General features: G+C 44.2%; 93 protein-coding genes and 3 pseudogenes (2 of these 96 cut by a window edge). 72 read left to right on the top strand and 24 right to left on the bottom strand.

The genetic code is table 11. The features are described 5' to 3' along the window. Positions 1 to 723: the 3' portion of an exosporium glycoprotein BclB-related protein gene (locus tag QNO02_RS22015; RefSeq protein ID WP_289389979.1), read on the top strand. Its footprint begins 819 nt before the window's first position; 723 of the gene's 1,542 nt are visible here — the last part of the coding sequence; the start codon falls outside the window, past its left edge; the stop codon is at positions 721 to 723. A gap of 180 nt (positions 724 to 903) precedes the next feature. On the opposite strand, the gene QNO02_RS22010 is transcribed toward QNO02_RS22015, so the two are convergent. Beyond that, a complete protein-coding gene (locus tag QNO02_RS22010; protein ID WP_289389978.1) occupies positions 904 to 2,865 on the bottom strand; it encodes an AraC family transcriptional regulator in 1,962 nt (653 codons plus the stop codon). A gap of 330 nt (positions 2,866 to 3,195) precedes the next feature. Then, positions 3,196 to 3,549, bottom strand: a complete 354-nt coding sequence (locus QNO02_RS22005; RefSeq protein WP_091028178.1) for a DoxX family protein — start codon at positions 3,547 to 3,549, stop codon at positions 3,196 to 3,198. 140 nt (positions 3,550 to 3,689) lie between these two features. On the opposite strand from QNO02_RS22005, the gene QNO02_RS22000 reads away from it, so the two are divergent. Continuing rightward, the gene (locus QNO02_RS22000; RefSeq protein WP_289389977.1) at positions 3,690 to 4,046 is read left to right on the top strand and encodes a winged helix-turn-helix transcriptional regulator; all 357 of its coding nucleotides are present in this window, start codon (positions 3,690 to 3,692) and stop codon (positions 4,044 to 4,046) included. A gap of 51 nt (positions 4,047 to 4,097) precedes the next feature. Beyond that, positions 4,098 to 5,135, top strand: coding sequence for an NAD(P)/FAD-dependent oxidoreductase (locus tag QNO02_RS21995; protein ID WP_289389976.1), 1,038 nt, complete (start codon positions 4,098 to 4,100; stop codon positions 5,133 to 5,135). Positions 5,136 to 5,298: 163 nt separating this feature from the next. Here QNO02_RS21995 and QNO02_RS21990 read toward each other — a convergent pair whose 3' ends face one another. Continuing rightward, a complete protein-coding gene (locus QNO02_RS21990; RefSeq protein ID WP_289389975.1) occupies positions 5,299 to 6,048 on the bottom strand; it encodes an ankyrin repeat domain-containing protein in 750 nt (249 codons plus the stop codon). A gap of 83 nt (positions 6,049 to 6,131) precedes the next feature. After that, complete coding sequence (locus tag QNO02_RS21985; RefSeq protein WP_289389974.1) at positions 6,132 to 7,103, bottom strand: phosphotransferase; 972 nt, start codon at positions 7,101 to 7,103, stop codon at positions 6,132 to 6,134. A 506-nt stretch (positions 7,104 to 7,609) separates the two neighbouring features. Here QNO02_RS21985 and QNO02_RS21980 point away from each other — a divergent pair. Both QNO02_RS21980 and QNO02_RS21975 read left to right on the top strand, forming a co-directional pair. Then, positions 7,610 to 9,289 carry an AraC family transcriptional regulator gene (locus tag QNO02_RS21980; RefSeq protein WP_289389973.1) on the top strand — a complete coding sequence of 560 codons (1,680 nt, stop codon included), beginning with the start codon at positions 7,610 to 7,612 and terminating at the stop codon, positions 9,287 to 9,289. A 67-nt stretch (positions 9,290 to 9,356) separates the two neighbouring features. Further along, complete coding sequence (locus QNO02_RS21975) at positions 9,357 to 9,944, top strand: imm11 family protein (RefSeq protein WP_289389972.1); 588 nt, start codon at positions 9,357 to 9,359, stop codon at positions 9,942 to 9,944. A gap of 73 nt (positions 9,945 to 10,017) precedes the next feature. Here QNO02_RS21975 and QNO02_RS21970 read toward each other — a convergent pair whose 3' ends face one another. Continuing rightward, entirely contained in the window at positions 10,018 to 10,596 is a 579-nt protein-coding gene (locus QNO02_RS21970) for a TetR/AcrR family transcriptional regulator (RefSeq protein WP_289389971.1), read from the bottom strand. A 140-nt stretch (positions 10,597 to 10,736) separates the two neighbouring features. Between QNO02_RS21970 and QNO02_RS21965 the strand changes: the two genes are divergently transcribed. Further along, complete coding sequence (locus QNO02_RS21965) at positions 10,737 to 11,639, top strand: CPBP family intramembrane glutamic endopeptidase (protein ID WP_289389970.1); 903 nt, start codon at positions 10,737 to 10,739, stop codon at positions 11,637 to 11,639. A gap of 159 nt (positions 11,640 to 11,798) precedes the next feature. Here QNO02_RS21965 and QNO02_RS21960 read toward each other — a convergent pair. Further along, positions 11,799 to 11,939 (bottom strand): annotated as a pseudogene (locus QNO02_RS21960) (sulfurtransferase); the annotation flags it as partial. A gap of 296 nt (positions 11,940 to 12,235) precedes the next feature. Here QNO02_RS21960 and QNO02_RS21955 point away from each other — a divergent pair. Beyond that, positions 12,236 to 13,795, top strand: a complete 1,560-nt coding sequence (locus tag QNO02_RS21955; RefSeq protein WP_133385694.1) for an acetamidase/formamidase family protein — start codon at positions 12,236 to 12,238, stop codon at positions 13,793 to 13,795. Positions 13,796 to 14,214: 419 nt separating this feature from the next. Here the strand turns inward: QNO02_RS21955 and QNO02_RS21950 are convergent, their stop codons facing one another. Both QNO02_RS21950 and QNO02_RS21945 read right to left on the bottom strand, forming a co-directional pair. Further along, positions 14,215 to 14,661 carry an OsmC family protein gene (locus QNO02_RS21950; protein WP_091028202.1) on the bottom strand — a complete coding sequence of 149 codons (447 nt, stop codon included), beginning with the start codon at positions 14,659 to 14,661 and terminating at the stop codon, positions 14,215 to 14,217. A gap of 381 nt (positions 14,662 to 15,042) precedes the next feature. Continuing rightward, positions 15,043 to 20,016, bottom strand: a complete 4,974-nt coding sequence (locus tag QNO02_RS21945) for a discoidin domain-containing protein (protein ID WP_289389969.1) — start codon at positions 20,014 to 20,016, stop codon at positions 15,043 to 15,045. Positions 20,017 to 20,712: 696 nt separating this feature from the next. On the opposite strand from QNO02_RS21945, the gene QNO02_RS21940 reads away from it, so the two are divergent. The 3 genes from QNO02_RS21940 to QNO02_RS21930 all read left to right on the top strand — a co-directional run bounded on the left by QNO02_RS21940 (position 20,713) and on the right by QNO02_RS21930 (position 22,288). Then, positions 20,713 to 21,033, top strand: a complete 321-nt coding sequence (locus QNO02_RS21940; RefSeq protein ID WP_091028206.1) for a hypothetical protein — start codon at positions 20,713 to 20,715, stop codon at positions 21,031 to 21,033. Positions 21,034 to 21,476: 443 nt separating this feature from the next. Further along, complete coding sequence (locus tag QNO02_RS21935; RefSeq protein WP_289389968.1) at positions 21,477 to 21,737, top strand: hypothetical protein; 261 nt, start codon at positions 21,477 to 21,479, stop codon at positions 21,735 to 21,737. An 11-nt stretch (positions 21,738 to 21,748) separates the two neighbouring features. Further along, entirely contained in the window at positions 21,749 to 22,288 is a 540-nt protein-coding gene (locus QNO02_RS21930) for a DJ-1/PfpI family protein (protein ID WP_256332206.1), read from the top strand. Positions 22,289 to 23,070: 782 nt separating this feature from the next. Here QNO02_RS21930 and QNO02_RS21925 read toward each other — a convergent pair. The 4 genes from QNO02_RS21925 to QNO02_RS21910 form a co-directional block, all read right to left on the bottom strand. Beyond that, positions 23,071 to 23,199 carry a hypothetical protein gene (locus tag QNO02_RS21925; RefSeq protein ID WP_289389967.1) on the bottom strand — a complete coding sequence of 43 codons (129 nt, stop codon included), beginning with the start codon at positions 23,197 to 23,199 and terminating at the stop codon, positions 23,071 to 23,073. Between the two features lie 200 nt (positions 23,200 to 23,399). After that, entirely contained in the window at positions 23,400 to 25,403 is a 2,004-nt protein-coding gene (locus QNO02_RS21920; protein ID WP_289389966.1) for a stalk domain-containing protein, read from the bottom strand. A gap of 416 nt (positions 25,404 to 25,819) precedes the next feature. Continuing rightward, positions 25,820 to 26,659 (bottom strand): sulfurtransferase, encoded by an 840-nt coding sequence (locus QNO02_RS21915; protein ID WP_289389965.1) that lies wholly within the window; start codon positions 26,657 to 26,659, stop codon positions 25,820 to 25,822. A 63-nt stretch (positions 26,660 to 26,722) separates the two neighbouring features. Beyond that, on the bottom strand, positions 26,723 to 27,658 hold the full coding sequence (locus QNO02_RS21910) for a DMT family transporter (protein WP_289392848.1): 936 nt from the start codon (positions 27,656 to 27,658) through the stop codon (positions 26,723 to 26,725). A gap of 438 nt (positions 27,659 to 28,096) precedes the next feature. Here QNO02_RS21910 and QNO02_RS21905 point away from each other — a divergent pair, with 438 nt between their 5' ends. The 3 genes from QNO02_RS21905 (at position 28,097) to QNO02_RS21895 (ending at position 30,522) form a co-directional block, all read left to right on the top strand. Then, positions 28,097 to 28,798: a polysaccharide deacetylase family protein gene (locus QNO02_RS21905; RefSeq protein ID WP_289389964.1), complete on the top strand. Its 702-nt coding sequence runs from the start codon at positions 28,097 to 28,099 to the stop codon at positions 28,796 to 28,798. Positions 28,799 to 28,835: 37 nt separating this feature from the next. Beyond that, positions 28,836 to 29,489 (top strand): YkyA family protein, encoded by a 654-nt coding sequence (locus QNO02_RS21900; RefSeq protein WP_289389963.1) that lies wholly within the window; start codon positions 28,836 to 28,838, stop codon positions 29,487 to 29,489. A gap of 142 nt (positions 29,490 to 29,631) precedes the next feature. Then, positions 29,632 to 30,522, top strand: coding sequence for a DUF8580 domain-containing lipoprotein (locus QNO02_RS21895; RefSeq protein ID WP_289389962.1), 891 nt, complete (start codon positions 29,632 to 29,634; stop codon positions 30,520 to 30,522). Between the two features lie 260 nt (positions 30,523 to 30,782). Here QNO02_RS21895 and QNO02_RS21890 read toward each other — a convergent pair whose 3' ends face one another. Beyond that, a complete protein-coding gene (locus QNO02_RS21890) occupies positions 30,783 to 31,955 on the bottom strand; it encodes a mannitol-1-phosphate 5-dehydrogenase (protein ID WP_289389961.1) in 1,173 nt (390 codons plus the stop codon). A gap of 48 nt (positions 31,956 to 32,003) precedes the next feature. Beyond that, positions 32,004 to 32,672 (bottom strand): HAD family hydrolase, encoded by a 669-nt coding sequence (locus QNO02_RS21885; protein WP_091028223.1) that lies wholly within the window; start codon positions 32,670 to 32,672, stop codon positions 32,004 to 32,006. Between the two features lie 503 nt (positions 32,673 to 33,175). Here QNO02_RS21885 and QNO02_RS21880 point away from each other — a divergent pair. From QNO02_RS21880 to QNO02_RS21850, 7 genes are all read left to right on the top strand, one after another. Continuing rightward, positions 33,176 to 34,102, top strand: a complete 927-nt coding sequence (locus QNO02_RS21880; RefSeq protein ID WP_289389960.1) for an ADP-ribosylglycohydrolase family protein — start codon at positions 33,176 to 33,178, stop codon at positions 34,100 to 34,102. A gap of 26 nt (positions 34,103 to 34,128) precedes the next feature. Next, positions 34,129 to 35,376, top strand: a complete 1,248-nt coding sequence (locus tag QNO02_RS21875; RefSeq protein ID WP_289389959.1) for an MFS transporter — start codon at positions 34,129 to 34,131, stop codon at positions 35,374 to 35,376. A gap of 405 nt (positions 35,377 to 35,781) precedes the next feature. Then, positions 35,782 to 36,729 carry an alpha/beta hydrolase gene (locus QNO02_RS21870; protein ID WP_133385683.1) on the top strand — a complete coding sequence of 316 codons (948 nt, stop codon included), beginning with the start codon at positions 35,782 to 35,784 and terminating at the stop codon, positions 36,727 to 36,729. A 216-nt stretch (positions 36,730 to 36,945) separates the two neighbouring features. Continuing rightward, entirely contained in the window at positions 36,946 to 37,128 is a 183-nt protein-coding gene (locus QNO02_RS21865; protein WP_249912092.1) for a hypothetical protein, read from the top strand. A 130-nt stretch (positions 37,129 to 37,258) separates the two neighbouring features. Next, positions 37,259 to 37,957, top strand: a complete 699-nt coding sequence (sigK, locus tag QNO02_RS21860; protein ID WP_090915017.1) for an RNA polymerase sporulation sigma factor SigK — start codon at positions 37,259 to 37,261, stop codon at positions 37,955 to 37,957. Between the two features lie 174 nt (positions 37,958 to 38,131). Then, positions 38,132 to 38,377: a hypothetical protein gene (locus tag QNO02_RS21855; protein WP_289389958.1), complete on the top strand. Its 246-nt coding sequence runs from the start codon at positions 38,132 to 38,134 to the stop codon at positions 38,375 to 38,377. Positions 38,378 to 38,705: 328 nt separating this feature from the next. Further along, positions 38,706 to 40,067 carry an amino acid permease gene (locus QNO02_RS21850; protein ID WP_289389957.1) on the top strand — a complete coding sequence of 454 codons (1,362 nt, stop codon included), beginning with the start codon at positions 38,706 to 38,708 and terminating at the stop codon, positions 40,065 to 40,067. A 58-nt stretch (positions 40,068 to 40,125) separates the two neighbouring features. Here the strand turns inward: QNO02_RS21850 and QNO02_RS21845 are convergent, their stop codons facing one another. Then, positions 40,126 to 41,310: a serine hydrolase domain-containing protein gene (locus tag QNO02_RS21845; RefSeq protein WP_289389956.1), complete on the bottom strand. Its 1,185-nt coding sequence runs from the start codon at positions 41,308 to 41,310 to the stop codon at positions 40,126 to 40,128. A gap of 170 nt (positions 41,311 to 41,480) precedes the next feature. On the opposite strand from QNO02_RS21845, the gene QNO02_RS21840 reads away from it, so the two are divergent. After that, positions 41,481 to 41,933: an Lrp/AsnC family transcriptional regulator gene (locus QNO02_RS21840; RefSeq protein ID WP_133385636.1), complete on the top strand. Its 453-nt coding sequence runs from the start codon at positions 41,481 to 41,483 to the stop codon at positions 41,931 to 41,933. 102 nt (positions 41,934 to 42,035) lie between these two features. Here the strand turns inward: QNO02_RS21840 and QNO02_RS21835 are convergent, their stop codons facing one another. From QNO02_RS21835 to QNO02_RS21820, 4 genes are all read right to left on the bottom strand, one after another. Beyond that, positions 42,036 to 43,241 (bottom strand): MFS transporter, encoded by a 1,206-nt coding sequence (locus QNO02_RS21835; protein WP_289389955.1) that lies wholly within the window; start codon positions 43,239 to 43,241, stop codon positions 42,036 to 42,038. 146 nt (positions 43,242 to 43,387) lie between these two features. Next, positions 43,388 to 44,227 carry an alpha/beta hydrolase gene (locus QNO02_RS21830; RefSeq protein ID WP_289389954.1) on the bottom strand — a complete coding sequence of 280 codons (840 nt, stop codon included), beginning with the start codon at positions 44,225 to 44,227 and terminating at the stop codon, positions 43,388 to 43,390. 56 nt (positions 44,228 to 44,283) lie between these two features. Beyond that, positions 44,284 to 44,730 (bottom strand): MarR family winged helix-turn-helix transcriptional regulator, encoded by a 447-nt coding sequence (locus QNO02_RS21825; RefSeq protein WP_289389953.1) that lies wholly within the window; start codon positions 44,728 to 44,730, stop codon positions 44,284 to 44,286. 139 nt (positions 44,731 to 44,869) lie between these two features. Next, the gene (locus QNO02_RS21820) at positions 44,870 to 45,934 is read right to left on the bottom strand and encodes an ABC transporter substrate-binding protein (protein ID WP_289389952.1); all 1,065 of its coding nucleotides are present in this window, start codon (positions 45,932 to 45,934) and stop codon (positions 44,870 to 44,872) included. A gap of 133 nt (positions 45,935 to 46,067) precedes the next feature. On the opposite strand from QNO02_RS21820, the gene QNO02_RS21815 reads away from it, so the two are divergent. Together QNO02_RS21815 and QNO02_RS21810 are read left to right on the top strand one after the other, a co-directional pair. After that, on the top strand, positions 46,068 to 47,177 hold the full coding sequence (locus tag QNO02_RS21815; RefSeq protein WP_289389951.1) for a FecCD family ABC transporter permease: 1,110 nt from the start codon (positions 46,068 to 46,070) through the stop codon (positions 47,175 to 47,177). A gap of 2 nt (positions 47,178 to 47,179) precedes the next feature. Continuing rightward, the gene (locus QNO02_RS21810; protein ID WP_289389950.1) at positions 47,180 to 47,947 is read left to right on the top strand and encodes an ABC transporter ATP-binding protein; all 768 of its coding nucleotides are present in this window, start codon (positions 47,180 to 47,182) and stop codon (positions 47,945 to 47,947) included. A gap of 126 nt (positions 47,948 to 48,073) precedes the next feature. Here QNO02_RS21810 and QNO02_RS21805 read toward each other — a convergent pair whose 3' ends face one another. Further along, entirely contained in the window at positions 48,074 to 48,703 is a 630-nt protein-coding gene (locus QNO02_RS21805) for a TetR/AcrR family transcriptional regulator (protein WP_289389949.1), read from the bottom strand. Positions 48,704 to 48,988: 285 nt separating this feature from the next. Here QNO02_RS21805 and QNO02_RS21800 point away from each other — a divergent pair, with 285 nt between their 5' ends. The 4 genes from QNO02_RS21800 (at position 48,989) to QNO02_RS21785 (ending at position 54,175) form a co-directional block, all read left to right on the top strand. Beyond that, entirely contained in the window at positions 48,989 to 50,443 is a 1,455-nt protein-coding gene (locus QNO02_RS21800) for a 4-hydroxyphenylacetate 3-hydroxylase family protein (RefSeq protein WP_289389948.1), read from the top strand. 18 nt (positions 50,444 to 50,461) lie between these two features. Continuing rightward, positions 50,462 to 51,619, top strand: a complete 1,158-nt coding sequence (ssuD, locus tag QNO02_RS21795; RefSeq protein ID WP_091028258.1) for an FMNH2-dependent alkanesulfonate monooxygenase — start codon at positions 50,462 to 50,464, stop codon at positions 51,617 to 51,619. A 175-nt stretch (positions 51,620 to 51,794) separates the two neighbouring features. Further along, on the top strand, positions 51,795 to 52,871 hold the full coding sequence (sfnG, locus tag QNO02_RS21790) for a dimethylsulfone monooxygenase SfnG (RefSeq protein WP_289389947.1): 1,077 nt from the start codon (positions 51,795 to 51,797) through the stop codon (positions 52,869 to 52,871). A 98-nt stretch (positions 52,872 to 52,969) separates the two neighbouring features. Next, on the top strand, positions 52,970 to 54,175 hold the full coding sequence (locus tag QNO02_RS21785) for an acyl-CoA dehydrogenase family protein (RefSeq protein ID WP_289389946.1): 1,206 nt from the start codon (positions 52,970 to 52,972) through the stop codon (positions 54,173 to 54,175). Positions 54,176 to 54,270: 95 nt separating this feature from the next. Here QNO02_RS21785 and QNO02_RS21780 read toward each other — a convergent pair whose 3' ends face one another. Beyond that, on the bottom strand, positions 54,271 to 54,834 hold the full coding sequence (locus QNO02_RS21780; RefSeq protein ID WP_289389945.1) for a DUF421 domain-containing protein: 564 nt from the start codon (positions 54,832 to 54,834) through the stop codon (positions 54,271 to 54,273). A 131-nt stretch (positions 54,835 to 54,965) separates the two neighbouring features. Here QNO02_RS21780 and rnhA point away from each other — a divergent pair, with 131 nt between their 5' ends. The 3 genes from rnhA to QNO02_RS21765 all read left to right on the top strand — a co-directional run bounded on the left by rnhA (position 54,966) and on the right by QNO02_RS21765 (position 57,989). Then, a complete protein-coding gene (gene rnhA, locus QNO02_RS21775) occupies positions 54,966 to 55,619 on the top strand; it encodes a ribonuclease H (protein WP_289389944.1) in 654 nt (217 codons plus the stop codon). Between the two features lie 210 nt (positions 55,620 to 55,829). Then, positions 55,830 to 56,699: an alpha/beta fold hydrolase gene (locus tag QNO02_RS21770; protein WP_091028272.1), complete on the top strand. Its 870-nt coding sequence runs from the start codon at positions 55,830 to 55,832 to the stop codon at positions 56,697 to 56,699. Positions 56,700 to 56,999: 300 nt separating this feature from the next. Then, positions 57,000 to 57,989, top strand: a complete 990-nt coding sequence (locus QNO02_RS21765; RefSeq protein WP_091028275.1) for a serine/threonine protein kinase — start codon at positions 57,000 to 57,002, stop codon at positions 57,987 to 57,989. Positions 57,990 to 58,170: 181 nt separating this feature from the next. On the opposite strand, the gene QNO02_RS21760 is transcribed toward QNO02_RS21765, so the two are convergent. Continuing rightward, complete coding sequence (locus tag QNO02_RS21760) at positions 58,171 to 60,225, bottom strand: VWA domain-containing protein (RefSeq protein WP_133385627.1); 2,055 nt, start codon at positions 60,223 to 60,225, stop codon at positions 58,171 to 58,173. Positions 60,226 to 60,801: 576 nt separating this feature from the next. Here QNO02_RS21760 and QNO02_RS21755 point away from each other — a divergent pair. The 40 genes and pseudogenes from QNO02_RS21755 (at position 60,802) to QNO02_RS21570 (ending at position 104,909) form a co-directional block, all read left to right on the top strand. Then, on the top strand, positions 60,802 to 62,970 hold the full coding sequence (locus QNO02_RS21755) for a transcriptional regulator (protein WP_133385626.1): 2,169 nt from the start codon (positions 60,802 to 60,804) through the stop codon (positions 62,968 to 62,970). Between the two features lie 184 nt (positions 62,971 to 63,154). Further along, positions 63,155 to 63,580 (top strand): hypothetical protein, encoded by a 426-nt coding sequence (locus QNO02_RS21750; protein WP_056695746.1) that lies wholly within the window; start codon positions 63,155 to 63,157, stop codon positions 63,578 to 63,580. Positions 63,581 to 63,706: 126 nt separating this feature from the next. Continuing rightward, the gene (locus tag QNO02_RS21745; RefSeq protein ID WP_289389943.1) at positions 63,707 to 64,168 is read left to right on the top strand and encodes a J domain-containing protein; all 462 of its coding nucleotides are present in this window, start codon (positions 63,707 to 63,709) and stop codon (positions 64,166 to 64,168) included. Positions 64,169 to 64,210: 42 nt separating this feature from the next. After that, positions 64,211 to 64,762, top strand: coding sequence for an FHA domain-containing protein (locus QNO02_RS21740; RefSeq protein ID WP_289389942.1), 552 nt, complete (start codon positions 64,211 to 64,213; stop codon positions 64,760 to 64,762). Between the two features lie 42 nt (positions 64,763 to 64,804). Next, positions 64,805 to 65,338, top strand: a complete 534-nt coding sequence (locus QNO02_RS21735) for an FHA domain-containing protein (protein ID WP_133385623.1) — start codon at positions 64,805 to 64,807, stop codon at positions 65,336 to 65,338. Beyond that, positions 65,323 to 66,204, top strand: coding sequence for a PP2C family protein-serine/threonine phosphatase (locus tag QNO02_RS21730; protein WP_228469530.1), 882 nt, complete (start codon positions 65,323 to 65,325; stop codon positions 66,202 to 66,204). Before QNO02_RS21735 ends, QNO02_RS21730 begins: the two co-directional genes overlap by 16 nt. 40 nt (positions 66,205 to 66,244) lie before the next feature. After that, a complete protein-coding gene (locus tag QNO02_RS21725; RefSeq protein WP_289389941.1) occupies positions 66,245 to 68,089 on the top strand; it encodes a SpoIIE family protein phosphatase in 1,845 nt (614 codons plus the stop codon). After that, on the top strand, positions 68,089 to 69,381 hold the full coding sequence (locus QNO02_RS21720; protein WP_289392846.1) for a normocyte-binding protein: 1,293 nt from the start codon (positions 68,089 to 68,091) through the stop codon (positions 69,379 to 69,381). The genes QNO02_RS21725 and QNO02_RS21720 overlap by 1 nt, the downstream gene beginning before the upstream one ends. A gap of 7 nt (positions 69,382 to 69,388) precedes the next feature. Then, positions 69,389 to 70,078: an iron-dependent peroxidase gene (locus tag QNO02_RS21715; protein ID WP_289389940.1), complete on the top strand. Its 690-nt coding sequence runs from the start codon at positions 69,389 to 69,391 to the stop codon at positions 70,076 to 70,078. Positions 70,079 to 70,110: 32 nt separating this feature from the next. Beyond that, positions 70,111 to 72,762: a molecular chaperone gene (locus QNO02_RS21710; RefSeq protein WP_289389939.1), complete on the top strand. Its 2,652-nt coding sequence runs from the start codon at positions 70,111 to 70,113 to the stop codon at positions 72,760 to 72,762. Between the two features lie 31 nt (positions 72,763 to 72,793). Beyond that, positions 72,794 to 73,567 carry a DNA and RNA helicase gene (locus QNO02_RS21705; protein ID WP_289389938.1) on the top strand — a complete coding sequence of 258 codons (774 nt, stop codon included), beginning with the start codon at positions 72,794 to 72,796 and terminating at the stop codon, positions 73,565 to 73,567. A 31-nt stretch (positions 73,568 to 73,598) separates the two neighbouring features. After that, positions 73,599 to 74,234: a hypothetical protein gene (locus tag QNO02_RS21700; RefSeq protein ID WP_289389937.1), complete on the top strand. Its 636-nt coding sequence runs from the start codon at positions 73,599 to 73,601 to the stop codon at positions 74,232 to 74,234. A gap of 21 nt (positions 74,235 to 74,255) precedes the next feature. Beyond that, on the top strand, positions 74,256 to 75,671 hold the full coding sequence (locus QNO02_RS21695) for a phage baseplate assembly protein V (protein WP_289389936.1): 1,416 nt from the start codon (positions 74,256 to 74,258) through the stop codon (positions 75,669 to 75,671). 36 nt (positions 75,672 to 75,707) lie between these two features. After that, positions 75,708 to 76,814, top strand: a complete 1,107-nt coding sequence (locus QNO02_RS21690) for a pentapeptide repeat-containing protein (protein ID WP_289389935.1) — start codon at positions 75,708 to 75,710, stop codon at positions 76,812 to 76,814. Continuing rightward, positions 76,814 to 77,329, top strand: a complete 516-nt coding sequence (locus tag QNO02_RS21685) for a hypothetical protein (RefSeq protein WP_289389934.1) — start codon at positions 76,814 to 76,816, stop codon at positions 77,327 to 77,329. The genes QNO02_RS21690 and QNO02_RS21685 overlap by 1 nt, the downstream gene beginning before the upstream one ends. Before the next feature lie 15 nt (positions 77,330 to 77,344). Continuing rightward, positions 77,345 to 77,779: a DUF4280 domain-containing protein gene (locus QNO02_RS21680; protein WP_133385606.1), complete on the top strand. Its 435-nt coding sequence runs from the start codon at positions 77,345 to 77,347 to the stop codon at positions 77,777 to 77,779. A 2-nt stretch (positions 77,780 to 77,781) separates the two neighbouring features. Beyond that, positions 77,782 to 81,096, top strand: coding sequence for a hypothetical protein (locus tag QNO02_RS21675; protein WP_289389933.1), 3,315 nt, complete (start codon positions 77,782 to 77,784; stop codon positions 81,094 to 81,096). Between the two features lie 28 nt (positions 81,097 to 81,124). Continuing rightward, a complete protein-coding gene (locus QNO02_RS21670; RefSeq protein ID WP_289389932.1) occupies positions 81,125 to 81,622 on the top strand; it encodes a hypothetical protein in 498 nt (165 codons plus the stop codon). Positions 81,623 to 81,760: 138 nt separating this feature from the next. After that, positions 81,761 to 81,940, top strand: coding sequence for an HNH endonuclease (locus QNO02_RS30350; protein ID WP_353959072.1), 180 nt, complete (start codon positions 81,761 to 81,763; stop codon positions 81,938 to 81,940). A 2-nt stretch (positions 81,941 to 81,942) separates the two neighbouring features. Further along, on the top strand, positions 81,943 to 82,371 hold the full coding sequence (locus tag QNO02_RS21665; RefSeq protein WP_127545071.1) for an SMI1/KNR4 family protein: 429 nt from the start codon (positions 81,943 to 81,945) through the stop codon (positions 82,369 to 82,371). Positions 82,372 to 83,077: 706 nt separating this feature from the next. Beyond that, complete coding sequence (locus QNO02_RS21660) at positions 83,078 to 83,881, top strand: DNA/RNA non-specific endonuclease (protein WP_289389931.1); 804 nt, start codon at positions 83,078 to 83,080, stop codon at positions 83,879 to 83,881. An 11-nt stretch (positions 83,882 to 83,892) separates the two neighbouring features. Then, the gene (locus tag QNO02_RS21655) at positions 83,893 to 84,381 is read left to right on the top strand and encodes an immunity protein YezG family protein (RefSeq protein WP_289392842.1); all 489 of its coding nucleotides are present in this window, start codon (positions 83,893 to 83,895) and stop codon (positions 84,379 to 84,381) included. 764 nt (positions 84,382 to 85,145) lie between these two features. Next, positions 85,146 to 85,565 (top strand): HNH endonuclease, encoded by a 420-nt coding sequence (locus QNO02_RS21650; protein WP_353959129.1) that lies wholly within the window; start codon positions 85,146 to 85,148, stop codon positions 85,563 to 85,565. Further along, a complete protein-coding gene (locus tag QNO02_RS21645) occupies positions 85,526 to 85,966 on the top strand; it encodes an SMI1/KNR4 family protein (RefSeq protein WP_133385601.1) in 441 nt (146 codons plus the stop codon). Before QNO02_RS21650 ends, QNO02_RS21645 begins: the two co-directional genes overlap by 40 nt. A gap of 77 nt (positions 85,967 to 86,043) precedes the next feature. Further along, positions 86,044 to 86,424, top strand: a pseudogene (locus tag QNO02_RS21640) (HNH endonuclease); the annotation flags it as partial. Beyond that, positions 86,421 to 86,888: a DUF6985 domain-containing protein gene (locus QNO02_RS21635; protein ID WP_133385600.1), complete on the top strand. Its 468-nt coding sequence runs from the start codon at positions 86,421 to 86,423 to the stop codon at positions 86,886 to 86,888. The pseudogene QNO02_RS21640 and the gene QNO02_RS21635, both read left to right, overlap by 4 nt. 173 nt (positions 86,889 to 87,061) lie before the next feature. Then, complete coding sequence (locus tag QNO02_RS21630; protein ID WP_289389930.1) at positions 87,062 to 88,999, top strand: hypothetical protein; 1,938 nt, start codon at positions 87,062 to 87,064, stop codon at positions 88,997 to 88,999. Between the two features lie 2 nt (positions 89,000 to 89,001). Then, positions 89,002 to 89,499, top strand: a complete 498-nt coding sequence (locus QNO02_RS21625; RefSeq protein WP_289389929.1) for a hypothetical protein — start codon at positions 89,002 to 89,004, stop codon at positions 89,497 to 89,499. A gap of 221 nt (positions 89,500 to 89,720) precedes the next feature. Next, the gene (locus QNO02_RS21620) at positions 89,721 to 90,263 is read left to right on the top strand and encodes a hypothetical protein (RefSeq protein ID WP_289389928.1); all 543 of its coding nucleotides are present in this window, start codon (positions 89,721 to 89,723) and stop codon (positions 90,261 to 90,263) included. Positions 90,264 to 90,280: 17 nt separating this feature from the next. Then, on the top strand, positions 90,281 to 91,246 hold the full coding sequence (locus QNO02_RS21615; RefSeq protein WP_289389927.1) for a hypothetical protein: 966 nt from the start codon (positions 90,281 to 90,283) through the stop codon (positions 91,244 to 91,246). A gap of 17 nt (positions 91,247 to 91,263) precedes the next feature. Further along, complete coding sequence (locus tag QNO02_RS21610) at positions 91,264 to 91,719, top strand: DUF6630 family protein (protein ID WP_289389926.1); 456 nt, start codon at positions 91,264 to 91,266, stop codon at positions 91,717 to 91,719. A 932-nt stretch (positions 91,720 to 92,651) separates the two neighbouring features. After that, positions 92,652 to 92,975 carry a deaminase domain-containing protein gene (locus tag QNO02_RS21605; RefSeq protein ID WP_289389925.1) on the top strand — a complete coding sequence of 108 codons (324 nt, stop codon included), beginning with the start codon at positions 92,652 to 92,654 and terminating at the stop codon, positions 92,973 to 92,975. Positions 92,976 to 93,102: 127 nt separating this feature from the next. Next, entirely contained in the window at positions 93,103 to 93,792 is a 690-nt protein-coding gene (locus QNO02_RS21600) for an Imm3 family immunity protein (RefSeq protein ID WP_289389924.1), read from the top strand. Positions 93,793 to 94,249: 457 nt separating this feature from the next. After that, entirely contained in the window at positions 94,250 to 94,708 is a 459-nt protein-coding gene (locus tag QNO02_RS21595) for a toxin-antitoxin system YwqK family antitoxin (RefSeq protein ID WP_289389923.1), read from the top strand. Beyond that, a pseudogene (locus tag QNO02_RS21590) lies at positions 94,689 to 95,391 on the top strand (endonuclease V). The gene QNO02_RS21595 and the pseudogene QNO02_RS21590 overlap by 20 nt, the downstream one beginning before the upstream one ends. A gap of 220 nt (positions 95,392 to 95,611) precedes the next feature. After that, entirely contained in the window at positions 95,612 to 95,845 is a 234-nt protein-coding gene (locus QNO02_RS30340; RefSeq protein ID WP_353959128.1) for an Imm3 family immunity protein, read from the top strand. 793 nt (positions 95,846 to 96,638) lie between these two features. Then, positions 96,639 to 102,341, top strand: a complete 5,703-nt coding sequence (locus tag QNO02_RS21585) for a S8 family serine peptidase (protein ID WP_289389922.1) — start codon at positions 96,639 to 96,641, stop codon at positions 102,339 to 102,341. Between the two features lie 182 nt (positions 102,342 to 102,523). After that, on the top strand, positions 102,524 to 103,765 hold the full coding sequence (locus tag QNO02_RS21580; protein ID WP_289389921.1) for a transcriptional regulator: 1,242 nt from the start codon (positions 102,524 to 102,526) through the stop codon (positions 103,763 to 103,765). 132 nt (positions 103,766 to 103,897) lie between these two features. After that, positions 103,898 to 104,338, top strand: coding sequence for an Imm48 family immunity protein (imm48, locus tag QNO02_RS21575; protein WP_133385592.1), 441 nt, complete (start codon positions 103,898 to 103,900; stop codon positions 104,336 to 104,338). A 31-nt stretch (positions 104,339 to 104,369) separates the two neighbouring features. Next, entirely contained in the window at positions 104,370 to 104,909 is a 540-nt protein-coding gene (locus QNO02_RS21570; RefSeq protein ID WP_289389920.1) for an RNA 2'-phosphotransferase, read from the top strand. A gap of 180 nt (positions 104,910 to 105,089) precedes the next feature. On the opposite strand, the gene QNO02_RS21565 is transcribed toward QNO02_RS21570, so the two are convergent. Further along, positions 105,090 to 105,947, bottom strand: coding sequence for an SDR family oxidoreductase (locus tag QNO02_RS21565; protein WP_289389919.1), 858 nt, complete (start codon positions 105,945 to 105,947; stop codon positions 105,090 to 105,092). Positions 105,948 to 106,058: 111 nt separating this feature from the next. Continuing rightward, positions 106,059 to 106,484, bottom strand: coding sequence for an Rrf2 family transcriptional regulator (locus tag QNO02_RS21560; RefSeq protein ID WP_047843833.1), 426 nt, complete (start codon positions 106,482 to 106,484; stop codon positions 106,059 to 106,061). A 423-nt stretch (positions 106,485 to 106,907) separates the two neighbouring features. Here QNO02_RS21560 and QNO02_RS21555 point away from each other — a divergent pair, with 423 nt between their 5' ends. After that, positions 106,908 to 107,384 carry a DUF6790 family protein gene (locus tag QNO02_RS21555; RefSeq protein ID WP_026080959.1) on the top strand — a complete coding sequence of 159 codons (477 nt, stop codon included), beginning with the start codon at positions 106,908 to 106,910 and terminating at the stop codon, positions 107,382 to 107,384. A gap of 63 nt (positions 107,385 to 107,447) precedes the next feature. Further along, a protein-coding gene (locus QNO02_RS21550; RefSeq protein ID WP_289392840.1) for a non-ribosomal peptide synthetase/type I polyketide synthase crosses the window boundary here: on the top strand, positions 107,448 to 115,343 show its 5' portion. It continues 8,880 nt past the right edge of the window; only the first 7,896 of its 16,776 coding nucleotides appear in the window; it begins with the start codon at positions 107,448 to 107,450; its stop codon lies beyond the right edge, outside the window.

Genomic DNA, 115,343 nt, shown 5'->3' with positions numbered 1-115,343 from the left:
GGAGAAACAGGCACAGCAGGTACAACCGGAGTAACGGGAGCAACAGGCACAGCAGGTACAACCGGAGTAACGGGAGCAACAGGCACAGCAGGTACAACCGGAGTAACGGGAGCAACAGGCACAGCAGGTACAACGGGAGTAACCGGAGAAACAGGTACAGCAGGTACAACCGGAGCAACCGGGGCTACGGGTGCGACTGGTTCTGGAACAATTATTCCTTATGCATCAGGACTTCCAGTTGTCTTGACTACAGTTTTGGGTGGACTTTTGAATACCTCCAGTTTAGTTGGTTTTGGCAACAGTGCTACCGGAGTAAGTGTTAACGGAGGAATTATTGATCTCACAGGCGCTGCAGGCACATTGCTTAACTTTGCTTTCTCGGCATCTCGTGCAGGAACGATTACTTCACTGGCCGCTTATTTCAGCACGACAGCCGGACTTAGTTTGGTTGGATCTACAGTAACCTTAACTGCACAATTATTCAGATCCACTACACCTAATAACTCCTTTACAGCTGTACCGGGTGCATTGGTAACCTTAGCTCCTCCACTGACCGGCATTTTGGCACTGGGCACAATATCCAGCGGAGTGACAACAGGACTGAGTATTCCGGTATCTGCCGGTGACCGCCTGCTTATGGTGTTCTCAGCATCAGTAACAGCCGGAATTGATGTGGCTACAACCGTAGCTGGATATGCAAGCGGCGGCCTTACCATCACTTAACGGAAAATGGGCTATATAACAAGTTTAAAGACAGGGACCCTTGCCAACATGGTGAGAGGTCCCTGTTTATGTGTGTGCTTTTGTTTTCAAACTCTCTTCAAATGAAAGATAAGGACTATACAAAAACATAAAAAGAGGAGGATTGCTCCTCGCCTCGTACATACCGTGGCTTACTCAAATTCACTCTGTTTTGGTTAGGCTGTCTACGACAAATTTTAGTTGGGCTTCCAACGAAATTGGGTCACTAAACACGAAGCCACGGCTTTCCTCGCGATAAACGTGATTATTCTGGACAGCAGGGAGGTTATCCCAGATAGGACCTTCAAAAACGGAATCCCCACTCTCATCACCTGTCCATCCACTAATAAAGATATAATCTCCTGCATATTGTGGTAACAATTCAAGTGATAACTTGGCCCAACCTTTGCCGCTATCGATGGCTTCCTTCTGAATGATCGGCGGTGCCTTCAGGCCAAACTCGCCATAAATAATATCTCCACCTCTACCAAAGCTCCCGTAGGCATAAAATTCTTTGGCACTTCCCGTATCAAAAATCGAAACCGTGCGATCACCTACCGCTTGCTCCACGAGTGGTTTATATTCAGCGATTTTAGCATCCCACTCTGCAATCCAGGCCTTCGCTTGCTCTTCTCTACCAGTCATCTTGCCAAAATCCATCAATTGCTCCCGTAGAGGTATTCCATATTCAACAGCGACGGTCGGCGCAATTTTGGACAGCTTTTCGATCGTTTCAGGGTCATTCCAAACGACAATTAAATCCGGCTGCAACTCCATGATTTTCTCGTAGGGTACATCGTTACCGATGTTGACAACGTCATCGAGCTTTCCTTCTGTATAACTGTTAAAGGACTCATCACCAGTTCCAACAGGCTTAAGGCCAAGAGCTAGCAAATGACCGGTAAAGGCTCCTGCAACCATTACGACCCTTTGAGGTTTTTTGGGGATTTGTATTTCACCGTTAACCGCAGAATAGGTTTGCATCTCCGAGCTTCCGTTTGTGGTGTTACTGATATTACTCTCTGCACCTACAGTTGGGCTTTGCGTACTGCCAGTGCTTCCATTCGTGTTTGCTGGCCTGGAACATGCGCTAACTAATAGAGTTAGGCACAACAGTAGGGTAATTCCTACAGGTAGTTTGCTTCTATACATCCGTAAATCTCCTTTTTCGCTATGTTGATAATGATTATCATCTCTGATATCAATATAACGACGGAGTTTACGCGGAGCAATGGATGATCGAAGCCTAAGGATAGGACGATAAGAACCTTTTGTCACTTGTCCAGACTCATCCTTGAATTGCTTTGGTGTGACTCCCGTATGTTTTTTGAACATTCTTATAAAATAGGATACATCAGCATATCCAACGCTTGCAGCGACTTCTTGCAGAGATAACTCGGTTCTTTGCAACAGCGTTACTGCTTTGTTCATCCTAATACCGATTAAGTAATCGATTAGACTTGCGCCAGTTTCACGTCGGAAGTACTTGGACAGATAAGGGACGCTGTAATGGAATGTATGAGCGAGGGTTTCCCGCGTCAGCGGCTTGGCGTAGTGCTCCTGCATATAGCGAATAAGCTGAGAAGCAAGGTTAGGCCTAACAATGCTTACCTGCTGTTGATCCATTTGTCTGAGCAACTCATATACAAATTGATAGAATAGTGTTTTGGTATGGAGTCGCTCCAAGCGTCCCGGTTTATTCCACTCGCCCAGCATTCGCTCAGTGATTTCGTAGAGGATGGCAGGATGATATGGAATAAAACCGTACTGGAGGTGGAATGGCAATGGTTGATCCGGTTGTTGAAGTGTATGCTGCTTGCCAGGTAGCGGTAAGGAGGCTTTGTAGAAAATCAGGTAATAATGAAAGGATGCGTTCGTTGGGATGATGTCCAGACGGGTGTTTTTGCCCCCATGAAGCATATAAAATGGTTTGGTAGCATGCTCATTTCCGTCTAAGATCACAGTCGCATTGCCATTCGTTACGTACAGAAAGGCGCTGGCAGGGAACAGGTAAGGACGTACGCACTCGTCGGCCTGTATGACAATATGTCGTACATCCATGATTTTGAGCGATGAACAATTCCAGATGAGTATGTGCTCTTGTACATTCAAGGTTGCTTTCAATAGAGAGTTGTCTTCCTTCCATGAGCTGTTGAAGCCAGCCTTTTATGTGGTGAGGTTATTATATAATAATATTAGTGGCTTTTTGTCACTTTCCAGAACGTTCCCTGGTAGTACCGGATTCTTCTCATAACTTTTGAGTATAAAGGCGAAAAAATTTTGATGTCATGACCTCTCCATAATCTAAAGAAAATCGCCGATAACTCCATGTGCATGATCTTTATTATGGCGGGATGTGGCACACAGGTCGATAGCGGTTCGTTCACCGGAAACCAGGCACCCGAAACATGGGGTTCGTATTGCACAGCGCATCGGATCGGTGTCCCGTTTCCTCTATAGTCTTCCAAAGGCTATGATCAATGCCAAAACTATAAAAAAGATATTTACGCCAAGCTCCCGGTACTCTTTACGCCGAATATGAAACAGCATTCCAAGCATTGTGACAACAGCCAAAGCGATTGCGGCGATCGGCGTAAGCACCGGAGTGATGTTCAGCGCCCACGGAAAAACAAGGCCAAGCGCTCCGAGTAGCTCCGCGATACCGATCAGAACAACTAGACTTTTTGGCACATCATTAACCCAGGCCCAGGTCTTTTTTGACGACTCGATACGAATGGTTTTCATCCATCCCGAATATACAAAGCCTGCCGCCAATATGATTTGTACGATCCATAACGTTACATTCATCTTTTCTTTTCCCCTTACTTGCTCGATTTTAATATCTGCCTCTATACTAAAGTGAGAATGCCGAATCAGGAAGTAGGCACTTAAACCTAACCAGGTAACCAAAAGTAAACCTGGGTATGGTCAGAAAGTGAGGAAAAAGAATGACGGTGTATTGCAGATTCGGAACGGCCTTGGATATCCTCACGGGTAAATGGAAATCTTTGATTCTTCTACGCCTGCTGAGCAACGGTACAATGCGGTTCAGCGAATTACAAAAAGCCATTCCAGATATTTCGAAAAAGATGCTGACCCAGCAGTTAAAAGAACTGGAGTATCACGATATTGTGCATCGGGAAGTGTATCCGCAAATTCCGCCAAAGGTCGAATACTCGATTACGGAGTACGGACAGCTCATGAAACCTGTGCTCCAGACAATGAGCAACTGGGGAGCCGGCCATATGCAGCATATGAAGAAGCTCTACGGCGAAGAAGATGAAAAAGGAGCACACCCATCCTAACCTCGGAAAATCGATTCCTTGGGGGGATAGGGTGACAAGGGAGAGTTAGTTTTGAATAAACAAAAAATTGTGATCATTGGTGCAGGGATTGTTGGGGCGTGTATGGCCTATCATCTAGCCAAACGAAATCAAAATGTAACCGTTATTGAACGGCATTCAGCCGCGGCGCGTGAAGTCACGGAAAAATCATTTGCCTGGATACATACGACGCATAGAGTGGCTCCTGAATACTGGCATTTGTACGATGCAGCTGTGGGAGAATATCACACACTTCAGCAAGAGTTGTCCGAACTGAACATTCATTGGCATGGCGCGCTAACTTGGGACACTCCGCCTCTAAGGGAGCAACACTTTCAAAAATTAAACCGGGAGCAGCTTGAGGCATTGGAGCCCAATCTGAAGGAATATCCGGATGAAGCCATGTTTGTCAGCGAAGAAGGTGCGGTCGACCCTATTGCTGTAACGGAGCTGTTGTTGAGCAAAGCGCAAGAGTACGGAGCAAAGATTCAGTTCGACACCAACGTTACACAGCTGAAGCAAGAGGGTTCCCGTCTGGTTGGTGTTCATACATCCAAGGGTTTTGTGGAGTCGGATGTTGTGGTATTGGCGGCAGGAACAGGTACGCCCGAACTTTGTAACCCGTTAGGTTGTCACGTGCCGGTAACTTCGTCACCTTCGATTCTGATTCGGATGAAAACTGCTAATAAACTGATACACACATTAATATCCAATGCGCAATTTGAAGCGCGTCAACTGACAGATTATACGCTGCTGGCTGCGGAAGATTATATCGACGAGTCGGAGGAAAACGGACCACAGGCGGTCGGTAAGCGAGCTTACGACACATTGCGTCACAGTCTCAAGCACGGAAATCAACTGGAACTGGAGAGCATAAAGGTTGGATGGAGACCCATGCCTGAGGACGGTTATCCGATTGTGGGCTTCCATGATCACATTGATGGACTTTATCTGACGCTAATGCATTCTGCAATTACGCTGGCGCCGCTGATTGCGCATCTGGCTGCAAGTGAAATTATTGATGGCAAATCAAGAAATGAATTAGACCCTTGTCGCCTCTCACGGTTTTAGGATCACTCCACAACGAAAAGTACATCGCTCAAGTCGCGATGTACTTTTCGTTGTATATATTTGTTGGAGTCTTCTACACTTTCCCAGTAGCCACTGGATTCTCCTCATAACTAAATCGTTGGCGATTGGCAATTCCATGCTAGCCATTTATCTACCTGTGAAACTAGCTAGCGGATTTGGCACCTTGACTTTCAAGCCACGGGATCAGCTCGGCTGAAAAATTACGTTTTGCTGTGTCCAGTGGAGTTGTTCCATCCCAGGTGGCTATCCAGTTCAGTTCGGCGCCGTGGTCAAGCAGGTATTCGGCTGTTTCTCTTTGACCTCCATGGCAAGCGCACCAGAAGGCAACGGTTACTGCATCGGGAGGAGAAGGGGAGGTGCTTGTTCCCCAAGGATAACGTTCCGGGAGTTGGGCTCCTTGGAAATGTTCTTGTATGGCGTCAATATTTCCAAGGGCGGCCGCATGCCAAAGGGCAAAGACCGCACCGCGCTCAACCAAGCGTCGTGCTGTATCCCATTGTGCAAAAGCAATAGCATCGTCCAGCGGTGTGCCACCGGCGATCACCGCGCCAGGCGCTTCCATGTCTGCGCCAGCATCAAGAAGGGCATCGAGCACTTGTACATCATTGGAGCTTGCAGCCCAATGCAAAGGTGTCTCGATGTTTGGACCAACCAAAGGAGCGTTCACTTCCGCACCAAACTTGGTCAATACTCTCACGGTATCCGCTCCATGAGGGAAGTGCCCCGGCCAATCCGTCACCACGTGCAGCAGCGTTCGAGCGATGCTAGAGTCTGAATCTACGTTGTCAGGCTTTCTTTCCGATATTCTTATCTTTGCCAATCCCGGACTCTCTGCCAGCAATTGCTGTAACGATGGAATATCTCCAGTGTGAATGGCTTGAATAACGCTCACTGCAAGTTTTTCATCCTCGTAAATAAATTCCATGCTCAAACCTCCTTTCAGGCTTATATCCATATTCATGTATATGGTTCTTATCACATAAGCATCTGAACTGCGCATCTGGCATGATACTCCGCGAGACCTTTAGCAAATTGCTGATCGGGGAATTGTCTGTGAAGCAGCTTCAATCCTCCTGATATCAAGGACAAATGATGGCAAAATCGATAAAATGTCATCCGCTCCGGGTCGAGATTGTTATTTTTTAAGTAGTGATAAAAGTCTCCAAATCGAAACTGGAGAAAGCTATGCTCATATTCGAGATCGAAGAATCCTGCGCCCTCAATATCAATAAGGCATGGTTGCATAGCATGATCTGTCCATATATGATCCGGACCTAGCTCTCCATGAATGAAACTATAGAGGTCTCTGGGGTGAATTGCTGCTTCCAATTCGTAAAGTTTCTCAAGCAGCCTTTCGTTATTTTTCCTGATATCTGTCATATGTTTGGATGCATAGGATAAGGCTGTTTCGGCATCCAACCGCTGAACTTGGTAGCAAGGCCCAGCCTTTTGGCTGTTATCGTTGGCGTTTCCATAAACGTTTCTTTGGATGTTATGCATATTAGACAACATATCCCTGATCCGTTGAAACAACTCATCCCGATCTTTGTGATTTTTATGCTGGAAATAGACTTCGGCTTTCTGTCCATCCACATACTCAACAAGAGCAAAATCATAAGAGTACCGGTCTTTATCGTTATTCAGATCATATAAGGTCGGCGTTCGGATTCCATGTTGAGCGAGAAAGCGAGTATTCAAAGAGAAAAGTTCGCTGCCATAGGAACTGTGGAAAGTGGGTTCATTCAAGATCTCTTCCTGAAAATAGTTGCTGGAAATATCCCAAACGTACAGCATACAAGTGAAACCATTCGTGCAGTCAATTTTGTAAATGACTTTTTGTGCACCGCCATGAATTCTTGCGCACTGCGTTATGAAGTAACTGGCACCAAATACTTTGTGCACATAATCCTGTAATTCCTCACGAGTAAGATGGTTGTTGGAAATCATCAATTTATGCTCCGTTTCAACTGTATTTTGCCGGCCAGCTACCTAAATATATAGAATATTTTCCCAAAAATATAGACTGTTTCTTTTCGATCTGTTAAAGTGTTGATTAAGGTCTGTATATTCATATGTATATTAAAGAAAGGGGTCGGGTACTCACGTTAGTGGGTGATCCGGCCCCTATTTTGCATGCAAGTTGACTCTCTGTTGACTATATATGACCAATGATTTTAAGGAGCTGGGAAGCCATCTTACATTTCAATGAACATCTTTTATTATGGAACAAGGCATCTATTAAAATAATGGATATTCGCCATATAACTATGCAAAGGCAGGAGAGACTTCACACCTACCGATTCCCTGCGAGCTGTTTCTTATACACGGTGCGTGGCAATGCTGTTATACGGTTGGATGGAAAAGATCATCAGGTCTCGCGATTCCATGTTTTGCATGGTGGGAAGGGCTGTTGCCTGAACATTTTGTCTGTTGAAGAGGTCCTTGAATATTATATGATTTATTACAAAGCCATCATCCCGCTGCCTGAACGTCAGGATATCCTGGCTTTGATGGAGCACCGTAATCCCTTCAAGCTTCAATACGGCTTTGCACCTGATCATCCTGTTTCCTTGTTGGGTAAAGTACAGTACATGATGACAGCTTGGGAAGAGCAAGAGGCACTGGAACAGTTCCATGTAAAGTCATTATTTTATCAATTTGTATACGATTTGTTATGGCAAATCCACAATGGGCGCGTGCCAACAATAAAGCCAGACCTGGTTGCACATATGAAATATTATATGCAGGAACATTACGCTGAACCCATTACAATGGACTTGTTAGCAGAGCTTATGGACAGTAGTCCACGACATTTATCAAGGCTATTCAAACGCCAGACTGGTCATAGTCCGATTGATTTTGTCATTCAAATCCGTATGAACAAAGCGAAGGAACTACTGCTTGCTACAGATGCTACTTTACAGGAAATTGCCAAGGCTGTTGGTTATCCAGATGGTTATTATCTTGCTAAAATATTTAAAAAATATATGGGTATTGCACCTATTCGTTATCGAAAGCAGCATGAAAGTCCTAATGTACCATCGAATGTGGCACGATTAGGCATTGTACAGGACCTAACTTCCTTATATATTGATAATGATTATCATAATCAGCATATATTTGAGGAGGAATTATTGATGTACAGAAGTAGAAAGACACCCTTGGCTATCACATTATTACTTTGTTTAACCCTATTGCTCAGCGCTTGTTCAACTGGTGGGACAGGAAGTCCTTCAGCCAATGAAGGTTCTCAGAAGCCAACGAATCAGATAGCGGCTAACAACGCTAACAATACAGATACACAATCTCAAATGAAGACCGTAACCACCATAAAAGGTGATATTGAAGTACCGGTTAATCCACAACGAGTGGTTGTCCTGTATCTAATGGGTGATTTGCTTGCTTTAGGCGTAAATCCTGTGGGGATTTCTTCTATAGAAGAAGGAGCGGCTTTTGCGAGCGAACTGGAAGGTGCCACCTCATTAGGAGCATTTAAACCGGACCCGGAAGCAGTAACTGCACTTAATCCCGATCTCATTATTGTTACCAATGAAGAAATATATGAAGGACTTAAAATGATTGCTCCTACAGTATATATTCCTTATGACCTGCCAGTAGAAGAACGTATGAATATGCTTGGAGAAATTCTGGGTAAAGAGGGACAAGCTCAGGAAATGTTAGATAACCTTCACAAAAAGGTTGAGCAAAGCAAGGAAAAACTTGAACAAGCAGGTATTTTGGATAAAACCGTCACAATTATGGAAAGCAACAAAGGTTCCATGGCTGTAATGACAGGCTTGGGTTATGGCCGGGGGTCGCAGATTATTTATCAGTATTTAGGGATGAAAGCACCTGAAGTCTTGCAACGTGAAATTGAAAATGCAAGAAACGATGCGACAAGCAAGGACGTTTCTTATGAAGTATTACCTGAATATGTGGGTGATTATATATTCCGTTCTTCCTTTGAAGGAATGGTTGATCTGTCAGACAATTCAATTTGGAATAACATCCCTGCAGTCAAAGAAGGACGTCTGATTGATATGAGCTTTGGTTTATTCTTCTACAATGATATTTATTCGTTAGACAAACAGCTTGATTTTATTGTGGACAACTTGCTTAAAACCGCGGAATAATTGGAGGGGCTATTTGACCCGTGTAATTGATTGAAAAGCTCTTCATTCGAAAAGGAGACATCATTCTTTGAACTATTATTTTCTGGAATCTCAATATCCACGTAGAGGGTTTATTAGTGGCGGAACAACCTTCACTCCCCAATTAGATATGAATTATTTGGCGATAGAGAATCCGTTGCCAGAGGGGACAACAGCAGAAGTTGAGCTACTGTCTACGGTACGCAACCTGAACGTAGATTATTTTGAGACGATCACAGGAACGAGACACGTATCAGATCGTTTTAAAACGCTGTTGGAGGAAACGAAAACAAATACACAGTTTATTCCGACAACCGTGTGTTACCACAACGGTCGTTCGGTTGAAAACACCTATTGGACTGCACATCAGCTGGATCGTTTGGATGTTTTCGATTATGAACGTTCGGAATATGGGCGCAAAGCGGTCATTGCTGCATCTGTACAACAGCCTCCACGTAAGATCGTCAAAGTTGTATCTCAAATCTGCCTTCATGAAGAGCAAATTGACGAGCATGAATTTTTTATGCTGGATTACATTAATATCTTCAAACCCATTATTTCAAAAGATTTTTACGAAGTATGCCGAACACATAGGCTGAATCTGAACGTTACAGAGGTCGGAAATGTAAGCATCTAAAATGCTACATGAATATAATGAAAACACAGAGAAGCCCGCGCAAAACGTGGGCTCTTTAGTCTTTATTTTTCCTCTAACGTATAATCCAATGGATATAGTCTTGTATCAATTCTTTGCTTTGTGTTCGATTTATCTTATCCGGCTCTAGATACAAATTGAGAGCCATCCCATTCATAAAAGCATACAGTTTTTCTTGTTCCTTCTCTTCATCGGTTGTGCGCAGAAGTCCTTCATTTTTCAAGTACATAATGCAGTTCTTGATTGCGTTTTGCAGGTCCTCATAATTGGCGTCGAACCCTTTTTGCGTTTTTCCATAGCTTACAAATGCAAACCAAACCTCCATTTCCAATAATGTTTGTTCATCCGTCGGGACTAGTTCGAGCAAGTATTCAACAATTCTTTCTTGAGGCGCCAGTTCTCTTGCATTCAAATTTCTTAGTCGAGTAAGTACCTTTTCCTTAACTAACTCCATTGCAAAAGCTAATAGGCTCTCTTGTTTTGAAAAGTAATGTCTTAAAGCGCCTTGTGATAATCCGGCCTCCTTTGCAATCGTTCTTGACGTTGCATGATGAATGCCTTTCTCACTAATGATTTTCCAAGTAGCTTCAGCGATAATATTCTTCATTTTCTCATGATCCACGATTTTTGGCATACACACAGAATATCATATTATTTAACTCAACTGAAATAAATAGACGATTAAGATGGAATGTGCTAGAGTTTATTTAACTCAACTGAAATAAAAAAAGAAGGGGGCAAACGCGATATGCCACTCAAAGGAGTGCAATTGGAATGAATCAGCAATTCAAGGTAATGCTTCCAGCATGGGGAAAGGCAACCGGCTTATTATGTATGATCATTATATTTGCTGCTGTATTGTGGTTAGTGTGGACCGGAAACTTGAATATAAGGTACACGGCTGATCGTGAGGAAGTGATTCCAATATGGCATAGTATGTTGCCGGCATTCCTTGGCATTTTTCTAATCCGTATGATTCCTTATAAAAGTCAATATCATCCGTATTTCCAACAAATGGAGAAACAGCACTTGGTCGTTCAATCGATTGTATTATTGCTGTCAGGCGTTTTATTTACGGTTTCTCTGATAACGATAAACCAGCAAGGATTACATTTCCAGCTATATTATTTGGCGTTCAAGTTGACGACACTATTGTTCATCCCGTTGATTTTATTGCTGATTTATCGCAAAATGACTGGCGGGCAACAAGACATTATCTCGGTAAAACCTCGCACTCGCAGACACGTCATCGTACCACTAATCGTTATTGTGGTCTGGTGTTATCTAAGGTTCTATTCCCCAATTGCACAACCAGAAGGAGCAATCGTAGCAACCGATATGACAGAATTACTTCTCTTGATGTTGATTGGTTTTATGATCAATAGCGTATTGGAGGAAGTTTTTTATCGGGTATGGCTGCAGACCCGATTGGAGGCATTGCTTGGAAGATGGCCCGCCATACTACTAGTTTCAATACTATGGTCCATTTGGCATGTCGCCATTCAAGGAAATGGTCAGTGGGATATTGATGTGGCAACAGTAATTGCAAATCATGGGGTTACAGGTCTGTTTCTTGGTTATTTATGGGCCCACTATCGTAAAATATGGGTGATTATCTTGATTCATGGACTCATGAATGCTTCTCCTCATTTTCTTTTGCAGATCCTGTTTCATTGAGCGAGAAAGGATTGGGTTGGATCAGTCTTCGCATGCAACGATGCCTCTATCTCTCCCGTATTCCCGGGTGACGCTCAGTCACTGAAAATGCACCGCCCCAGGCATCAGCTTGCATGGCGGTGTTTTTGTCTTGAGACACTGTAGACCGGTGCTACGTACCTACTCTTCCCCGGTAGCCACCGGATTTTCCTCATAACTAATCCAGTCACTCCATCCTCCGGGATACAACTTCAGATTCGAGAATTCCGCTTCTTCCAGTGCAATCACGTGCGGACAGGTGATTATGCCTGAACCGGAGTGTAGTAGTATTCCTGTGGCGGTATCGGATACATGAAAGACATACATAATTTTCCTGTAACTTAATTTCGTTTGTTCCAATCTCTGAAGGAGGGTCCTCAGTTTACTAGAAGTATTTTAGTTTTACACGCCTTCCATATGATAAGTATATTGACATGTTGTTTGTTTTTATAAGTTTATTCTTGATATTTAGCTCTATAATGTTATTTTTATTGACAAAAAAATATTGTTGTAAATGTATTTATATGTTATTGTGTGTTTGTGTTAGAAAATATTACATAGTATAGAGGGGGAGCGTAATGTTTATTAACCGAACGATTAGGAAATTTGGGGTTTCAGTAGGGATTATAAGTATGTTTACATTTGCTCTACCTTCAGTGGGCTTTAGTATGCCACTGCAACCAACAACCCTTGATAAGGTAGAAGGTGATTATTATGTAACGTCTGCGATTGAGAACATTCGCTGGGGATCACTGCCTAATCGAGACAGCTCTCCGATTCTAACTGTGCCATCAGGAAGTGCTGTAACATTTGATACGGTATCGCATGAGGGATTGATAGAGGATCAAGGGAGAAATCCAGTGGAGTACTTCGGTAAATTCGGTATCTCACCCGATGGAGTGTTGGATGATGCGAAGGCAATTGCGGCTTCTGCGATTAAGCATGATTATGTAAAAGACGGACCTCATATTATCACTGGGCCGGTAGCGATTGAGGGAGCGGAGCCAGGAGATGTTCTTAAAGTAGAAGTCCTTTCGTTGCAGACTCGAGTTCCGTATGGTGTTATTTCTAACCGCCATGGTAAAGGTGCTCTTCCTAACGAATTTCCAGAAAACACAGGTCCACAAGAGGGAGCTAGCGCAACAAAACCGGAATTATATAATAATGTATCTATATTTACGCCTATTGAAGAAATCAACGGCAATTGGTATGGGGTATTACCAACAAAAGCTGGCAAGAATGTACGTTTCCCAATTAACCCGTTTCTAGGTGTTATGGGGGTTGCACCAAATACCAGCGAAGTTGTGAGTTCGATCCCACCTATTGAAACAGGAGGGAATATGGATATTAATGAGTTGGGTGTTGGTGCAACTATTTATTATCCGATTCAAGTTAAAGGCGGGCTATTCTATACTGGAGATCCACACTTTGCTCAAGGAGATGGAGAAGTAGCGTTAACTGCATTGGAAGCTTCCTTAAGGGGGACAGTTCGGTTAACGGTGTTAAAGAAAGGTGATCCATCACTACCACACAGTGGAGAATTCACGCAACCCTTTGCTGAAACCGAGGATTATTGGATTCCAATTGGACTGGACCCTGATTTGGATGAAGCCATGAAAGAATCCGTACGTGAATCGATTCAATTCTTATCCGATAAGCTTGATATGGATAGAAGTGTAGCTTATGCGTACCTATCAGCCGCAACGGATTATGAAGTATCTCAGGTCGTAGATCGAACGAAAGGGGTTCATGGACTCATTCGAAAGACCGATTTTCTTGAATATGTTGACGTTGCAATGAATGTAGGGGGTACGACAATCAAACCGGTTGTTCATAACGATGAGTTCTACGTACCGATTCGAACCATTTCCGAGCTATTGGGCGGTACAGTAGTATGGGATCATAAGACGCGTACAACTCAAATCAAATTAGGCACGAAAAATATAAGTGCTCAAATTGGTTCAGATGTGTATTCAATTAACGATAAACTAGTGTTCAATAGTAACGTACCAAAGCTTTTAAAAGGCGAAACCGTAGTTCCGGTTTCTGTTATTAATGAAATACTAGGTGCTTATGTAAACTGGACGACGATCGACAAGACGTTAACAGCTAATGTATCGTTAAGTAAAAAGCAATAATAGATTTCATTATTCAACCGTGGTGGACAGATGTCCATCACGGTTTTTTTTGTTTTTTTGTTATCATGAATCAAAAAAAGCTGCCACTTTATGTCTGCATCGTACAGAAAGGCGCTTGCTGGAAACGAATAAGGAGAGTGTTGACCGCCAGCTTCTATAATAATGTGTCGTATACTCATAATGCTTAACGCTGTCCGATGCCAGACTAACAGCTGTTCTTGTGTATCTATGGTTGCTTTCAATGGAGAGTGTCTTTAATTCGAACAAGATATTTTCTCAAAGGGCCAAACGAAGTTTATAGCCGAGTTTATTAGGTTATGACCAGAAACCCGCGAAAAACGCGGGCTTTTGTTACATCTAAATATGTTATACGGTTAGCAATTCAATATCAGTCCGGTTTCACGGTAGTTATAGGCTGCTTAGTTTTCGATGATAATTCTGTCCAACTTGAGATTAACCGGATGTGCCAACGTATCTCCAACTGGGCACTTGCTCTCCAGGAATTGTACAAATGCTTCAACCTGCTCTTGGGGAGAATCTGTTTTGATACGGAATGTATACCGAATATCGGAATAGCCCGGACGCACCTCTGATTTGTCGAAAAAGCCATCCAGGTCAATATCGCCTTCTACATCCACAAAGAAATCCTTGAGATTCACCCCAAATTTAGGTGCATATACCCTAGCTACGATCGACTGACATGCTCCCAGCGAGGCGAGTAAAGCTTCCACCGGATTCATGCCGGTATCGGTTCCACCCAAGTTTTTGGGCTCGTCGATAATAAACTCGAAGTTTCGAGATGCTACTTTCACTTGAACTCCGTTTTGCAGATGAGCAGATGCTTTAAACGTTTGGAGGGCAGCCATTTTGTAGTCTCCTTTAGTGGGTTTATTGATACTGATTTTATTCATAGTTTTCCGCTATGATTATATTAGAATGGATAACTTGCGCTGTCAATCCTCAATTTCCCAATATTTTGATCTCGGGAACAGCGCAAAGAAGCATATGCTGGTCTCTAACGTTGCTTAGGCGGATATGTGTGTTTTGCCGCCGTTCGTATTCGTGATTGGAAAATACGTATTTAATTCGAGATAACTGCTTATTACATTTAGAAGCGGGTGATTGCCAAAAAACCACCCCTGTCCCGCAAAATTGAGGGAGAGAGGTGGCTGGATGAACGATATTTAATTCCTTAGATTAATGATTTTTTAATACTGCGTAAAATTGATGGTTTTGAATTCAGCGTATCAATGGTACAGCTTCAATTCAGCAATAGACCACCACCACTCAGCATTGTCCGTAGTCAAAGCAATTTTGACATATCGTGCCTTCTGGTTCGTGAATGTCACTGAGATTAAAGAATCTGTTCCCACAGCTTCTGAAACCGAATTCCAATGCTCGCCATCCGTTGAAGTGACGATTGTAAAACTGCGGGCATAGTCATTGGTACTGCTGCCTGAGTCCATAGTTAACCGGCTGAAATTCTGAATGCTTCCCAGATCGATCTGAATCCACTGGTCTGCTTGTTGTCCGGATGCAGAGGTCCAGCGTGAGTTCAGATCATCATCCAGCAGTGCACCAATGTCTTCAGACGTGGAAGCTGTAGCTGTCCAAGATGTCCGATCCAGTTCGGTAGGCAGCAGATCATCCTGTTCCCCGGGTGTCCATGGTGTCTGATCGGCAGTATAAACTGCGATTTCAGCTACAGACCACCAGTGAGAATCCGTTCCGGTCTGAACTATTTTGATATAGCGGGCCTCATGAGCAGGGAATGCTATGAAGAGCAAGGCATTTTTCCCTTCACCCGTAGCCACAGCTTTACCCCAATCCATGCCATCCAGAGAGGTGTATACTTCATAACCGCGAGCATAATCCTCAATGTTGTGTGCACTATCCAATACAATCCGGTTCACTGTCTCTGAATTGCCCAGATCCAGCTGAAGCCACTCACCGCCTGTTTGTGCCTGACCGGAAGTCCAGCGTGTTTGGTTCGAGCCATCCAGTATCGCCGTTGCAGCTTCCTCATCGGAAGACGCTGTGACGGACCATGCATCTGAAAGCAGACGTTTTTGTTTTCCTGTTCCATAGTGATTAACAAATAGCTCGGAGACCGACCACCATTGATCGGATTCACCCATCTGCATGATCTTCACATAACGAGCCTGTTGCTCAGGGAAGGTGATGGAGAGACGTCCTGACACGCCTTCGCCTCCAGCAATAGAGGTTCCCCAGTTTTGCCCGTCATCGGAAACGAAAATGCGATATTGCCGCGGATAGTCATCCTTCGCGTTCCCCGGGTCCAGCTCTACTGCGTCAAAAGCACTCGTTTCCCCAAGATCAATCGTAATCCACTGTCCGCTCGTTTGCTTTCGCCCGTTCGTCCATAATGTGTCTTTATTTCCATCAAGCATGTGAGCCGTGACATCCGTTCCTTGCGTGGAGGAAGCGGTCACGATCCAGTTTGAGCGATCGGACGACGGAGCTGGATTTGGATACTCAGGGGTCTGAGGCAACTTTCCAAATCGGGCGAGCTTGAGTTCCGAGATGGACCACCAACTGTCTGTGGGAGCAGTCAATACAATTTTGATATAACGTGCGATCTGCATTCCCAAATCGACGGACAGGCTTGGAGAAGAGCCTATTCCCTGTGCAATTGGCTTGCTCCAGTTTTCATCGTCCTTCGAAATGTAAACTTCATACCCGTGGGCATAATCACCTCCGCTGTTGCCGGAGTTCATGAAAAGTGTATCCATCATCTGCTCGTTGCCCAGATCAATATGGAGCCAGTCTCCAGGCTGTTGCGTTTGTCCAGATGACCAGCGGGTAGTCAAATCTCCGTCAATCATGCGTTCGACTGCTTCCGAACTGGAAGAGGCGGTAATCGTCCATTCGCTGCGATCCAGATAGGTGACGCCTTGTGAGGCATCTGGCTGCTTGACTACTGTATGCTCCAATGGATTGACTTTCACTTGAGCTTTCGCATAGACGGTAGTTGAACCCAAAGCTCCGCTTGCATTATAAAAACGAACCGTTTTGGCGGTGTCTGACGGATTCCAGATTTGCGCCGTGTAGACACCATCCTTTTCGTATACGGTTGCTGCGGGAGAATCTGCCCAAATATCCATGGTACGTGTTCCTGTGGATGCCATGCTATGCATGAACCAGTAGGCGTTAAAGACTTCGTTTTGCTGCATCTCTTTTGTATCCCACTTTGCAAGAGCAGTCTCCGGGTCCCCGATGGATTGGAATGGCCAGATGATGTGTTGCCATGTGTGCTCCTGCTGACCACCAAGATCCTTGATCAGACCGTTGTATAGTGCCGCGGTATTCTTCGGATCACGACCATAATAGGTCATCCACTCTGCGGGCGGCAACCAGTGAATGCCATAAATATGCTCGGCCTCGTTGGAGAAGTACGTGCCATACAGGTAAGCACTGCCGTATACATGCCCTACGGTAGCGTGTTTGTATCCTTCCAGCCAGTTGTCCCCATCGTAGTTGAACCAATATTGCTCGGCCGCTTTTTCCTCGGTGACGAAGCCCCAGATGCCCGCATCGCGATAGGCTTTGTTCCCCGTTACTTCGCCCCACATATATTGTCCGACCCAACTGAACAGAGCTTCGCCTGCAGCTTCCTGATTGTTTCCGCTGCGATTGTCGGCATAACCGCCCGCCCAGGAATGACCAGAATAAGGATCAAAATTACGCATCCATGGGAATTGATCGTCTGTGTGTGAAGGATTGGCATAATCCCGGATCAGCAGTTCAACCATATCGCCATAATCCTGTACAAAAGTTGGATCATACATAGCCAGCACCGCAGATGCAAAGACGTAATAGCCATACGTAAAATGATGATCCGTCAGTCCGGTATTGACCCCGAACCCGCTTCCATAAGGGAAGATCGTTCCCCATTGCTCCGAGTAATAGAAATAATAGGAGTGCAGACGTTCATTCGGTGAATAAGTGTACCAGTCGGTCAAGATGCTTCTTAACAGGGACAGGTAGTGGTCCCGTCGTTCGTGATCACCAAGCTGATCGCTAATGAGCACACCCAGCGCAAGCGGATGAAGCTTTTTCCCCTGCCAGTAGGGATCTTCACTCATTAAATTGCCTGACGTATCTGCATCAAGCTGATCCAGATAACTGATTAATTGCGCGCGTGAGTATGTCGGATCATCCGGCTCTACAAATTGCGGAATAATGCCGTAGAAACGATCCTGTGTCGTAAAGCTGTTGCCTTCGCTCACTTTCATCATTCCACGAATAGAAGGATAAGCGAGCTCCGTGAGTGGAGTTGTTGCAAGTTTCCACTGGTGCGGGAACAAAGCCATTAATGTGTCGGCGGAAAAGTTGGCACGCTTCGTTTGTGTAACGGAGTTAAAGGTCGTTGTAACTTGTGAAGTGCTCTCGTTATAGTCGTATTCGACCTTCGTATCCGTTACAAAAGCATAGGCGTGTTGGTAATAGTAAGCTAATTCTGATGCAGATGGCAGGGTAGAGAGCGACAAATAATTTTCGCTTGATCCCAGCTTAATCTTAAGTGTATTGCCCAGCTTTATAAATGTGGTTCCTTCAGGTGCATAAAGACCATAGTTTCTAGTAAAAGTTTGCGGCGAAGGCGCTCTGTCCTGATTGGTGACTTCTACACCGATATGATCTCCTGTCCATGATTCCCCATCCTGCAACACAATCTCACGGTTTTGATCATCAAAGAGACGTGTAATGTTCGGTGAACGAATCAGGATGGTGTCCGGGTTCTCAAACGTGTTGTACAGGAAAGGGGAGCCTTTTACAAAGGTTGTATTGACCTTTGCCGTGTCATCATCACTCATGATGATGTTAGCGGAGTAATCCCCGTATCCTGCGATCTTGGTATTGACCTTGGCTGGGTTCATATCGCTTGTTGTCAGGATGAGGTCTGCTTCACCGTCTGCATCCATCGAGTTGCCATCAGCAGAAACGTATCCAGCACCAGGATTCAAAATATGAAGCCCCTGTTTGGTGTATCGATTTTTGAATGGGAGCGTGACCAGACTGTTTCCATCTCCTAAATCCGAGACGAGAATCGATTGCCACCAGTCATTGGATGGAATCGGGGCGGTGATGTCAGCTGTGCGATTTTTAGGGTTTTTCGGCTGCAGCATCGTGATGTCATTAATGGCATAACTGCCAGCGCCGACTTGTACCGAGCTCATCTCCGGGATAGACGGAATGGTGTAGACCGGTTTTTCATCTCCTTGAATATACTCATATACATCAAAGGCATAGAGTGAATAACCGTTGGTTGTACCTCGGCCATGACCTGCGAGCTTGACATATCTGGCTTCTGAATATACAGGAATTTCATCCCGTCCTCCATTGCTGTGTAACTCCCGATACAGCGTAGTCCATTGCTTTGCGTCGTCGGATACCTGAATGTCGTAAGCACGTCCAAACGCATTTTCCCATTGCAGAGAAATTTCTCCGATTTCCTGACGTTGACCAAGGTCCACAACAATCCATTCCTGATCCTTGTATATGGAAGACCAGCGTGTACCTGGATCACCATCTGTCACATTGCGCGCTTCATAATCGCGCTTCTCCATCTTGGCCTTGTCTTCGGCGGAGCGGCTAGGTTCGTCAATCTCTTCCGACGACGCTATAACCGATTTACCAAGAGCAAGGTTGGCGGCAGTCGGTTTTGGAGGTGGATTTGCTCCACCCGTTCCATACACATCGAACGCGTACAGAGAAATACCATAGGCTTGCTGCGCCCGTTCATGACTGAACAAACGTACATATCGTGCATTGACGGAAACCTCCACTTCTGTCAGACCGCCTTGACCCTTCGTTGTGGAGTACACTTGCTTCCAGTTGACTTCGTCATCCGACACTTCAAGATCGAAGGCGGAAGCATAGGCATTTTCCCACTCAATCGAGATGTTGGAGATGGAAGCAACTGCACCCAGATCAACATAGATCCACTGAGGGTCCTGTTGCCACACACTTTCCCATCGGGTATTTTTGTTGCCATCCACGGCATGATCGGCTGTATTCCCACCAAGGGATGAGGAGCTATACACCGGTCTGTTCAGGGATAAGAGATATGACCCTTCTGCAGCAGCGTTTGCTGCCTTGCTAGGCCATAGCGGCAAGCTGCTGACCAACAATAGCATGGATAACAGCAAGTTCACGCAGATGCTGCGTGTGTTTCGTTTGTGACTCGTTCGTCCCTTCATATCTTCTTCTCCTTTGTTAGTTCCTGCCTTTCAACCAGACAGAACTTTCTCTGTTTCCTAACCACCTGTTATATGTATTGTTCTGTTCTCCCGTGCCACATTTCTGAGGTAGATTTCAGGATGCATACATGGGATATGCGGATGTTCATTTGTTGTATATCGAACATTTTGTGTGGATTATAAAGATTTTTTAATCGTTTTCGTAGAAAAGGAGACATATGTCCTACATGAGGTAAGTGTGGTGTGCAACTATGAAATGCTGAATTGGGATTACGGTCCGATAGCAATAAAATGTTTTCTTTTCGTGTTATAGGAACAAACAACACAGGAATCAACTTGCGAAGAACTTCACTCTATTTTTGGGGGAGAAACGCGACCTAATGACTTTATAAATTACGTGTAATAATGTAATGTCGATATGAGGGAGTGTGAAAAAATGGATATTCAAAAAGCTACGGAAGAAAAGCTTGAACGTAAAATGCAAATGGGAGTTCCGATTGATGAAACTATGCTTGAAGGTCTGATACAAAACTAAATATTGAAGAACAGCGAAAAAAAATAAAAATCTCATTGAAAGCTCATTAATTTTTTCAGAGACGTCTCCAAATAGCCAACTTATGAATAAAACTATTTATATTCGAATTCCCATCGAGGGTGTTCTAGCTATAGAACTAATGGATGGAATAAATACACTGGATGAAATATCGAATTTATAAAAAAAAGAATCACGATGTTGAGGTAGATATTATTGATTTTGTGGAACCTTTATTAGAGTTAAACCTGATTCATAAATTTAATGATGAAGTCTTGGTTGCTCTTAAGGCAAGTAACAATGAAGGCAGAATTAGAGAGAAGGTTGGTAGATTCTTCTTTAACAAATTGGCAGTTCTCATTTATTTAACTTTTTTTATTGCATCTTTAATTATTTTTACGTACAACCCTGAATTTCTTCCGTCTTATCAAGATTATTTTATTTTTAATGAGTCAGTTGGTTTAAGTTGCTTATTCTATTTTTAATATCATGGAGTTTAACGATTTTGCATGAATCTGCCCATTATTTTGCAGCAGTATCACTCGGGGTGCCAGTCAATTTTAAAATAAGTATAAGATGGTTTTGGATGGTTAGTGAAGCCAACATGAACTCTTTGTGGGCGATTGAAAGGAAAAAAGATATTTGCCATTTCTAGCGGGTATGGCATGGGACTCAGTGGTTCTTTTGCTTGCGCTCGTGTTCCAGTACATCTATCAACAGGATTTAATAATTGTAGGATACATGAGACTGATAGTCCTCATACAAATATATAAGTTTTTATGGCATCTTCTCATTTTCTTCAGAACTGATCTTTATTATGTTTTAATCACTATTACAAATTCTTCGAATCTGTTGGGACAAGCAGTTCTTTATTTGAAAAAAATCTATAGTAAAAGTGCTCGTATTGAATGGAGTAATTTAAAACAGAATGAACAAGCTATCTCAAGAGTATTTTCATTTATTTATTTATTTAGTAGGTATACTTTCGGCAATATTGCTCTTTTCATTCTTTTCTATTCCGGGTTTTTTGATAGCGGTATCTAAAGCTATTACTAACCTAGCAAATAATTCTTGGCAGTCCTTATACTTTTGGGACGGTACAATTGTGATAGTTTTGGCCTTCTTCAATCTGGCTCTATGGATTGTGGGTGCTTACAACCGTTCTAAAGAGTTAAAAAAAGCAACTTGAACTAAAAATACATGAAAGCAGGTGTAAACATTAATACTCATGTCTTAATCTACGACGGGTTTGTAAATTTTGAAATAATGCTGGCAACTTATTTAATGAAAACTCAGGGGGAAATTATAACAGTGGGTTTAAATTCCGAAATGGTCAATTCTTATGAGGGCTTAATTGTTAAACCCCATAAAGATATAAAAGAAATTGATTTTGACGAAGTAGAAATACTGCTTATTCCAGGAGGAGATATTGGCGCAATAGAAGGAAATCATCAGCTAACATCACTTATCAAGAGACTGGATACTAACGGGAAATATATTGGTGCCATTTGCTCAGGAGTTGAACTTGTTAAACAAGCAGGGGTTTTAGAAGGAAAGGAATTTACTGAAAATAGAATAAACAATGACGAAACATACACAGTTAGTCAGAACATAATAACTGCAAAAGCCAACGGATATGTAGATTTTGCGATTGAGCTAGGCAAAATGTTAAATATTTATTCCGACGAAGATGATTATAATGAAACAATCAGATTTTTTAAATATTTTGAGAATAACTAGTTATATGAAATGAGTTCAATCGTTGTTACTATGTAATGACCACCCTGAACTATAAACTCAGTTATTAATGGAGTTTCACCATGTACATTTAATTGCTGTGGGTCTATACCAAGATCAAGAATTAAATCTACTTCAGCACTCTTATCAAGTTGTGAACAAAGGTATAGTAGGCTGATTCCTTTAAAGTCGCACAAATTTGGATTCAGACCGTTGTTTAACATTAATTATTTAGATGGGCTAGGAGGTTGTGATCCTCGTTTAAAAAATTGGACCCGCACAATAGTGCGAGCCACCAAAAGTGTTACTTAAACATAATTTGTGCGGTGTTGTATGCTGTAGCATGTTAACTCTGTTATTTTTCTGTGAACTTTCTGCTATATTGAAGGAGGTGTGTCTCCCTCTCTCTATTTTCATCACACTAACAGTGGTTGTTGAGTATCGGACTTTATAGTCTTTATATATACTGTTGCTATTCACTACATTGTTCATAGCATCGTACACTTTTTTTACATACTGGTACATTTTTAGCTGGTGGTGTTACACGTTTATTAAAAGAGAAACGTGAACGATCTTCCAGTTTTACCACTTGCTAAGTTCTCGTTCAAGCTCATGTTCGACGGGGCTGTGGATGTATCTGAGATCATATAAACAAGCTCTCGATGAAGATCTTCATGTAATTATTTTAAGAGCGTCTGCGTTGTTTCCTCGTTGACTCCGAACATAGAAAAATACATCGCCGGGGCAGATAAGCCACCTGGCGATGTATTCAAATCGATATACTGCTATACGTCTTTGTCCGCTTCCGAATCACCTATAGCGACTGCATTCCCTTCATAGCTAATCCAATCGCTCCAACTTCCGGAATACAGCTTCACATTTGGATTTACGGCCGAAGGGATTTTAAACTGCACGGGAAAATCGCCTTTCAACCGTTCTTTCTTCCTCGACGGCTCCCATAATTTGTTCCGCTATGAGTATGATAAGAGGTTAGTCATACTGATTTATGTGATTGGGTTATGGAGAGCGGGGATTCGTCATTCCTTTAAGCCTAATAAAAAAGCCCGAGTCCTTATTTGGAAACGGGCTTGGAGCACAGAATATCACCTCGTGTTTATCGTGAAATATAATAAGCACCCTTCAAATTAGAGTTACCTTCGAATACCAGCACGTTACCATCCACCTCGTACCAGCGTACCATTTGTCCTCCGGTCATGGTTGCATTCGGCGTTCCATAGACGGCAATGACATGCTTCAGTTTATTGATATCGAACAGAATATTTCGCAACGTACGGCCACCCGCATTGTATATAGAAGCTACATTTACGAGTAAGCCATCTTTGAAGATGAGATTAGTTCCATCATAATAATACCTGTTGGCTTCCGACAACGGCCTTGCGGCAGGTTTACCATTTTCCATTGAATAATAATTCCCTGAATCATTTTCGATGGCCTCGTACAGATCAGGGCGAGCGATAATATCTGCTTCTTTCAGATCCTTGGAAAAAACATGGAGCACTTTGTATTCGTAGCCCTTACCTAAAAGGGAATTCAAGAACCCCCCAGCCATGCCCAATTTTTCGTTCAGTGTCTCCAATGGTACGAAGGTCTGCCCAGCCCAGGTTAATACCGTTTTATCGGATTTGGAGACGGTCATTTGGTAATTACCACGATTGATCGTCAATCCGTTTGCAGTTTTGGACACTGTAGCATCCGCAGCCTTTGCAAAATCGTTCACTTCCACATACCAGCGGTTGTCCTTCGTCAGGAAAGGCCCTTGGCCGGCATAACGCATCGGTTTGCCGTTTACGAGCATTTGTGGTGGAGCTTGCATGGAGATCAGCTTCGATTGGTCACCCGTGTACCCACCTGTATCGGCTTGTACCAATTGAGAATTTTCCATATTACGGGTAACAATTCCTGTCGGCACATGCAGGTAGTAATCTTTCTTTTCGGCTTGGAATAAAAGAATTGAATTGCCTACTTCCTTATATACTCCACCGCCGATATCCGGAATTTCGGATACAACTTTTGCCGTTTTTGTATCGACGATTCTTATTGTTTTTTCCTTGGTAGTTTGCTGACGAATCAGAACGTAACGTTTGGACTTACTGAATCTTATGGAACTTGAAGCATCTGCACGAGATAATGGCTTGATTGCTGTACTTGTAGAAGTTCGATAACCTACCATGGTATTTTCGTTTTTTGGATTTTTATACGAGACATAGGTAAATGAACCGATTTTATTTTCATAAAAAATATTATTTGGCAGTACGGCAGGAATCTTACTTTTTGTTCGGGTTCCGTCTGCATTTAAAATGAATGTTTCTCCTATGTAATTATCATTCCCATGTGTTGTATAATTTCCTATTTTAGCGAGAACTTTTGGATCATTGGATATTTTTTTGTACTCGGTGTATCTTAAGGTTTGGTCGATTTCCTGTGGATATTCAGAAATACGCGCCAGCAGTTTGTTACTGAGCAGTGAATAGACTCGAATATTTCGTTCTTCATAGTTTATTTTTCCGTTACCTTCTTGCAAGGTATAGCCTCCAAAGTCATAATACATTTGAAACGGAGGTTGGCTTTTTCCGAACGTTTGTACCTGATTCAAAACGCTTAGAAGGTTGCGCTCGAGATCATATTTATAGATAACATGATTGCTTACTGACTCCTGTTCACCTTTTGCATTTGGTTGTTTGTCTGTCGTTGAATCACAATAAATCGTAAAAGCTAGCGGACCTTTCTCTGTATTCATCACATATGTGCCAAAGTCCCAACCGCAGCCTGGATAAAATGTTTGCTTCAGCGCTGGATCATCTTTTTGGCGATGGCTCTCCGAATATTGAGCGTCTTTCGATACAGCCAGCGCCTGCTTTGGAAATTCATGAAGTTCAGTCTCCACACGACCGTCATCAAAATAAAACTTTGTTACACGAACCTGTGGTATAACTCTGGATGCTTCCTCCTCGTACTTGAATTCAAATTCGAATTCGGATTTGTATCGCTCTTGTGCTGCTTCTGCTTTTCCACCTGTAATCGGTAGCAACCCACTAAATAAAATCATAGCTACTACGATCAGAAACTTTGTGGCAAAGCGTACCCTACTCTCTTTCATACTCCATCTCCTTAAAATTGTATATTGGTCGCTAAATTACTCATTATAAGAGAATAAGGGGATAATACCAAGAAGGAAAAGTTTGGACGGTCTCTTTCTCGGATTGGTATTCGACGTGGGACCGAGTCGTAACAAGCGATATCGCCTCAATATCGTGCGCGAAAAATTCTCCTACTAATCGTCTATGGCAGTGTCAATGATCTCTGCAGAAACAGTTCAGCCGATGACGCCCTTAAAGCAATCTTTTATACACGTTTCTCAAAGTCGGAAGCTGATCCTCACTCTTCAATTCCTACCAAAACCGCCGCTTATATTAAATGGGAACATGAAAATCACGATAAAATGCCGCCACGAGTCCTTAGACCCAGGCGGCATTTCCGCTTAGCTATTCCAATCATCCACAATGTATCAGAATCCTAAACTTCTTCCCCCGTAGCCACCGGATTCCCCTCATAACTAATCCAGTCGCTCCAACTCCCGGAATACAATTTCACATTCGTATATCCCGCTTCTTCCAGCGCAATCACGTTCGGGCAAGCCGACACGCCGGAGCCGCAGTACACGATAATCGCACCATCCTTGTCCAGATTATTGAAACGCTCTTCTAACACCCCAGTATCTGTCCAACGTCCATCCCAATCCAACACATCTTTCCAAAAATAATTCACCGCACCCGGAATATGTCCGGCCTTGGCATCAATCGGTTCCTCCAGGCCGGCGTAGCGGCGGGCGTCGCGAGAGTCGATTAACACAGCGCTGCCGCTTACCGAGGCTTGTTGCACATCTTGCACATTTGCAAGCATCTGTGGCTGTACGTTCACCTCAAAGGAAGACGGGATCTGAACGGGCACATCCTGAGTCACCGGGAATTTGGCATTTTGCCAAGCGGAGAAACCTTCGTCCATGATATACACTTGCTCATGACCGATGTAGCGAAGCAGCCACCACAATCGTGAGGCATTCATGCCGCCTTGATCGTCATAGGCAATAATGCGTGCATTGGAGCCAATGCCAGCTTTGGATAGACGACTTGCGAGCACAGCCGGATCAGGAAGCGGGTGACGTCCTCCGTGCGCAGAGACAGGAGAGGATAGATCTTGTTCCAAATCGAGATAGACAGCGCCTGGAATATGTCCAGCTTCATAGGCTTGTCTTCCAGCCTCTGGCTGACCGAGCAAGAATCGGCAATCTGCAATGACCACATCCGGTTCGTACATTCTGGCGAGCAGCCAACGCATGGATACAATATTTTTCATCAAAATACACCGCCTTATGAGAGTGGTAGAGTCGTTTATAACTATGCATTACGAAAAAATACGTTATACCGTGGTAGGTTCAACAGGCCCTTTGCCAGCGATAGGAGCATCAGCAGGAATGGGTTGAGGTTTGGTTTTACCATATCGAATGAAGATCCATACCCCGAATATAATGACAACCCCGGCAGACATCTGTAATGCACTGAGGGATTCGCCAAGCAGCATCCAGGCCAGCAATGAAGAAAATACGGGTTCCCCCAGTACGCCCATGGATACCGTCGTGGCATTCATATATTGAAGCAGCCAGTTGAAGAGATAATGTCCAAAGATCGTTGGCACAATGGCGAGCAGCAGGAAGATTCCCCACTCTGACGCAGCGTAACCCCCAAACGGGTGGCCCATGATCAGATTATATACCGCCAGCGTGCAAGCAGCCACGAAGAATACCCAGAAGTTATACGAAAATGCACTAAGTCCCGCTCGCAAAAATTGACCCAGCAGCATATGGACAGCGACTGCAATTGTGCCAAGTAAAGACAGGATATCACCTTGCAGGGCAGTACCTGCCAACTGGAAATCTCCTGCGCCAATAACGATTGATCCAAACAGGGCGATGCCCATGCCGATGATCATCATGCGGTTAATTTTGGCTTTGAACAGCCATACCGAACCGGCCAGAATCAGTATAGGCTCCAGCGCGAGAATAACTGTGGAACTGGCAACACTGGTGAGCCGCAGCGAACCCATCCAGAGCAGGAAATGAAGGGCCAGCATCACACCGGATGCAAGCAGCAAGCCCCATTGGCGTAAGCTCAGACGCATCATCTCGTGTCTGTATTTCCAGACAAAAGGCAGCATCAGCAGATTGGTCAGAAATAGACGGTACATGGCAATGACCGCAACATCTGCGGTAGACCAACGTACAAAGATCGAAGAAAAAGAAATGGCGATAATGCCGACAAAGAATAACAGATAGATGGATCTGCCGGCACGGTTCAAGCTTGTCTTGGGTGTAGCTCCTTCTTGAAGTCTGATAGCGTAAATCACTTCATTATACAGGAGAAGGTAACCGCAGGAAAGATAAAGAGAACAAAGAGATAAGTAGATTGTAACCGGCCTTGTAACTATTCTGTCATTCTCCCGATCCATTTTTCTATTAATCTTCTATATAGAGACATGAAACGAGATAATCTACCAATAATCGGGAAAAAATGAAAGTAAGGAAGTGGCATGAAAGTGAGAGTCCAACAAGAGAGAGCGGGAGAACGTGGAAGTATTCCGCCTAGCACAAGTCGCACGAAAACACATAAACGAAGAAAAATCCGGTATGGAAGGATTAGCATAGCTCTAATGCTCCTGGTACTGTTCGTTACCGGTATAACATATATATTCCTTGGCATGACGCATTGGATTAAAAGCGTTGTGGCGCCGCCTCCAATGACTGTAATCGAACAGCCCGCCAAGCTCGGCATGATACAAGTTACTCCGGATGCGAAGGAGGAGCCGGTACGGTTCCAGGGTCAGGTTCGCAAATTGGCATACATAACGTTTGATGATGGCCCAACTGAATATACGGAACAACTGCTGGATATTTTGAAGCAGCATGAGGCGAAGGCTACCTTTTTCATGATCGGACGTCAGTTGAACCAGCATCCAGAGGCAGTGAAACGGCTGTTGAAAGAAGGCAGTTACCCTGGACTTCACAGCATAACGCATAACTATAAAAAGCTGTATAAGAGCGGCAGCTCTGCGAACTTTGTGAAAGAGTTCAAGAAAGAGCAGAAGATGGTGCAAGACTTGATTGGTTTTACACCTCATCTTATTCGTGCACCTTATGGCAGCAGTCCACAGATCGGTGAAAAGTTCAGAGGTGACATTGCGGCGGCCGGGTTCAAAATGTGGGACTGGACGACAGATTCACTCGATTGGAATCTTCCCGGTCAGCCGGACAAGATTGTGGCCCGCGTGAGCAAAAGTGTACATCGGGATAAGGAAGTAATTCTGATGCATGAGCGGGAGCAGACGGTTCAGGCGTTACCACGCATTCTGAAGTTACTCGAGGATCGGGGTTACGAGTTCGAAGTATACGATCCGGATGCACATTGGATAGCGAATTTTAGCGGAGATACCCGCTTGTAATATAACAACAAAATGATGCAAGAGAGGAAGGGCTTGGGTGCTAACGAGTAAAAAAGTGGCGCTTGCGGCAGTTAGTGTATTGCTAATTCTGCTGGTAAGTGGTTGTGGAGATCCGCAGGAGCCTGCGGCAAATCAGATAAACCAATTGGTGCTCAGCGGTCAGGAGATCGATCAGAGTTTGAAGACGCTGGCCAGTCATGAGCAGGAAGATATGAAGTTATACAAGTCTATTTTAGACAAAGGCAAGAACAAAAATAGTGATCTCGAAGCACTGCTGGATCAGGCAGCAGGTCATATTCATGAACGAAGAACGTTGTTGAAGCAGGCGGAAGAGGCCATGAAACTGACCAACGAGAAGACGGTGGCCCTGCGCAGTTCATTGGAAGAACTATCATTTGAAAAAGAAGAAACGTTGGCACAGGCTGAAAAGGTGCTGGATCAATATGAAGCAAGAGCACGTGCATTGGAAAATTTTGTTACCTCGTATCAGCTGAGTCTGAGTGCCGATGAGCAGTTGTATGATCTGATGAGAGAAAGTGCAGAACCTAATCTGGTTAAGATTAAGCGAGCCATTCGGGTACGAAATAGCGAATATGCGAAGCTTGCTGAATTCCGAAAGCAATTTAACCTCCAGACCAAAGCGTTTAACGGAGCCAATGCCAAACTGGTACAGATGGATCAAGCCAGTTAGGTAGAGGACTACAATAATCGTTCAGACATTTTGCATGATTGAGCTGCCTGTCTCCCGTGTAAGTACTAGTATACAGCCAAGCCAATGGATGAGAAGCAACATGGACAAGCATCATTGCGTATAAGCTAACGGAGGTGTTCATATGCGAAAAAGAAATACAATGAAAGTCAGTGCATCATTCCTGGTTTTACTTATGGGATTCTCGCTTGTGGCCTGTGGGAACAGTAATCCTGCTGCACAGCCACCAGTGAATAATACGGAAGAACAGTCACCAGCACCGGAGCAACAACCAAATGAAAGTGCTGCAATAGAAGCAGAAGGTATTCTGACTGGATGGGCTGATCCGCATACCGTTGAGATTCGAGTGAATGAGAAGCCGATGTCATTCCAGGTGAGTGAAGATCTGCAGAAGTCTCTGGATGATATTGATGACGAAGATTCCGTTCGCTTCAAATATGTAGAGAAAACGATTGATGCAACAACGAAACAGTTGGTACTTACAGAGATTGCAAAGATTGAATCGAGTGATGAGAATAACGGTTCCAATGCAGGCGGCACAGTAACGTCCGATCGTCCGAAGACATCAGAGCTGGAAGTGACGGTAGAAGGAATGACCGAGAAACGCCCAGTGACATTGGCACAAGCGAAAGGTTATTCACTTTATGTGTTTGAACCGATGGCTTTTGACGCGGAAGACCATGAATTAACAATGAAGATTGATCCGGGTTATGAGATAGAGATTGAGAAGTTGCCGGCGAATTACAATCTGGAAGCGCTGAAGATGGATGCCAAGGAAGAGTTGTCCGAGACCGGAGAAGTGAAACAATTAACAGCTGAACAACTCAGTAATGGGCCAATGAAGGATGCAAGATTGTACATGATGTCCCAGAATGATAAGAAAACAGAGTACTTTATTGTGAAAGAACTGGACGGCAATGGTTTCGTTTTCCACATCCAAGCACCTATTGGTGAACCTTCGGAAGGGTTCCTGCCCATGGCCTATGCATCTCTTAATTCCATCATGAATGAGTAGAAAATGAATGAGTCACACGGTTACGCCGAACGGCTAAGTAAATTAAAAAGATTACCTAAAAAGCGTGTTTCCTTGAGAGAGGAGATACGCTTTTTTATTAGCTACACTACCATATAGAGTGTACCGTGCCATGTAAAGACAAAGAGCCGGAAGGAACAGTGCCATGCATAGGTTCCTCCCGGCTTCTTCACCGTGTTTTATTCAGTTTGCGGGATCGAACCAATAACCTTGATAGGACTTGATAGGACTGATAGGCATATTCAGGTTAGTATCGTCGATTCCTTACGCCCTCTGAGTTCCTGATAGCTGGCGATTACATTCTGATGAACGGGATGTTCGTTGGGAATTCCCATGCGTTCACGGATAAAGGCGGAGACGCCATCTTCGCGAATCATGTGTTGTAGCTTCATGGCTTCCTCGTCGCGTTTGTCATTGAACAGCATTGCGGCTGCCATAGCAGAAGTTAAATGAGGAATGTCGATTCCGAATTCACTGGCCTGCATCGCTGGGCGAACAAGCCGATCATGAGGCGAGAGCTTGCGAAGGGGGGAACGTCCAACCCGGGTGACCTGATCCGTCAGGTTGGGATTGGCGAAGCGTTCCAGTATGGTGTCGATATATTTATTATGCTTCTGTGCGTTGAATCCGTGCTTCTGGATGAGCATCTCACCGGTCTCTTCCATAACATGGCGTACCTTGGCCCGCAGGGTGGAGTTGCTCATAACTTGCCGGATTGTCTTGAATCCTTCGAGATATCCGAAGTATGCTGCGACACAATGGCCTGTATTTACAGTAAACATTTTACGCTCAATATAAGGTTCAAGCGAATCCACATAGTGGACACCATCTATTTTCTTAAAACCATCCAGAAGTGCTGGACGATGAACGACCCATTCGTAAAAAGGTTCAACAGTGACCTGCAGCGGGTCTTTATGGTTCTGAGCCGGAACAATCCGGTCCACAGCTGCATTGGGGAAAGAAACATAACGTTCGGCTTTTTTGCGAGTTTGTTCATCCAGAAATGGATAGATGCGTTTCTTCAGCCGGGTGCTACCACCGATAGCATTCTCGCAAGCGATAATATGCAGTGGCGCCTGGTTATTGTTTTTCATGCGAAGTTGAATGCCTTTGGCAATAGGCTCTGCGATATCTCCGAGTGCAGATACACCGACGGCGGTTGTGATCAGATCGGCTGAAGCGATCTCTTCAGCAACCAGATTCTGCTCACTTACGTTGATAGCCGTCACGTTGTTGACAATCGTTGTATCCTGTTCGCTGTTGGCAAGTGTAATCGGGTATTCCTGTCTTTGTTGAAGCATGGAGATTTTCTTCGGGTTACGTGCGACAAAGCAGACTTCGTAGTCGGAAGCGGACAACATATGACCGATAAAACCGCGGCCTATATTGCCCGCACCAAAATGTACAGCTTTCATGTGTGAACTCCCCCTTTAAGGATTAAATCGCGAAATTCGTGCAGACCTTTAGACGGTAGTGACGAGTGGCTTCGAAATCAAATCGTTAAATGAGAGGTCAGTCAAGCAAGACAGCCGTTGGTGAGGCATATCGAATTCCAGTGTTCCTGTGATGGTATTCGATATGACTACGCAGTGCATACCAGCCGCAGCAGCTGCACGCGCGCCGTTAGGTGAATCCTCAATCGCTACGGCTTCGTCTGCAGTTACTCCAAGGGCTTCAAGCGCTTGAGTGTAGAGTTCCGGGTCAGGCTTCACATTTGCAACATCATCTGCCGTACGAATGACTTCAAAATAATCTTTCAGTTTCAGTTGTTCCAGATGCTGTTCAACCCAATCCCGTTTGGAGCTGGATGCTACAGCGAGTTTCAGTCCGGCTTCACGTGCTTGTTCGAGATATTCCTGAATACCAGGACGAACCTTCTCTTTGTTCATCAATGCAGCGTGCTGCAACTGAACGGATTCCCTGAACGCTTCCCGATCGATCGGAAGATTCAAATCTGTGATGAGGTACTCATACGGATTAAATGTTTTCAGACTGGTACCGATGCATTGTGAATACATCTCCAGGGTTAGATCCACGCCGTGTTCCTTGTAAGCATCACGAAAAGCAATATACCATGCTGTCTCTGTATCAATAATCGTTCCGTCGAAATCAAACACCAGTGCCTTAATCATAAATTTGTTCCTCCTGTTTCAGAATTAGTTTGGGAATAAAAACGAATGAAAATTTTCTGCAAATTCATTTCCGTATATTCATTAACCTGCGGGAAGTTAGTTGACGCAGTAAATCGAAAATGAATATTAATTTGGGAAAAAATATGCGTTTTAAGCTAATAAAACCGTAACATAGGACAAACTGAGGGGTCAAGCGCGTCATGATTGTTTACATTGAAAATTTTCACATATATGATTTGTTTTCAGAAAATGATGAACGTTGCAAACCGTTAACCCCTTTGCATGTAAGCGGTGTACCGAATAAACTGTATTTTCAGCTCAAAAAAATAAAACTTTTTTTATGAAAATTTGATAATCAGGCCGTTCAACAGCTTTCGACACTTTTATAATAGAAGAAATGGAGCTTAATTGATTGGATTTTATTAGCTTTACGCCGGATCAAGCCGTGTGGGAGAATGGAAGAAAGATTCTGAAAGTACATGGAGTAAGGGAGGAAGAAAAGGATGCTGCAAAAAGACCGTTTCAATGGCTGCTTCATCGGGCTTGCAGTGGGTGATGCGCTCGGAACTACCGTGGAATTCAGCAGCCCTGGCACGTTTGAACCTGTAACGGATATGGTGGGAGGTGGCGTATTTGGGCTGGAGGCAGGGCAATGGACAGATGATACATCCATGGCTCTATGTCTGGCAGAAAGTTTGGTACGCAAGGCAGACTTTGATCCTGCGGATCAGATGCGCAGATACGTCAATTGGTACAAGATCGGGTATATGAGCAGCACAGGCGATTGCTTTGATATCGGCGGGGCCACCCGAAGTGCCTTGGAGAGGTTTGAGGTAACTGGGGAAGCCTACAGCGGATCAACTGACCCGATGACGGCGGGTAATGGCTCTATCATGAGGCTTGCTCCTGTCGTGATGGCTTACGCTAATCAACCAAACGAGGCGGTCCACTATGCTGGGCTGAGCTCTCGGACAACACATGCTGCAACGGAAAGCGTGGAAGCATGTGAAGTGCTGGCCGCCATAATTGTTGCCGGTCTGCGCGGAGCGGACAAAAACGTCATGCTGATGCCGGAGACATGCAGACAGTGGAGGGAAGAGGTTTCTTTTTCACCCGCTATTGAAGAGGTTGTTAGGGGCTCCTATCAGAGGAAAGAACCGCCCGAAATTAAGGGCAGTGGCTATGTGGTTCGTTCACTTGAGGCAGCACTATGGGCGTTCCATAAGTCGGCAAGTTTTGAAGAAGGCGCATTGTTAGCTGTGAATCTGGGTGATGATGCGGATACTACAGGTGCGGTGTATGGGCAGATTGCAGGTGCTTATTATGGACTGAGTGGTATTCCGGCACACTGGCGGGACAAGCTGGCTATGCGTGAAACGTTCGAACAACTAACAGATGCCTTGTGGTTGAAGGCGACAGAACATCGTTGATTAAGAGATAGGAGAAGAGAACATCTATGAGCACGACTGGACACACAATACAACCACAGGTTTCACAGTCAGGTAAACGAGGGGCGTTTCCATTGTCCCTGTTATGCTTGACTATTGGAGCTTTTGCGATTGGTATGACTGAATTTATTATTATGGGCCTGCTGCCCAATGTAGCAACAGATTTGAATGTAAGCATTCCACAGGCAGGACAACTCATTACGGGATATGCGCTGGGTGTAGCGGTAGGTGCACCGATATTAACCGTGTTTACTCACAAGATTCCACAGAAGAAACTGCTGGTGCTGCTTATGTGCATTTTCATTATCGGTAACGCATTGTCTGTCATTGCTCCCACATACGGGTTGTTAATCTCGGCACGGATATTAACGGCATTTGCCCATGGTACGTTCCTCGGTGTAGGTTCAATCATGGCAACGCGGCTTGTTGCACCCGAGAGAAGGGCAGGAGCGGTATCGGTTGTTCTAGCGGGGCTTACGATTGCCAACATTATTGGTGTTCCTTTTGGTACGTTTATCGGGCAACAACTTGGATGGCGTTCATCTTTCGGGGCGATTACGATCTTGGGCATCATTTCGTTGATTGGCATCATTCGTTTCATTCCCGTGCTCCCGCAAGGAGCACCAGCAAACCTCGGACAGCAATTTCGGAATTTGGTTCGGCCCCAAGTATTATTGGTTCTGCTTGTTGGAGCGATGGGATGTGGAAGTCTATTCGCCGTGTTCACTTACATCACGCCGATGCTTGTGGACATTAGTGGTTTTGCCGAACAGAATGTGACCTGGATTCTGGTGCTCTTTGGCTTCGGCGTTACCTTGGGGAACATGGTTGGCGGCCGTCTGGCGGACTGGAAGCTGATGCCTTCCCTGATCGTCAATTTTGGGATACTGGCGGTGCTTCTGGCTGCACTTACACTTACTCTGGAGAACCCTTATCTTGCTGTAATCACTATATTCTTGTGGGGCGTTGCAGCTTTTGGCATTATGCCGGGATTGCAGATTCGAATCATGAATATGACCCGCGAAGCGCCACTGCTCGCGACAACATCAAGTCACTCCGCATTTAACCTGGGGAATGCAGGCGGTGCCTATCTGGGCGGGTATGCAATTACCCACACGGGTCTTATATCCGTACCTTTGTATGCAGCAGTTATTGCCGGATTGGGTTTGCTAGGACTGCTCTTCAGTCTGTTCATGGAGCGTAAACATCATGGGCCAGAGATTGTTGAGGTTGCAGAGGCAGCGTCGGCAAGTTGAAAATGAAAACTGTTCGCCTCAATTCTTCCGTTGAACGCGGAGAGTTGAGGTTTTTTTTATATCATGATGAGATCCGGAGTTGGGGAGGCGAATAGACGGTATGGTGGTGTGCAGAAGTATACTTTTTAAAGTATAAGATATAGTTATTTAAGTTTTTTGATGATGTACAAGTCTTGGGAGGTGATATAATAAAATTGTAATTGGAATTCATTGTAAATTATGGATCGTGGATCTTTACTTCCATATTGGGAAAGGCAAAGGATGCAGGTCCGTATTCATGCGTGGAAAGGAGGAACTTTACTCTAAAATGTAAGGGCTTTCAATTGAAGTTTTGTGTGTATCTGAAAGACCTGTTACGAGGTTCGAACACGGTTGAAAATCATATTCCAAAGGAGATTGATATTGATGAAAAAACGTCTGTCCAAGATTCTGAGTCTCTCCATCACAGCAGCACTCCTTGTACCAACGATGGCGTCTGCAGCCGATATGCAGGAAACTCCAGCTACAACCCCCATTCAGGCGGTGATCGATCAGGGAGCGACCGGCACCATGGATAATACGGGACAAAATGCGCTGGCTAACACTCCGGTTGTGCCTGCACCGCCGGGTTATGATGCGTATCGTAACAATATTCCACACGGCAATACCAATCTGATCTCCTATTATTCCACAACGGTAGGCAATACACGGAAAGCGACGGTGTATACACCGCCAGGATATTCACAAAATAAAAAGTATAACGTCCTGTATCTCTTGCACGGTATCGGCGGAGATGAGCATGAGTGGGTAAACGCCATGAAACCGAAGAACATTCTGGACAACCTGTATTCTGAAGGTAAGCTGTCAGATATGATCGTTGTCATGCCGAATGGACGTGCTATGAAGGACGACCGTCCAGTTGGTGACATTTTTGCTCCAGACAAGGTGGCTGCGTTTGAACGATTTGAGCAAGACTTGCTCAAGGATCTGATTCCTCATATCGAGGCCAATTATCCGGTGTACAAAGACAAGAATAGTCGTGCGTTGGCCGGTCTGTCCATGGGTGGTGGACAATCGCTTAACTTTGGATTGAAAAATCTGAATACCTTCGCCTGGGTAGGGGCCTTCTCGGCTGCACCGAATACGCAATCTGTATCGCAGCTGGTTTCCAACCCGGGACAAGTTGCCAGCCAACTCAAATTGCTCTGGATCTCCTGTGGATCAAGTGATGGTCTGTTATGGGTCAGCCAGAATTTCAAAAACGGCTTGAGCAGCATGAACATTCCGCATACTTGGTATCTGGATGTAGGTGGACATGAACCATCTGTCTGGAACAGCGGTTTGTATCAGTTCTCACAACGAATCTTCAAGTAATTAACCGGTATTCCTAGGGATTCTCAGATATTTACTGGGATTCATATTGGATGAGCCGTAGCCTCAGTTCTGTTTTGTGCAGAGCTGGGGTTTTTGTTATGAATCAAGTGATCGGAATGGAACATATGAGGTATTTTTATTTTTGAGGAAGGGGTTAATGAGAGTGTAAGTAATGGTTTAATTGATTACATAGGTAGTGTTATGAAGGAGAGGGATATGATGTTTTATTACAAAGGTGCGTTCCGTGAAACGGACAATGTGATCTATTTTAAAAGTGATGTTTCATTAGCCCAGAATGATGTTGTCCTATTTGGTGAGAAGAAGTATTTTATCGAAAGTGTGGAAAAAGAATTTCTCCTGCTTCAGCGGGTGGGTTCCATTGTTTCTGTGAGTCTGTGAAATCTTCGAAAGATCATCCCCTTTTTCAAGTGTACGTGCACTTCTGGGCCTCTGCCTACATACAATAGATCGACCCTGTTCCCACATGTGCTCAGGCCAGATCGTTGTAAAACTGCAGGAGGTGTCATCTGTGCCCGGATTGTTTACCGCAATTGCTCTATTCATTAAAGAGTTAACGTTACTCGTCTCGTATGTCAAAAATAATGCGTTCCCCCAGCCACTGGCTGAGGATGATGAAGCCAAACATTTGCGCCTCATGGCTGAAGGCAATGCTCACTCTCGCAATCTGCTCATTGAACACAATCTGCGCCTCGTCGCGCATATCGTCAAAAAGTTCGACAATACGGGTGAAGATCAAGAGGACTTGATTTCCATCGGAACCATTGGTTTGATTAAAGCCATAGAAAGTTTTCAACAAGGCAAAGGTACAAAGCTTGCCACATTTGCCGCTAGATGTATTGAAAACGAGATACTTATGCATCTGCGTTCCCTGAAGAAAACACGCAAAGACGTATCCTTGCATGACCCCATCGGTACGGACAAAGAAGGCAATGAAATTACATTGATCGATATCCTTGGGACAGAAGCTGATGATGTCGTAGACCGGGTACAGCTCAAGATTGAAAAAAGCAAAATTTATCGCAATCTAGACATCCTGGATGACCGGGAGAAGGAAGTTGTGATCGGTCGATTTGGCCTGGAAGCAGGCGGGGAGGAACGAACTCAACGCGAAATTGCCAAGGAACTGGGCATCTCACGCTCATACGTATCACGGATTGAGAAGCGGGCGTTAATGAAGCTGTATCATGAGTTTTATAAGCAAAAATAGTTGCTGAACAACCAGAGGGCACCTTTATCGGGAGCCCTTTTTACTGTGAAGATACTTAAAATTGGTCTATATAGTATTGATTATTTGGGATTATAACCTAAATAAAGGAATTTCTCTCCTTTTTGAAGAATATCTTATAAACAGACCAATTTAATATATAAGGAGTAAATCATAATGAAGCAGCTTTTTCAAAAAACTCCACTGTGGTTTTTGTTAATCTGGATCGTAGGATTTATGATGATCGTTTTTAACATGATCCAATCAAACTCGGGTAATATTAACTTGATTGCGCTATTGATGATTAGTGTTGCTAATGCTATTCGAGTTTGGAAAACCGAACGTTCATTAGCCATTGCCTTTTTAGTCGTTGCCGCTCTAAGCTTGGCTTATATTTTAATATACTTCTATAGATATGTATAATCAGCATGACGGGAGATAACGAGGGATCATACATAAGACGACGATATTGCAGCTCAGGTGCAACTCAAGATTAGAGAAGCAAAGAGTATGAAAACCAGATCATCAAGAGGGCGCTATCATGAGCGCTGTATCAGTTCTACAAGTATAACCAGCAAGTGCACAACAAAAGTATGTACAAAACCAGAGGGCGCCTTGCACAAAGATGCCCTCTTTGCTGTGCAAAAAAATATATAAAAGAGGGATATGTATTCTGGGCAGATTATTATATGATGAGTAATAATATTTTGCATCGTAGAGAGCATTTGCAGAAAGAGAGTGGTGGTTGATCATGCAGCAAGAAACGTTAACAAGGGGATTAAAGAACAGGCACGTGCAGTTGATGGCGATTGGAGGGGCGATCGGTACAGGTTTGTTTCTCGGAGCAGGCAAAACGATCCAGCTGACAGGGCCATCCATCTTGCTGGCCTACATCATTACGGGTGTAGTGTTGTTCCTGATCATGCGTGCATTGGGGGAGCTGCTGTTAAGTAACTTGCAGTATCATTCCTTTGTCGATTTTGTGCGTGATTACCTGGGAAATATGGCGGCATTTATTACAGGCTGGACCTATTGGTTCTGCTGGATTTCCATTGCCATGGCTGATATTACGGCCGTTGGTTTATATACGCAGTTTTGGTTTCCGAATGTACCTCAGTGGATGCCAGGGTTAATTGCGCTGGTCATTTTGCTAATTATGAACTTGGCAACGGTCAAGTTGTTTGGGGAGATGGAATTCTGGTTTGCCCTGATTAAAGTCGTGGCTATTCTGGCACTCATTGTTGTTGGTTTATATATGATTTTCAAAGGTTTTACAACGGATCAGGGTCCAGCCAGCTTCACCAATCTGTGGAGTCATGGGGGATGGTTTCCGAATGGACTGCATGGCTTTATCATATCGTTCCAGATGGTGGTGTTTGCCTTTGTAGGCATGGAACTGGTAGGACTCACAGCAGGGGAAACGGAGAACCCAGAGAAGGTTATTCCGAAAGCAATTAACCAGATTCCGATCCGGGTACTGCTGTTCTATGTTGGCGCACTGCTGATTATTATGAGTATCTACCCGTGGAACGCCATTGTGCCTACTGAAAGTCCGTTTGTACAAGTGTTTGCCGCTGTGGGTATTGCAGCTGCCGCCGGCATTGTGAACTTCGTGGTATTGACTTCCGCAGCGTCAGCGTGTAACAGTGCCATTTTTAGTACAAGCCGTATGGTGTTCTCCATGGCAAAGGATCGTAACGCACCCGAGTCATTTGCACGACTGAATAACAGGAAGGTTCCTTCCAACGCGCTGTTTTTCTCTACGATTGTTATTTTGATCGCAATTGTTCTGAATTATATCATGCCAGAAGGCGTATTTACGCTGATCACGAGCGTGTCTACCGTGTGTTTCATCTTTGTCTGGGGTATCATGGTGATCTGTCATCTCAGATATCGTCGTACTCAGCCGGAACTGGCGAGTCGCAGCCGCTTCAAACTTCCACTATATCCGTTTTCGAACTACTTGATTCTGGCATTCCTGGCGTTTGTGCTGGTGGTGTTGGCATTGGCCGAGGATACGCGTGTTGCACTGTTTGTCACGCCGGTGTGGTTTATTCTGGTTGCTGGGATCTACCTTCTCAAAAAAAGAAACTTGAGCAGTAACAGACAGTAAGTCTTACCATCGTTGCCAAATAAATAGCCGCCCAATGATATTGGGCGGTTATTCGTATTTAAATTCTTGTAGCCCCTTTGCTTTCACGAATGCCTGCGTAGATGGCATCACAGATATCGGTAGTGTATGGGCCCGACATCCCTTCAAGTGCCGTGTTGGTGAATGCTGCAACACTAAGTTCTTCTTTTGGATCAACAAACCAGGAATGCCCGTAAGTTCCACCCATCCGCCACGTGCCCGGGGATTCCGGGGTGCCAGCTGCAACAGGATCTTTAAGTACTGTAAAACCAAGGCCAAACCCTCTTCCTGGCCAATACGGCATGACGAGTTCACCGATTTGATTCGTGGCCATCTCGGTGGCAACAGCTTCCGTAAGAATAGGCTGACCCCCTTGCCGCAATGTCTCAAGTAAAGTGAGAAAATCTCCGGTACTCCCAACCATACCCGCTCCGCCTGATGGATAAGCCGAAGGTTGATTTGCACGGTTAGGGGCAAGCCGGAAACCGGCAGTACCTTCAATAAAAGGAACCTGCTCCAACTCATTATGGAGAAGACGCGGTTCTTCAGAACCATCAGCGTATGCAGCGGTCAACCGATTCGAATCCACTGCAACAAAATCAGTGTCCGTCATGCGAAGTGGATGAGTAACCAGCAATTGAACAGCTTCTCTTAGTGACATTCCGGTTACCTTTTCGATAACCGCTCCGAGTACATCTGTCGCGATGGAATATCTCCACATGTTTCCTGGCACATACAAAAGAGGAACAGAAGCAAGCCTTTGGAGATTCTCCTCCAGACTAATTCCAGATAAATCCATTCCATCCGAAACTCCTGCGCGTTCATAAGTGCCTTGGTCTTCTTGGAAGAACCGATAGGTTAAACCAGCGGTGTGTGTCATCAATTGACGAATTGTTATTTGAGCGTCCTGACCATGGGTAAGCTTGGGCTTGAATGCAGGTAGCCAGCGAGTCACCGGATCATGCAGACTCAGCTTTCCTTGTGAGACCAATGCCAGAGCTGCTGCTGACACAATGGGTTTGGTTACGGAAGCAAGTCGAAACAGAGCGTTTTCTGCCATGGTACGTTTTTGCTCCCTGTCTGCAAAACCAGCAGCCCGGCTGTATATCAGGTCTCCTCCTAATGCAACTTGTACAACCGTTCCTACGATTCTTTTTTCGCTTATAGCGCGGTCTATTGCCTGATCCACATAAGTATGCAATGTTGTAATGTGTTCTTTTCCCATTCTTATCTTCCTCTCATCAACTGATGTATTTGATTTCTCGGGATAACTGTGTTTATTATATAAATGATTAATCTTGTATTACATGGCTTACTAAAGGTATTATAGTGAATTATCGAATATACTTAAGGTTATTCTTGAATATATCTTATGTATTCAAAGGGGTGTATTATATGGACGAAATAGATCAGCATATTCTGTTTCATTTGGAGAATCAGGCGAGATTATCCATGACCGAATTAGGCAAATTAGTAGGATTATCTCAACCAGCTGTTACTGAACGAGTCAAACGAATGGAAGAAAAGGGCGTTATCGAGGAATATCGTACGGTGATCTCCCCATCCAAATTGGGCAAGCAGAGCACGGCCTATGTTCTTTTTCGTACGCGGGATTGTTATCCTTTCCTGGATTTCTGTCGTGCGTCACCTGAAGTTGTGGAATGTTATCGGATAAGCGGGGAGTATAATTACTTACTGAAAATCCTTACAGACACGATCCAGGGACTCGAAGAGTTCGAGAATAAGTGTGATCCATACGGCACTTACATGACCTTAATTACGATGTCTTCTCCGATTGCACATAAAAATCTCATGGAAGGACCGAATCTACTGGCACAGGCAGAATAAGACCGCAGCCTATAAAACTATAAAATGAAATGCAAAAGAGGAGTTCACATCAAGTGAACTCCTCTTTTGTCCTACGTGTAACTCATGCAAAATGCCTGCCTGTTATTTTACTTTGGGAAATCCATATTCATAAGCCCGCATAGCTACGAGCAATGCGGGGATGAGCAAGATAAACAGCGATCCGGCAAGGTATCCTGCTCCAAATACTTCAAGAAGGATGCCCCCGATGATGCCTCCTCCACCAATCGCCAGATTCCATGCTGTAACCAGCATCGATTGGGCGACATCTGCACTTTTGCCTCCGGTTTGAGCAATGGCAGTTTGTAGTAGTGTGGCAGCCCCGCCAAACGTAAGTCCCCAGATCATAATGCCAAGGATAATAATCACAGGTTGATGAGTACCGATTCCCATCACGACAGACGCCAGGGCGAATGCTGCCAGGCTGATGATTACTAATCTCCTCAAAAATCGGTCAATGAGCATTCCGGTTAACCAAATTCCCACAATGGAAGTGATACCAAAAATGAGCAAAATCAAGTCTACTCTGTTAGCAAATACCGTCTGGGCAAGGTAAGGAGAAATATAGGTGTAAAGGATATTATGGGCAAGCATCCAGGCCAGAACAACAAACAGAATGGGCCTAACGCCGGGAATTAAAAACACTTTATGCAGGGGAAGACGTTCTCCGGCTGGCTCTCCTGCAAAATCCGGCATTTTCCAGAGAACCCATACGATTAAAGCTGCGGTCAGAAGAGATACAATCCCGAAGATGAAGCGCCAGCCGATATAAGAACTAAGAAAACTACCGATTGGGACACCTAGGGCTAACGCTACCGGAGTGCCGACCATAGCCACAGCCATGGCCTTGCCTTTTAACGAATCCGGGACCATCCGACGAGCATAACCTGCTGTCATTCCCCATAACACACCCGCAGAGACCCCGGCCATAAAACGAGCAGCAAGTGTCAGGATATAATCTGAGGATATGGCGGTAACGGAGTTAAAGACAAGAAAGCCGCTAATGCATGCCAGCAGTAAAGGTCTGCGTCTCCATCCACGTGTAGCTGCAGTCAAGGGAATCGCAGCAACAAGTGATCCAATGGCATAAAGAGTCACCAACTGTCCAGTGAGGGCTTCAGTGACCCCCAAGTCTTTTGCGATTTGTGGCAGCAGTCCCGCAGGCAGGCTTTCAGTGAGGATGCAAATGAATCCAGCCATGGCTAAAGCAAGTAGCCCAGCCCACGGAAGGCGTTCTGAAGATATGGAAGGCAGCTCCCTTTGCTTGGGGAGGGATGTGTTAATGGCCATGAATAAAAAACCTCTTTTCTTATCGTTTAATCCTATCCAGAACTATGCATATAAGCTTATCTAAAAAAATCAAACTTTTGCATACAGGATTAAAGGTGAGAAGGAGGTTTTAACATGGTATTTATTTTATTTTGTGAGTTTCTCCGTTAATTCAAAAGATGCTGTCTGTTCAACCATCCAAGGATGAGTTGGACAGGTTCCATGTACCGTTGGCCTACCAGTAAACCCGTATGTGTTGTATCCCAGAGTCCGGCATATTCGGCATCCAGCTGCTTGGTGGTTAATTTGCCTCTCTGATCTTCGTCTTCACAGGAAACAGCCTTGATCACCAAGCTGGGGCAACAGATCAGATCACCATTAATGGATACTCCATCGGCTCCACACAGAACTGAAAAGGTAGCAAATGCCTTCGCAGACTCCGTTTGCAGATATTTACGCTGAAAAGCAATGTCTTCTGCCGTCTCATCTATACTGGTCAGTTCATCACGGACAGGTGCAGGCATGATGATCCCCGGTGTGATACGATTGCTTTCCGGGTAGGGGATTAGCTCATGGACTTCCTTGCTCAGACTGGCGTCAATCACAACCAGGCCTGCCAGAGTAACGGTTTCTGCAATCTTTTGACTGAGAATCCCACCCATGCTAAAGCCAATGAGAACGGGAGGTTCGTTGAACTCGGCTAACACTTCACGAATATCCTCCAAATAATCGTCAAACGTAATCTTTGTCATGTCCATGACCCGACTCTTGTAGTGACTTCTCAGGTTCATGACATAACAGGTCCAACCGTGCTGGACAAAGTGGGGGATATATTTGCTCCACATCCAGCTGCCTGTGTATGCACCGTGAACGAACAGCAGTGGGGGCTTCTTGGTCGTTGTTTCTTCGTCATGAGGCGGGGTTCCTTGGAATATTTCCAAGTGTAAATCATGTTCTCCGATCTTCTTTACTTCATGTTCCGGTAATAATTGAGTGTAGTCCGTCATACCAAAAACCTCCTCTAAACTATTGGTTTGATATCAAACTATTTCTCCAAAAAAAATTAGAAGTTGCCATGAATTTTCATTAAAATTCGAAGCAGTTCTTTTTTCTCCGCTTCCGTAACGTCCGCATAGAACGCGTCCAACATGCGCTGAGATATCTCTTCAAAGACAGGCTTTAATTCTTCGCCTTTTGCAGTCAAAGCCACATGAACAACTCGTGAATCTGTTGCATCACGCTCCTTGAGGACGTATCCTGTCCGCACCAATTTGTCCACAAGTGCAGTCACCGTGGATTTATCCTTGCCAATTTTTTTGGCGATTTCAGCCATAGTCATCCTGTGATTGTTGTACAGGGCATAGATGATATCCCCATGGGATGTGGCAAGATCCTGGATTCCCTGCTCAGCCATCTCAGTAAGGATGAAGCGGTTGACCTTCTCTTTAATTTTGGATATGAGTGAAATAGCGTCTCTTGTTTTCATATGTGTAATATAGTTTGTTATCAAACTAATGTCAAGCTTTGATCCGTGATTTCTTGCATTCACGGCATAAAAAAGAGCAGTGAGAACTTCTTCTCCTGCTCCTTTGTTTTTATTTCATTGTAATACTTCACTGCAATATTATATTACCAACCAACGCCTGGGATTACTTAATCGGATTAGCTTTCATTTCCTGTCCCATTTTCTCAATACCATCCAGAATTTGATATCCATAACCCCAGAACTGGCTGAAATCTGTGACATAGATCTGTTTGTTCTTGATTGCGTTCATACTTTGCAGGGCAGGATTGGCATACAGATTTTGAATCAGCTTGTCGATATCCGGTGAACCGGCGTACGCGGACAAGAGCAGATAGTCCGGGTTCGCTGTGATCAATTGTTCAACACTTACCTCACCTTGCACACCATCAAACGTATTTTTCAGCTTCAACAGGCCAAGTGCATCAAGCTGATACGTATCGTTCTGCATGCTGCTTACCGTAATGGTGTCTTCTGTAGCGGGTACGATGTAGGCAAAAGTATGCTCAGGCTGATCGGCTACACTTGCCTTAATGGCATCAACACGAGTCTTCAGACTTTCTGTGAATGTTGCGGCATTTTCTTGAACGTCGAAGATCTGCCCAAGTTGTGCAATATCGCTATACAGGCTATCGAGTGTGCCTTTGTGATTCGTCGTTTGCAGGAACGTGCGGATATTCATGTCATTTAATCCATCGACGGTACCCACACCCCAGTCTGCATCAGCGAACAGGTCACCCCGTCCGAGTACCAGATCCGGGCTTGCACCTACAACCAGCTCTTTACCTACATAATCCTTGGACAATACCGGAATTTTGGCAAAATCATCAGCCACATCCGGTGTAACGGAACCGTATAGAGCAGCAACACCGACCATTTTATCGGTCAGACCCAATTTGATGAGCATCTCAGCCGCAGATTGGGTATTCGCAACCACACGTTCAGGTGCTTTATCGAATACTTGCACTTTTGGTTTCCACTCGCCGCCCTCACCCGAGATTGTGAAATTCTCAATGGTGAGCGGGTACGTCGTTTTATTTGTATTCTCAGCAGGAGCTGAAGTTTCTGTCGTATTAGTTGTTGAAGTTGTTTCTTCGGCAGGGGAAGAAGTTGAAACATTCGAACAGGCTGCAAGCAGCAGTAACAGGAGACTTAGAGCAGCGAAGCCAATGGTTCTGGATGTGAATTTCATTAAATGATGAACCCCTTTTCTATGTGTTTTAAATTGACAAAGATAATCATTCTCAATTATAATCCGAGAAAAAGCTTTGTAAATAGCTATATTTAATTTGTTCTACATTTTACGCGAATTGATGGGGGAAGAGATGGCACAGACGGTTCAGGTTCAGACACAACGTAGGGGGAAAAGAGAGTCTCTAATTCATAGTAAATCCGGGTTTGCTTTACTGATCGCAGCTTTAATCATTATCACGATTATTTCTGTAGGTATTGCAGTTTCCATTGGACAGGTACGAATTCCGCTGGCGGAGTCATATCGTATTCTTTTAACCAAATTAACGGGATTTCAGTGGGGGACAACACCAATTGAGGCAGGCTCCTTTACCGATATTATCTGGCAGATTCGCTTTCCTCGTGTGCTGATGGCGATGTTTATCGGTGCAGGCTTGGCCTTGTGCGGTGCTGTTATGCAGGCTGCTGTGCAGAATCCGCTCGCTGACCCTTACATACTGGGTATATCCTCAGGCGCTTCACTTGGAGCAACCTTTGCAATACTCATTGGATTTGGTGCGATTGGGTGGCTTGGTCAGACGGGGGTTGCTTTCTGGGCCTTTGCCGGAGCGATGGGTGCGTCCTTACTGGTCCTGACTTTGGCAGGGATTCGGGGGAAAATGACGTCGGTCAAGCTGGTGCTTGCCGGAATGGTGATTAACGCGCTATGCAGCGCTTTTTCGAACTTTATTATTTATTTTGCCAACAATGCTGAAGGCATTAAAACGGTGACGTTCTGGACCATGGGCAGCCTAGCGGCTTCCGGCTGGAACAAGCTTCCACTCGTAGGTGTCGTCGTGCTGGTAGCGATTCTATTCTTCCTTTTACAGTCCAGAGTTCTCAATACGATGTTATTGGGGGATGAAGCAGCCGTTACACTGGGCATTAATCTGAGTGTGTACCGCAGAGTGTACATGTTGTTAACCGCTCTGGTGACAGGAGTCATGGTGGCGAGCTGTGGCATGATTGGTTTTGTCGGACTCATTATTCCGCATATCGTCAGAGGTCTGGTGGGTTCCGACCATCGTAAAGTGATGCCTGTATCCGTGTTGTTTGGAGCTATTTTCCTCATCTGGACGGATGTTATTGCACGATCCCTCATATCCAGCGTGGAGTTACCGATCGGGATTATTACAGCCATGATTGGTGCGCCGATGTTTATGTATATGCTGGTCAAAAAAGGCTACGGTTTTGGAGGAAATTAAACATGAAACTGAACGTAGAAAATGTATCCATCTCTGTGCTGAACACGGACATCATCAAGGATATTTCATTACAGGTAAACGGTAAACAGTTCGTTGGACTGATCGGACCCAATGGTTGTGGCAAGTCAACGCTGCTCAAGAGCATCTATAAAGTGATCAAACCGCAGCAAGGTAAGGTTTTTCTGGATAATACGGATATTCTCAAATCCAGTCCAAAGCTTGTTTCCAGACATATGGGCGTTGTCGGCCAGTTTAATGAATTGAGTTTTGATTTTACGGTACGTGAGATGGTCATGATGGGGCGTACCCCGCACAAAAAAATGTTGGAAACGGATAATGAACGTGACCACGAAATCGTGGAGCAGGCTTTGGAAAAAGTACATCTGACTGGACATGCAGACCGCAATTACGTGTCTCTGTCTGGTGGGGAGAAACAGCGTGTGGTATTGGCGCGTGTCCTGGCACAGCAACCCCAATTCCTGATCCTGGACGAGCCGACGAACCATTTGGACATCAAATACCAACTTCAGATTCTAAATATTGTCCGTGGACTCGGCATTGGCATATTGGCAGCGCTGCATGATATCGAACTCGCCGCAGAATATTGCGATTATCTCTATGTGGTGAAAAAGGGACAGATTGTGGTCCATGGCAAACCCGCCGATATCCTGACCCGTGAAATGATTGGTGAGGTATTTGATGTAGACTGTGAAATCTATGAAAATCCGGTTACGGGTGGCTTGGGAATTGCTTATCTGAGTACACGTTGATATGTCTAGTGTTCCAGTGAACTGTCTTTCTAGCTGATTTTCAGCTTGGAAGGCAGTTTTTTTTGTGTTTAGCTTTCTTCTCAGAGGAGGTTGGTCAAGTTAGCCTCTGGCTCCAGAACAGGCAGGTCAGGAATGGGGGGAGCGTGTATCCTGGGCCTGCGCGCCCATGGCCGTGTAGACACCTAGTCGGGCAAGACGGGTAAGCTGCAAAGCCATATGATGGGGAGAGTATACTTTGTTGTTTTCAAGCCATTTATGAATAATTCCGCTGGTGGAGAAGCTGAGATGATCGAGTAAAATGTCCAGCGGTACCTGAACCTTCTGATCCATCCCGAGTTGGGTAATCCGTTGAAAAAAATAAGCTTTAATCACCTCGTTCAGCCGGGTACTGAAATTGCCGACAGGATTGATCAGTAGCATGACCCGGTAGAACTCATCATGTTCAAAGATGTGCTCAAACAGGACCGCAAAGATCGGGTCAGGCTCGGTAAAAGAAAGGGCCACATCCATGTGGGCAGAACGTTCACTGAGTACATGTTCCAGCAACTCCAATTTCTCGTTGACCATCTTGTCCAGTAAATCCTCTTTGTCTATAAAGTGGGCATAGAAGGTTGAACGGTTGATGTTCGCTTGTTCAGCAATGTCCACGATGCTGATTTCCACGTAATCCTGCTTCTTCATCATTTTCAAAAAAGCTTCAGAGATCATGACACGGGTTCTGTAAATTCTTCGGTCAACACCTCGAGTTTCATTCATTCCATATCACCTCAAAAACAACAGATTAGGATTTTTTGTTGGTTAAGCAACATCGTCTAGATCCCTATTTCATGCATCCATGGGAATGCGCTTAAGATGCAGGCACCTTCAAATCAAGCCGGATTGTAGTTTATTTTGACGTTGCCCGACAGATCCAGCATTTGTGTTTGTTAACCGTCAAATTTGGACTCATTGATTGTTGCGATTTAATGGATATTAGCTATGATAAACAATAAAACATAGCAAATCAATCGGAAAAATAAAATTTGAGTTAGGGGTGACATTTTGAGGGGAGATACTTTCATATCCAGTCTGGAGGATGGACGACGTGTCTGGCTGGAAGGGCAGCAGGTGAAGAATATTTCCGAACATGCGGCTTTTAAAGGCACACTATCCACCATCAGGCAGCTGTTTAATATGCTGGATGATCCTCTTCAACGGGAGCAAGTGGGCTATGTTCCCGAGGGACAGGAGCGATATGCACACAGCTCATTTCTCATACCGCACACAGCAGCCGAATTGAACAAACGCAGTCAGTCCTTTGCAGTCTGGTCTTCCAGCACCAATGGCATGATGAGCCGGTTATCCGACTACGCTCGTTCCATGGTCACCGGTTGGTATGCTGCCCGGCACGAATTATCCGACCTGGACCCGCAATTTGCGGATAAAATCAGCACCTATTACCATGAGGCCAGAGACCGCGACCTCTTTCTGACAACAGCCATTATTGATCCCCAGATTGATCGTTCCAGCGGACTGGATGACCAGCGGATTGCAGAGCGATTCCTGCATGTGGTGAAGGAAACTTCGGAAGGGATTGTGGTTAGAGGAGCCAAAATGATTGCGACTGGTGCACCGTATACGCATGACTTTCTGATCTTTTCGTTCCTGCAATTTCAGACCCGACATCAGAAACATGCGCATGTCTTGATTGTACCCGCCAATTCACCAGGACTGCATATTGTGTGCAGGGAGTCGTTTGCTGATGCCAGAGAACGCAATCATCCGCTCAGTGCACGATACGATGAGATGGATGCGGTCCTTTTTTTCGATGATGTCCTGATTCCTTGGGAAAGGGTGCTTCTCTACGGCGATTCTGACAAGGTCCTGAAGCTTCGCGGGAACCGTACAGCCAATGGATTGGCCTTCCACCAAAATGTCGTACGCTTTGTCGCCAAGCTGGAATTTGTCACGGGTGTGGCCTTTGCGGTGGCTGAGTCGATTGGCGTAACCGGATTTCTGCATATACAGGAGAAGCTGGGGGAGCTGCTGACACAAATTGATGTAATCAAGGCGCTGATTATTGCAGCGGAGGCCAAAGCCGTGCCTGATGCGGCAGCTGTACTCGTTCCTGATCTGACGTATGTAGAGACGGCGCGAAGTTTGGGAACCAAATATTATCCACGGGCTGTTGAGATACTTCAACAAGTCGGCGCAGGTGGCTTTGTTCAGACCCCTTCCGGAATTGAGGACTTCTACGGTCCGATTTCTGAATTTATGCATTTGTATTTTGAAGGCGCTGCGGTAAGTGCAGAGAAAAAAGTGGAGCTATTCAAGCTGGCTTGGGATCTCATCGGCAGTCCGCTTGGCGCAAGACATCTGTTATATGAAAAATTTTATGCAGGTGATCCGATCCGGGGGCTCGCATCCCACTACATTCGACATGACAAATTGTCGTTAACAGGTCCTGTCTGGAAGCTGATTCAAGAGAACAGCAAGGGCAGAGTAGCCACCATTTGAGCAGGAGGAGAGAGAAAAATGGAATTGTTTTGGTTTATCCCGACACATGGGGATGGAAGATTTCTGGGCACCCGAGAAGGTGCCAGGGCAGTGACCTATCATTATTGCAAGCAGGTTGCGCAAGCTGCAGATGAGCTTGGGTTTGCCGGTGCGCTGCTACCTACGGGAAAATCATGTGAAGACGCCTGGGTCGTTGCTTCCTCGCTGGTGTCGGTAACGGACAAGCTGAAGTTTCTGGTCGCTGCACGTCCGGGTCTGATGCTTCCGACCACGGCGGCACGAATGGCGAGTACACTGGATCGCTTCTCCAAAGGAAGACTTTTGATCAATGTTGTAGCCGGAGGGGATCCGATCGAGCTTGAGGGAGACGGGGTGTTCCTGGATCATGATGAACGTTATGCATTGACGGATGAATTTCTAACCATATGGCGCAAGGAGCTGGCGGGCGAAGAAGTCGATTTTGAGGGCAAATATTTAAAGGTCAACGGTGGATCGGTTCTGTATCCGACCATTCAGAAGCCTTATCCTCCACTTTATTTTGGAGGCTCCTCTGAAGCTGCCATGGAGGTGGCTGCCGAGCATGTAGACGTATACCTGACGTGGGGTGAGCCACCTGACCAGGTAGAGGCCAAGATCAACCGAATGCGAGAGCTTGCTGCCAGAAAGGGAAGAAGTCTGCGCTTCGGCATCCGACTTCATGTAATCGTTCGTCCAACCGAAGAGGAGGCCTGGCAGGCCGCGAATGACCTGATCGCTCATCTGGATGAAGAGACGATTGCTTCTGCCCAGAAGATCTACGCTCGCATGGATTCCGTCGGTCAACAGCGAATGGCCAGACTGCATAATGGGGATCGTTCCAATCTGGAGATCAGCCCAAATCTGTGGGCAGGCATTGGACTGGTCAGGGGGGGTGCCGGTACAGCGCTTGTAGGTGATCCTGACCAGGTTGCAGCGAGAATTAGGGAGTACGAGGCACTAGGAATTGAGACCTTCATTATGTCGGGGTACCCGCATCTGGAAGAAGCCTACCGTACAGCTGAGCTGTTGTTTCCTAAGCTCAATTATGCACAATATGGCGATAATGGCGAGCGCTCGTTTATTAGCCCTTTTGGCGAGATCATCGCCAATAATAACATTCCTGATCATGTGGTAAAAGCGCCTGCGGCTTCCAAATGATAGGGTCTGCTTTTTACGATGTCTCCATTAAAAACATCATACATTCTGGCCGATTAGACGAACTAAAGGCGCCTCAAACTTATAGGTTGTAGGTGTCTTTTTTGTTGCATTCCACTCCGGTAGAGAGGGCCTTGGCCCTTGCCTAGAAATCATTCCATTGAAGAGGTGATTCAACATGTCCATGCAATTCGCGTATTGGGTTCCTAATGTAAGTGGGGGTCTGGTTATCTCCAGCATCCCGCAAAAAACAGGCTGGTCATTTGAGGATAACGCGAGGTATGCCAAGATCGCAGAAGATGTGGGCTTTGATTATGCGTTATTGCAAACCAGATTTATGGCCAGCTACGGCGCTGATAATCAACTGGAAGCCATTGCTCTTGCCTCCGCACTGGCTGTGGTTACAGATCGCTTAAAACTGATAGCAGCCATATTGCCTGGATTATGGCATCCCGGTCCAGTAGCGAAAGCGATCACGACGATTGATCATATCAGCAAGGGACGAGCTGCCGTAAATATTGTCAGCGGCTGGTTCAAGGGAGAGTTTCATGGATTTGGAGAACCGTGGCTGGACCATAACGAGCGTTATCGTCGCTCGGAAGAGTTCATCCGTGTCATAAAGGAGCTGTGGACGCAAGAAGAAGCCAATCACCAGGGAGACTTTTACCGTATTCATGAAGCGCCACACAAACCCAAACCGGTTGCACTTCCACCTGTGTTCCAGGGAGGGAATTCGGCGGCTGCACGCGACATGGCTGCACGAGTCTCGGATTGGTATTTCATGAACGGGAATAACATCGAAGGCTTCCGTACCCAGATTGAGGATGTGACTGGGCGGGCTGCGTCCTACAACCGCAAGCTGCAATTCGGAGTAAATGCTTTTGTCATCGTGAGGGATACGGAAGAAGAAGCATTGGAAGTACTGCGCCAGATTATTCTGCATGCTGACCCCGAGGCCGTGGAGGGCTTCCGCAGTCAGGTTCAATTTGCAGGCAAAGCTTCACCTGAACAGGAGGGAATGTGGGCGAATTCCAACTTCGACGACCTGGTGCAATATAATGACGGGTTCAAAACCGGGTTGATTGGTACCCCGGAGCAGGTGGCAGACCGCATCATTGCGTTGAAAAAGGTTGGAGTAAATCTCATTCTTACTGGCTTTCTTCATTACGATGAGGATATTCGGGCTTTCGGTGAGAAGGTAATCCCGCTGGTTAGAGAGAAGGAGGCTGCACTAAACCGGGTAGCAACTTCCTGATCAAACAATCGATCTTCAATAGACGGAATGGATTGGCATATCTGTATTACTGTTATTGAGGGATGTATCCCTATTCTAATCAGAGGAGAGTTGATGCAATGAGTATTCAAGCAAACACCATTCACACCCAGCCAGACTATGAGCAATTGAGAGTTGAAATTCGGGGGATTGTCGACGAGGTCATTAAACCACGTGCTGAGCTGATCGACCGTGAGGGCCGTTTCCCGCGTGAGAATCTGTCCGCCCTTGCTGAGGCTGGATGGAATGGGGTGCTGATTCCCGAGCGCTTCGGTGGACGGGGACTGGATCATGTTGCCTTTGCGATTGCGGCAGAAGAAATTGCCAAGGGATGCCCTTCGACTTCGCTGGTGTATGTCATGCATGTTGGAGCCGTTCAGACGATAGCTCTCTACGGAGATGAGGATCAGAAGGAGCGCTGGCTGAAGCCGGTACGTAATGGCGCTATTGGTACGTATTCCACAAGTGAGCGTGCTTCGGGAGGTCACTGGTGGTTTAATTTCAGCGAGGCTTCCCGAGACGGCGAGGATTATATTCTGAATGCCGAAAAGTCGTTCACGACAAGCTCGGGACAGGCTGATTTTTATGTGACCCAGACTCGCACGCCAGGAGCACAAACCCCGACAGATGTGAGCTTCTTCCTTGTCGATGGACAATTGGAAGGCATTACGTCCGGCGTGTGGGATGCGCTCGGTGTTCGTGGTAACCATAGCGGACCCATTAAATATGAAGGCGTTCGAATTGCAGCTCAGGATAAGCTTGGAACCGAGGGGCAGGGTCGCGAAATTCTGGAGAGTGGTGTATCCCCCGTATATTTAATCGGCCTGGGCTCAACCTGGCTTGGAGTTGCCGAGGCTGCGCTTGAGGCTGCATCCGAATATGTGAAGGGCATGGTTCATCGGGATTTTAACAAGCGCTTAGCCGATTACCAGATCATCCGCCAGCAGTTGGCTGAAGTGAAGGTGCTAATCTCCAGCTTGAAGCCTTGGCAGTTATCACTTGCGCGGCAGCTGGACGAACTTCAGGCACAGGGGAAACCGCAAGTTGAGCTGTTCCTGCCGCTGGTTGAATTCAAAATTCATGCTGCCGAAGTCGCGAATAAAGCGACCAAAGCAGCACTGGATGTTACCGGAGGTTATGGTTATAAAAAAGGCGTGTTTGAACGTCTCTTCCGTGACGCGCGTGCAGGCATTGCCATGGGGCCCTCCAACAACATCGCCAGAGAGTGGATTGGCAAGTCTCTGGTCGGTCTGCCGTTGGAACTGTGGTACGAGGGAGGGGATTAATTCACACAGAAACTGAAAAAGGAAGCCTGTATATCTTCATTCGAAGATATACAGGCTTCCTTTTTCTATTGCGGCGAGGGACAGGCAGTAGCTATTCAAGCGTGGAGTCCAGCGGACGAGAGTGTCCATCCTGGATGACCTCCTGGAACAGTCTTTTGGATTCTGTGGGGCCACGTACCTTGCTTCAGGAGTGCTTCCAAATCGCCTATGGTTACTGGGCGCGCGTGCCGTTTGAGCACATAACCGAGTTGCCCGTTTGGTTCCATCGTGGCCGTTTCCAGATCGGTAATACTTGTAATCCCTTTTTCCCGCAACTGCATCTCCAATTGGTCCACGGAAAAGCGAATATGTTTCAAATTCGGTAGATTCAACTTCCCATCTTCCACGATAACCTTGGATTTTCCGCTCATCATTGTTTCAAACCAATTAAACTTCAACTGTAATTGTTCAACGATCAGAAGCATGAGGATAAATACCGCCGCTGACCCGATCGCTTTGCCTAACTCATGATTCGCAATTGGCTGCACGATCGTTATTCCGATCGAGATAATAATGACTGTCGTGGCTACACTCATTTGCGAGATGGATTTACGTCCAGCAATCCGTAGCAGAATCATGCCAATCAGTACAAGCAAGATGGATTTCCATATCCAGTCCATTGGTTGTATTCCTTTCTATACCAAATCATGTGTCGTATTCCTTAGCTTGGACGAACAACTTAACTTTCATTCACCCCTCCCAATCGTTTACAATAGGGTATTGATGAAGTTAAACAAAGGAGCGGGTCAAAGTGGCAAAACAGAAATACTATGTTGTCTGGGAAGGTAAGAAGCCAGGCGTATATAGCACATGGGCAGAATGCAAAGCGCAGACGGATCAGTATACCGGAGCTAAATATAAATCTTATGAGTCTAAAGCGGCCGCAGAAGAAGCGTATCGTGCCGGATGGAAAGGGAACTGGGGTTCAAGTGCCGGCGGAACGTCGAAGACCAAGTCGGCTGGTAGCGGAAGAAGCGCAGGCATGGAAACGTCGGAAGAAGTGGATTATGACAGTATCTCTGTTGATGTGGGGACACGCGGTAACCCCGGACCTGTAGAATACAAAGGGGTAGACACCCGCACCGGTGAGATTATTTTCTCTGTTGGACCGATCTCCAAAGGAACGAACAATCTGGGTGAATTTTTGGCCATTGTACATGCCCTTGCACATCTGAAAAAAGAAGGAAGTACCAAAACGGTGTATACCGACTCGGTCAATGCCATGAAATGGCTAAAGCAGAAAAAAGTAGCCACAACATTACCAAGAGACAACTCCACGGAAGAAATCTGGCTGATGATCGATCGTGCGGAGCAGTGGCTCCAGACAAATACGTATAGCAATAAAGTGCTAAAATGGCAGACCAAACAGTGGGGCGAAATCAAGGCCGATTACGGTCGGAAGTAAGTATATTTTTTTTAGATGAGCCCTTTATTTCTGGTCTATTAGAATCGTTATTTACAATTTCCAGTTTCCGCTCTATAATCATCTGAATATGATTAGTTAAACATATGGAGGAGCCTGTCATCTGCAGGCCCTCTTTATCTTTTTGGTCCATTGATTAGCAAGTCCATTCACTAGAATGAGTTATTTGAGTATATATTGCAGGAGGCAGACATGAGTTCCATTTATAGAAGTGAAGAAGGCAAGAGCAGCATCCTTGAAGAGTATGAGATTTATTTGAACGAGTTGGGTGAGGAATTTACGCGGGAGTATGTAGAGACGCGTTTTGGAAAGACGCATGTTTTACTGACGGGTCCTCTAGATGGCAAGCCGTTATTTATTCTCCAAGGCGGTAATTGTGTGAATCCGATGACGTTGTCATGGTTCTCTTCTTTATTTAAAGAATACCGGATTATTGCTCCTGATACGATTGGTCATCCTGGTTATAGTGAGGAAGCGAGTATCTCCACACGGTTTGATAGCTTGGCTTTATGGGTGTCGGATCTGCTGGATCACTATGATATTGAAAAGAGTGCATTTATCGGTCCATCGTTTGGAGGAGGCATTATTCTCAGATTGGCTACCTATATTCCGGAACGCATCTCGTGTGCCGTATTGGTTGCTCCTGCTGGTCTTGCGGTCAACTCCAAAATTAAAACAGCTCAGGATATCACGCTGCCGCTCGTCAAGTATCGTATGACGTCTTCACCATCTTCTTTGCAAAAAATTACGGACAACATGTCGTGCAACTGCATGAAAGAAATGGATAAAAACATTATCGGCAAACTTTTTAAATACGTCAGCATAGATCAGGATCTGCCCAAGCTCACGGAGCGGGAAGAACTGATGAATTATACGTCACCGACCTTGTTATTGGTAGGGGAGAAGGATGTCTTTTTCCCTGCGGATAAGTGTATTGAGCGAGCTCAAAAGATTATTACGAATGTAAAAGCCATCAAGTATGATACAGGACATTTCCCTTCACAGGACGTATTGGTTCAGATGAACGAGGAAATCGGGCGTTTTTTACAGAATAATTATTAATAAAAGCTGCAAATGAAGGATGAAAAATGTTTTTCTCCAGTTTAATAAAGTAATTACATCCATCTGTCGATACTCTATATAAGAGAATGCTTTTCTTCTATAGAATAGTGTGGATAGGGATTAGCAGTGGATCGTAGAAGGCTTGATATCATTTATATTTAAATATTTCGCGTGAAGGTGTTTCAAATTGCATCATTTGGTTTATATGTATAGTTGGCGATGAATTGCTTACTGGTTGAACCAAATGATGCATTTACGCGGAAAGTCTTCCGATTGACAAGGTTGAAAAGAGGTCTGGTTATGAGAAAAGACAATTGCAAAATGGCATTGCAACGCAATGTAATTATAAATGATACATATCAAATAAGACAGGTATTAGCCAGCAGTGAGTTGGCTATTGTATATGCAGGGCGAGATCGTAACACAGGTGCCAAGGTAGCCATTAAGGAATTTTTCCCACAGAGACTGGCTGAACGTCAGGCAGACAAGCGTGGGGTGTTCTGCTCTTCGCGAGGATACGGTGGGCAATATCAGGAGTTACTGGCTGCATTTCTGCTCGAAGGTGAATTGTTATCGAAACTGGATCATCCTCATATTGTTTCGTATTTGGATCATTTTGAAGCGAATGATACGGGGTATCTGGTGATGGAATACTGCACGGGAATCACATTAACCGAGTATTTGAATGAACACAATCATGCACTTGATGCTGCCTTCATAACGGAGACGCTGCTTCCACTGGTGGATACATTGGATTACATACATAAGCAAGGCATTCTTCACCGGGATGTGAAACCTTCCAACATTATGGTTATGGAGGATGGTACACCCAAACTTCTGGACTTTGGCTCAGCTACCCGTTGGCCAATGCAATCCGGAGAGAAACAGGTGATATTTACATCGGCAGGTTATTCTCCGCTGGAGTTTTATTCGGAGAAATCCAGTCAGGGACCGATGTCTGACATCTATAGCCTGGCGGCTCTGCTCCATTATTGGACATGCGGGCAACCCCCTATGGACGTGAAACAGCGGTTGTTCCAGGATGAATTGCCATCTGTTCGCTCACATAATGAGTATGTGAATCCTTGGCTTGCTCGTGTTATTCATTGGGGGTTGACGGTTCGGTCTGAGAAACGCTGTGCTTCCTTAGCTTGGGTCAGAAGTTCGCTACGAGTTCAAGCCTGGGTATGGAAAGTGCGCAAACCAGGTACAGTGGAATGGTCTTTAGCCGAGAATGAACATACGCAGGTCTATGAAGTGGAGTCGAAAAAGCAACATGAGACGGCGTAAGCAGTCATAATCTATGTTCATAAAGTGGATGCACTTAAATGAGAGCATAGCATTTATATGCATGAACAACATTAACAAGCCAGTTCGTCCCCTTGATGGGGACGAACTGGCTTGTTTTCTTTTATATTTTCAGAGAGAACATACATCAGCGTGCTTCATTTCCACTTAGTTAACACGTAGTTTACTGGGGATCTCTCTTTTGTCCTACATAGATATTGGTACTTGGTTTGATGGCTTTGTAACGAATTTCGATCTCCGTAACACCATCCTCAAACGTAATATACAACTTTTCATTGTACTCCATAGCTTCCGTGTATCTACGCTTCACTGGCGTTCGGCCTCGGACAACCGTACAATTCGTATCGTGCCGTACCAATAACGTTTCTTTCTTACCCGCTTCCAGCCAGATTCGTCCCGCTTCAGGTACTTTGACCCCAATGTCCATGCGATCAAAAAGTTCACTGAGACTTACTTTTCGACGTTCCAATGAGGTTAGAGGCCAATTGGTCACTGGTATATCCTCGCCGTTCGCTGTAGCTAGAAAGTATCCTTCCAGTCTTCCGCGGAATACGGGTTTTGGTTTCAATACGAACCAATACAGTGCGAAAATACCACCAGTAAGAAGCAGGCCCAATCCTGTATAGAGAAGTACCTTTTCACGTAAAGACTGAATTTGCAACGTAATGTCTGTAGTTATACTTGCTCCCTCAGAATCCGTTGCTGTCACCTTAATGGTGGAACTTCCAGTGTGAAGAGAAGACCATCGCAACAGGTTACCTTCAATGACGGCCTCCCCGAGCTTGCGTTCATTTCCACCTTCAGCAAGGACATACGTTAAAGGATCATTATTGGCATCCTTAAAGTAGTTGTTCAGGTCGACATCTGTATTGCTGTCATCTTTGGATAACACCATGGATTCGCCGGTGGATACGGGTGCTTGATTCGTAATGTCTACTTCAACCGGAGTAATTTCGCGATAAAAGTCTGGACCGTCGATCCGTAGTCCCCATGTGTACAGATCCGACTTGGGAAAAGTGTATTTTCCCGTAAATCCGCTACCTGTATTGGTCAAAGGGATACGTTCTGTCTTTCCATCAGATGGAGTTACAATGAGTTCCGCTTCCAGTCCCTTGTACACATCCAAGTCCTGAATGGGTTTAGGGTCCACAGCCTGATCGTAGAGTGATGCCTCAAATGTGATGCTTTTCCCCTTGACTGGCTGCTCCGTTGCCATATTTGCAGTAGCAGCTACGTTGTAATTGCCCAGTAGATTAATCTTCACCAGATCACCACTACGACCTTTAAACTTCAGTTTAAACTGTCCTTTGACCGGACGAATGATCTTCATCAGAGCATATTTATCAGATCGAATGAAGCTGACATTGCTCGACTGATAATAGAGCTGAGCTTCCGAGACAGCATGATCAGAGAGCATGATAATGTTGGCATCCGCCATGCTGGAGTTAGGAATATCCACGGTTACTTCCTGCATTGCTCCAGTTGCAGTCACAGCCGCTACAGACACAAGAACAGATTGAATCTGATCTGCAAAAATACGATTGAAGATTTCAGGCAGATCGTCCGCACTTCCGGTAATGAAGGAAGAACCACCCGTTTCTTTGGCGATGCGCTCCAATTCTGCGGGGTTAACCGTACCGTCGCGGTTTAGTCCCACAGTATAGATGGGATAACCAGCTTGTTGTGCCATCTCAATAACCTTGTCCACATCCTTGGATGAGTCGGCAGGTGTTCTGCTCGTCGATCCTCGTAAATCCGTTTCTCCGTCAGAGAGCAAAATCATAAATGGTTTACGTTTGTCCGTCTGTGATTGTTCAAGCAGGCTAGCACCTCGGCGTAAGCCAAGTCCGAGATCTGTATATCCTGAACGTTTTAAGCCATCCACACGGCTACGAAGATTATTGCGAGCTCCAGAGGATGAAATATCCATCAGTGGTACGGATGAAGTGATCTTGTCATTATAAGCTACAAACCCCAATCGGGTCTTAGGTCCACTAGTCATATCCATAAACATATGTATAACTTCTTCGGCGATGCGATCTTTGTCGGTCTCATTCATGGAGTAGCTAACATCCAGGACAAACATGGCATCGAGTCCTTCATACGTCTGGGTCTTGACGGATGATTCAGCGTATATGCTTCCCATGTCCCATGCTGGAATTAAAAAGCTGATGAACAAGAGAGAGAAAATTGTTTTTTTTAATTTTATTAATATCATACGATGCTTTGAATCTCCTTTCTGTTTTGGGCACTACAATTGTTTTTAGAGGTGAAACTGATTTTTGTTGAAAAACTTTTGTTTTCACTCGATAAAACCCCGTTATGCGTAGTTTTGATAAGTTAAGAATATTGCAACACCGCATACGTTAAGGTGATTTCCTTATGATTAGGGGAAAAACTCCACTAGTCTTAAATCATTGAACATCATCCAAATTATAGGATATTCTTTATCATCGGCATGATTCGAAGGGAAGTGAAGCGAAATTCGGAAAATAGTTCTATAGGTATATCGAAGTCACATAAATGAGCTTTTAGACCTATATAGGGGAATATTGACAAAACATATCGCTGATGATTAAGATGAATTCCATAAATCTCCAAAGCAAACGGCATAATCTGGTACATAAGTTCCAGTCATATGTTGACAGCTCGTTCTATTGGACTTGTGATGGCCTGAGAAGATGATTCTCTTAGATCATGACCAAAGACTGATAGTGCGTGCGGAGTGTCAAAAATTGATGGAGGGGGGGAAGCATTCGCCCGAATGAACCATCATTTGGGGGATGTTGCCTGAATGGATATTATTAATCAAACGAACCGAACGATGCTTTTTGAAGAGATCAATCCTGAGAAAATGGATTTGATTACGATTGTCGGTGACGTAAAAGGGATCGACAGTTTGAATGATGACAAGATCAAGGAGATCAACGAACACTTGCTTGTACGCAACTTCGATGAGTTTTTGGACAAGTTTTCTCCCAGTGTGTATTCCTTTTTCAATGCGGTAAACCAGAAAGTCATGTATACGCTTAAAAAACCGGAAGGGATTCCGGATGAAGCAATCTCTGAGATCAAAATTGATCATAGCAATGACTTCCTGAGAATGCTCTTTACCCTGATCGATACCAAACGTAGTCAGGGGATTACGAATGTAGATTTCAAGTTTGAAAATTTGCTGGATATGATTTCACCGAAAAAGGTTATGGATGACATTCGGCAGGTACGGAAAGAAATTCATTACATGTATGGCCAGCATGAGAAGCTGGATGACGGGGACCCTAAGAAGTTGGATATCGGGGATAAACTTAATGTCATGTTTGAAGATGCCAGCCGGAACTATAACAATGTTATGGCAATGCTGCCACTGGCCATCGAAGATATCAAAACCCGCTTGTTGCTGGGCCGTGCTCAAGAAGAAACTTCTTCCGAAGCGATTCAGGTAGGACAACTCACGATTGGTGAGAGCGGAGAATTGAAAATTATCGAAGCTCCAAAGAGTGATAACAACGAGTTGATGCTCCTGGATGAGTCGACAAGCACAGATTTGACTCAGGTGTTTGCCGAAGATTATGATTCACTCTCCGAGGCACCTTCACCGTATGTACAGGATCTGGTCGTTCGTACATTCTGCCCACTTCCTGCGGTTCAGACGGATGTTGATACGGCAGTTGAAGTACAGAATTACAATACATACCTGGAATTTTACAAGAACGCCAAGGATGACTTTGTGAAAACCGTAAAACCGCTGGTAGAGAAAATTTTGGGTGTCAAAATGTTCTTTGATCAATATGCGACCAAAAACAAAGGCATGCTGCCTTCCATGCTGATTGCCAATGCCAAGCTGGATATGCTTGTTAAGAGCAGTAACATTCCGCGGCTGGAGACCTATCTCAACACAGTCAATGCGAAGAATGATTTTACCGACACCATTTGGTTCGGTATTGTTCCTTCCGTTGAACTGGAGAATACGGGACAAGTTCAAGTCAGTCGTGCCCGTTTCCGTGGTAACGAGAAAGTGGTTAAACAAGACGGAAACAGTATGGAATCCCTGTCCATGCTCCTGCAAGTCGTTAAAGACTACAAAGTACAAGTATTCTTCAGCTTTGAATCCGGAGAAGAGACTACATTCAGTAGCATGGCTACTGCGGGCATCGATAAATATATTGATAAATGCTCGGTATTAACTCGCAAGGACTACAGTGAATTCGCCATTCCAAGTGCTCCGAATTTCACCATTATTCCGAAAGAGAAGTCCGGTGTCGTTATCGACAGTCGTATGCTTCAGACAGAGAATGGTGTGGAACTTTCCAAGGAGAAAGAAGACATTTTGAAGCTGTGGATTGAAGGTGTGTATGTCGGTGCGTCTTATGTATCTGCCGGAATTGTGGCTGCATATCAGTGCCCCGAGTATCTACGAGGCGCATTCAAAACCGTGAACCGGGATTATCCAGGTGTGCGTTTTGATATTGAGGCAGGCGATAACAGTCTGCGTGTCGTGACTACGATGACCAAAGAAATCTCCGGATTCACGAACACCATCAAGGATTCGATTAACCGCAAAAACTTTGGATTTATTTTCTCATCGGAAAATGCCCAAATCCAGGATAGCGATATCAAGCGGATCACGGTATACAAAGCGAGAAGCATGGCGATGTCCGAAGATGGCTTTGATTCCTTGTATAAAACACTCGTAAGTACTTACATTGAGCGCTTGCTCCGTTTCCAGACGGGTGATTTCAAGCATGAAAATATCGTCAAATTCTTCAGCAACAATCCGAGCAGTCAGAAGAGCCGGTGGCTGGGAACCCGAGGGTCGATCAATTCGATCATTCAGGAAGGTGACGACATGAGCTTTATCATCGATGAGAAGAGCAATATGTGCCACATTGATCTGGTATTCAACGGCAACGTGAAGAACCTGGAGGTCATGATTACCAAAGGCACCAGCGCGATGAAAGTGTAAGAGACTGGAGTAGATACAAGTTTTGGATTTTGAATATAATTCTTCAAACAACGAATTGTAGACATTTATTTTGGTGTTAGAGGCAGCCTTTACTGGCTGACCTTATACATATATTCCGGTACCTCTCCCCAGATGGAGAGCATGCCGGGCACATTGTTTTCTAATCTTAAGGAGGTTTTTATTAATGGGTTTTGTATTGAAAGTAGAAGGCGCAGAAACAATCGAATTGGGAATGGATAATATCCGCACAGTAGTGTATGACACAGATACACCGGATGATTCCAACGCTAGATCCACAGATGTAGGTGCAACACTTCGCATCAGTGGCAAAATTATTACAGCAACAGACGGTGACAATGCAGATGACACGATGAAACTTGCTCTGTGGTCCCTCGTTCCAGCTGAAAAAGCAGATTGCTACCGTAAAGTAACCCTGGAAGTGGTTGCAGCGGATCAAGTGGTACGCAAAATTTATATGCCTAATGCGTTCGTTGTGGATTACACAGAGCGTTTCGGAGATACCGAAGGCGTGGGTGAATTCAGCCTGTTCATCAAACAGAAAAAAGACAAAACTGAGTTCACTAAAATCGAAGGCGGCTTCCCGGTATAAAAGGGGGCAACTAATGTTCCGGGTCAGTTATGACTGGCCCAGAATAACGCTGTCATGTTAAGGGGCCCTAGTGCCCCTTAATCTTTATTTACGCCCGAATACGGCAGGGAGGCAGGAACGAATACCGTGAAAGATTATTATGCCGTACTTGGTGTAGAACGTGAAGCTTCTCCGGAGCAGATCAAGAAGGCTTATCGTCAATTGGCGAAGAAATTTCACCCGGATGTTAATGGGGGAGATCCGCAGGCAGAGGCGCGTTTCAAGCAAGTACATGAGGCCTACAGTACACTCGGAAATCCCGAGTTAAGGGCAACATACAATCAACAACCTCGATCTACGGGGAATCCAGAAGGGGCAAAAGGAACAACATCCAATACTGCTCGAGAAAAGAGTGGACATACAAAAAATGGACCTATGAATACCGAGAAGGTATGGTCTGATCCATCACGAATGCAGGAACAGTTTGAACAATTTTTTGGCTATAGCCCCAAAGGCAAGGAAAGCTCAAACAGTGGCAAAGCCGATCCCAATAAAGGAATGGATATGTCCGCCATGTTTGACCGATATTTCGGAGTTCGAAAAAAGTAAGCCGGTGACCTGTAATGGATCGTGCCGGTTCAGGCGGAGGTTATGGAAGTGAGACGAGGAAGGTCGGTAATGACGATAGGGCTTGATGCATGCGTCGCCATGATTTCGTTAGCCGTGCTGTATTACATATTCATCATTAACCGGGACATGGGTGCCCAGTGGATAACTGGAATTATTGTAGTCCTCTCCGGGGGAGCATACCTATTTTTTAAATACATACCTGCCACCAAGGGGGAAAAGAAGAAGCTGTCTTCACGTGTTGTGAAACTCGTGCTGTTGGACGACGACGGTACAAGTGTGAAGGAATGGTACATTCAGGGTGAGACGAGTGTATTGATCGGAAAAAGTTCGAAGAACAGTGAGGCGGACATTGATCTGTCCGATACTCCATATGCTTCCCTCATCAGTCCGCAACATGCTGTGCTGAACAAAGCCTCGGGCCAATGGTTTATCGAGGATATTGACTCGGCCAGCGGCGTAGGTGTACGTAAGGGAAATCAAAGCAGATCATCCAAATTGGAAATCGAAGAACCCAGCCTGATTGAGGCAGGGGACTTAATTTATATTGCCAATACCCGAATTTTGGTGAAATAACGTTGGCGTACCATTATACAAGCTACGGGGGAATGAAAAGAAATGAGTCTGACAAGATGTGGAAACGGACATATGTTCAGCACGAGACGGCACGGAAACACGTGTCCATATTGCAATCTGGCCGTCGAGTCACCGGCTTCCGGCAATAGTGAAGCAGCGGGAGCAATCCCACGCGCGCCTCGCACGGCAGAGGATGACAGAACGATGCCATACCTGGGGGAAACGACAGGAATTGAACCGGTAACGGGATGGATGGTGTGTATCGAAGGTCCGCAGATGGGCCAGGATTATCGAATTATGGCTGAAAAGAACTTTATTGGACGTTCGGAAGAGATGCATGTTCGAATCCTAGGGGATAACACGATTTCAAGGCGTAATCATGCGGTGATTGTATATGATCCAAAAAAACGGAATTTCTATCTGCTGCCCGGCGATGCTTCCGGCCTTGCCTATCACAACAATGAAGCGGTCTATTCTCCGGTGGAACTGGCTGCCTACGACGTCATTCAATTAGGACGCAGCAAATTCATTTTCATCCCATTATGTGGTGTGCATTTTGAATGGGAGCAACAGTGAATACCTTCATGATCTTGTGGAACGACAAGGAGCTAACGCCTTATTGGGTTCTGGCAGCAGGCTGTTTGTCGATCTGGTTGTTGTTATTCGTCCGAAGCCGGATTCCGGTAAGGCAACGTGACGATAGGCCAGTGGGTGTTCAGATCGGGAATGGACAGACCATTGGTGCTCGCAGTGAGCAGGATGATTATTTTGCCTGCGCCGTGGAGCCTTATGGTGTACTTGCGGTACTTGCCGATGGAATTAGCGGATTATCTGGAGGGAAAGTAGCCAGTACCACTGCCGTAGAAACATTTATCCGTGAGTTTGAAGAGTTGGAGCGGTTTCCTGATCCAGAGGAGTTTTGGGATGCTTCTTCCCATGCGGCAAACCAGGCGATTCTTCGTAACTTGCTTGGCGTTCCGGGCGGAACAACGTTGGTATCAGCCATGATCAAGGGCAGAGAGCTATATTGGGGCGCGGTAGGAGACAGTATTTTGGCCGTATTTCGCAAAGGTGAGCTACTTGCTATCAATCATAAACATACGCTGGAAACTCAACTCGAAGAACAGTATATGTCTGGAGAAATATCGGAGCAGGAGGCGTTGGATAATCCGCAGCGCAAAAGGCTGGTCAACTATTTGGGGTACGACCATTTTAAACAAATGGAAATCGCGGACGAGCCGTTTGCACTGCAACCGGCGGACAAGATTGTGTTATGCAGTGACGGGGTATACAACTCCCTTACTGAGATGGAACTGGAGACTATACTGGCGAAAGACATGTCGCCATTTGATGCAGCCCAGACCATCATTGATTTGATTGAAGAAAAACAGCTCGTGCATCAGGATAATGCCACGATTATCATTTTGGAGCAAGGATGGTAACGGATCAGGCAACGCACAGGGAAGGGAAATGGGGAGACGGATGAGGAAGGAGAACAGTGAATTCAAGACGGCTTTTGTCTCGGAAGCGGGATCTTTCCTGAAAAATCGGGATTTCTACGGCTGCGTTGAGCTGGAAGATTGGGCCTGTTATGTCATTGCAGATGGTTTGGATACGGATACGGAAGTGAATAGCGCACAGATCACAGTGCAGACCATTCTGGAATCTTTTTTGGAAAAGCCAACCATGTCCAAACGGAGACTAACAGAGTATATCAAGATTGCACATGAGTGGCTTCAGTATGAAAGCCGCCGAGTCAGGCTCAAAGCGGGATTCGTCATTGTTGTGACAGATTATACACGTATGGTGTGGGCATCTGCCGGACACAGCCGTTTGTATCATTTTCGTGGAAATCGGCTTGCACTAAAAAGCAAGGATCATAGCGTTGCTGCCCAGTTGGCAGCCGAAGGCCAGATTGCAGAAGATCGTGTGGATCAGCATGATGAACGCGGCAATCTGAACGAATACGCGGGCAAACCTGGCATGATCAGACCGTATGTATCGGATAAGATTAAGCTGGCCGATGGCGATGTGCTTGTGCTCTGCACCCCTGGATTATGGGAAGGTGTTCAGGATGCCGAGATGATTGATGCGGTTGAAGGTGCCAATGACCCGCAGACACTGGCGGATACGCTTGAAGAAGTAATGCTTAGCAAGCAGCGTACCCGTATCGAGAATTATAGTGCGGCAGCCATATATGTGAACAAGATTTTTCATGAAGAGCCCAAGAACCGTAAGAAATGGATTAAGCGGATTGCCATCATGCTGGTTATGCTCCTGATTTTTGGTGGAGCCGGCATATTCTACGCGGTGAAAAGTGCAGCCAAAAAAGCTGAATTGGCCGTAGATATGCTGCAATATGAACAGACCGCAGACCAGTACGTCAAGGAACAAGAGTATGCCAAGGCAGTCTCGGACTACAGCCTGGCGCGCAATAATTCCATCAAAATCAAGGACCCGATACATAAAAAGCTGTTGACTGCGAAGATGGCTGCTGCCCAGACGCTGGTTGATGGGGAAGCTCACCTGAAAGAAGGCGACATTACCAAAGCAACCGCGAGTTACACCAAAGCATTGGAGTTGTCTGAATCCTATAGCATGTTCAACCGGGAAGTTATTCAGGAGCGTCTGGAGCAGATGACCACCTTCCAGCAAGTGCAAGACTGGATCACCGAGGGCGATCTGAAACTCCAGAATGGAGATTACAGCGGAGCGATCATTTTGTATAAAAGGGCCAGAACAGCCGCGACGGAGACAGCTTACAAGGATGCGCTGAAGGAAATTGCTACGCAACTGGAGACGGCCGAGACCAAACGTGCAGATATCAAACGGCAATCCCGGCAGCTTCAAGCAGATACGCTGGAACAGAAGGGTGACCGCTTCAATGAAGCTGGAGACTATAGTGGAGCCATGGATGCTTATGCTTCGGCACAAGAAATTTATCAGGAGATCGATATGTTGGAACGCGTGCTGGCCATGGAGCGGAAAATAAACAAGCTGGATGAGAAATTGAACCCACCTGTACCGGCGGCTGATCTTACGCAGGATACGGCAGGATTAGATACAGCAAACACATCGGGAATGACCTCGGATATGACCGGCAGTACCGGAAGTATGGGCGCAGGCAATACAGTGGGGAACGGTTCTTCCACTGGTGATGTCACCTCGGCTGGAAATGGCAATGCGGATGCTTCTGGCTCAGGTGCTTCTTCTGGAAAAACGACAAGTAATGCTAGCAGTAATTCTGCCTCCAAGGCTGACGGAAGCACCGACACTACGGAGGCTGACGTGAACGAACAGGAATCATCGGAAGGAGGAGATTCATGATGAAAGACATGATTCGTGACCGTCTTAACAAGATGGAGGATCTGGAACAACGCCGCATGCTCAAAGATCTCATGACAGGCGTTTTTCTTAATCTTGTGGAGTATCAGGAGACGCTGAACAAACAGATTGAGCAACGAGTTTTTGATGAGGTGTTGCCGCAGGAGGAACGTCATGATGTATATGTCACATTATGCGCGCGGGAAGATCTGGACCCCATTCATGAATTTCTGTACCCGATCATTCCTGAGGATGCTGAACCACAGACCGTCTATTTGAGCGAGGCCTCAGAGGCACTGGCGCGTCAGGAAGACATGAAATTGTTCACATTCTACATGGAATGTGGGCAACAGGAACTCCAATCTCTGCTGAACAGTAATCGGACATTTCGCGGGGAGATTGTAACCAATGAAGGCAGACATGCCATAACGGTTCGGTTGAAATCAAGTACTGCGTATATCTCCAAAGTTGAAGAATTGTACCGGGTCTTTCGTAAGAACAGCCTGCCATGGAAATCGATTAATGCACCTTATATTTTCAAATTCGTTGATTGTGTTCTAGTGGGTTCGGATGACGGAGAGGCATGGGACAAACAACATACTGTCAAGGAACTTTCCATCCATCTGGAGGAGTTCGAGTCTTATAAAAGAACCAATATGATTCCGCTGTGGAACATCCAGAAGTTGGATATGAAAACGGGTGGATTCCCTGTTCCGGCTTCGGACCGAATCAATTATGAACATGTGTTGCCACTCCGCAAAACCGGAACGGAACACGGATATCTGGTGGATGGAGACGAATCGCATATTCGGTATATCAAAAGATCGGAAGAAGATATCACCATCGTATCACCACTGGAAAAATCCGATTCATGGACGGTGCTGAAAATAGCCGGTCCTGTCGCAACTCGAATTGGCAGAATGGACTATCCACTGTTTTCCAATAACAAACGGGAAGGGTTTGCCGGCAAATATGCACGTCAGGAAGGACGTTCTGTGCGGTCCAAAGGGGAGATTGCCCGCATGGTTCACGCTTTTCAGGCAGCAGAGGGATTGGAACTGGAAGATGTACAAGTCGTGGCGCCAGGACCCGCTTTGGGCATTACGTATCCACTTAATGCATTTGTTAGCGACCATGTCCGTGTTGAGACAGATAAACATCGAATGATTTTAAGGTTCAGCAGACACGGGAAGCAGCCCGAACAGGCTATTTTTCTGGATGATCTGCTGAGCTTTCTGGTATCCGAAATCCAGCTGGCTTTCCCCGAATACTGCTGCGAAGGGGAATGGGTGTGAGTACAGCATGAATTACATCTGGGATCTGATTATTCGAGCTAAACGTGATGGAACCGATCTGCGCGACGTAACCTTTGTGCCAGCACGTGTATATTCGCCTTATATGGAACTTAGCCAGACAAACCTGAATGCTTCAGGCGTGGAAGGCACGGTTGAAGTCAATCCGTATTATCGCTTCTTTGATATTTTCCGGGACCTCTTCGACATCAATAATGAAGAGCAGGTGGAGTTGCGGGAAGCACTCTTTGATCTGGTTATTCATTTTCTGGCGGATATGGATTTGATGCAGGGGATGAACAAGAGGGAGTATTATATTCGCTTCATTCTGAAGGATATGCATTCGGGTGTATACGGGGATCGGGTTCGGCGGCGAATGGAGCTGTTCGGACAGGAGGAGCAGGAAGTGATCGCCTGCAATATGCTCCGTTTGTATGATACGGGTGAGGCGGTTCATCTGCTGAGGGATACCCTTGTTCGAATGTTCCCGCGTTCAACCCTATATGCCAATTGTGAGGAAAAGGATGAATTGCTTTTGTATATTGGTCAGGTAGAACGTACGGAAGCGAAGGAGAAGCTGGAACTGATTCTTGAACTCTTTCTGCCGGTTCGGTTCGACACGGAAATATACTGGGGGCATCATTTTGGCATTCTGGATGTGGACTATACGATGATACAGGACGGGATTGCCCTATATTAAGCAGCACCAGCAGTTGTAAGGAGGAAGTATAGATGAACGGCTATTCATACCGATTGTATCCTGATGCCACGAACAGGGAACGTTCCAGAGGAACCATGCGTTATACGCGTGAAGAATTGATGGACATGACCACGTTCCAATTACGGAACATTTGCTACAAGGAACGGTTAATCGAGGGATTGAGCCCTCGGACGGAGCGGGAAGAACTGATTCGGATTATTTTAAAATTTCTGGGAGCGGACGATATATTGTGGATCAATCAGTCTGTTGAAGGCGGATTCGAGCGGATACAAAAGGCTATTTCTCGTCATATGACGGCGCCCATGAGCAGTGATGGAGGCATTAGTGTGCCTGCACGACTGATTCTGTACGAAGGATTGAACGTGGACAAGCTGGATCGATATGTGGTTACGGCACCGGGTGGACTAACCGAATCCAACGTACTTTTAGTCAATGAGAGCATGGAGCTGTGTGGCATCTTCAACCTGGTTAAGGACGACTCCGTATCGGGAACTTTTTACTTGACCGCAGGAAGTGGGGCGACCTGGAAGAGATCGGGCAACAGACAGTACAGTCTCCTCTTTTTCCGTAAACGCGACTCGGAGTACCTATATCAGACCTATTATTCCAGCAGACCGCTTCCACCCGTTCATATTCAATATACCCAAATCCCACTGGCAGATCTGGACATCCGGGAGCTTGAACCGACAGAAGCGGTGCTTGCGATTGATTTTGGCACCTCCAATACGACGGCAGGCGCCTATTTGCATAACGGTTATATTCAGGCGCCGAGCAGCCAGGATTTGCTGAATGGACGAGTCCGTATGGATGCCATTAACTATGTTGCTTTTCCCGATCCTACATACAAAGATACGGACTGGATCGAGGTCCTGCCTACGGCCATTGGGGTGGCGGAGTGTTCGGATCCAGCGAACATTCGTTACGAGTTCGGCTATGAAGCGCTGCGAAGCATGCGTCGGGGAGGATACAGCAGCCGGGCGAGTGTCTTCCGCAGCATGAAGCGCTGGGTGAACAATTATAACAAAATGGAAGAAATCGTCGATGTTCATGGCAATGCGGCTATGGTTTCTCGTATGGATCTGCTGCGTGCGTACATGAATTACATTATCCGAACAGCAGAGCATCAGTTCAAGTGCAAGTTTCGCCATGTGCATTTTACGAGTCCCGTGAAGATGAAAACACAGTTTTTGCAGATGTTCGGAGAGATGCTTCCGGATTATCGGATTGAGCAGACGTATGCGCTGGATGAGGGAATGGCTGTGCTCTATAACACCCTTGCTGACGGCATGGAACGTGGTGCTTTCATGGAAGGGCAGACGTACCATGCGCTCGTGATTGATTGTGGAGGTGGAACGACCGATTTGTCTTCCTGTGCCTTTACGATCGAGGATGGACATATGGCGTACAAGCTCGATATCCATACGACCTACGAAAATGGGGATACGAACTTCGGAGGTCACAACATTACCTATCGTATTATGCAATTCATGAAAATCGTGTTCGCCGAATACTACAGCGGACGCCGTCAGGTGACGGATATTGATAGTCTAATCGAGGCACCTGGTGCGGATGTGTTCCGTCAGGTGGACGAAGAGGGTGTGAAGTCCGTTTATCAGAAGCTGGAGCAACGCTATGAGGAGGCAGAACATATCATCCCTACTGCGTTTGCACGTCGAGAGAATCGTTCACGGGACGAGTATTTGCGGGTAAGAGGCAACTTCTACTTTCTATGGGAAATCGCAGAAGAGATGAAGCAGCAATTTTTCCGCAAAACCGGCATCTTGCGTAACCGATTCCACTCGGAGATGGAGGGCGACGGGGACAGTGATCTGCAGATCACCACCATGGAGCGTTGGTTCCTCTCGGTAGAACGGAATGGGGAGTTGAAGGATGAATATGAGTTCCCTGATGTGGTGTTCAATATCAAGGAAATTACCCAGCTGATTAAGGCCGATATCTATGAAGTAGTTCGCAAGTTTTTGGATGATTTTTATCGTCAAGGGCGGATGAACCAGTACTCGATTATCAAGTTGACAGGTCAGTCCTGCCGCATTGATGTATTTAGGGAAGCATTGAAAGAGTTTGTTCCAGGCAGAAGCATTGAGTTTCGGCAAAAACCTGCAGAAGGGCGTGTGCCTGATCTTAAACTTGCCTGCCTTCGAGGGGCGATTCGTTATCTGAGTGCCCGCAAAACAGGAAGCGTTCAAGCCGACATCACGCATGATGCCGCTGTAATTCCGTATACCGTAAGTGCCTACACGCATAATGGACGTGAAAAAATGCTGATCAGCAGTCTGGATCGAAGTGATGGCATTCCGGGTAGTATTTCCCGTCCATTCGAGACGGCAGAAGTGGAGTTATACCTTAGCGGAAGTGATGGCCAGCTGAGACAGAAGTTCGTATATGCCAACCGCCCGGACTTCTATAAAGAGGTACTTTATGAAGACATTCGAGATCGATATGGAGATAAAATTCCGCAGGATGATACGGATTCCATCGTGAATGGAGAGACGAAGTTTTTTGTCTTTCCGGATGATCGTCATTGGGGCTTCCATGTGTTGCCTGTAGCTCGCAGAAATGAACGGCTGTATCTGGGGTCGCAGAAGCTGCTTCCGTTTGAAACAGACTTGTCGGAACTGGACTTCTTTGACGGAATGAAGTGAGGATCACGAGCAGAAAGGGGGAACAACGCTCATGTTCACATATTCGTATCCGCATTTTAACAAGGGAAGAATTCTGAAAACATCCATGTTGGAGGGACTACGCGATTTTCCCAGAGATTATATCGAACTGTACTATCGCGGTTATGCAGATGGCATTCTTGCAGGTGCAGAGGTAGAAGTGTTCCCGGACAAGCTGGTTATTGCTCCTGGGATGGTGCTGCATAAAGGAAGGCTTTATATGCTGACAGAGCCTATGGAACTGGCATACCAAGCTACGGGACGGGTCAATGTGCTGAAGCTTCGGTTTACCGCGGAGGAGACCGTGAGTGACATGACGATAAGCCACTCGGAACTTCTCATGGATGAAGAGACAACGTGTACATCGAGTGAGTTGGAGCTGGCTCGATTCAAGCTGAAGGAAGGGGCCCGGCTGCGGCGGGACTATCAGAACTTTGCCGACTTGGCAACGGAGTTCAACACGCTGCATGTCATTCATGTCCCTTATGCAGCTGAGGGAGCAAGCACCTTATCTCCGGTTGTCATGAAGGATTATGCCGAGAGGTTGCTTCGAACGGGGACCTCTGATCCCCAGGATCTGGTCTTCGCCATGATGTGTCTCAATGAAGGAACGGTTGGGCGTAGCGTCATCTTGCATCACATTGCCAGTCGATTGGGGCTGGAGTACAGAGAATATGATAATGCGCAGATTCATCGATATCTGGATCGCATACTGGCGAATGCAGGTCGGGGAACGGGACGTTCGGGTATGCCGGTGGGCGGACCACATCGTATGATTGTGGATTGATTCAGCACAAGGAAAGGAAGTTGTTCTTGATATGGAATATCTCGATCGCAAAGTAATTCCCATATTATATAACCATCGTGAAAATGAAGAGAATGGTCAGAACAGTGAAGTAGAAGAGGCGGTTAAATCAGCACATAAATCCCAGGCTGTTGATTCAGCAGAGCTGCCAGCGAGGCTCCGTATTGGAAAGGAAAGCGTATTTCTAAAACGAACTGAGCTGTACGATAGTAGGGTAGCCATATCCCTTCCACGTTCATTGCGTTTAATTTCAGAGAAGGAAGCAAGCATGAAGTATCCTTCGTCTCATCGGCCGGAATGGATATATACCAATGATTCAGGGACAGTTAATTTTACGTTCAACAGGCTGGAGCATCGAATTTCGGAAGAGGAGCTGACTTCCTTTACCGAAATGATGGCCAATGTCATTCGGGGAACGCAGCCTGTCAGACAATGGGAGAAACAGGGCGTTCGAATTACTGAAACGGGACAGTTCACGGGCTACTGTCAGTTTTCCGTTCAGGGGTTGAATAATCAGATTTATAACCATATCGGTTTTTCGATTTTAGACCAGTCAGTTCTTGTTTACGGATTTAATTGCACGGATGAAGAAAAGCGCGATTGGCTGGAGCCTGGCGAGACGATTCTAAATTCACTTGCGATCCATTGAAGTTGAAAGGAGATGGGCAACATGAGTCTGACTTATGAGAATCTGATTATTGAACCATATGAACTGGTGCATTTGCAAGAACTGATGATCCGGAAAAAAATGAATGAGCACACTCGGCTCGTGTTTAAGGGCATGGTGTCTGAGGAATGGAAGGATCGCTATGTCGATGTTACGGATCAAAATACCCCAATTGAAGTGTGGCAAAAAGATGAGGATGGTAATAAGAAGCCTCTGTTCAAAGGCATTCCACTATCGGTTGAAGTGCAGGTTGTCAGAGGCGTATATACGCTCCACGTGGAGGCCATTTCACATACATACCGGATGGACATTACAAAACGAACGCGTACATTTCAAAATGTCAAAATGAAGTTACCCGATTTGTTAAAGGAACTGGATCAGGATTATCCGGGGCTGGACGTGATTGATGAGGGAACAGGTGGGGCCAAGATCGGGAAGGTTGCCGTGCAATATCAAGAAACGGATTGGGCATTTCTCAGGAGACTTGCTTCTCGTTTTCACACCAGCTTGATGCCGGCCGCTCAGTTTGACAGCCCCAAATTTTATTTTGGCGTCTTTGAGCACGGAAACTCAATCGATCTGGACAATACACGTTATACAATCCGCAAAAACATGGCACCATTCATGTACTTCACCGAAAACGATACGTTAAAGGTCAACGAATCAGATTTCATTATATACGAAATCGAGACAGATCAGGTGATGGAGCTTGGACATCATATTACCTTCCGAGGCAGAAGCCTATATGTGACTGAGGCATATACCGAGCTTGTGGGAGGAATAGTGAAGCACCAATATGTACTTAGCCTTCATAGAGGACTAAGACAAAAGACATATTACAATTCGATAATTGCCGGAAGCTCATTACTTGGTCGCATCCTTTCAGTGCATGGTGGTCATGTAAGAGTTCAGCTGGACTGTGATGAAAAACAGGAGGAAGAGGAAGCGTTGTGGCTGTTGTATCAGTCGCCATACATCGCAGAGGGGCAGACAGGTTGGTATGTCATGCCTGAAGTGGGTGATCCGGTGGCCGTATATTTTCCTACGCAAAACGAAGAAGAAGCCTATGCGACAGGAGCACCCCGTCTGGATAACAAGGTAACTGGAACGAACCAATTGAACAAACCGGATCATAAAATTTTCCGTACGCCTTATGGCAAAGAAATCAGACTAACCCCAGATTCCATCTCCATTAGCAGCAAAGAGGGCGAGGTGTTCATTCGTCTCAGCGGGGACGAGGGCATTCAGATCATCGGAAGCCAGCAGATTCGGATGTCTGCTGGGGGCAATATCTCGCTCAAAGCCGGAAAGAAAATTACGTTATCTGCGGATTCACAATTGTTGCTGGAAGGCGGGGGAGGGACATTCAAATTGGATGGACAAGCAAAAATGAGTGGATCAGAAGTGAAAGCCAACTAGTATAGGGTGACGTATGGGCAGGAGGGATAATTTCCAATGGATCGCAAGGAATCAATATTACATTTTTATACCCATCAGGTAAAACCTGCGCGGGCCAAACTTATGGATGATTTGCAGCATACGCTGCATACAAGGTATACGGAATTGACAGCCGAGTTCCTAAGTCATTTCAGGTTGATGATTCAGGAAGTCAGCGACGCCCAAAAGCGTGGGGCGAAAGGGCCGATCGCTTACATTCAATATTCTATGTTGCGAACAGAACTTCTTGGAGGGGCGATGAATGTCCTGGTGGAAGCATACGATGATTCATGGTTGTTGGATCGAACACCCATCCGTTCATTCTATTCTTCCCGCTGGGCCTATGAGTGTCTTGAACGGATGCTCAATGGATTAGGAGAAGAACTCCTTCACTATCAAGGAACCGTTACAGCGGTAGAACTGGACCGAATCATGCTACAGGAAGCGGCGTTGGTGAATCGGTATCTTGTGCATTTTATACGTCGTAGCTGTCGCGCGCTGGAGGACTTCGAATGGAACTCCCTTATGGATCTGGAACAGATATTCGAAGTACGTGTGGGAGAATACTTGGATGCCAGCGAGTGCGTATTTCGTCTTGATCGAAGGAATAGGAGCATTGAGGAGATTGGTGAAGCATTGGAAGAAAGTGATGGTCTGGAGGTCATGTACGCGCACTTTCAGGGACTGGATATGAGTGAAATGGAATGCAGCGATCTAGATTTTCGTTACAGCCGTTTTGATCGTATCGATCTGCATTCTACCGATTTTCAACGCTGTATCTTGATAGGGACACGTTGGCGCAATTGTAGTCTGGAGAACACCGATTTCACCGGAAGCATTCTATATGGGGCAGATTTCAGCGGGTGTTCTCTGGAAAGAGCTGTTTTCAGGGAGATCATAGGGGAGGTAGGACATCCGGAAGGACTCGCTCAGGGTCCAGAATACGATGCGCTTAACTTCGAGAATTCAAACCTTTCAGGTGCTGACTTCCGAGGAGCACACCTTCGTGGAGCCATATTCCGTGGAGCCAATCTAACAGATACGTTATGGGAGGGTGCTGATGTGGAGGGTGCGATTTTTGACGATGCCGAGAGGAGGCGAGGGTTATCCGATACTTTCGTCTAATGGCCGATCCCAGATGGATACACCGCGTAGAGACTGAGCCTGTTGGTGAACTGCAACGCAGGACCTGGAATCAGGCTTTTCATGATTCGGGCAGTGAGCATACAGCCATTAACCTTTATGTGCGAAGCGGATTCCATGTGGATTATACGGATTATTTGGAACAGCCGGTTCCCTTGGTTTCAGATCAATTGCTTGAAACACTTATTTTGTATTGTCCTCAGCTCAAGCGAAGGGCTACCGTATTAACGGACAAGGAGCGAATGACCCAAGAGAAGTATTGGGCCATTCACCCTCCTGCACTGGCAAACGTATTATCTCCTCATACTCGTCGGCGCATGGATGGAAGTCTGGAGCGGATCGTACTGAAGCGAGATTTCCCGGAGGTACCCCTGTTCCAATTGATGGAGCTGCGCGAAACCGTGATCATTGTCAATCTAGCGTTGTCGGAGAGCATTCTGCGGCGAGATGTCGCAGGAGTACAATTCATTCCGTTGGATTTGGAACAAACGAATTAGAAAGGAGAGGTTATGATGGCGCAAAGTCAAGATCATGATGCCCAGATTCATACGGCTGGAGAAGCCTCTAAAAGCTATGTCGTTGCAGGAGCAATACTTAAATGCAATTGCGGGACGCAGCGTACACGATTGAAGATACCATTCAGTCATGGCGTATATATCAAGGGGAAGGCGAAGATGACTGTCGAGGATTATGTTCCAGGTATTCATATTGGATCATTCGGTAACTGTTCCAATCCAGCTAATCCAGCAGTAGCGGCAAGCACGATGGTTGACATCTATGGGGTTAAGAAAGCGCCTTGTGTTCCCGTGCTGACCATGCCTTGGCTTCATGGAAAGGGAGATACCAAGGTGGAAGGGAAAGCTGCACTGCTCAGTCACTGTACGCACAAGTGTCTGTATGGCGGAGATATCGTCATAGAGAATGACGGACAGCAATTGGACTTTTGACGATGAATGAAATTACGGAGAAGAAACTCGACCAGATCGGCTATGAGCAAATACGTCTATATTGGCCTTATCGTGCACAGTGGTTAGAAGGCGTGCAAATTACCCGCCAAGTGAACGAGCATGCGAAACTCTACGTCAGCGGTATAATTCCGGAAGAGGATGGGCCGGGCATTCTTCAAGTTCAGGCTGAAGGGGAATCTATCGTACTCAGACAAGTCGATGAAAATGGTAGATCAGTGAGGAGACTCTTCCATGGCGTAATGACATCGCTCTCGGTTCATTTGTCGGGAGGGGTCTATCGATTCGAACTTGAAGCCTTGTCCAACTCCTATCAAATGGATATGCGAATTGAGGAACGAGCCTTTCAAAACAGAGGGTGGACGTTCAAAGAACTCATTCAATTCATTATGAATTCTTACCGCTATTCGGATGTCATGGATCAGGTTACCGGAAATACCTCATTGAGCGGACTTGTATTACAATATAAAGAGACCGATTGGATGTTCCTACGCAGGCTTGCCTCGCGATTCGGTACAGTGCTGGTCCCCGAAATCACAGCGGCATCACCAAAACTGTATATCGGTTTGCCCGCAGGCAAGTTGTGGAAATGGCCAGAAGACCAACCTTATCAGGTTCGTAAGGAACTGGCTGGAATCGACTGGCACGGCTCCGGAACGGAAGATCGATATATCATTCAGGGTCCCAAGGGATCGCAAGGCGTATTGCAATATACGGTGGAAAGTGTCGAGACCTATGCGTTGGGAGATAAGGTCGAACTTCCGGATGGCAGAGAGCTGACAGTGGTGTATGCCCATTCGCGACTGGAATCCGGATTACTCATGACGACATACCGCATGGTACTCGAAGACCACATTCATGTACCTAGATGCAACCTATCGGACCTGATTGGGTTATCGCTGTACGGTGAGGTGGTCCGCGTGATTCATGATCACATTCAGATCAAATTACCCATGGATGAGGGCCCGATGACGCAAGGCTCCGCCTGCCCCTATCCGGTCGCGCCAGTTTATGCTGCGGAAGGGCATAGCGGATTATACATGATGCCGGAGATCGGGGATCAGGTGGAATTATATTTTCCAAGTAGTCTGGAATCCGGAGCGTACATTCGTCATTCCATCTCTGAGGGTAAACGTTCCACTAACGGAGGGACAGACCATAAAGTCTGGGGGCATCCTGCCGGAAGCTCTATCGGGATGTCGCCTGAGGAGGTTACACTGCAAGCCGGATCCGGGTTAACGATTACCTTGAATGATCAGGGGATCGTATTGAATAGTCCAGGCAATCTGTCCATTCAAGGCAGCAATATCCTGCTTGCGGCCGGACAGATCGAAGCCACAGCACCAGAAGCGATTTGGCTGATTGGTGGGGGTGGTAGCTTCATTTTGGACGGGGAGGCCAACGTACGAGCAGGTCTATTGCAACAGGAGGGCAGCAACAAAGCGCCTGTTCATGTGGCGGATCTGCCTCCGGAGCCGGAGCCACCGCTGATGCCGATTGAGGAGTACGAAGCAGCTCAGGCCGCAGCTGCCGCAGAGGCTGCTGCAGTGACGCAGGCATCAACGACGAACCCGAAAGATGGATCGTTGGCTGGAGCTGCGTTGGCCATCACTGCTATGATTCCGATCCTGGGAGCTCTAGGGGGTATTGCTGCCCAGACAGCCATCGGCGTAGGTATTGCTGCCGTTGCCACGGGTCTCATCGCGAGCGTGCCGAAGATAGGCTCCTTCAAGCCTTCGGCTCTGAATTTGCTGAACCGATTTACGAACGGATTTACCGAGCTCCAACAGCAGGAGAACGAAGCGAAATGGACGATGCTGGGAAAAATGTTGACGGCCGCCAAAGAGCTGACTACATCGACTTCGGTGACTGATTTCTTTAAGAAGTTGGAACAACAGAACAAGGAGATTAGCCTTGCTTATGAGCAGATTCCGAGTTACTTCCGTGAGAAGTGGGCGCATGAAAAAGCCCAACGTGACCTGCAGAAGTCGCTGGAATTTTTCAAGAGTGTGGAGAAAGACGATGTTCAACATCAAACCTTCTTTTCGCCCTATTACCAAGAAATTTCATGGGCATTAGACAGGGCGGGCATATATCATAATATTACCGTCGAGGAAGTAAAAGATTACGATTTTTGGTTGCGTCAGGACCTGACATTGGAACAGATGAAATATCTGACACAGTTGATTTACAATCCGATTAGCGATGAGAAATTCGTAGAGATGATCTACGATTATGAAATGCATCGCGATTTAATAGAGAACGGAACGATGATTGGTGGTAATCTAAGGGTAAGGACGCCAGACATTGAAGGAAAGGTCATGCAAGTTGTTGGTAACGGATTAAAAACAGCAGCGACATTTGCAAAGAAGAAATGGACAGACGGCCAGAAAATGAGGATCGTTTCTGGTGGAGGAAGCAATTGGAGCGGGAATAAGTCGAAAAAAACGGGACAAGCAAGTTCTGGTGGCAAAACAGAAGGTGAAACTGAAACTAAACCTAACCAAGCGGGTAGTGATCAGAAGCCACCAAAACAGAAACCAAAAGATACCGAAACTAAGACGAATCCAGAAAAAAATGCTACTCCAAATGAAGTGAATTCATGGAAGAAATCTCTGCCAAATAAGGTTGAGGGTAATTCTGAAGCGGATACTAAACCACCCAAGCCACCAGAACCAGAGGGAGAACAGGATACAAGCAAACCGAAGGAAAATACGGAAGGCACTGAGGGGACGGGTAATGTTCCTGAATCAATATCTACGCTTAAAAAGGTTGATTGGAAAGAATACAAGCGTGTAGATGATTATAAACCTAAATTTATGGATGAATTTCAAGAAAAAGAATATAAAGCTGCATCAAAGGATTATGATGATATTAGAAGTTTTGGTATGGCTGATATTGAACAGGTTGCAAAAAATACTGGTATGACAATAGAGGAAATTAGGGCTATGAAACAACACATGTTTTTTGATACACATAAAATCCCTTTAGATAATCAAAGTTATAGGGTTGGGCACTTTACTCCTGATTTAGATGTTGGGTTTATATGGAAAAGAGCGCAAAAAGGTGAGCTGGATCCAAAACAAAAAAAGTGGTTTCAAGAGTTAGCTAAACATGAATTAACTGAAAGCGAGAAAATGAAACAAGGCTACCCGTATAAAAATCCTGGTTCGTATCAAAAAGATAGTGGTGATTTTGGTTCAGATCCTCCTGGTGCACATGATGTAGCCTCTGATCAACCTTCATTTGAACTCCCTGGAGCATATGAATATTATTCGAAAAATGTTCTTGGGCAATAAAAATACAGAAGATGGAGCGAAATAATTGATGGAAAATTTTAATCAGGCAATTAAGCGTATTTCTGCAATAGATTGGAGTTGTATTGGAAACAAGGAAGCAAGATCACATGTTCATTTGAGTAAAGAATACTTAAGAAGAGCATCAATATTTTTTCAATATTATCCTGGTCCTTGTAGGTATCCTTTTATTATCATTTCAAATTCGATAACTAAGTCACGAGTAAGTGTTGATGAATTACAGATACTAAAGGAGATTGACAATAGTTATGTTAGAGAAATTGTTACCAGTTATTTAGAGTTAAACGCACTCATTGATGAAGGAAATCAAATTGCTATTGATAATAAAGATTTGTTTGAGCCAGCAATAAAACTTTATGAAAGAGGTGGCCATTTCTTTATAAGGGCAGGTTATTTGAATGTAGCTGGTGCTACTGATTTTCTTTCGCTTGCAAATCGAGTTAAAAGGGAACCACTTGATATAAGTGATGAAGCCTTGGATGCACTTGACAATGGACATGTTGATTAATTTATGGATTTGTTCGGATTATTAAACAATTTACAATACCTAAGACAAGATTGTACAATGCAACACTTTAATTTTATAACCTAAATATCACTATTCCGTTACATCAAACAGGTTAATTATGGTCAGATACCACCATGATTGACCTCTTTGGATTGGGCAGACCTTGTTTTTTTCTCACATGAAGCAAATACAAAATTTCTATGGCATCATCATGAAGATGGAAAGACGATGATCCTTGTCGATGAAGATATTCATAGGGAGTTTAGACATATCGGTGGTCAGTCTACAGTCAATGGAAAAAATAAAAAAGGAGAATAGTTATGGCGAATATGGATCGAGGAAACGAGAAAATAACTATAAATGAAATTAATGAATTTGAAGGTAAGTATGATCTTAAGCTTCCTGAGCAGTATGTTGATTTTTTGCTTAAATATAATGGCGGGTATCCTCAAGAATCTACATTTAAAATTTCTGATGAAGAGGGTGAAAGTGTTGTAAATAAATTTTATGGGATCGGTGATATGAAGGGGAATCTGTCTAAGGTATTTGAGGTTTTAGATGGTGAGCTGCCTGAGGGATTTATTTCGATTGCTAGTGATCCAGGGGGGAACGAGATCTGTATTGGAACTAGTGAGAAATACTTAGGAAAAGTATACCTTTGGATGCATGACATGGAGTCAAATAAAGAAATGGATAATATGTTCTTATTAAATAACAGTTTTAATGAATTTTTTGATAAGTTATATTAAAGGCTAGCATTGCCCGTAATAAGACACTTAGTATGAACTTATTTACAAGCCCAACAACAAAATCGTACAATACAACCAACAAACCAAACACAAAATGATTCAAACACTGGATAAACTTTCAAAAGCTCTTTCCCACTTGGACCTTTAGTAGGAATGAGCTTTTTTGCATGCCGAAAATAAAGTAGCTTGATCATAAATCGCTGGTTGATCTCGATATGCCATTGTGGTAATGCTCAATGAAAAAAGCTGTTACAAAACACTTTAAACTTACTATTTATATAATAAGAATGTTGACAGGAATCGCCCCTGTCCGCTTTAGTTCGGTCGGTAAGTAAGCTGATATAATGGGTGCCAATTGGAAGCCTGATTGCTACATTTTTCATTATCCTGTTTAAGATTACAACTTAGGGGACGGGAAATGATGGTTCAAATGTAAGTTAGGGTAAAGTATTTCTTACTAGACTGCTTGATCCGAAAAAGGAGGCGCATATTCTTGATAGAGTAGGGGAATTAAGAAGCAAGCTTTCTAATAGGCTTAAAGATGAGCTTAATTTTGCATATCCCGTAGTAGACATAACAGGAATAGACAAAAAGGAGTTTTATGCACATAGTAGTTTGAATAGAGATAACAAGGCAAAAGACTATGCTGATTTCTCGTTAAAGCCACCTAAACCAAAGTATGAGGCCACTTTTGCACTAGATAGGGGTGGAAATACAAGAAAAAGAGATAACACCTTCTTCGAAAACGAATGAACCTAATGTACCGACAACGCCGAAAAATAGCACGACATCGAAGACGAAACCAGAAAAAAATGAAACGCCGAATGAAGTGAATACGTGGAAGCCAGCTCCATCTAAGAAAAAGGACAAAGGTAAACCGCAAGCCGATATGAAACCACCTAAATCATCCGAACCGGAGAAACCAGAGGAGAATCCTAAAACAAACAAAACGAAGGATAATCCGGAAGGCACTGAGGGGACGGGACAAGCTGTTAAACCGGCACCAGTAGTCTATGAAACAGTTAAGTATGGTGATCATTTTACAAGAAAGAATAGAAAAAAAGTTTTAAAACCAAATATAGAATACACATCACCAGATGGTTATACTTATCGTACGGACAGTCAAGGGCGTATTATTGAATGTGAAGGAGCACTTGTGCTTGGCAAAGGGGACCGTAGTGAGTATGCCCAAAGGACGGTAGGGAAAGGACAAGGTAGGTTACCTGATGACGATGGTGGACACTTGATAGGGGCGCAGTTTAAAAGACCAAAGGATATCAATAACCTAGTCCCACAGAATAGTCAAATTAATAGAAGTGGCGGGAAATGGTATGAAATGGAGTCTAAATGGGCGGATGCGTTGAGAGAGATACCTCCGAAAAAAGTTACTGTAAAAATTGAACCAGTTTATTCAGGTACTTCAATAAGACCAGATTCCTTTGAAGTAACTTATCAAATTGAAGGAAATAGGCCAGAACAAAAAACTATTAAAAATCAAGCTGGAGGTTGATTTCGTTGAGCATGGAAAAAGAGATGAATCAAATATATAATCAAATAGCTGAAACAGTTAATGAAATGATCCCGGAAGAATGGGAAAAATTTCATTACTATGCACAAATTTCTGAAACAGGGGGCGGGACATACTTTTTTTATAACACACCTGAGGATGTGGAAAATTTTAAGTATAGTTTAGAAATCCCTCGTTATTATCATGATTATAAAGATCAATATAAAATCAAAGGCAGAGTTCTATTTGAACTGAGTGAAAAACTAAGAAAGAATCTTATAGATAATGAACAAGAACCTTGGTATTCCTTCACATTATCTATTGATAGGAATGGGAAATTCAAGATTCATTATGATTATACAAATTGGTTTGATACGAAATATAGTTTTGATGACCAGCTACTTATTTGGGAATATAAATATTTGGGTAACATACCAGAGGATGAAAAAAGCAGACAACTAATAGATAGGTATCTAGACGAGTATCCCGATAATCCAATATAAACCCATTAAAATGAGTGGGAGTATGAGCTTTAAAGTTACTGTCAAATGAGTCAGGTAATTGACTCCATATGATTTAACTCATGTAATAAAAGTCTGAAGATTTCTCCATTCCAGATTATAAGAAAGTTAAATGCTCTAATTTTATATTCTGAAAGCTACTTTTTAGTTACATTAAACAGGTTGATTATGGTCTGATACCACCGTAATTGATCTGTTTTTTTGTTTCTTAGTTTTCTTGCGTTTCAAATTTACTCAAAACTGTAGATGAGCTTAATTTTGCATATTCCGTAGTAGACATAACAGGAATAGACAAAAAGGAGTTTTATGCACATTGTAGTTCGAATGGAGATAACAAGGCAAAAGACTATGCTGATTTCTCGTTAAAGCTACCTAAACCAAAGTATGAGGCCACTCTTGCACCAGATTAGGGTGGGAATATAAGGAAAAGATATAACACCTTCTTCGAAAACGAATGAACCTAATGCAACGACAACACCGAAAAGTAGCACGACATCGAAGACGAAACCAGAAAAAAAAGCTACTCATGGAAGAAATCTCTGCCAAATAAGGTGGAGGGTAATTCTGAAGCGATACAAAACCACCCAAGCCACCAAAACCAAAGGTAGAATCCGAAGGAAAATACGGAAGGCACTGAGGAGACGGGTAAAGGTAAGAAGTTAAAACTGTCGGATTTGACATAAGAAGTAATGGAAACGAAGCCAATAATTTCCTGTCCCTAAAAATGGTAGGATAAAGGTGGACATATTTCAATTGATGGGAATGGAACATGGACATATACTAACAAAAATGGAATATCAGTTAGTTATCCTAATGAGTGTCCTGACTTTTCAGCATTTTACCATCTAACTATTAAACCAGCTATTAAACCAGAAGTAACAATAGAAATTACTATTCCTAAAAACCCTCAGGCGGACTCCAAGAAGGCGAACTTAGAAGCAGGACTAAATAAGGATTCTGATCCACCAGTTACTGAACTAAATCAACCTCCAACTGGGTACACTTGGCATCATCATGAAGATGGAAAGACAATGGTTCTTGTTCAGAAGGATATCCATAGGGACTTTAGACATATAGGTGGTCAGTCTACAGTTAACGGAAAAAATGATTATAAAGGAGAATTACCATGGCAACGATTTATAACACAAATAAAAAAATTAAATTAAAAAATATTGAGGAATTTGAAGCAAAATATGCTTTCTTGCTTCCGGTTCAATATCGCGATTTTTTGCTTGAGTATAACGGTGGTAATGTAAAGCCAAATGTTTTCAAAATTTCAGATGATGAAGGAGAGACTGCTCTCAACACACTTTATGGGCTAGATATCAATGAATCCTACGATGAGTTATCAAGTGTGTTTGACTCATTATATGGCGAAATCCCAAACGAATTTATATCTATAGGTGATGATTCTGGAGGAAATCAAATTTGTCTGGGAACTAGCGAAGAGTATGCGGGGAAAATATATATTTTCCTTCATGATATAGAACCTACTGAGAAGATGAGCAATATGTTTCTTATATCTGATTCTTTTGATAGCTTTTTAGATAGTTTATATGAAGTTTAATCTTTAGAAAATGACGGATGCAGAAATGCTAATTTCAACTTGAATTATAAGTCGAAATTGGCTTTTTTATTTGTCTGATCCCTGATCTTTCACCAGTAGCTAAAGCAGAAGTGCAAATTGAGTATATGTTAGGTGGAAAAGGCACATACGGAGGAGCAGCGAGAAGAGCTAATTTTGCTCAATCAGATCAAAGGTTAGCTGAACAACTTAATAATTCTCCTGAAATAGCACGCCAATTTGGTATGGAGTCTGGTAAAATTACTGCTAAAGATATAAAGATTTATCGAGATGGAAATAAACTAACATGGCACGAATTAAATGATGTTAAAACAATGCAACTAGTACCTACAAAGATGAATAGTACTTTTGGGCATCTTGGAGGTGTGGGAGAAATGAATGCAGGAGCGTTTGAACCTGGGGGATTTCTAATAAACAATAAAGAGGGGAGTACACAATGATAAAGAATGATCCTGTTTTTGGAGTGCTCGAATATAACTATGGTTGGACCAGGAAGACTATGTTTCAATTATTCGGAGGAGAACTTGAAATTACATTGATGATTGATGGAGATGAAGATGGAAGATTTGATGAAAAACAATATTCGGCATATCAATCATTGATACAAGATTGGAAACAAGTGCAATTTAACTTATTACAACCTATTTTGGATTATTACATACAAAAAAGAAGTGAATTGGGTTATGATGTTGCGTTTAATGAGAATTATCCATTAGTTGAAACAACAACTCAACTGATGAAGATGATTACTTTAGAGGGGATTGTTGTTCCGTATGGAGACATTAATGAAGAACGTGACATTGGAGTTCTTTTTAGTTGTACATGGGATTCAGAGAATGGTTTAGGGTTGCGTTTATTAGATGAAGAAATAGCTGATGTAGGATACCAAGATGTTGCAATTTGATACCAGGCTAATTAAATCGTATAGCACAACCATATCCAACGAACCCAACATTAAATGATTCAAACATTTGATTAACATTCAAAAGCTCTTTCTTACTTGATTTATGAGTTGGAGAGAGCTTTTTGCGTGTCGAAAATAACTAATGGCTGCTTGACGGGGGTGGTAGCTTCATTTTGGACGGGGAGACCAACGTACGAGCAGGTCTATTGCAACAGGAGGGAAGCAACAAAGCGCCTGTTCATGTGGCGGATCTGCCTGCGGAGCCGGAGCCACCGCTGATGCCGATTAAGGAGTACGAAGCAGCTCAGGCCACAGCTGCCGCAGAGGCTGCTGCAGTGACGCAGGCATCAACGACGAACCCGAAAGATGGATCGTTGGCTGGAGCTGCGTTGGCCATCACTGCTATGATTCCGATCCTGGGAGCTCTAGGGGGTATTGCTGCCCAGACAGCCATCGGCGTAGGTATTGCTGCCGTTGCCACGGGTCTCATCGCGAGCGTGCCGAAGATAGGCTCCTTCAAGCCTTCGGCTTTGAATTTGCTGGACCGATTTACGAATGGTTTTGCTGAACTGCAACAGCAGGAGAACGAAGCGAAATGGACGATGCTTGGGAAAATGTTGACGGCCGCCAAAGAGTTGACTACATCGACTTCGGTGACTGATTTCTTTAAGAAGCTGGAACAACAGAACAAGGAGATTAGCCTTGCTTATGAGCAGATTCCGAGTTACTTCCGTGAGAAGTGGGCGCATGAAAAAGCCCAACGTGACCTGCAGGTGTCGCTGGAATTTTTCAAGAGTGTGGAGAAAGACGATGTTCAACATCAAACCTTCTTTTCGCCCTATTACCAAGAAATTTCATGGGCATTAGACAGGGCGGGCATATATCATAATATTACCGTCGAGGAAGTAAAAGATTACGATTTTTGGTTGCGTCAGGACCTGACATTGGAACAGATGAAATATCTGACACAGTTGATTTACAATCCGATTAGCGATGAGAAATTCGTAGAGATGATCTACGATTATGAAATGCATCGCGATTTAATAGAGAACGGAACGATGATTGGTGGTAATCTAAGGGTAAGGACGCCAGACATTGAAGGAAAGGTCATGCAAGTTGTTGGTAACGGATTAAAAACAGCAGCGACATTTGCAAAGAAGAAATGGACAGACGGTCAGAAAATGAGGATCGCTTCTGGTGGAGGAAGTGATTGGAGCGGGGAAAAGTCGAAAAAAACGGGACAAGCAAGTTCTGGTGGCAAAACAGAAGGTGAAACTGAAACTAAACCTAACCAAGCGGGTAGTGATCAGAAGCCACCAAAACAGAAACCAAAAGATACCGAAACTAAGACGAATCCAGAAAAAAATGCTACTCCAAATGAAGTGAATTCATGGAAGAAATCTCTGCCAAATAAGGTTGAGGGTAATTCTGAAGCGGATACTAAACCACCCAAGCCACCAGAACCAGAGGGAGAACAGGATACAAGCAAACCGAAGGAAAATACGGAAGGCACTGAGGGGACGGGAAAAGATTCAGTTAATATTCCAAAGATTGATTGGAGTAAGTACAACCGTGTAGATAATTATAAACCGACTTTTGAAACTATACCTGATGAAGCAAATCATAGGCTTGCATCAAAGCACTATGATGAGATCAGAAGTGTGGGTATGGAAGATATTGAACAGGTTGCAAAAAACACTGGTTTATCAGTAGAAGAAATAAGGGCAGTGAAGCAACACATTTTTCTTGATTCACATAAAATACCATTGAGTGATAAAAGCTATAGAGTAGGTCACTTTACTCCAGATGCTGATTTTGGTTACGCATGGAAGCAAGCACAAAAAGAGAAGGAGTTAACACTTTCACAAAAAGAGTGGTTACAACAAATGATTAAACATGAACTTACGGAAATTAAACTTATGAAGCAAGGATATCCATATAAAAACCCTAATGCATACAATTCTGACTCAAACACCTTTGGTTCTGATCCTCCAGGAGCACACGATGCAGCTGAGCCTCAACCTAGAGGTGAGTTTGATGGGGCGTTTAGCTATAATCTTAAAGAACAAGGTAAAATAGAAAAACAATTAGAAAGAGAAAAAGGAGAATGAATGTGGGATATTTAAGTCAGGCAATTAAACGTATTTCCGTAATAGATTGGGGGTGTCTTGGAGAAAAGGAATTCGTGTCACAGAGTTATTTGTGTAGAGAATATTTAAGAAGAGCAACCAAATTTTTAAAGAATTATCCAGGTACATGCATACCTCCTTTTATTATGATTTCAAATTCGATCATTGAGCCACAAGAAAACATTGAAATGATTGAAATACTGAATGAAATAAATAATTCTTACCACAAAACTCTCGTTACGAGTTACCTTGAATTATGCGCTCTTATTGATGAAAAAAATCCAATAGCTATGGATAATAAGGATTTGTTTGAGCCAGCAATAAAGCTTTATGAAAGGGGTGGCTTTTTTTATAGAAGGGAAGGATATTTATATATAAATGGTAATTCTATAATAATTGCAGATGTTGCTTGGGATGAAAAGGAACCATTAGATATTAGTGATGAAATCTTGGATGCGCTAGATAATCTGTCTGCCGAGTGAACTATTTTTACATTTTAAATATTAGTTAGTGGAATTATATCATCATTCAACCAATATCAAATATAACCCATGTACAGATTCCTCCATTCGGTTGTAAGAAAATTAGATGCTTTAATTTCATAGCTATTTCGTTACACTGAATAGGTTGATTATGGTCAGTTATTACCGTAATTGACCTCTTTTTTGTTATCTTCTTTTTCTCACAGCTTTTAAATAAGCTGATGATCAGTCAAGACAACGGGGTAAGGTATCCAATCAATCAACTAGATACTCCAGATGATATAAGTAGTAAATTTGATTTATCCGGTGTAGAAGGGTATGAGCGAAAAATCGATAAGACAAAATATTATGATCATGATAAGGGTGACTTTGGCGAGGAAGTTGCGAAAAAAATCGCAATAAACAACAATCTGGGTATGGATATTTCCGATCAATTTCAAGTTGGTAGGAACGGAATAGATGGAGCCTTTTTGTCCAAAGGTCCGCCTCCTAAATTAACCATGATTGAGGCTAAGACTTCCGAGTGGGGAAATTTCAACTATTCAATAGAGCAAAAACTCGGTGGTCCAAAATATTTTGAAGTGATGTCAAGCCGTAAAAATAAAAGTTTTGCGGATTTTAAAGCAAAGTACAAGAAACTTTTAAAAGATAACCCAGGGTTGGAGTTTGAATTTATCAGAGTAGAAGTTGATATTTCGAAAACTTCGGTTGGTTTTGGAGTAGATGTTGTCAAAGTAAAAGATTGGAGTAAGGAGATAAAATAAAATATAAGGAGAACACAATGGTTAATTCAAAAAAAATGCATTTAGCCTACAAAAGGTATGTCAAAAACTTTGTTGATAGTAATGCTGTAATTGAATACGAAGAAGGTAAAAATGAGATTGTTGAAATCATCGATATTAATGATACAGAGAGAGATCATATTCTATTAATTGATATGGATAATATATCTTCCTTTTGGTTAGAAGTGTGGAAAAATGACGTATTGATTAAAAACGGTCGAGATGTAAGTGCACTAAAAAAAATTCAACAAACAAAATTTTATCAGTGCATGGGTAGGCATATTTATAAAGATCGTTATCCGAATATGAAATTGATTGATTATTCTTTTCAAAATAGCATCGTATCATTAGTTCACTTCAATTTATTTGGATGGGCGAAGGAGGAACAGATATTTTTTGATTTTATAGTCAAATATCTTGGAGATAATTTAATGGAAGCCAATGATTGGAATCAGCATATCTGGTTTTTAGTGGAGCTGTATCTTCAATACACCAATCAAACAATAGAAGGAACTAATAAATACGTTCACTTGGCAGTGAAATCCGCATTAACAGATCGGGAACAGCCATGTGGCTTGATTCCAGAAGAACTTGGAATCTACAGAGAAGTATTGGAGCAATGGAATACGCCTGATTTGGATGAAATTACGCGTTTAATTGGAAGAATGTCCGAACATCATTCCATGCTTGCATCGGAGTTAGGGAAATCGCTTGAATTTGGTAATTATGATTACGCTTTTTATCCTTATGAAATTTTGTATTTGCTTCATGTGAGAAAAAAACAAGGTCTGCCCAATCCAAGTCATTTTGATGATTTCCTGATGAACTCACCGGAGGCTAAAATGAACATTCAAGATCCTGAACCGTATCCAGAGTGGGATCCCGTTCTACGAATGATTGATGACTTTTATCGCAAAAACTATCCCGAGTATATCCCGAACCACCATGGAGTTCTGTTTGGGTAGGAGAGGAGGAAGACTGCATGGCAGATGAAGATTTGGTGCCGTTAATTTTCGATGATGCAGAGGAAATCGATTTGATTTTGAATGATCCGGACGAATCACTGGCGTATTATAGTATGCTGAATCATGGCTTAGCGACCAAACGGTTTTTATTTCTGGACTACAAGGGAGAAGTGGATCAGGAAATCGTCAATTACATTTTAGACTATGAGTATGCCTATGACATCGAATTGGGAACTGCAGATCAGCTAGAAGAGTTGGGAGAGTTTGACTACAAATATCTCCCTGAGAAAATTAGGGAGGTGAACAAGCTGATTTCTCGAAAAGGATACGGTTTATTTTCTTATCCGACAGCAGGAGACTTCTATGCATTGTTCATCGCTGAACTTAAGCATGAGGGTGCGCTAACCGAAGTGGATTTACTAGAAGATGAAGATATTCCTGAAAAAGAGCGTCATATCCAGTTGTATATTTAGTTCAAAGATAAATCAGACAGGCTCCAGTTATTTGACTGGGGCTTATTTGTTTTGAGGTTTTTTAGAAAGGGTTAATCTTGCGTTTTAAAAGTCAAAACTTAAATCAACCATATAATACATAAAGTTTTTAAGATTTATATTCAGTGAAAAAATATGAAAAATGACAAAAGATTTAGATAAATAGCAATGATTCCAGGTGCTCGTGACTACATATCGTATGATGCTGGAAAATCAAATGACGCAATGCAAAAAAGGCCTGGATGCGGAATTTAATTTTAAGGGCAGACGAGGTTAGGCAGCTGGTTTTTTAGGCCAAGGCCGACATCCCACAGGCAAGTGGGACAACGCCGCCTAAAGTGAACATGAGCTCGTCTTCGTTCATCATGCCCAAAGTGAAGACATTTTTCCGAATAGTATTGGGAAGACAGTCAGAAGATGGGGATCGTGTTTGGTGGAGGAAGTCATTGGAGCAATAATAAGACGAACAAAACGGGCGAGGCTGCTTCTGGAGGCGGTAAGACAGCAAACAGTGAAACAGGATCGACCTCTAAACCTGGGGAGAACCCGTCGAAACCGAAACAAACTTCGGATAGTACACCTTCTTCGAAAACGAATGAACCTAATGCAACGACAACGCCGAAAAACAGCACGACATCGAAGACGAAACCAGAAAATGAAACGCCGAATGAAGTGAATACGTGGAAGCGATCTCCATCTAAGAAAAGGACGAAGGTAAACCGCAAGCCGATACGAAACCGCCTAAATCATCCGAACTGGAGAAATCGCAGGAGAATACAAAAACAAACAAAACGAAGGATAATCCGGAAGGCACTGAGGGGACGGGAAAAGTTCCAAATGTAAGTCATGGAAAAGTATTCCTAACAAGAGTAATTGATTTAGAAACAGAAGGTTTTATTATTGATAAAGTTAAAGTGTTAAGAAGTAAGCTTTCTAATAGGATTAAAGGTGATCTAAATTTTGCGTATGCGAAGGTAGAAATTGAAGGAATTGACAAGAATGAATTTTATTCTCATAGTAGTTTGAACGGGGATAATAAGGAAAAGACCTATGCTGATTATTCATTAAAACCAACAAAACCAAAGTACGAGGCTACTGAAGCACCAGATAGGAGTGGTAATGTAAGATTAAGAGACAATGATACTGAGTATAAAATTCTCAATGATTTGGCCTCTAGACTTGATAAATTGCCAGATCCATCAAAAGCTCGTGGGAAAATTAAATTATTTACCGAATAGATACATATGGAATTTGTAGTAGAATTATAGAAAAGTTTCACAAAGATTATCCCAATATTGATATTGAGGTAATCCATAATGGTGATAAGATAGTTGAGCCACAAGAAATTTATTGGGAGGACATAAAGTGAAACGAAACTATGAGGCTTTATTTGGAGCTTTTTATGAAAACTATTTTTATTTTAAAAGTGAGGGAATGAGTGGTCCTGAAGCTCTTGCTTGCACATGTGAGGCATACATCGGTATGGATAAAAGAGGTGAAATGGAAAAAGCAGTATTGTCTATTGCGGAAGGGAGAATTCATTTAACACATTCGAAAATTTTTGTCAAATCGAAACAACAGATAATTGATGCATTAAATTCTCTAGATTTAAATAAGTTACAACATGAAATAGCTCCAGATGATTATCAGGACATATTAGAACGAAGAGATATGGTGCTTGATGGAATTGAAAGTATACCTGTAGATTATAGTCCGAATACAAGATATTACTACTTTGAAATAGAAAAGGAAGTTAAAAATTACTTTGGGATTTTATTCAATGAGAAGAAAGATGCAATTGAGCTTGTTGAGGAAATAATGGAACGATTCGAGCGTGAATGTAGGAGTACATTAAGTGAAAAAATAGTTGTTAGAACAACACTTGCAGAACTACTTATCAGATATAGAATTAATGCTAGAGGGGAGTTTTTGAAAATAAAAAATGAATTAGAGCAATTCGATATGAATGATGTGGGGGAACAATTGTCGGAAAATGAAAAGTTAGATCTTTCTATACGAATTAAGGAAGTCTTAACTAAACTTCAAAATTTATAGATCAATTTGTTTTTTCAACGATCTGTATTTAGAATGATACAAACAACAACGCCGCAATGCGAGCTAAACGCTGTATTGTGGTTTTTTATCCGCCTTTATTATCCAAACAATCCAAACTAAAGTGTACCCTAATGAGATGGACACTTTGAAAAAAGTCCATCTCATTAGGGTACATTATAGAATAGAAAATATGCCAGACGATATTTATGATTCTTATAGTTTGTATACATATGGTTCAGGATCGCATGCTGAGGTGTATGCAGCTAATAAGGCATTATTGGATAATCCGAGTGCTACTATTGATGATATCTTAATATATGTGATAAAACCTGGAGGCTCATCAAAGCCAGTCATCGATATACCATTCCAAACATGTCCGCACTGTAATTATATTTTACGGGATTTTAAAATAGAATCTGATTTACCCAAATAATCTAAATGGAGTGGATGATATTAAATGATTGATGTAAATATTTTGCGAATGGAAGACGTATTGTTAACAGGTATAGAATTTACTGATGATGTTTGTTTTTCTGGAAATAGTGGGCAAGAAGTTTTTGATAAACCCATAGAGGATGGAGGGAAACCTATATCTGGTCTTTTATATGAAAGATACGATAATGGGAATTTAGCATATTACTCTTACTATAAAAATGGATTGGCTGATGGAGACTATGTGAACTATTATGAATCTGGCAGAATTTCAAGCTTCCAGAAAATGAGCAAAGGTGTAATAACAGGAGAATTTATCTCTTGGTTTGAGAATGGTAATCATAAATCAATCGCGAATTACAAATATGGATTTGCCATAACATACAGAGAGTGGGATATAGAAGGGGTACTAATTAATGAAAAATTAGAGCCAAGTGAATTTGAAAAGAAAATGATCGAAAAATATGATGCGCGTGCAAAATAAGTTAATGAATAAAATAATAGATGAATTTGATAAAATTCAGTATGATTTAACTCGAAAAATAAAATTAGAAAATGATTTCCACAAAGAAAATATTCTGCTGATTGCAGGTATTGACCTGGCATATTGGGAAGAAAATGAAACGACAATTGCAGTTTGTTGTATATGTGTCGTGGATTTTATGACGAAAAAAGTTATAGAGACGAAATCTATGACAGATGAAATTGCGGTCCCGTATATACCAGGATATTTATCTTTCAGAGAATTACCATTAATTTTAAAAACATTTAACACCTTAATTAATGAACCAGATATCGTTATGTTTGATGGAAATGGGTACTTACACCCTAGGAATATGGGGATTGCAACGCATGCTTCCTTTTATTTAAATAAACCAACAATAGGTATTGCAAAAAGCTACTTGAAAATTGATGGGGTTGATTTTATTATGCCCGATGAAGAAGAAGGGGCTTTCTCTGATATTGTGATAAATAACAAAATCTATGGGAGAGCATTACGAACACATAAAAGTGTGAAGCCCATTTTCGTCTCCTGTGGTAATTGGATAAGTATTGATACTGCTACAGACCTTACATTAGCGTTAATTTAATAAGGAAAGTAGACTCCCTGTATCAGTCAGACAAGCAGATTTAGAAACAAAAAAAATGAGGGAAAGATTTAGATGAGTCTGTAAAATAGTTTGTGTAAACCCTGTAGTGTTTGAATATTATTTAATAATCATACCGAATACCATAATATAAGTAATATACTTATATTATGGTGTTTTTTTATAGCATTAGAAACTCTGAGAGAGCATTTAGGTAAGCTGATTTGATGGTGGATATCGGTAAAACAGTATTATCCTTATTTAGAAGATGATACTTAACGAATTTGAAACAACAATGAATCTCGGTATTTTTTAAAAAATCTATAATAGTTCTAGTTTACGGTGAGATTTTATTAACGTATGTAGTAGTGTTTTATAAATCTAAAGAGTGTTTGTTAAAAGAATTGAATGACTTGAGTCTACATCAACTAAAGGATAAGTTGTCTTTTGAACAATTTAATGATCTTAATACACGCAGAAAGGTAATATTAGAGAATATTGAACAGAAGACCGTAACAACTATACTAGATTAGAATTGGCAGTAATGTTGTTGTTTCATTTTATTCGTGAGTGCACAGATATTCTTTACAGTGTACAAAGCCACGATGTGATAGTCTCTATAAAAGATTTAAAGTTTCCTTATTTGGGAGGATGAAAAGCGTCAGTCCGAATAAGCCGGACAGCTAGTTAAAGGGCAAACCATCAAATGGAGTGCAAGCAAAGTTTATAGAACGAAGAAGAGATTGGTTCGTATAAAGTACCTAATGATTGGAAGAAGACCATAACTAGTTTAGGGAAAACATAGTATCACTTAGAAGTTGCAGAAGAATGGGGTTTAATCCTTTTGTTATACATATTATCCCCTGAAAGACAAAGGTAGAAGAGCTTAAGATGGTTGGGTGCGTTCTTTGCCAAGTCTGCCTGTTTAGTTATGAAGCATTAGCAGTGATTAAAATAGCTCACATGTCTCGTTCTGTTTAGAACAATAGTGTAAGTTTTTTTCGCGTTTTTTAACAGATATTTAATTGAATCCAATAGAAAAATAACAAAAAAAGTAATTTATTTTTGAAAAAACTCTTCATTTTCGAAAGTGATTTTAGGTCTAAAGAAACTTGTTTATCAAATTCAGTTGTGAATAAAAGAATAGAATCCTGAATTCATTAAATAAAGTCACTAAATTAGATAATTCGGTCTATTTATATGTAAATTTTTCCGGAGGGTAACAAACTGATTCATCTATTAACATACTCAATTACCCCAATTTACATCCCCTACGCTGCGGAATACGATAAGCCTAATCTGATCGTAAATCGCAGGAGGTATGAAATGAAACGAAAATCAACCCGATGGTTATCCGGTTTAGTAGCAGCAGGAGTCATGTTGTCTTCCATGTTCTCCTTGCCTGCTTACGCAGCACCTTCCTATGGTCCTCTACAGCAGAGTGAAAGCGCTAAGTCCATTCTACAATCACTCACGCCAGAAGAAAGACAAGCTTTGAATCAGCTTCAAGTCATGGACGGTGAAGTCATCGACCCCAAGGTGAATACCAAAAGTAACGATTTGGTCAAAGTGATCATCCAATTCAAAAGCGAACCCGCTGCCGTTGCCTTGAAAAGGGCTGGACTAAACAGTGAGAATTTATCAGAGCTTACGGCGACAAGCAAAGTGAAACAAAATCACCAGCAATTCAAGCAGCACATTAAGTCTTTGCAGCAGAAGAGAGGGCTATCTTATGATGCTGCCTCGATCCAAATCACTCAGGAGTATGAAACCGCACTAAATGGTGTTGCGTTAACAGTCCCTGGCGTAGCCGTAGAAGATTTGATGAAATCCGGAGTTGTGAAAAAAGTATGGGCTGACCAGGAAGTGGTACTTGATCTGCCAGAAACAGACACATCAAGTGAATTTGCATCTGCATCCGGAATGCAACCTCGAATGGCTGATAGCGTGCCATATCTTGGCATCGACAAACTTCATGAAGAGGGTATCACTGGTAAAGGAATCAAAGTGGGTGTACTGGACACCGGAATTGATTATAATCATCCGGATTTAACAGGGGCGTATAAAGGGTATCGCGCTCATGCGGGTGAAGATCCAAAGCAAGTGGACCCGGCTACGGTAAAAGGATGGGACTTTGTTGATAACGATGCTGACCCAATGGAGACGACCTATGAAGATTGGGAAAATTCGGGTTATAAGGAACAAGGTGTTTTAGCAGAAGCTTATTATACTTCCCATGGAACACACGTATCGGGAACCATCGCTGGGCAGGCCAAAAATGACGTGGGGTATGCTGTAAAAGGTGTTGCTCCAGATGTAGACTTATATGTGTATCGTGTACTTGGCCCTGGTGGAAGTGGTGAGATGAGTGGCATTATTGCCGGAATTGACAAGGCCATTGAAGATGAACTTGATGTGATCAATCTCTCTCTGGGTGCTGCAACGAATGATCCGTTGGACCCTGCGTCCATTGCACTGAATAATGCAATGCTGCAAGGCGTGGTGAGTATGGTTGCGGCAGGTAATGATGGTCCCAATGAAGGTACGTTAGGTACACCGGGAGCGAGCGCGCTGGCCATTACGATTGGTGCTTCCGATGTTCCGTTAACTCTTCCTACGGCTACTGTGACTCTGGATGTGTATAACAATCCAGGTGGGGGAGAGACAGAGGAAACACCTGTAGTGGATGAAGGAACATCCCCAGAGGAAGAAGAAGCACCTGCTGAAGGTGAGGAAACATCCGTAGTGGAGGAAGAAGAAACATCTGTAATAGAAGAGGAAGCGCCACCAACAGCAGAAGAACCATCTGCAGCAGATGTAGAAGCATCGGCAACAGAAGAAGAGACACCAGCAGCAGATGTAGAAACTCCACTATCAGTAGAAGATGCACCTGATGCAGAAGTAGAAGCACCATCAGCAGCAGAAGATGAAACACCTGGAGTGGAGGAAGAAACACCTGCTGCAACTTATACTGAGGTGTTACCACTGTTTGGTAAAGATTTTACTGACGATCTGACCACACTTGAAGGCAAAACCTACGAACTTGTTTATACAGGGCTTGGTAATGCTTTTGATTTTGAAGGTATTGATGTACAAGGCAAAGTGGCCCTAATCGCTCGGGGAGATATTGCACTCGATGCCAAGATTGTCAACGCAAGAAAAGCAGGGGCGGCAGCAGCAATTATATATAATAATGTTGAAGGAACAATCCCTAATTATTTGGGTGAAATGAACGGGTATATTCCTACATTCCAAATGATGAGAGAGCTTGGAGAAAAACTAAAAGAGTTGAACGGCGTGACAGTCACCTTTGGCGCAGCAGGCCAAACCGTTACGGAAGGGAATAAACTGGCCGATTTCAGTTCCCGAGGTCCGGCCGCCGTGAATGATGATATTAAACCCGATATCGTAGCCCCGGGCGTAGCTGTTTTTTCAACCTATCCTGTATTTGTGAATGATCATACGGGTGAGAATTATAATATTGCCTATGCACGAATTTCGGGTACTTCCATGGCAACGCCGCATATGGCGGGTATTGCAGCACTTATGCTCCAGGCACATGAAGAATATACACCTTTTGATGTGAAGACTGCTCTTATGAATACAGCTGTAGATCTGAACGGGAATTATTCCGTATATGAAGTAGGTGCAGGCCGTGTAGATCCGTACCGGGCAGTCCACACATCCGTATTTGCCAAAGTTCAGGATAAAACGATTCACTTCTCGAATGACGAATCCATCCTTATTGATGAAATTACAGGTTCCATCGTATTTGATAGTGCATATTTGGAAGAAAACGACCAGGGAATCGTATCTGACAGCCGAACAGTTAAGATCGAGAATAAAGGGGACGGTACCAAAACGTATAACACTTCCATGAAGCTGTTAAACGATATGAACTTAAATGTTCATCTTCCAGAATCCATTACTGTAAGTGGCGGAAGTACGGAAGAGATGACTGTTTCAGTGGATATACCACAGGACACGCCAAGTGGTCGATATGAAGGATATGTATATCTGGATACGGAAAATGCGGCGGATCATATTCAGATCCCATTCTCCATCCGTATTAGCGAAAAGGGCATTAATTCAGTGGAATTAATTCCACCATCCATCACAAACGATACCCCATTCCACCAGTTCCTGAATCGTATTACACTGAGTGCTATTCAATTGGGAAGTCCCATTGACTCTGTGGATGTATTACTGAAGGATCACGAAACTGGCGAGGAAATCGGGTTTGTAGGTACCTTGAATTCGCAGTCCATGCTTCCGGGAGTGGAATATCTGATCCTGAATGTGTTTAGAGGTTATGCATTTCCAATTGAAAACGGGGAAATCTCTAACGTTGCACGATTTGTCCCTGAGGGCAGCTACACACTTGAATTCATCGGGACAGATTCGGACGCCAAGCAGTATTCATCCGAAAGATTGGTAGTTGTGGACAATACAGCCCCCGAGATTGATTTGGGTATTGAGCCTGGTGTACACGAACTCAATGATAGTATGCTGACGGAAAGGGAAGGTGGACAGGGCGTCTGGTATGATGGCACAGCTATCGATTCAACCATCCAAACCTTTGTTGATAATGGGATCACGGCTTATGATCAATCTTCCAATCGTGTCATTTTCTACGAGAATGGCAGTCCCTTTTATTCCGGTGATTTGCCTGTTTCCAAAGAAGGACATATATCTTTTGGTATTACCAAAGAAGAATATGATAATGGTTACGAACTTCGACTCTTTGGATTGGATGTGGGTACAGCGGCCAATCCCGTTAAGGACCATCGCTATGGGTTTATCTCCGAAGGCAAACCTTATGTGACCAGCAAATATGACAAAGACGAAGTGCGTAAAGGAGATACCATTACCCAGACCATTCAATTGAACAATGTGGAGAAGTTAAACGGTATTTCGTTTATCCTGGAATCAATGTATGACTACAAACAATTTAACCGGATTGAACCAACGCCTGAGCTGCAGGCATTACTGGATGACACAGGTGCTGAAGTGAAAATCAGTGAACCTGTAGTGGACCAAAGAGAACTCAGCTTTGAGGCATCCATCTCAGGTGGGTCCTTTGAAGGAATCACAGGGGATCTTGATTTGTTCCATGTTGTCTTTGATGTACCGAAGGATGAATTCTATTTTAAGAAAAGCGACGTACCATTTCTTGAAGTGAAATACACGACTGTTGGCATGAAAGAGAACGAAGAGAAATTGACATTAACCGCGTTTAACACAGACAGTTATGAAGTGATCTCCAAATCCTCAAGAACATATGGTTTTGTACGTCCGGAAGCTTTTATGGTCGATGGAGAGTATCTGGATTTTGAAAATGACTATTCGGCAATGGGCATTGAAGTTTATGCCGAGACGGCTTCCGGTGAGAAATATGAGGGGACTGTGCAAAATTATGGTGAGTTCCTGATCGATGGGATTCCGGCAACAGGAGAAATGACGACCATCTACACACGAGTTCCGGGTCATTTACCTTCCAAGCTGGCAGTGGTTCTGAGCAAGACGATTGATGGCGAATATTATGGCATCAATCAAATGAATTCGTCCGACTTTACGTATGCAGGAGATATTAATGGGGATGGAGTCATCGATATCTATGACATGGAGCTTGTAACGAAACATTATCATACTTCGGATGAGATCGCCGATATTGACCAGGATGGCTCTGTAGGAGACGCCGAAGTGAATTATATTACGAATAACTTTGGAATGACTGCTAACTATTCTACCAAGAAGCCTGTTTTGCAAATTGGAGACAAAGACTTAGGGTACTTCCTCAATAAAATTCAGGAAATGAACAATGGTGGTTCTGGTAATAATGGGGGTGGTTCGGGAAATAGCGGTGGCGGCGGATCTTCTACGACCCCTGCACCTGTCCCAACACCTGCACCAACCACAGACCCAGATCCAAGCCAAAATCAGGTCATTACAGAAAAAGAATTGAAAGCTGTGACAAACGGTACCGCAAATGTGGATATTACAGTTGGTAAGAAAATTGAGTTGCCTGTTAATGCGGGGGATTTGTTGGGTGCGAATTCACTCACAATTTCTCAGCAAGGTGTATTATCGCTCACCATTCCATCTAGCGTATTGAAAGAACTGCAGACCAAAGGAGGTTCTGGTGCTGCTGGTGGCAAGATCATTTTGGATATATTGAAACAAGATGTGAAAGCACCAGAAACGAAACAAGGTCTTACGTGGACAACCGCAGGTGCTGCTTATGAAGTTGAACTGTATCTCCAGGTTTCCAGTGAGAAATTATCTCTGTCCTCGCTTCCTGAAGATTTTTCACTGACACTCCATTACGACAGAATGTTAAACAGCGATCTGATTGGAATGTATCATGAACATTCATCTGCGGATCAATGGGATTACGCAGGTGGGATCGTAGATGAAGAGAAGGGTACCGTTACTTCCCAATTGTCTGATATGGGCATGTATGCACCGTTCGTTTACGATAAATCCTTCGAAGACGTGGTACCAACGCATTGGGCAAGTAAAGCAATCAAGTCTCTTTCGGCGAAACATGTGCTGACAGGCAAAACAGAGACTGCGTTTGATCCACAAGGTCAAACGACTCGTGCCGAATTCGCTGCTTTAATCGTGAGAACCCTTGGTTTAGAGGTGAAAGGTAACGAATTGCCATTTGGTGATGTAAGCAAGGATGCCTGGTATGTCGATAGCGTTGCCGCTGCATATCAAGCAGGTTTGGTCCAGGGAATAGCGAATGATAAATTTGCTCCGACCCAAACCATTTCACGTGAAGAAATGGCAGTGCTCATGATGAGAGCATACGAATATCAATCCCAATCAAACGATACCAATTCAGCTGTTGCTGATTATACGGATGAAGCAGACATTGCATCTTGGGCAAAAGAAGCTGTTGAGAAAGCTTCCGAGCTTGGTGTAATGAACGGTTCTACTGGTGGGCAATTCAAACCCCAAAATAGTGCTACACGTGCCGAAACGGCCCAAACGGTTCACAATTTACTTACGCTGCTCAAATAAGAAGTACAAAGATAAGAGGTTCCTCTAGCATTAGAGGGGCCTCTTATTTTTTTGTTATTTTACTTCGTTGAGCTCCTGAATTTCTCTTCCCAAGTACATCAGACTCCAATATATAACTGGCAGAGTCCATATTCGAACCCTATAATTAGGAATAAAATGATGGATTAAAACGAGGTGTAGTGATGATTGAAGGGAAGATTATTAAATTTTACCGGGAGAAAAGTAGACGAACTCAAGGCGAACTGGTGAAAGGGATCTGTTCAGTCACACATCTGAGCAAAATTGAACGGGGAATGACAGAGTATTCACAAGAAATTATGGACATGCTCTGTGATCGACTATGTATTGATATGGCAAGAGAAATAGCGAGATATCATGAAATGAACGATCTTCTGGATTCATGGCAAGAGGCCATTATTATGCAGAGAACAGCTGAAGCTATTCGTCTCAAAGACAAGTTGGAAGTGGAACCGTTAAAAGGCATACCTGACCTGCGTTTATCCTATGACTTGCTGCAGATTCGATTTTACTTGTTTATGAATAATATCGTTGAAGCCGAGAGACTTATAGCCGAGGTTGAGATTCCTGATGAATTGGAGCATTCATATGAACATTATTTTTATCACCATGTGATGGGGATTTATTATTTCCTTACAGGACATTATCGCAAGTCCATCCAGACGTTAACTTCAATCAATCAGTCCAAATATACGAATCATGAGTACTTCTATCATTTGTCTCTGGCATATCACTCGATATATTCGAATATTACGTCTTACTATTACGCCGAGAAAGCTATCCAGCATTTTCGGAAAACGCTCAATATGGTGCGAATCATTGACACCGAAACCATTATGCTGGTTCAGCTCAATTCCCGCGAGTATCATGATTTTCCTGAGACGAAACGCAGATATGAAAATCTGATTCGGATTAGTGATGATTGTGGGCTCCCTGACCGAAAAGCAAAGCTGTTGAACAATCTGGGTTATGAATATAACCGGCGGAAGCAATATGAGGATGCTGCTTACTGGTACAGACAAGCGCTTGATATCATTCCGGAGAAACAACCGTTATACCTGATGGTACTCAATAATTACATAGAATCGAATAGGCTAGGGAACCTCATTCCTGCAAACAAACTGTTGGACATGTCTCTGGAAGCCTTGCGCAATTCTAAACTTGTTTCAGACGCAAGTTATATGGAATTGGAACTCCAGTCTGTCATTTTACAAGGGCAGGAGCAAGCGTATTACGAAATGATAGAAGAGCGAATTCTTCCTTATTATCGTGAACTTGGTTCCCAGTATCTCGCTGAACGTTATGAAGAGATATTGTTTCAGTACTATATGGATCATGGGGAAAAGGATAAGGCGCTCAGGCTTGCAAAAAATCGTTTTGAATCACAAGCGACTTCCCTTATATAAGGGTAATATAAGAGTAAGAGAAGTGTCGACGACCTATGAGTGGTTTGAAACGAACACCCCAACTCCGATACAATGTTCTCATAGAGTCTGAGAGAATGGATCAAATACGGTGCAGAAATGGAGAAAACCAATATGACTGAATTTATCAACGCTGACGATATTAATGACGTAATTCTGGCTGCGGCAGCAAACGAGCTGGAGCAGATGGTGGACAAAATGTGTGAGCTGATTGGCACGCCTTTGGAACAGACGACAGAACTGGAGCGTCAGGTCATGGCTGCTTTTGGTTTTGGCGCGGTGTATGGCATCACTCATCGGGATCAGCTAGCAGAGCCGCAGGCCCATGCCTTGAGCATTCGGATGCTGATTAAACCATTTAATTATAGTGAACAGCAGGCGGTTGATTTTGCCGATGATCTGATTCGAGTGGCTTCCGATCGTGAGGTTCATCCGGTGATGAATACGATTATCCAACGTGGGATTGATGGTCACCGCCAATTCAATCAGGAAGACGATGAAGGATTGGAACGTAACATTCAGGAGATTTTAACCGCGGTTCAATCGCAAAATTAGACGGTTTTATTAGATGTGGGAGATGATTGCATTGGATCTGATGAAATTAAGCAAAGAACTCTCATACGCTCTGCGACATGCACCATGGGAGTATGAGTTGGAACTGGATGAAGAGGGTTGGGTGGAAATCTCGCAATTGCTGGTGGCTTTACAAGAAAGTCCGCAGTGGAAGGAAGTCACGCAAGCCGATCTGGAGCAGATGATTCAAGCCTCGGAGAAAAAGAGACATGAAATCCATTCTGGCCGCATCCGGGCATTGTATGGACATTCGACGCCACATAAGATATCCAAGATAGCTGCTGAGCCACCGGAAACCCTTTACCATGGTACACCGGCACGCGCCTTAAATTCTATTATGGAACATGGCTTACAGCCGCGGCAAAGGCAATATGTACATCTGTCCGCAGAAATTGATACGGCCAATCAGGTGGGGCGAAGACGTGATGATCAGCCTGTCATTTTGAAAATCAATGCTGCTCAAGCGGCCATAGATGGAATCCTCTTTTACCATGGAAACGAAAATATCTGGCTGGCCGATCACATTCCCGCACGTTATATTCTTGAGCAGTGACCAATGAGTGATGAACTGTTGTGGAAAGCATAAATACCTATCTCGAATTACAGCAGTCGCAATCAACGGGTGAGTGTACGGTCATTCGTACAACGGGTATATCTTTGTATGGATCGTTAGCTACACCAAAAAGGGACACATCCAACATTCGTTGGTGTGTCCCTTTCTTATATTCAAAACTTACTTGCCTACAATCGCTTTAATACCTTCGCTAAGTGGCTGAGCCGGACGGCCAAGCAATTTCTCTAATGTATCACTTTCTACAGCCAATGCGCCTTCACGAATAGCACTTTGCATATCAACAAGCATCGATACGACAAAATCCGGTAGACCTGCACCTTTCATGATGTCAGCGTAAGCGGCATCGTCCACGTTTTGCACGTTGATGTCCTGCCCAAGCACTTCACCAACAATGGCAGCCAGTTCAGCTTGCGTGCGTAGTTTGCCGGACAATTCATATACGGTATTCTCGTGTCCTTCGCTTGCGAGTACAGCTGCTGCAGCATGGGCATAGTCACTGCGGGTAGCCCAGCCTACTTGGCTGTCATTGGTGGCATGAACCCAAGGTGCGCCTTGTGTAGCTGCTTGCACACTACCTGCTTCATTTTCCAGGTACCAGTTGTTGCGCAGGAAGGAATACGGAATGCCGGATTCGCGAATAGCTTTTTCTGTAGCGCGGTGAACTTCCGCCAGGGAAAGGGTATTTTTCTCTGCATTCACAACGCTTGTATAAGCGATGAAACCCACGCCTGCTTTCTTGGCAGTGTCAATGGCAGCCTGATGTTGGCGAATACGCGTTTCATTGTCACCATCAGTCGAGATGAGCAACAGACGGTCTACACCGGCAAAAGCTTTCTCCAACGTCCCCGGTTGATCGAAATCACCGTGACGCACGTCAACGCCTTGAGTGCGGAGTGCTTCAGCTTTTTCCGGATTACGTACACTTACTGCCACATCTTTGGCAGAATCCGTTTTTAACAATGCCTCTACAACCAGTGAACCCAAATGACCTGTTGCGCCAGTAACCAAAATTTTCATTTTCTTTTCCTCCTAGGATATGTGTTGTTGGTTGCATATGGATGTAATCAAAAATGTTATAACAGGTGTGATTACAACGAAAGGGTTAAAAAAAGCTCATAATGAGCTTTTTTATTCAGAGACATGAATCTGATCCATCATCTGCTGTATGGTTACACGATTCAAGCGCTGTTCCATGGCTGTCTGAGCCTCAATGAGTTCGGCACGCAAGGTGTGTTCAATCATGTTGCCGACCGGACATTTCGGATTCGGATGTTTGTGAAAGTTAAACAATTCCCCATCCTCCACGACCTCAAGCGCTCGATATACATCAAGAAGGGTAATGTTGGCTGGATCTTTCAACAAGGAAGCACCGCCCACACCGGGTCTGACGTCAATCAGACCCGCCTGTTTCAGCTTGGACATAATCCGCCGAATAATCACGGGATTTGTATTCACACTCTGCGCGATAACATCTCCGGTGCATTCATTGGGCATAACAGCGATCAGGGACAGGGTATGAACCGCAATGGAAAAGCGACTGCTGATTTGTCTCATGGAATAATCACCACCGTTGTAACAATAATAGTTACAAAGTGATCGGATGTCAATTCTTTTATATCATATGTGAATTGATAGTTGCTGTTATCCTGTAATCGTATCTGACTAAACAGATGATAATTGAACTATCACCTATGTCAAATAAATGAGTTGTGGTTCTTTTGAAGCGTTAAAAAAGAAGTAGGTTTCAAACCTTTTAATGTAATAATAGGGCTTAATTCCTATTATTTTCAAGTTAAATGGAACTATATGGTTTTCTTGTTTGCGTACAGTAGAAGAAAAAGGACAAAAGCTTCGACAAAATAGAAAATTATGTATGAATTGACAAATGTAAAAGCGATTATATAATGTGTGTATCTACAAGATTGTACATTTAGTTACAAATGATTCCAAATAACAAACGGCGGGAGTGGGACAGGCATGTGGTTTTTGGTTCTATGGTTGTTAGGTCTAATTTCAGGGGGAGTACACCTATATGTGTTAGGTTTTCCCGGAGAAATGAGCGAGATTAGCAGAGTATTGCTGCTTCATCAGTTTGTGGTTACGTTTGGATTGGTTGGAGTGATTGGTTATGTTGTCAACATTGCCAGAGCGGATCAGACAGCCAAAATGTTAGGATGGCCTGGTGGACCATTTCAGGTTAAATACGGTTTTTCCCAGGTAGGGCTTGGAGTTATGGGGATTATGGCCATCTGGTTCCAGGGGAACTTTTGGGTTGGTGTATTGGTAACGATGTACATATACGGATTAAGTGGTCTTTGGTCACATACTTATGTCATGATTAAAAATCGCAAGGCAGATGGAGACAGTATCGGGAATCTCATTATGGATGTGGTGTATCAAACGTTTATCACGGTTCTCTCCGTATTGGCTGGTGGAATCTGGGTAATGCACTAAGCTGTAATTGATTTTTTGCCTTACACAGCTTGAATCTCAATTAAACGATGAGGTGTGGTCGTGATGGTACAAAAAACCGTTGAACTTTCCGAAACACAAAAGGGAATCTATTTTGATTGTCAGGTGAATGATCCCACTTCGTATAACATCTCAGCTTCAATGAAATTTGATCATCTTCAAATGGAGATATTTCGCCGGGCCATCGAATTGCTTATGTATGAGCAAGTGGTGCTGCGTACTCGGATTGAGATTCAAAATGATGTACCCGTGTTATCCGTTCATGAAGATATGGATTATTCACTTGTCTTGTGGGACCTAAGTAGCGAGAATCAGGAGAATCCCAAGGAACAACAGTTAGAAGCACTGGTGGATGAATGCATCGGGACACCTTTTGATCTAGAGAAAGGTCCTCTGTTCCGTATAATGATTGTTCAGATGGATAAAAGCCGATATATTCTGACCTTATGTATTCATCATTTAATATGTGATGGCATGTCGCTTGAACTTATGAAAAACAAACTTATTCAGTCATATACGTGTCTTCTTGAAGATCAGCCTGTGGATGTCAAGCTGGATGAAGGATTCATCTCTTATGTTGAGGCAGAGAACAAGAAACTGCACGAAAACAAGTACTTCAAAGAGCGGGAATACTGGTTAAACAAAATGAAGGGAGCGGAACCTCTTTCTCTGAAGCACGACTTTCCAGCAGGTTCCTTACAAGAAGGAATTGGTCATGAACTGCGATTTGATATTTCGGAATCGTTAATGGCTGATATTACACAGATGTCCAAAGATAATGAAGTAACCGTTTTTATGTTTTTTATGGGTGCCTTTGGCATTCTTATGAGCAAATATGTCGGTACAGACGATATCACCTTTGCCTCCCCATATTCTCATCGTCCCGGTATGGACTTGGAAGAAACGATTGGATGTTTTGTCCATATGTTGCCTATGCGATTCCATATTGACCTCGAATCAACTCTAAAACCTCTGCTGCAACAAGTAGCCACAACCTGGATGGATACGTATAGAAACATCGGATATCCGAATAACCTCATTGTCAGAGACAGCATGTTACAGGCTCAACCCGGATCACCATCGTTGTTTGATATCTCCTTTGTTTATGATTCCTATGAGGAAGATATGCTCGGAACTCGTATTCTGGATCAGGATAAGGTTACGTTTCCAGGAGATCTAATGGTGGTGTTGAGTCGTTTACCGCAAGGAGCTCAGTTGAAGCTGCAATATAAACCGAGCTTGTTCCGTGAAGATTCAATGGAGCGAATGGGCCAACGATTTCTATACTTGCTGAATCAACTAGTAACCAATTCTGATCAAAAAATCAGTGAGTTCAGCCTCCTGATGCAGGATGAGAAAGAAAACCTACTGTACCGATTCAATCAAACTTCTTATTTTCCCTACACTCCACAACATATTATGGATATATTTCACGATAAAGTAGCACGTTTCCCGGAGCGGGTAGCTCTAATGGAAGGGAAGCATCATCAGACCTATGCGCAGGTCAACGCAAAAGCGAATCAATTGGCTAGGCAGATCGTTGCGAGTAAAAAAAGTGATAACGCGGCAGTTGGCGTGCAGATGCCACGTTCCTCGGATATGGTCATTGCCCTATTGGCTGTATTAAAAGCCGGATGTGCTTTTGTGCCTGTAGACCCTTCCTATCCTTTGTCCAGAAAGGACTATATTATATCGGATGCAGACATATCCATAGTGCTGGCTATGCAGCCCGAAAAAGATGACAAGACTCTGGATGTCCAGTACATCTACGTTGAGGGAGATCAGGCCTATACGGGGGATGCCTCAAATCTTGAAGAGGCGCTGAATCCGCATAGCCTTGCCTATATCATGTACACATCTGGATCAACAGGCAAGCCAAAAGGAGTCATGGTTGAAAATCATAGCGTAGTCAATACACTGCTTGATCTGGAGCGTCGGTTTCCAATGCAGGCGCAGGATGTTTACTTGCTGAAAACAGCATATACCTTTGATGTGTCCGCCACGGAACTTTTCGGCTGGTTCATGGGTGAAGGCGCACTAAGTATTCTTGAGCCTGGAGCAGAAAAAGACCCTGCTCGTATTGTGTCTACGGTGGCATCACATAAGGTGACGCACATTAACTTTGTTCCAACGTTATTCCGTCTTTTTCTGGAAACGATGGAGCTTCGCTCCGATCTGTCAGCATTGGAAACGCTAAAATGGATGTTTGTTGGCGGAGAGGCAGTCACGCCAGACATCATTGAGAAATTTAACAGGTTAGGCATTAGAGCAAGTCTGGAAAATGTATATGGTCCAACCGAATGCACCATATGGGTTTCTCATTATCCGTTAAGCCATTATGAAGGCTTGGGCAATGTACCGATTGGCTACCCGCTCAATGAGTCCAGATGGTATGTCGTCGGACATCATGATGAGCTTCAGCCGTTAGGTATTCCAGGGGAGCTTTGTCTTAGCGGTGTTGGGCTTGCACGTGGATATCTGAATCTGGAACAGATGACCCGAGAGAAGTTTATCCCTAATCCTTTCTTTCAAGAAGGACAGGACGCAGAGCATTTCAGGTACATGTACCGCACAGGGGATCTGGTACGTTCACTCCCAAGCGGTACGATCGAATATCTGGGACGCATTGATTTCCAGGTTAAAGTTCAGGGAGCCAGACTGGAGACAGGCGAAATTGAGAATACCCTGTCATCCTATCCGGGTGTCATCCAGACCGTGGTAGTCATGAAATCATTTGAAGGTAGGTCCGGCTTGCTGTATGCCTACTATCTGTCAGAGCAGGAACTGCCTTCTGTCGAATTGAGAGAGCACCTGTCTCGTTTGTTACCGGCATATATGATACCATCCGTTTTTGTACATAAATCCGAATTTCCATTGAATAGCAGTGGGAAGATTGACCGGAAGGCACTCATGGCAGATATCACGCATGCTCACGCTTCCAGTACGTTCTATACCACCCCGTCTTCTGAGCTTGAGAAGGTTATAGCCGAAGTGTGGGCCGAAGTGCTCGGTGTTGAGAGAGTAGGGCGCGATGACCATTTCTTTGAATTGGGCGGAAATTCATTTTCTGTCATTCAGGCTCACAATAAACTAAAACATTATACCGATGTGGAGTTCCCTGTTCCTCGTTTTTTCGAATGCCCGACATTGCGTCAATTTGCCGCGCTGGGACCAAAAGATGAGGGAGTTCGGATACCAACTGAAAGGGAACAATTGTTTCAACGAAAAGACGGCATTATGCGTGAGGACATTGCAATTGTGGGCATGGCGGTGAATGTGCCGGGCGCTGAGGATATAAGGGAGTTCTGGAGTAACCTTGTTGAACGGCGGGAAAGCATTCACTTTTATAGTGATGATGAATTGAGGGAGCTTGGCGTGGAGGAAGCACTGCTGCGTTCACCTCGTTATGTCAAGGCAAAAGGACGTGCCAACGGCATCGATGAGTTTGACGCAGGGTTCTTTGACTATACTCCCGGTGAAGCCAAAATGATGTCTCCCCAATTCAGACTTTTGTATCAGGGAATATGGGAAGCGCTGGAGGATGCAGGCTGCAGACCGGATGAAGCCGGTAAGGTGGGTGTGTTCCTTGGCGGGTCAGATGACTTCGAATGGTACCGTCAAGTACTTTTTAACGATGCTAACTATAGCAGTAAATACGAAGCATTTACCCTCAGTACCAATCATTTTCTCGCTACCCGAATGGCTTATAAGCTGAACTTAAAAGGGCCGGCCTATACCGCTCTGACGGGATGTTCTACTTCACTGGTTACACCTCATCTGGCATGTCAATCTTTGATCGTTGGAGAATGTGATGTGGCCGTGGCTGGTGGGATCACCGTGGAGTTGCCCAATGAAGGGGGTTACATATTTGAGGATGGCATGATGTTCTCCACAGATGGACACTGTCGTCCATTTGATGCGGCAGCCAGTGGAACCGTCTTCTCCAATGGTATGGGAATTGTGGTGCTGAAGCGGGTAACCGATGCTCTGCGGGACGGAGATCATATCTACGGGGTCATCAAAGGCTCAGCAATTAACAATGACGGACAAGAGAAACTCAGTTTTCTTGCTCCAAGCGTAAGCGGACAGGCTGAAGTCATTCAGGATGCTTATAAGGTAGCCGGAGTAGACCCGGAAACGGTGAGTTATATCGAAGCACATGGTACGGGAACGTTGCTTGGTGATCCAATTGAAGTAAACTCGTTAACTCGGGCCTTTGCTTCCGACCAAAAGCAATTTTGCTATCTGGGTTCGGTAAAGGGCAATGTGGGACATATGGATACAGCCGCAGGTGTGGTTGGTTTAATCAAGGTAGCGCTCAGTCTTGGACAAGGTTATATCCCTGGAACAGCGAATTATGAGCAGCCTAATCCCAAAATTGATTTTTTGAATACACCTTTTAAAGTTAATGCACAAGGTGTGGACTGGAAACAGGGCCATGTTGGAGTCATGCGCGCTGGAATCAATTCATTTGGTGTGGGGGGCACGAATGCTCACATGGTATTGGAGGAGGCTCCCGAGATGGAGAAGTGCAGTCCGGATGATGACGTAAATATATTGCTTTTTTCCGCCAAAACAGAGTACTCGCTGAACCGCACCGCTGAACGGATTATGGAACATCTGACTCAACATCCGGATCAATCTGTGTCGAACGCAGCGTGGACCTTGCAGTCAGGTAGATCTGTTTTTGCGTATCGTAAGGCACTCATTCTGGATAAGACATGGAAGGATAATCCGGACAAGCTGATACAGCAGCTGGGGAAAGCACGCGTATACCATTCAGCTCAAGGCACCCGTCCCGTATACTTTATGTTCCCCGGACAGGGCAGTCAGTATCAGGGAATGGGTGCAGAACTATACAGATCTACAGAGCAATCAGGCCTGGCTCCAATCTTCAGAAGTTATATCCAGGAAATATTGGACCTTCTGCCCACAGAAGAACGAGAAGAAATGCTGTCCGTTGTATACGGAGATCAGCAGCCTGAGCGAATAAACCAGACAGAGTACAGCCAATTCGCACTGTTCATGACCAGTTATGCGCTGGCCAAGTCGCTGCTGGATCTGGGCATCAAGCCAGATGGCATGATCGGGCATAGCATTGGTGAATTGGCTGCCGCAGCGGTAGCGGGTGTGTTCGAACTCGGAGATGCTGTCAAGTTAGTTCGACTTCGCGGACGTCTGATGCAGCAACAACAACCCGGGGTCATGCTTGCCGTTATGGCGGATGCACAGCAGGTGAAGTCACAACTGGAGGAAGACATGTGGCTTGCCCTGGTGAATACTACAGGTTCCAGTGTAATTGGTGGGACAGCTGAAGCCATTTCACGGATGGAAGCCAAGGCTGAAGGACTGGGCTGGAAATGCATTCGTGTGAAGACTTCCCATGCATTCCATACGCCAATGATGAATCAGGCTGCCGAGGAATTTAGACGTTATCTAGCAGAGCATTCACTTCATACGCCACAGATCCCATTACTGTCCAACACCAGTGGAACATGGGCGCTTGGAGATGAAATCACACAACCTGACTATTGGTCCCGTCATATTTTACAGCCGGTGTTGTTTGAATCAAACCTGGCTGAAGTGTTGAAGGATGAGCGGGCTGTATTAATTGAAGTAGGTGCAGGACGAACGCTAAGTTCCTTTGCCAGACAGCACAGTCAATCAAGAGATTCCCAGGCGGTACTGAATATGCTGCGTCACGTAAGGGAAACGGAGCAGGATAGTATCTATGTGAACCGCAGACTTGCGGAGTTATGGTGCGAAGGCATTGAACCGGACTGGAAGGTGCTCAAAGGGAAGACGGTACGACGCAAATGCTCTCTGCCTACTTATGTTTTCAACAAACAATCCTATCCTGTCAGTGTTTCTCTTTCTGGCTCATCATCAGCGGAAGGAATGGGTAAGGGGGATGATACGGGGCATGCAGAGCAGGGTAAGGGAAGTGGCTCTTCTCTAGTAAAAGGGACAGTTTATACAGGTGATTTCGACCAACTGAAACAGATTGTCCTGGACGCATATCGAACGATTTTTGGCATCGATGATCTAGATGAAGAGGTTAATTTCTTTGCGGTCGGAGGAGATTCTCTCAAAGCAGTCAGCTTGTCTGCATGGATCCGGTCTCATTTTGGAATTCAGCCTGAGGTAGCAGATATTTTCAATTATTCAACGCCTATTCAACTGGCGGAGCATCTCTATGTCATGGCGAAACCAAAAGTGGACCAACAGACCATTCAATCTGCACCCACTATGGATGCGTATCCAATCTCTTCTGCACAGATGCGTATGTTCACACAAGCGATGCTTGATCCAGGCAATACGGCTTACAACCTACCGTCTGCAACCATTATTGAAGGTGAATTGGACCGTATAAGAGTTGAGGCTGCTTTGCAGAAGTTGATACAGCATCATGAGGCGCTCAGAACATCGTTTGAGATACGGGGCGGTCAGATCGTTCAGATCATCCAACCTTCGGTTCGCTTAATTATGGGCTATGCAGAGCAGCATGTGGCAGATGACCAAGAGTTGCCTGCGATGATCGAGACATTGATTCGTCCTTTTGATCTGGGGAGTGCTCCGCTTATGCGGGTTGAACTGATTAAGATAGGCGAGCGCAGGCACCTGCTATTCTTTGATATTCACCATATTATCGCAGATGGTACATCTGTCGAAATCATCACTCGTGACTTCAATGATTTATATTTTGGCAAAGAGCATACAGTCCGATTGCAGTATAAAGATTACGCGGTATGGCAGCAGCAGCGTCTCGCTTCAAATGAATACAATTTACATCAAACATACTGGTTGGACCATCTTGGCCCTTCTTTACCTGTGCTGGAGCTCCCACTTGACCATGAACGTCCATCACAGCGATCCATGCAAGGGGGACGTCTCCATTTCACGTTGAATCGTTCGGTAACACAAAACTTGCACGAGCTGGCTTCCTCATCGGAAGCATCCATGTATATGGTAATGCTAAGTGTGTGGAATCTTCTTCTCGCACGCCGCTCAGGTCAGCAGGACATTGTGGTAGGAACGCCTGTTGCAGGAAGGATGCAAGAGGAGTGGAAAAAGACGGTAGGCATGTTTGTCAATATGATTGCGATGCGGAATTTTCCAACGTTTGATCGTACGTACACTGATTTTTTACGCGAACTTAAACAACATACTCTGGATGCTTTTGCGTATCAGGAGTATCCGTTTAATGAGCTTGTGGCACAACTGGGCGTGACACGTGAGTTGAACCGAAATCCGGTATTTGATGTTTGTTTTGATTATCAGAACATGGATTTGCATGGACTTGAACTTCATGGTTTGCAATTCAGTTCTTTTCCGGTGGAGACAGGTACGTCTACTTATGATCTGTTAATGACTTGTCAAGAAAACAGGGAGAAGCAGGTGATTGAAGGATATATCGAATACTCGCTGGATCTGTTCCACCGGGACACAGTGGAAGGTATGATGCAGGAGTTTATCGGACTCTGCCAAGAGGTTGTACAACAGCCTAATCTGTCTCTGAGCGAACTGTTTGAGAGAAACGAACGTTCTCATGAGCACCCAGTCCATCGTCTTGCTGGTCCACGTCTGGATTACAATTCTGCGGGGGGTCTGCATCGGCTGTTTGAGCTGCAGGCAGAACACACACCAGACAAGAAAGCTCTCCTTGTATCATCCGGAGCCTCTTTTACCTACAGGGAGCTTAATGAAAAAGCTAATACGCTGGCTTGGAAGCTGATTGATCAAGGTGTGCGCCGGGATGAACCTGTAGGCATATTATCCAGACGAGATGAATCGTTGATCATTATGCTATTGGCGGTGCTGAAAGCTGGGGCGGCTTATGTGCCTCTGGACCCTGCTTTTCCGCCGCAGCGCATCGTGAATATGATCGAAGATAGCCGAATGAACGTATTGCTGTGTACGCCTGATGAAGAAGGCACAGTG

The sequence above is a fragment of the Paenibacillus sp. PK1-4R genome, assembly GCF_030369595.1.
GTDB lineage: Bacteria > Bacillota > Bacilli > Paenibacillales > Paenibacillaceae > Paenibacillus.
The sequence above is the reverse complement of the archived record's forward strand: the minus strand, read 5'-3'. Positions and strand labels throughout refer to the sequence as shown.

What these genes read in the sequence shown, in the direction of transcription:
- QNO02_RS21735 (WP_133385623.1), top strand. Translation starts at nt 64,805, where the DNA reads ATGAGTCTGACAAGATGTGGAAACGGACATATGTTCAGCACGAGACGG.
- QNO02_RS21710 (WP_289389939.1), top strand. Translation starts at nt 70,111, where the DNA reads ATGAACGGCTATTCATACCGATTGTATCCTGATGCCACGAACAGGGAA.
- QNO02_RS21725 (WP_289389941.1), top strand. Translation starts at nt 66,245, where the DNA reads ATGAGGAAGGAGAACAGTGAATTCAAGACGGCTTTTGTCTCGGAAGCG.
- QNO02_RS21865 (WP_249912092.1), top strand. Translation starts at nt 36,946, where the DNA reads ATGATGTTTTATTACAAAGGTGCGTTCCGTGAAACGGACAATGTGATC.
- QNO02_RS21965 (WP_289389970.1), top strand. Translation starts at nt 10,737, where the DNA reads ATGAATCAGCAATTCAAGGTAATGCTTCCAGCATGGGGAAAGGCAACC.
- sfnG (WP_289389947.1), top strand. Translation starts at nt 51,795, where the DNA reads ATGTCCATGCAATTCGCGTATTGGGTTCCTAATGTAAGTGGGGGTCTG.
- QNO02_RS21935 (WP_289389968.1), top strand. Translation starts at nt 21,477, where the DNA reads ATGAACAAGCTATCTCAAGAGTATTTTCATTTATTTATTTATTTAGTA.
- QNO02_RS21820 (WP_289389952.1), bottom strand. Translation starts at nt 45,934, where the DNA reads ATGAAATTCACATCCAGAACCATTGGCTTCGCTGCTCTAAGTCTCCTG.
- QNO02_RS21870 (WP_133385683.1), top strand. Translation starts at nt 35,782, where the DNA reads ATGAAAAAACGTCTGTCCAAGATTCTGAGTCTCTCCATCACAGCAGCA.
- QNO02_RS21980 (WP_289389973.1), top strand. Translation starts at nt 7,610, where the DNA reads ATGATTTATTACAAAGCCATCATCCCGCTGCCTGAACGTCAGGATATC.
- ssuD (WP_091028258.1), top strand. Translation starts at nt 50,462, where the DNA reads ATGGAATTGTTTTGGTTTATCCCGACACATGGGGATGGAAGATTTCTG.
- QNO02_RS21700 (WP_289389937.1), top strand. Translation starts at nt 73,599, where the DNA reads ATGGAATATCTCGATCGCAAAGTAATTCCCATATTATATAACCATCGT.
- QNO02_RS21940 (WP_091028206.1), top strand. Translation starts at nt 20,713, where the DNA reads ATGAAATATCGAATTTATAAAAAAAAGAATCACGATGTTGAGGTAGAT.
- QNO02_RS21580 (WP_289389921.1), top strand. Translation starts at nt 102,524, where the DNA reads ATGATTGAAGGGAAGATTATTAAATTTTACCGGGAGAAAAGTAGACGA.
- QNO02_RS21685 (WP_289389934.1), top strand. Translation starts at nt 76,814, where the DNA reads ATGGCCGATCCCAGATGGATACACCGCGTAGAGACTGAGCCTGTTGGT.
- QNO02_RS21740 (WP_289389942.1), top strand. Translation starts at nt 64,211, where the DNA reads ATGGAAGTGAGACGAGGAAGGTCGGTAATGACGATAGGGCTTGATGCA.
- QNO02_RS21595 (WP_289389923.1), top strand. Translation starts at nt 94,250, where the DNA reads ATGATTGATGTAAATATTTTGCGAATGGAAGACGTATTGTTAACAGGT.
- QNO02_RS21855 (WP_289389958.1), top strand. Translation starts at nt 38,132, where the DNA reads ATGAAGCAGCTTTTTCAAAAAACTCCACTGTGGTTTTTGTTAATCTGG.
- QNO02_RS21880 (WP_289389960.1), top strand. Translation starts at nt 33,176, where the DNA reads ATGCTGCAAAAAGACCGTTTCAATGGCTGCTTCATCGGGCTTGCAGTG.
- QNO02_RS21690 (WP_289389935.1), top strand. Translation starts at nt 75,708, where the DNA reads ATGGATCGCAAGGAATCAATATTACATTTTTATACCCATCAGGTAAAA.
- QNO02_RS21645 (WP_133385601.1), top strand. Translation starts at nt 85,526, where the DNA reads ATGGCAACGATTTATAACACAAATAAAAAAATTAAATTAAAAAATATT.
- QNO02_RS21585 (WP_289389922.1), top strand. Translation starts at nt 96,639, where the DNA reads ATGAAACGAAAATCAACCCGATGGTTATCCGGTTTAGTAGCAGCAGGA.
- QNO02_RS21760 (WP_133385627.1), bottom strand. Translation starts at nt 60,225, where the DNA reads ATGATATTAATAAAATTAAAAAAAACAATTTTCTCTCTCTTGTTCATC.
- QNO02_RS21635 (WP_133385600.1), top strand. Translation starts at nt 86,421, where the DNA reads ATGATAAAGAATGATCCTGTTTTTGGAGTGCTCGAATATAACTATGGT.
- QNO02_RS21845 (WP_289389956.1), bottom strand. Translation starts at nt 41,310, where the DNA reads ATGGGAAAAGAACACATTACAACATTGCATACTTATGTGGATCAGGCA.
- imm48 (WP_133385592.1), top strand. Translation starts at nt 103,898, where the DNA reads ATGACTGAATTTATCAACGCTGACGATATTAATGACGTAATTCTGGCT.
- QNO02_RS21755 (WP_133385626.1), top strand. Translation starts at nt 60,802, where the DNA reads ATGGATATTATTAATCAAACGAACCGAACGATGCTTTTTGAAGAGATC.
- QNO02_RS21610 (WP_289389926.1), top strand. Translation starts at nt 91,264, where the DNA reads ATGGCAGATGAAGATTTGGTGCCGTTAATTTTCGATGATGCAGAGGAA.
- QNO02_RS21835 (WP_289389955.1), bottom strand. Translation starts at nt 43,241, where the DNA reads ATGGCCATTAACACATCCCTCCCCAAGCAAAGGGAGCTGCCTTCCATA.
- QNO02_RS21955 (WP_133385694.1), top strand. Translation starts at nt 12,236, where the DNA reads ATGTTTATTAACCGAACGATTAGGAAATTTGGGGTTTCAGTAGGGATT.
- QNO02_RS21555 (WP_026080959.1), top strand. Translation starts at nt 106,908, where the DNA reads ATGTGGTTTTTGGTTCTATGGTTGTTAGGTCTAATTTCAGGGGGAGTA.
- QNO02_RS21945 (WP_289389969.1), bottom strand. Translation starts at nt 20,016, where the DNA reads ATGAAGGGACGAACGAGTCACAAACGAAACACACGCAGCATCTGCGTG.
- QNO02_RS21665 (WP_127545071.1), top strand. Translation starts at nt 81,943, where the DNA reads ATGGCGAATATGGATCGAGGAAACGAGAAAATAACTATAAATGAAATT.
- QNO02_RS21930 (WP_256332206.1), top strand. Translation starts at nt 21,749, where the DNA reads ATGAAAGCAGGTGTAAACATTAATACTCATGTCTTAATCTACGACGGG.
- QNO02_RS21655 (WP_289392842.1), top strand. Translation starts at nt 83,893, where the DNA reads ATGGAAAAAGAGATGAATCAAATATATAATCAAATAGCTGAAACAGTT.
- QNO02_RS21830 (WP_289389954.1), bottom strand. Translation starts at nt 44,227, where the DNA reads ATGACGGACTACACTCAATTATTACCGGAACATGAAGTAAAGAAGATC.
- QNO02_RS21560 (WP_047843833.1), bottom strand. Translation starts at nt 106,484, where the DNA reads ATGAGACAAATCAGCAGTCGCTTTTCCATTGCGGTTCATACCCTGTCC.
- QNO02_RS21780 (WP_289389945.1), bottom strand. Translation starts at nt 54,834, where the DNA reads ATGGACTGGATATGGAAATCCATCTTGCTTGTACTGATTGGCATGATT.
- QNO02_RS22005 (WP_091028178.1), bottom strand. Translation starts at nt 3,549, where the DNA reads ATGAATGTAACGTTATGGATCGTACAAATCATATTGGCGGCAGGCTTT.
- QNO02_RS21875 (WP_289389959.1), top strand. Translation starts at nt 34,129, where the DNA reads ATGAGCACGACTGGACACACAATACAACCACAGGTTTCACAGTCAGGT.
- QNO02_RS21770 (WP_091028272.1), top strand. Translation starts at nt 55,830, where the DNA reads ATGAGTTCCATTTATAGAAGTGAAGAAGGCAAGAGCAGCATCCTTGAA.
- QNO02_RS21950 (WP_091028202.1), bottom strand. Translation starts at nt 14,661, where the DNA reads ATGGCTGCCCTCCAAACGTTTAAAGCATCTGCTCATCTGCAAAACGGA.
- QNO02_RS21620 (WP_289389928.1), top strand. Translation starts at nt 89,721, where the DNA reads ATGATCAGTCAAGACAACGGGGTAAGGTATCCAATCAATCAACTAGAT.
- QNO02_RS21850 (WP_289389957.1), top strand. Translation starts at nt 38,706, where the DNA reads ATGCAGCAAGAAACGTTAACAAGGGGATTAAAGAACAGGCACGTGCAG.
- QNO02_RS21565 (WP_289389919.1), bottom strand. Translation starts at nt 105,947, where the DNA reads ATGAAAATTTTGGTTACTGGCGCAACAGGTCATTTGGGTTCACTGGTT.
- QNO02_RS21885 (WP_091028223.1), bottom strand. Translation starts at nt 32,672, where the DNA reads ATGATTAAGGCACTGGTGTTTGATTTCGACGGAACGATTATTGATACA.
- QNO02_RS21670 (WP_289389932.1), top strand. Translation starts at nt 81,125, where the DNA reads ATGGAAAATTTTAATCAGGCAATTAAGCGTATTTCTGCAATAGATTGG.
- QNO02_RS21715 (WP_289389940.1), top strand. Translation starts at nt 69,389, where the DNA reads ATGAATTACATCTGGGATCTGATTATTCGAGCTAAACGTGATGGAACC.
- QNO02_RS21985 (WP_289389974.1), bottom strand. Translation starts at nt 7,103, where the DNA reads ATGATTTCCAACAACCATCTTACTCGTGAGGAATTACAGGATTATGTG.
- QNO02_RS21815 (WP_289389951.1), top strand. Translation starts at nt 46,068, where the DNA reads ATGGCACAGACGGTTCAGGTTCAGACACAACGTAGGGGGAAAAGAGAG.
- QNO02_RS21890 (WP_289389961.1), bottom strand. Translation starts at nt 31,955, where the DNA reads ATGAAAGCTGTACATTTTGGTGCGGGCAATATAGGCCGCGGTTTTATC.
- QNO02_RS21705 (WP_289389938.1), top strand. Translation starts at nt 72,794, where the DNA reads ATGTTCACATATTCGTATCCGCATTTTAACAAGGGAAGAATTCTGAAA.
- QNO02_RS21695 (WP_289389936.1), top strand. Translation starts at nt 74,256, where the DNA reads ATGAGTCTGACTTATGAGAATCTGATTATTGAACCATATGAACTGGTG.
- QNO02_RS21750 (WP_056695746.1), top strand. Translation starts at nt 63,155, where the DNA reads ATGGGTTTTGTATTGAAAGTAGAAGGCGCAGAAACAATCGAATTGGGA.
- QNO02_RS21615 (WP_289389927.1), top strand. Translation starts at nt 90,281, where the DNA reads ATGGTTAATTCAAAAAAAATGCATTTAGCCTACAAAAGGTATGTCAAA.
- QNO02_RS21895 (WP_289389962.1), top strand. Translation starts at nt 29,632, where the DNA reads ATGCGAAAAAGAAATACAATGAAAGTCAGTGCATCATTCCTGGTTTTA.
- QNO02_RS21905 (WP_289389964.1), top strand. Translation starts at nt 28,097, where the DNA reads ATGACTGTAATCGAACAGCCCGCCAAGCTCGGCATGATACAAGTTACT.
- QNO02_RS21720 (WP_289392846.1), top strand. Translation starts at nt 68,089, where the DNA reads ATGAAAGACATGATTCGTGACCGTCTTAACAAGATGGAGGATCTGGAA.
- QNO02_RS21915 (WP_289389965.1), bottom strand. Translation starts at nt 26,659, where the DNA reads ATGAAAAATATTGTATCCATGCGTTGGCTGCTCGCCAGAATGTACGAA.
- QNO02_RS21920 (WP_289389966.1), bottom strand. Translation starts at nt 25,403, where the DNA reads ATGAAAGAGAGTAGGGTACGCTTTGCCACAAAGTTTCTGATCGTAGTA.
- QNO02_RS21675 (WP_289389933.1), top strand. Translation starts at nt 77,782, where the DNA reads ATGAATGAAATTACGGAGAAGAAACTCGACCAGATCGGCTATGAGCAA.
- QNO02_RS21840 (WP_133385636.1), top strand. Translation starts at nt 41,481, where the DNA reads ATGGACGAAATAGATCAGCATATTCTGTTTCATTTGGAGAATCAGGCG.
- QNO02_RS21805 (WP_289389949.1), bottom strand. Translation starts at nt 48,703, where the DNA reads ATGAATGAAACTCGAGGTGTTGACCGAAGAATTTACAGAACCCGTGTC.
- QNO02_RS21730 (WP_228469530.1), top strand. Translation starts at nt 65,323, where the DNA reads ATGGGAGCAACAGTGAATACCTTCATGATCTTGTGGAACGACAAGGAG.
- QNO02_RS21785 (WP_289389946.1), top strand. Translation starts at nt 52,970, where the DNA reads ATGAGTATTCAAGCAAACACCATTCACACCCAGCCAGACTATGAGCAA.
- QNO02_RS21970 (WP_289389971.1), bottom strand. Translation starts at nt 10,596, where the DNA reads ATGCCAAAAATCGTGGATCATGAGAAAATGAAGAATATTATCGCTGAA.
- QNO02_RS22000 (WP_289389977.1), top strand. Translation starts at nt 3,690, where the DNA reads ATGACGGTGTATTGCAGATTCGGAACGGCCTTGGATATCCTCACGGGT.
- QNO02_RS21765 (WP_091028275.1), top strand. Translation starts at nt 57,000, where the DNA reads ATGAGAAAAGACAATTGCAAAATGGCATTGCAACGCAATGTAATTATA.
- QNO02_RS21680 (WP_133385606.1), top strand. Translation starts at nt 77,345, where the DNA reads ATGGCGCAAAGTCAAGATCATGATGCCCAGATTCATACGGCTGGAGAA.
- QNO02_RS21810 (WP_289389950.1), top strand. Translation starts at nt 47,180, where the DNA reads ATGAAACTGAACGTAGAAAATGTATCCATCTCTGTGCTGAACACGGAC.